The 115,343-nt window shown below is 61.1% G+C and carries 97 protein-coding genes and 2 pseudogenes (1 of these 99 only partly in view); 80 read left to right on the top strand and 19 right to left on the bottom strand.

What is annotated here, in order from left to right; genetic code table 11:
- Positions 1–80: 80 nt before the first annotated feature.
- From PMI07_RS11855 to PMI07_RS11930, 16 genes are all read left to right on the top strand, one after another.
- Positions 81–911 (top strand): amidohydrolase family protein, encoded by an 831-nt coding sequence (locus PMI07_RS11855; protein ID WP_007773501.1) that lies wholly within the window; start codon positions 81–83, stop codon positions 909–911.
- A gap of 33 nt (positions 912–944) precedes the next feature.
- On the top strand, positions 945–1,838 hold the full coding sequence (locus PMI07_RS11860; protein WP_007773487.1) for a LysR family transcriptional regulator: 894 nt from the start codon (positions 945–947) through the stop codon (positions 1,836–1,838).
- A 187-nt stretch (positions 1,839–2,025) separates the two neighbouring features.
- Positions 2,026–2,907 carry a shikimate dehydrogenase gene (locus PMI07_RS11865; RefSeq protein ID WP_007773486.1) on the top strand — a complete coding sequence of 294 codons (882 nt, stop codon included), beginning with the start codon at positions 2,026–2,028 and terminating at the stop codon, positions 2,905–2,907.
- Positions 2,904–4,796 (top strand): bifunctional sugar phosphate isomerase/epimerase/4-hydroxyphenylpyruvate dioxygenase family protein, encoded by a 1,893-nt coding sequence (locus PMI07_RS11870; protein ID WP_007773484.1) that lies wholly within the window; start codon positions 2,904–2,906, stop codon positions 4,794–4,796. The genes PMI07_RS11865 and PMI07_RS11870 overlap by 4 nt, the downstream gene beginning before the upstream one ends.
- A 79-nt stretch (positions 4,797–4,875) precedes the next feature.
- The gene (locus PMI07_RS11875; protein WP_007773482.1) at positions 4,876–5,721 is read left to right on the top strand and encodes a shikimate dehydrogenase; all 846 of its coding nucleotides are present in this window, start codon (positions 4,876–4,878) and stop codon (positions 5,719–5,721) included.
- Positions 5,722–5,911: 190 nt separating this feature from the next.
- The gene (locus PMI07_RS11880) at positions 5,912–7,060 is read left to right on the top strand and encodes an ABC transporter substrate-binding protein (RefSeq protein ID WP_007773479.1); all 1,149 of its coding nucleotides are present in this window, start codon (positions 5,912–5,914) and stop codon (positions 7,058–7,060) included.
- Between the two features lie 57 nt (positions 7,061–7,117).
- Positions 7,118–8,002 carry a branched-chain amino acid ABC transporter permease gene (locus PMI07_RS11885; protein WP_024163755.1) on the top strand — a complete coding sequence of 295 codons (885 nt, stop codon included), beginning with the start codon at positions 7,118–7,120 and terminating at the stop codon, positions 8,000–8,002.
- A complete protein-coding gene (locus tag PMI07_RS11890) occupies positions 8,002–9,012 on the top strand; it encodes a branched-chain amino acid ABC transporter permease (RefSeq protein WP_024163756.1) in 1,011 nt (336 codons plus the stop codon). Before PMI07_RS11885 ends, PMI07_RS11890 begins: the two co-directional genes overlap by 1 nt.
- Positions 9,009–9,755: an ABC transporter ATP-binding protein gene (locus PMI07_RS11895; protein ID WP_007771897.1), complete on the top strand. Its 747-nt coding sequence runs from the start codon at positions 9,009–9,011 to the stop codon at positions 9,753–9,755. The genes PMI07_RS11890 and PMI07_RS11895 overlap by 4 nt, the downstream gene beginning before the upstream one ends.
- A 2-nt stretch (positions 9,756–9,757) precedes the next feature.
- Entirely contained in the window at positions 9,758–10,480 is a 723-nt protein-coding gene (locus PMI07_RS11900; protein ID WP_007771899.1) for an ABC transporter ATP-binding protein, read from the top strand.
- A gap of 249 nt (positions 10,481–10,729) precedes the next feature.
- On the top strand, positions 10,730–11,332 hold the full coding sequence (locus PMI07_RS11905; protein ID WP_037086653.1) for a malonic semialdehyde reductase: 603 nt from the start codon (positions 10,730–10,732) through the stop codon (positions 11,330–11,332).
- Positions 11,333–11,497: 165 nt separating this feature from the next.
- A complete protein-coding gene (locus PMI07_RS11910) occupies positions 11,498–13,015 on the top strand; it encodes an aldehyde dehydrogenase family protein (RefSeq protein WP_024163757.1) in 1,518 nt (505 codons plus the stop codon).
- A 57-nt stretch (positions 13,016–13,072) separates the two neighbouring features.
- Positions 13,073–14,059, top strand: a complete 987-nt coding sequence (locus tag PMI07_RS11915; protein WP_007755133.1) for a tripartite tricarboxylate transporter substrate-binding protein — start codon at positions 13,073–13,075, stop codon at positions 14,057–14,059.
- 126 nt (positions 14,060–14,185) lie between these two features.
- Complete coding sequence (locus tag PMI07_RS11920) at positions 14,186–14,656, top strand: tripartite tricarboxylate transporter TctB family protein (protein WP_007755130.1); 471 nt, start codon at positions 14,186–14,188, stop codon at positions 14,654–14,656.
- 2 nt (positions 14,657–14,658) lie between these two features.
- Positions 14,659–16,164, top strand: coding sequence for a tripartite tricarboxylate transporter permease (locus PMI07_RS11925; RefSeq protein WP_007755128.1), 1,506 nt, complete (start codon positions 14,659–14,661; stop codon positions 16,162–16,164).
- A 58-nt stretch (positions 16,165–16,222) separates the two neighbouring features.
- A complete protein-coding gene (locus PMI07_RS11930) occupies positions 16,223–17,971 on the top strand; it encodes a thiamine pyrophosphate-binding protein (protein ID WP_007755125.1) in 1,749 nt (582 codons plus the stop codon).
- A gap of 20 nt (positions 17,972–17,991) precedes the next feature.
- Here the strand turns inward: PMI07_RS11930 and PMI07_RS11935 are convergent, their stop codons facing one another.
- A complete protein-coding gene (locus PMI07_RS11935; protein WP_007755123.1) occupies positions 17,992–18,738 on the bottom strand; it encodes a class II aldolase/adducin family protein in 747 nt (248 codons plus the stop codon).
- Between the two features lie 244 nt (positions 18,739–18,982).
- On the opposite strand from PMI07_RS11935, the gene PMI07_RS11940 reads away from it, so the two are divergent.
- On the top strand, positions 18,983–19,990 hold the full coding sequence (locus PMI07_RS11940; protein ID WP_007755120.1) for an NAD(P)-dependent oxidoreductase: 1,008 nt from the start codon (positions 18,983–18,985) through the stop codon (positions 19,988–19,990).
- On the opposite strand, the gene PMI07_RS11945 is transcribed toward PMI07_RS11940, so the two are convergent.
- Positions 19,950–21,233, bottom strand: a complete 1,284-nt coding sequence (locus PMI07_RS11945) for a LysR substrate-binding domain-containing protein (protein WP_007755118.1) — start codon at positions 21,231–21,233, stop codon at positions 19,950–19,952. The two genes, PMI07_RS11940 and PMI07_RS11945, sit on opposite strands and share 41 nt — an antisense overlap.
- A gap of 182 nt (positions 21,234–21,415) precedes the next feature.
- On the opposite strand from PMI07_RS11945, the gene blh reads away from it, so the two are divergent.
- From blh to fhuF, 12 genes are all read left to right on the top strand, one after another.
- A complete protein-coding gene (gene blh / locus PMI07_RS11950; protein WP_007755116.1) occupies positions 21,416–22,714 on the top strand; it encodes a bifunctional sulfur transferase/dioxygenase Blh in 1,299 nt (432 codons plus the stop codon).
- A complete protein-coding gene (bigR, locus tag PMI07_RS11955; protein WP_007755113.1) occupies positions 22,705–23,052 on the top strand; it encodes a sulfite-sensing transcriptional repressor BigR in 348 nt (115 codons plus the stop codon). Before blh ends, bigR begins: the two co-directional genes overlap by 10 nt.
- Positions 23,049–23,459, top strand: coding sequence for a YeeE/YedE family protein (locus PMI07_RS11960; RefSeq protein ID WP_007755111.1), 411 nt, complete (start codon positions 23,049–23,051; stop codon positions 23,457–23,459). Before bigR ends, PMI07_RS11960 begins: the two co-directional genes overlap by 4 nt.
- Entirely contained in the window at positions 23,456–23,890 is a 435-nt protein-coding gene (locus PMI07_RS11965; protein WP_007755109.1) for a YeeE/YedE family protein, read from the top strand. Before PMI07_RS11960 ends, PMI07_RS11965 begins: the two co-directional genes overlap by 4 nt.
- A 305-nt stretch (positions 23,891–24,195) precedes the next feature.
- A complete protein-coding gene (locus PMI07_RS11970) occupies positions 24,196–24,744 on the top strand; it encodes an RNA polymerase sigma factor (RefSeq protein WP_007755106.1) in 549 nt (182 codons plus the stop codon).
- Between the two features lie 62 nt (positions 24,745–24,806).
- On the top strand, positions 24,807–25,775 hold the full coding sequence (locus PMI07_RS11975) for a FecR family protein (protein ID WP_007755103.1): 969 nt from the start codon (positions 24,807–24,809) through the stop codon (positions 25,773–25,775).
- 125 nt (positions 25,776–25,900) lie between these two features.
- Positions 25,901–28,264 (top strand): TonB-dependent receptor, encoded by a 2,364-nt coding sequence (locus PMI07_RS11980; protein ID WP_024163758.1) that lies wholly within the window; start codon positions 25,901–25,903, stop codon positions 28,262–28,264.
- Positions 28,264–29,202 (top strand): iron-siderophore ABC transporter substrate-binding protein, encoded by a 939-nt coding sequence (locus tag PMI07_RS11985; RefSeq protein WP_007767583.1) that lies wholly within the window; start codon positions 28,264–28,266, stop codon positions 29,200–29,202. The genes PMI07_RS11980 and PMI07_RS11985 overlap by 1 nt, the downstream gene beginning before the upstream one ends.
- Positions 29,199–30,230: an iron ABC transporter permease gene (locus PMI07_RS11990; RefSeq protein WP_007767580.1), complete on the top strand. Its 1,032-nt coding sequence runs from the start codon at positions 29,199–29,201 to the stop codon at positions 30,228–30,230. The genes PMI07_RS11985 and PMI07_RS11990 overlap by 4 nt, the downstream gene beginning before the upstream one ends.
- Positions 30,227–31,207: an iron ABC transporter permease gene (locus tag PMI07_RS11995; protein WP_007767578.1), complete on the top strand. Its 981-nt coding sequence runs from the start codon at positions 30,227–30,229 to the stop codon at positions 31,205–31,207. The genes PMI07_RS11990 and PMI07_RS11995 overlap by 4 nt, the downstream gene beginning before the upstream one ends.
- Positions 31,200–32,036, top strand: coding sequence for an ABC transporter ATP-binding protein (locus tag PMI07_RS12000; RefSeq protein WP_024163759.1), 837 nt, complete (start codon positions 31,200–31,202; stop codon positions 32,034–32,036). Before PMI07_RS11995 ends, PMI07_RS12000 begins: the two co-directional genes overlap by 8 nt.
- An 89-nt stretch (positions 32,037–32,125) precedes the next feature.
- A complete protein-coding gene (gene fhuF, locus PMI07_RS12005) occupies positions 32,126–32,773 on the top strand; it encodes a siderophore-iron reductase FhuF (RefSeq protein WP_197032488.1) in 648 nt (215 codons plus the stop codon).
- 76 nt (positions 32,774–32,849) lie between these two features.
- Here fhuF and PMI07_RS12010 read toward each other — a convergent pair whose 3' ends face one another.
- Positions 32,850–33,995, bottom strand: coding sequence for a serine hydrolase (locus tag PMI07_RS12010; RefSeq protein ID WP_007763193.1), 1,146 nt, complete (start codon positions 33,993–33,995; stop codon positions 32,850–32,852).
- Between the two features lie 226 nt (positions 33,996–34,221).
- Here PMI07_RS12010 and PMI07_RS12015 point away from each other — a divergent pair, with 226 nt between their 5' ends.
- From PMI07_RS12015 to PMI07_RS12035, 5 genes are all read left to right on the top strand, one after another.
- On the top strand, positions 34,222–35,418 hold the full coding sequence (locus PMI07_RS12015; RefSeq protein ID WP_007763197.1) for a serine hydrolase: 1,197 nt from the start codon (positions 34,222–34,224) through the stop codon (positions 35,416–35,418).
- A 189-nt stretch (positions 35,419–35,607) separates the two neighbouring features.
- On the top strand, positions 35,608–37,659 hold the full coding sequence (locus PMI07_RS12020; RefSeq protein ID WP_007763200.1) for a hydantoinase/oxoprolinase family protein: 2,052 nt from the start codon (positions 35,608–35,610) through the stop codon (positions 37,657–37,659).
- 1 nt (position 37,660) lies between these two features.
- Complete coding sequence (locus PMI07_RS12025; RefSeq protein ID WP_007763203.1) at positions 37,661–39,328, top strand: hydantoinase B/oxoprolinase family protein; 1,668 nt, start codon at positions 37,661–37,663, stop codon at positions 39,326–39,328.
- Complete coding sequence (locus PMI07_RS33540; protein ID WP_007763206.1) at positions 39,325–40,143, top strand: helix-turn-helix domain-containing protein; 819 nt, start codon at positions 39,325–39,327, stop codon at positions 40,141–40,143. Before PMI07_RS12025 ends, PMI07_RS33540 begins: the two co-directional genes overlap by 4 nt.
- Before the next feature lie 303 nt (positions 40,144–40,446).
- Complete coding sequence (locus PMI07_RS12035) at positions 40,447–42,018, top strand: ABC transporter substrate-binding protein (RefSeq protein ID WP_007763209.1); 1,572 nt, start codon at positions 40,447–40,449, stop codon at positions 42,016–42,018.
- 156 nt (positions 42,019–42,174) lie between these two features.
- Here the strand turns inward: PMI07_RS12035 and PMI07_RS12040 are convergent, their stop codons facing one another.
- The 6 genes from PMI07_RS12040 to PMI07_RS12065 form a co-directional block, all read right to left on the bottom strand.
- Positions 42,175–43,815, bottom strand: a complete 1,641-nt coding sequence (locus PMI07_RS12040) for a dipeptide ABC transporter ATP-binding protein (RefSeq protein WP_007763211.1) — start codon at positions 43,813–43,815, stop codon at positions 42,175–42,177.
- Between the two features lie 6 nt (positions 43,816–43,821).
- Positions 43,822–44,658, bottom strand: a complete 837-nt coding sequence (locus PMI07_RS12045) for an ABC transporter permease (RefSeq protein WP_007763229.1) — start codon at positions 44,656–44,658, stop codon at positions 43,822–43,824.
- A complete protein-coding gene (locus PMI07_RS12050; RefSeq protein ID WP_007763232.1) occupies positions 44,655–45,596 on the bottom strand; it encodes an ABC transporter permease in 942 nt (313 codons plus the stop codon). Before PMI07_RS12050 ends, PMI07_RS12045 begins: the two co-directional genes overlap by 4 nt.
- A 294-nt stretch (positions 45,597–45,890) precedes the next feature.
- Complete coding sequence (locus PMI07_RS12055) at positions 45,891–46,583, bottom strand: GntR family transcriptional regulator (RefSeq protein ID WP_007763235.1); 693 nt, start codon at positions 46,581–46,583, stop codon at positions 45,891–45,893.
- Between the two features lie 172 nt (positions 46,584–46,755).
- Positions 46,756–48,105 (bottom strand): glutamine synthetase family protein, encoded by a 1,350-nt coding sequence (locus PMI07_RS12060; RefSeq protein WP_024163760.1) that lies wholly within the window; start codon positions 48,103–48,105, stop codon positions 46,756–46,758.
- Between the two features lie 43 nt (positions 48,106–48,148).
- Positions 48,149–49,636 (bottom strand): aldehyde dehydrogenase, encoded by a 1,488-nt coding sequence (locus tag PMI07_RS12065; protein ID WP_007762055.1) that lies wholly within the window; start codon positions 49,634–49,636, stop codon positions 48,149–48,151.
- 205 nt (positions 49,637–49,841) lie between these two features.
- Between PMI07_RS12065 and PMI07_RS12070 the strand changes: the two genes are divergently transcribed.
- The 7 genes from PMI07_RS12070 to PMI07_RS12100 all read left to right on the top strand — a co-directional run bounded on the left by PMI07_RS12070 (position 49,842) and on the right by PMI07_RS12100 (position 59,121).
- Entirely contained in the window at positions 49,842–51,287 is a 1,446-nt protein-coding gene (locus PMI07_RS12070) for an aldehyde dehydrogenase family protein (protein ID WP_007762057.1), read from the top strand.
- A gap of 8 nt (positions 51,288–51,295) precedes the next feature.
- Complete coding sequence (locus PMI07_RS12075) at positions 51,296–53,227, top strand: MOSC N-terminal beta barrel domain-containing protein (protein WP_007762060.1); 1,932 nt, start codon at positions 51,296–51,298, stop codon at positions 53,225–53,227.
- Positions 53,228–53,445: 218 nt separating this feature from the next.
- Complete coding sequence (locus PMI07_RS12080; protein WP_051484129.1) at positions 53,446–54,876, top strand: aminotransferase class III-fold pyridoxal phosphate-dependent enzyme; 1,431 nt, start codon at positions 53,446–53,448, stop codon at positions 54,874–54,876.
- Entirely contained in the window at positions 54,873–55,856 is a 984-nt protein-coding gene (locus PMI07_RS12085; protein WP_007758969.1) for a 3-hydroxyacyl-CoA dehydrogenase NAD-binding domain-containing protein, read from the top strand. Before PMI07_RS12080 ends, PMI07_RS12085 begins: the two co-directional genes overlap by 4 nt.
- Positions 55,857–55,858: 2 nt before the next feature.
- Complete coding sequence (locus tag PMI07_RS12090) at positions 55,859–56,659, top strand: 3-keto-5-aminohexanoate cleavage protein (RefSeq protein ID WP_245277128.1); 801 nt, start codon at positions 55,859–55,861, stop codon at positions 56,657–56,659.
- On the top strand, positions 56,656–57,576 hold the full coding sequence (locus tag PMI07_RS12095; RefSeq protein WP_007758974.1) for a siderophore-interacting protein: 921 nt from the start codon (positions 56,656–56,658) through the stop codon (positions 57,574–57,576). Before PMI07_RS12090 ends, PMI07_RS12095 begins: the two co-directional genes overlap by 4 nt.
- Before the next feature lie 162 nt (positions 57,577–57,738).
- Positions 57,739–59,121 carry an aspartate aminotransferase family protein gene (locus tag PMI07_RS12100; RefSeq protein WP_007758975.1) on the top strand — a complete coding sequence of 461 codons (1,383 nt, stop codon included), beginning with the start codon at positions 57,739–57,741 and terminating at the stop codon, positions 59,119–59,121.
- A 61-nt stretch (positions 59,122–59,182) separates the two neighbouring features.
- On the opposite strand, the gene PMI07_RS12105 is transcribed toward PMI07_RS12100, so the two are convergent.
- Complete coding sequence (locus PMI07_RS12105; protein ID WP_007758976.1) at positions 59,183–60,331, bottom strand: C45 family peptidase; 1,149 nt, start codon at positions 60,329–60,331, stop codon at positions 59,183–59,185.
- Positions 60,332–60,351: 20 nt separating this feature from the next.
- Positions 60,352–61,563: a serine hydrolase gene (locus PMI07_RS12110; RefSeq protein ID WP_007758977.1), complete on the bottom strand. Its 1,212-nt coding sequence runs from the start codon at positions 61,561–61,563 to the stop codon at positions 60,352–60,354.
- A 207-nt stretch (positions 61,564–61,770) separates the two neighbouring features.
- On the opposite strand from PMI07_RS12110, the gene PMI07_RS12115 reads away from it, so the two are divergent.
- Genes PMI07_RS12115 through PMI07_RS12125 form a run of 3 tightly spaced genes read left to right on the top strand, consistent with a single transcriptional unit; the run spans position 61,771 to position 65,244 of the window.
- On the top strand, positions 61,771–62,625 hold the full coding sequence (locus PMI07_RS12115) for a hypothetical protein (RefSeq protein WP_007758978.1): 855 nt from the start codon (positions 61,771–61,773) through the stop codon (positions 62,623–62,625).
- Positions 62,626–62,663: 38 nt separating this feature from the next.
- Positions 62,664–64,235, top strand: coding sequence for an ABC transporter substrate-binding protein (locus PMI07_RS12120; RefSeq protein WP_007758979.1), 1,572 nt, complete (start codon positions 62,664–62,666; stop codon positions 64,233–64,235).
- A gap of 34 nt (positions 64,236–64,269) precedes the next feature.
- Entirely contained in the window at positions 64,270–65,244 is a 975-nt protein-coding gene (locus tag PMI07_RS12125; protein ID WP_007758981.1) for a serine hydrolase, read from the top strand.
- 128 nt (positions 65,245–65,372) lie between these two features.
- Here the strand turns inward: PMI07_RS12125 and PMI07_RS12130 are convergent, their stop codons facing one another.
- Positions 65,373–65,912 carry a flavin reductase family protein gene (locus tag PMI07_RS12130; protein WP_007758982.1) on the bottom strand — a complete coding sequence of 180 codons (540 nt, stop codon included), beginning with the start codon at positions 65,910–65,912 and terminating at the stop codon, positions 65,373–65,375.
- A 63-nt stretch (positions 65,913–65,975) separates the two neighbouring features.
- The gene (locus tag PMI07_RS12135; RefSeq protein ID WP_007758983.1) at positions 65,976–66,671 is read right to left on the bottom strand and encodes an FCD domain-containing protein; all 696 of its coding nucleotides are present in this window, start codon (positions 66,669–66,671) and stop codon (positions 65,976–65,978) included.
- A 603-nt stretch (positions 66,672–67,274) separates the two neighbouring features.
- Here PMI07_RS12135 and PMI07_RS12140 point away from each other — a divergent pair.
- From PMI07_RS12140 to PMI07_RS12200, 13 genes are all read left to right on the top strand, one after another.
- Positions 67,275–68,750, top strand: a complete 1,476-nt coding sequence (locus PMI07_RS12140) for a 4-hydroxyphenylacetate 3-hydroxylase N-terminal domain-containing protein (protein WP_007758986.1) — start codon at positions 67,275–67,277, stop codon at positions 68,748–68,750.
- Between the two features lie 11 nt (positions 68,751–68,761).
- Complete coding sequence (locus PMI07_RS12145) at positions 68,762–69,796, top strand: hypothetical protein (RefSeq protein ID WP_024163762.1); 1,035 nt, start codon at positions 68,762–68,764, stop codon at positions 69,794–69,796.
- Between the two features lie 63 nt (positions 69,797–69,859).
- Positions 69,860–70,789, top strand: a complete 930-nt coding sequence (locus tag PMI07_RS12150) for an ABC transporter permease (protein ID WP_007768427.1) — start codon at positions 69,860–69,862, stop codon at positions 70,787–70,789.
- Positions 70,789–72,804, top strand: coding sequence for an ATP-binding cassette domain-containing protein (locus PMI07_RS33545; RefSeq protein ID WP_007768425.1), 2,016 nt, complete (start codon positions 70,789–70,791; stop codon positions 72,802–72,804). The genes PMI07_RS12150 and PMI07_RS33545 overlap by 1 nt, the downstream gene beginning before the upstream one ends.
- A gap of 62 nt (positions 72,805–72,866) precedes the next feature.
- Positions 72,867–73,937, top strand: a complete 1,071-nt coding sequence (locus tag PMI07_RS12160) for an ABC transporter substrate-binding protein (RefSeq protein WP_007768423.1) — start codon at positions 72,867–72,869, stop codon at positions 73,935–73,937.
- Positions 73,938–74,041: 104 nt separating this feature from the next.
- Positions 74,042–75,193, top strand: a complete 1,152-nt coding sequence (locus PMI07_RS12165) for an ABC transporter substrate-binding protein (protein WP_007768413.1) — start codon at positions 74,042–74,044, stop codon at positions 75,191–75,193.
- 70 nt (positions 75,194–75,263) lie between these two features.
- Positions 75,264–75,926, top strand: coding sequence for an isochorismatase family protein (locus tag PMI07_RS12170; RefSeq protein WP_007768410.1), 663 nt, complete (start codon positions 75,264–75,266; stop codon positions 75,924–75,926).
- Positions 75,910–76,749: an FAD synthase gene (locus PMI07_RS12175; protein ID WP_007768407.1), complete on the top strand. Its 840-nt coding sequence runs from the start codon at positions 75,910–75,912 to the stop codon at positions 76,747–76,749. Before PMI07_RS12170 ends, PMI07_RS12175 begins: the two co-directional genes overlap by 17 nt.
- Complete coding sequence (locus tag PMI07_RS12180) at positions 76,746–78,158, top strand: amidase (RefSeq protein WP_197032489.1); 1,413 nt, start codon at positions 76,746–76,748, stop codon at positions 78,156–78,158. The genes PMI07_RS12175 and PMI07_RS12180 overlap by 4 nt, the downstream gene beginning before the upstream one ends.
- Positions 78,155–79,486, top strand: coding sequence for an amidase (locus tag PMI07_RS12185; protein ID WP_024163764.1), 1,332 nt, complete (start codon positions 78,155–78,157; stop codon positions 79,484–79,486). Before PMI07_RS12180 ends, PMI07_RS12185 begins: the two co-directional genes overlap by 4 nt.
- A gap of 85 nt (positions 79,487–79,571) precedes the next feature.
- Positions 79,572–80,630: an AbrB family transcriptional regulator gene (locus PMI07_RS12190; RefSeq protein ID WP_007754108.1), complete on the top strand. Its 1,059-nt coding sequence runs from the start codon at positions 79,572–79,574 to the stop codon at positions 80,628–80,630.
- A 54-nt stretch (positions 80,631–80,684) separates the two neighbouring features.
- Positions 80,685–81,122: a RidA family protein gene (locus PMI07_RS33550; protein ID WP_007754110.1), complete on the top strand. Its 438-nt coding sequence runs from the start codon at positions 80,685–80,687 to the stop codon at positions 81,120–81,122.
- 46 nt (positions 81,123–81,168) lie between these two features.
- Entirely contained in the window at positions 81,169–82,752 is a 1,584-nt protein-coding gene (locus PMI07_RS12200; protein ID WP_007754127.1) for a gamma-glutamyltransferase, read from the top strand.
- Positions 82,753–82,889: 137 nt separating this feature from the next.
- On the opposite strand, the gene PMI07_RS12205 is transcribed toward PMI07_RS12200, so the two are convergent.
- Positions 82,890–83,861, bottom strand: a complete 972-nt coding sequence (locus tag PMI07_RS12205) for a MurR/RpiR family transcriptional regulator (protein WP_007754130.1) — start codon at positions 83,859–83,861, stop codon at positions 82,890–82,892.
- A 117-nt stretch (positions 83,862–83,978) separates the two neighbouring features.
- Between PMI07_RS12205 and PMI07_RS12210 the strand changes: the two genes are divergently transcribed.
- The 7 genes and pseudogenes from PMI07_RS12210 to PMI07_RS36040 form a co-directional block, all read left to right on the top strand.
- Entirely contained in the window at positions 83,979–85,007 is a 1,029-nt protein-coding gene (locus PMI07_RS12210) for an ABC transporter substrate-binding protein (RefSeq protein WP_007754132.1), read from the top strand.
- Positions 85,008–85,030: 23 nt separating this feature from the next.
- Positions 85,031–86,050, top strand: coding sequence for an ABC transporter substrate-binding protein (locus tag PMI07_RS12215; protein ID WP_007754136.1), 1,020 nt, complete (start codon positions 85,031–85,033; stop codon positions 86,048–86,050).
- Between the two features lie 19 nt (positions 86,051–86,069).
- The gene (locus PMI07_RS12220) at positions 86,070–87,464 is read left to right on the top strand and encodes an amidohydrolase family protein (RefSeq protein WP_007754137.1); all 1,395 of its coding nucleotides are present in this window, start codon (positions 86,070–86,072) and stop codon (positions 87,462–87,464) included.
- Positions 87,461–88,237 carry an ABC transporter ATP-binding protein gene (locus PMI07_RS12225; RefSeq protein WP_007754139.1) on the top strand — a complete coding sequence of 259 codons (777 nt, stop codon included), beginning with the start codon at positions 87,461–87,463 and terminating at the stop codon, positions 88,235–88,237. The genes PMI07_RS12220 and PMI07_RS12225 overlap by 4 nt, the downstream gene beginning before the upstream one ends.
- Positions 88,234–88,995, top strand: a complete 762-nt coding sequence (locus PMI07_RS12230; RefSeq protein WP_007754140.1) for an ABC transporter permease subunit — start codon at positions 88,234–88,236, stop codon at positions 88,993–88,995. Before PMI07_RS12225 ends, PMI07_RS12230 begins: the two co-directional genes overlap by 4 nt.
- Positions 88,995–89,744: an ABC transporter permease subunit gene (locus tag PMI07_RS12235; RefSeq protein ID WP_007754142.1), complete on the top strand. Its 750-nt coding sequence runs from the start codon at positions 88,995–88,997 to the stop codon at positions 89,742–89,744. Before PMI07_RS12230 ends, PMI07_RS12235 begins: the two co-directional genes overlap by 1 nt.
- Before the next feature lie 31 nt (positions 89,745–89,775).
- A pseudogene (locus PMI07_RS36040) lies at positions 89,776–89,886 on the top strand (ATP-binding cassette domain-containing protein); the annotation flags it as partial.
- A gap of 57 nt (positions 89,887–89,943) precedes the next feature.
- Here the strand turns inward: PMI07_RS36040 and PMI07_RS12240 are convergent.
- From PMI07_RS12240 to PMI07_RS12250, 3 genes are read right to left on the bottom strand one after another with little or no spacing between them, the layout of a single operon-like run.
- On the bottom strand, positions 89,944–91,020 hold the full coding sequence (locus PMI07_RS12240; protein WP_007754146.1) for a siderophore-interacting protein: 1,077 nt from the start codon (positions 91,018–91,020) through the stop codon (positions 89,944–89,946).
- On the bottom strand, positions 91,017–92,126 hold the full coding sequence (locus PMI07_RS12245) for an ABC transporter substrate-binding protein (RefSeq protein ID WP_007754148.1): 1,110 nt from the start codon (positions 92,124–92,126) through the stop codon (positions 91,017–91,019). The genes PMI07_RS12240 and PMI07_RS12245 overlap by 4 nt, the downstream gene beginning before the upstream one ends.
- Positions 92,127–92,164: 38 nt before the next feature.
- Positions 92,165–94,327 (bottom strand): TonB-dependent siderophore receptor, encoded by a 2,163-nt coding sequence (locus tag PMI07_RS12250; RefSeq protein ID WP_245277129.1) that lies wholly within the window; start codon positions 94,325–94,327, stop codon positions 92,165–92,167.
- A 249-nt stretch (positions 94,328–94,576) separates the two neighbouring features.
- Here PMI07_RS12250 and PMI07_RS12255 point away from each other — a divergent pair, with 249 nt between their 5' ends.
- Positions 94,577–95,587 (top strand): AraC family transcriptional regulator, encoded by a 1,011-nt coding sequence (locus PMI07_RS12255; protein ID WP_037086228.1) that lies wholly within the window; start codon positions 94,577–94,579, stop codon positions 95,585–95,587.
- A 155-nt stretch (positions 95,588–95,742) separates the two neighbouring features.
- On the opposite strand, the gene PMI07_RS12260 is transcribed toward PMI07_RS12255, so the two are convergent.
- Entirely contained in the window at positions 95,743–97,137 is a 1,395-nt protein-coding gene (locus PMI07_RS12260) for a PLP-dependent aminotransferase family protein (RefSeq protein WP_007754155.1), read from the bottom strand.
- Positions 97,138–97,255: 118 nt separating this feature from the next.
- Between PMI07_RS12260 and PMI07_RS12265 the strand changes: the two genes are divergently transcribed.
- From PMI07_RS12265 to PMI07_RS12290, 7 genes and pseudogenes are all read left to right on the top strand, one after another.
- Entirely contained in the window at positions 97,256–98,572 is a 1,317-nt protein-coding gene (locus tag PMI07_RS12265) for a hydroxymethylglutaryl-CoA reductase, degradative (RefSeq protein WP_007754158.1), read from the top strand.
- Between the two features lie 124 nt (positions 98,573–98,696).
- Positions 98,697–99,938: a CoA transferase gene (locus PMI07_RS12270; protein ID WP_007754160.1), complete on the top strand. Its 1,242-nt coding sequence runs from the start codon at positions 98,697–98,699 to the stop codon at positions 99,936–99,938.
- Complete coding sequence (locus PMI07_RS12275; protein WP_007754161.1) at positions 99,938–100,696, top strand: enoyl-CoA hydratase/isomerase family protein; 759 nt, start codon at positions 99,938–99,940, stop codon at positions 100,694–100,696. The genes PMI07_RS12270 and PMI07_RS12275 overlap by 1 nt, the downstream gene beginning before the upstream one ends.
- Positions 100,696–101,565 (top strand): hydroxymethylglutaryl-CoA lyase, encoded by an 870-nt coding sequence (locus PMI07_RS12280; RefSeq protein ID WP_007754162.1) that lies wholly within the window; start codon positions 100,696–100,698, stop codon positions 101,563–101,565. The genes PMI07_RS12275 and PMI07_RS12280 overlap by 1 nt, the downstream gene beginning before the upstream one ends.
- Positions 101,566–101,600: 35 nt before the next feature.
- Entirely contained in the window at positions 101,601–102,833 is a 1,233-nt protein-coding gene (locus PMI07_RS12285) for an ABC transporter substrate-binding protein (protein ID WP_007754163.1), read from the top strand.
- A 71-nt stretch (positions 102,834–102,904) separates the two neighbouring features.
- Positions 102,905–103,196, top strand: a pseudogene (locus tag PMI07_RS35605) (ATP-binding cassette domain-containing protein); the annotation flags it as partial.
- A 15-nt stretch (positions 103,197–103,211) separates the two neighbouring features.
- Positions 103,212–104,234: a helix-turn-helix transcriptional regulator gene (locus PMI07_RS12290; RefSeq protein WP_007754164.1), complete on the top strand. Its 1,023-nt coding sequence runs from the start codon at positions 103,212–103,214 to the stop codon at positions 104,232–104,234.
- 12 nt (positions 104,235–104,246) lie between these two features.
- Here the strand turns inward: PMI07_RS12290 and PMI07_RS33555 are convergent, their stop codons facing one another.
- Complete coding sequence (locus PMI07_RS33555) at positions 104,247–106,220, bottom strand: pyridoxamine 5'-phosphate oxidase family protein (protein ID WP_024163766.1); 1,974 nt, start codon at positions 106,218–106,220, stop codon at positions 104,247–104,249.
- 195 nt (positions 106,221–106,415) lie between these two features.
- Between PMI07_RS33555 and PMI07_RS12300 the strand changes: the two genes are divergently transcribed.
- The 8 genes from PMI07_RS12300 to PMI07_RS12335 all read left to right on the top strand — a co-directional run.
- On the top strand, positions 106,416–108,005 hold the full coding sequence (locus PMI07_RS12300) for an ABC transporter substrate-binding protein (protein ID WP_007758428.1): 1,590 nt from the start codon (positions 106,416–106,418) through the stop codon (positions 108,003–108,005).
- Between the two features lies 1 nt (position 108,006).
- The gene (locus tag PMI07_RS12305) at positions 108,007–108,981 is read left to right on the top strand and encodes an ABC transporter permease (protein WP_007758427.1); all 975 of its coding nucleotides are present in this window, start codon (positions 108,007–108,009) and stop codon (positions 108,979–108,981) included.
- A 4-nt stretch (positions 108,982–108,985) separates the two neighbouring features.
- Positions 108,986–109,816, top strand: coding sequence for an ABC transporter permease (locus PMI07_RS12310; RefSeq protein ID WP_007758426.1), 831 nt, complete (start codon positions 108,986–108,988; stop codon positions 109,814–109,816).
- Complete coding sequence (locus PMI07_RS12315; protein WP_007758425.1) at positions 109,813–111,441, top strand: ABC transporter ATP-binding protein; 1,629 nt, start codon at positions 109,813–109,815, stop codon at positions 111,439–111,441. The genes PMI07_RS12310 and PMI07_RS12315 overlap by 4 nt, the downstream gene beginning before the upstream one ends.
- Before the next feature lie 67 nt (positions 111,442–111,508).
- Positions 111,509–112,930 carry an amidase gene (locus PMI07_RS12320; RefSeq protein WP_007758424.1) on the top strand — a complete coding sequence of 474 codons (1,422 nt, stop codon included), beginning with the start codon at positions 111,509–111,511 and terminating at the stop codon, positions 112,928–112,930.
- A gap of 281 nt (positions 112,931–113,211) precedes the next feature.
- Positions 113,212–114,708, top strand: coding sequence for a S8 family serine peptidase (locus PMI07_RS12325; protein WP_197032490.1), 1,497 nt, complete (start codon positions 113,212–113,214; stop codon positions 114,706–114,708).
- Between the two features lie 7 nt (positions 114,709–114,715).
- The gene (locus PMI07_RS12330) at positions 114,716–114,961 is read left to right on the top strand and encodes a hypothetical protein (protein WP_007758422.1); all 246 of its coding nucleotides are present in this window, start codon (positions 114,716–114,718) and stop codon (positions 114,959–114,961) included.
- Positions 114,962–115,174: 213 nt separating this feature from the next.
- On the top strand, positions 115,175–115,343 hold the 5' end (the start) of the coding sequence (locus tag PMI07_RS12335) for a tyrosinase family protein (protein WP_007758421.1). Its footprint extends 1,421 nt past the window's final position; the window shows 169 of its 1,590 coding nt (coding positions 1–169); it begins with the start codon at positions 115,175–115,177; its stop codon lies beyond the right edge, outside the window.

Below are 115,343 nucleotides of genomic sequence, written 5' to 3' on the forward strand. Positions count from 1 at the left end.
AGATAACTAGCGTTCACGAGTACTTGTTGACCTCTCAGGGGAAAAGGCTTTCATTCGCTGCAAATTCTTGGGGAGGTGAAATGGGAATTTTTGACGAGCGGAAGATCGATTGCCACGCTCATGTATTGGATCCGGTCCGTTTTCCCTATGCGCCGGATGCCGCCTACAAGCCGTCGGGCCAGGAGATCGGCACGACAGATCAATTCGTCGAAGTCCTGAAATGTTACGGTGTTCAGCATGTGCTGCTGGTGCAGCCGAATTCGGGTTATGGCCCCGACAATAGCTGCATGCTGGATGCCATTCGGCGCCATCCGCAGATATTCAAAGGGATCGCGATCGTAGGCCTCAATGCAGATATTACCGAACTAACGGCGCTGAAAGCCCAGGGCGTTGTCGGCATCGCCTTCAACCCGACTTTCTACGGCAATGAATTCTATGTCAGCTCCCGGCCGCTGATGGAAAGGCTGGCCGAACTCGACATGTTCGCGCAGATCCAGGTGCAGCACGATCAATTGACGATGTTCAAACCCTGGATCGAGGACGTTCCCGTCCGCGTCTTGATCGATCATTGTGGCCGGCCGACGCCTGGCGAGGGATTGGGCCAGGCCGGGTTCGCGGCGCTGCTTGACCTTGCTCGCACCGGACGGGTTCACGTCAAGCTTTCCGGATATGCGAAGTTTGCCGAAACGCCCTTTCCGTTTCGGGATACATGGCCCTTTGTGCATGCACTTGTCGACGCATTCGGCCTTGACCGTTGCATGTGGGCTTCCGACTGGCCTTATCTGCGGGCTACGGAGCGTCAGGACTACGGGCCGCTCCTGAGGCTGGTCGAAATCCTGTTCCCCGATCCCGTCGATCGCGACATATTGCTCTGGCAAGTACCAAAGAGACTTTTCGGCTTCGGCGGTTGATCCGGCTGATCTGCCTAAGTCCGTAGGAAATCGATGCTCACTCTTCGTCAAATCGAAATCATCCGCGCCATCATGGTGACCGGCACGATCTCCGGGGCTGCAAAGCTCCTCAATATTTCTGCGCCGGGCATCAGTCGGCTGATGAAATATACCGAGGACATGGTCGGTGTGCCGCTCTTCAACCGCCGTCACGGGCGTTACGTGCCAACACCGGAGGCGCGCAACGTCTTTGACCTGCTCGACAATATCCACCGCAAGGTCGAGGATCTACAGACCTCGATCGACCGGCTTGGCAGTGGCGAGGGGCGTGAATTGAGCTTCGCTTCGGTGCCGAGCATCGCCAACGTCATGGTGCCGCGGGCCGTGGAGCAAGTGAAGCGCCGGTTTCCGGACATCAAACTCGAGATCGATATACTGAAAATCGAGCAGTCGATTGACTATCTCCTGCTGGGACGCGGCGAACTCGTCGCTATCAGTTCCCGCTTCGATCACTCGATCATCGATTTCGCGCCTCTGGCGACGGGACGTCTGGTCTGCATCGTGCCCCCGTCGAGCGAGCTGGCGGCCAAGACATCGATACGCCCATGGGAAATCGCCAGCCACATGCTGATCGGGATCGATCCCAACGATCCTTATGGCCGGATCATGACGGAAATCTTCCGCCGAGAGCAGCTCTCTTACAGCATGAATATCAAAACCCGCTTTGGTACCACCGTCTGCAGCCTGGTTGCCGCGGGGCTTGGCATAGCGGTGATCGACGAATTCACCGTGGCCCACGGAATGCTGCCGGGTGTGAAAGTCCTGGAGATCGAAGCTGAGACGACCTTCCACACCTACGCGGCGTATCGCAACGACACGCCGCTTTCGGTCTATGCGGAGGCGCTCATCGAGCTTTTGCGGGCGGAGATGAAAGCGACCTCAGCTTGATCCCTTCGTAACCTAGCCTCAAAAATTAACATCATGTTATCGAGGGCACGAATTTTGGTATTTGCGTTTTCTTTTCGCCCAAGCGAAGACTTCTCCATTCGATGACACGCGGATGACAGGCTTGGGAGGCCTGACGTCAATCCTTAAGGCAGGCGCGTGCCTCGTACGGGAGGAGTTCAAGAAGCCAATGGCGCCGAACAAGCGAAAACCCGTCGTGACGGGTAAGACCATTGTTGTGCCTTTGATCGGCCATCCGGTCGAGCAGGTGAAGTCGCCTGGCCCAATGAACCAGTGGTTTGGCGAAAATGACGTCGATGCCGTGATCGTGCCGATGGATATCCGCCCCGAACGCGTGACGAGCTTTTTCGACGTATTGCGCGCCATGGAAAACTGTGCCGGCTGCTCGGTGACAATGCCGCACAAGCAGGCCGCGTTTGTCGCTTCGGATGAAGTCACGGAGCGAGCGCGGCGCGCCAAGGCGGTCAATACGATCCGCCGCTCGCCATCCGGCCGGCTGATCGGCGATATGACAGATGGGATGGCCTTCATCGCAGCGCTTTTAAGCCATGGGGTTTCGGCACGGGGCTGCAATGTGCTCCTCGTTGGTGCCGGCGGCGCGGGAACCGCGATTGCCTTCGAGCTTGCGACGGAAGGCGCGGCGTCGCTCATCATCCTTGAGCGCGACCAGATGCGCCAGCGGGCGCTGATCGCAGAACTCTCCGGCCTATATCCGGACATGTCGGTGTTCGACCAGGTCCAGCCGGGCATGGTGATCGATATCGCCGTCAATGCCTCGCCGCTCGGAATGAATGCGACCGATCCGCTGCCATACCCGATCGAGCGCCTGAAGCAGGTCCGGATCGTCGCCGATGCGGTCACCAAGCCGGTCGTCACGCCCTGGCTCGTCGAGGCCGAGAAACACGGGTTGAAAGTGCAGAACGGCGAAGAAATGGCCGTTGCTCAGTTGCCGATCCAGCTGACCTATCTCCGCTTCATGGCTCCGGCCAAGGCCAATGGCGGTCGCAAAACTACAGTCGAGCCTTCTGCGACCCGCGAGGATGCCCGATGAGGACGTCGATCGCGACGGTTTCGATCAGCGGCGACCTTCGCGAGAAGCTCGAAGCGATCTCGGCTGCCGGGTTCGATGGCGTCGAGATTTTCGAGAACGATTTCCTGACTTTCGATGCCTCCCCGCGCGAGATCGGCAGAATGGTGCGCGATGCCGGCCTGGAAATCACATTGTTCCAGCCTTTCCGTGATTTTGAAGGCATGCCGGAGCCGCAGCGCTCGCGCGCCTTCGACCGTGCTGAGCGTAAATTCGACGTGATGCAGGAACTCGGCACCGAGCTGATGCTGGTCTGCTCCAATGTTTCGACCGTGGCGCTTGGCGGTATCGACAGGGCGGCGGCGGATTTCCGGGACTTGGGAGAACGTGCCGCCAAGCGAGGCATCCGCGTCGGATACGAGGCGCTTGCCTGGGGGCGCCATATCAACGACCACCGGGATGCCTGGGAAATCGTTTGCAGGGCGGACCATCCGAATATCGGCCTGATCCTTGATTCCTTTCACACGCTGGCGCGCAAAATCGACGTGAATTCCATCCGCTCGATCCCGGGAGATCGCATCTTCATCGTGCAGCTTGCCGATGCACCAATGATCAACATGGACCTCCTCTACCTCAGCCGCCATTTCCGCAACATGCCGGGAGAGGGCGATCTGCCGGTGGTCGATTTCATGCGGGCGGTGGTCGCGACTGGCTACAATGGCCCGCTGTCGCTCGAAATCTTCAACGATCAGTTCCGCGGCGGCTCGCCGAAGCTGATCTCGATGGATGGCCACAGGTCGCTGATCGACCTGATGGACCGCGTCGCGAGCGCCGAACCGTCCGCCGTCGGTACGCTGTCGAAAATCCCACAGCGCAGCCGGGCAAAGGGCGTCGAGTTCATCGAATTCGCAACCGGCCAGCAGGAGGCGGATGCGCTCGCGGCGTTTCTGCGCGTCCTGGGCTTCCGCGCCGTGGCCCGCCACAAGTCGAAGGCGGTTACACTGTTTCGCGAGGGTGGCATCAATATCCTGCTGAACACGGAGATGAAGGGCTTCGCCCATTCCTCTTTCGCCGTTCATGGAACGTCGGCCTATGCCGTCTGCCTGAAGGTGGACGATGCAGCTTCGGCCCTCGAAAGGGCGCGGGCGCTCGGGGCGGAGCCGTTTGAGCAGGCGGTTGCCCCGGGCGAGCTGACGATACCGGCGATCCGCGGCGTGGGCGGCGGGCTTCTCTATTTCATCGACGACAAAAGCGAACTTCGCGATGTCTGGGATGTGGATTTTGAGCCGCTAGCCGATGACACGGCGCCTGCCGACGCCGGCCTGACGCGGATCGACCACATCGCCCAGACCATGCAGGCCGAAGAGCTGCCCTCCTGGCTGCTCTTCTACATGTCGATCTTCGACGTCACGAAGACGCCGCTCATCGATATCGTCGATCCTGCCGGGCTGGTTCGCAGCCAAGTGGTCGAAAGCGAGGACGGCGCGTTCCGGATTACCATGAACGGTGCCGAAAACCGCAGGACGCTTGCCGGCCATTTCATTGCCGAGCGCTTTGGCTCGAGCATCCAACACCTCGCCTTTGCGACCGACGATATCTTCGCGACGGCGGAGGCGCTCAAGGCAAACGGCTTTGCACCGCTCCGCATCCCCCTCAACTATTACGACGATGTGGAAGCGAGATTCGGCCTCGATCCGTCCTTTGCCGATCGGCTGCGGGAACACGACATTCTTTATGATCGGGACGAGCTGGGAGAATATTTCCAGCTCTACAGCCCGATCTTTGCCGAGGGCTTCTTCTTCGAAATCCTCGAACGTCGCAGCGGCTACAGGGGATATGGCGCGCCGAATGCGCCTTTCCGGATCGCTGCCCAGAAGCGTCATCTGAGACCGGAGGGTATGCCAAGTGCATAAGCATTCCTCCACCGCTAAAGCAATCCAATCGTTGTCCGCCGTTTGGCGGGCGTGCTGATGTCCAAGGAGTAGAAGAAGTATGGTATCGAAACGCGCTTTCGTCATGGGCCACCCCATCGCGCATTCCCGCTCGCCGATGCTGCACGGTTATTGGCTGAAGCGTTACGGGCTCGAAGGGAGCTATGAGCGTCTCGATATCCCACCGCAGGAAATCGATGCCTTCTTCGCGGGCTTCCGCGATGCCGGTTGGATCGGTGGCAATGTTACCGTACCGCACAAAACCGCCGTCATCCCGCATCTCGATAGCATTGACGACGCCGCCACGAAGATGGGCGCTGTCAACACGATCTGGTGGCAGGACGGCAAGCTGCTTGGCGGCAATACCGATGCGATCGGCTTTCTCGGTAACATCGATGAACTGGTGCCGGGCTGGGAGGCAGGCACGAAGAAAGCCGTCATCTTCGGCGCGGGCGGCGCAACCCGCGCGGCGGCTTATGGCCTGCAGAGCCGGGGTCTCCAAGTTGCGCTGTGCAACAGGACGCTGTCCAAGGCTCAGGCGCTTGCGGATCATTTTGGCGCGGGTGTCGGCGCTCACAAAATGGATGAACTCGGCGACCTGCTTGCCGATTGCGACCTGCTCGTCAACGCGACGAGCCTTGGCATGATCGGCCAGCCGCCGCTCGATATCGATCTGTCGCCACTCAAGAAGGACGCTATCGTCTACGACGTTGTCTATGTCCCGCTGGAGACGCAGATCCTGAAGACTGCGCGCGAGAGGGGGCATCGGACGGTCGATGGCCTCGGCATGCTGCTGCATCAGGCGGTGGTCGGGTTCGAACGATGGTTCAAGCATAAACCGGACGTGACAACGGAACTGCGCCAGATTCTGATCGACGACATCAGGGCGAAGACACCGGGAGCATAGAAGTTGGACTTTTCGGGCGGCAATTTCCGCCCGATGGGGGCGGGGGATCCGCCTTCGGGAAGGCTGCAGAAGAGGCCGGATTGGGAGCCGCCCCCTCTGCAGATCGAAATGGTTCCGGGCGGCCGATGCCGGGCGGGACATGGGAGGAATTCATTGCCGGCTGAACCCGGAGATCTTTGGGAGGATGAAGATGAAACGACTTAACCTTATCGCCGCGGCCGCGCTCACCATCATGGCGACCGCCACTGCGATGCCAACCGGCCTGCGTGCCGCCGACACGGTATCGCTGCCTTGCGTTTGCGAGCTTTCCGGCGCCGGTGCCGTATCAGGCACGAACTATCGCGACGGTGCCAAGATGGCGGCGGAGGAGATCAACGCCGCAGGCGGAATTCTCGGCAAGAAAATCGTAATGACCGACTACGACACGCAGTCGGATGCCCAGACCTCGCGCGCTCTGGTACAGAAGGCGATCGACGCCGAAGCCTATGCCATTATCGGCACGGTCTATTCCGGCTCGACCATCGTCAACATGCTGGTCGCCCAGCAGAATGGCGTGCCGCAGTTCACCGGCTCGGAAGCGCCGAACGTCACGCGCCAGGGTAACCCTTATATCTTTGCCACCTCATCCAGTTCGGCCAAGGGCGTTCCGGGCCTTACCCCGTATTTCAAGGATACGCTGAAAGCCAAGAAGATCGGCGTTGCCTGGGTGAACAACGAGTTCGGCAAAGGCGGCCACGACGTTTTCGTCAATGAAATGAAGGGTGCCGGGATCACTGTCGTCGCCGACGTGCCATCCGAACAGGGGCAGGCCGATTTCGCGGCCGACGTCTCGAAGATCAAGGAGTCCGGCGCAGAAGCCGTCTTCGTCTACCTGAACGAGGAAGAAGCTGCCCGCTTCCTGAAGGAAGCCAAGAAGCAGGGCCTCAAGGCTCCGCTCGTCGGCGAAGTCACGCTCACCAGTCAGAAGGTCATCGATCTTGCCGGCGATGCGGCGAACGGCGCCTATGCGCATGTCGGTATCACCGTCGGAGCTAATGTCCCGGCCGTCCAGGAATTCGGCAAGAAGTTCAAGCAGAAGTACAGCCGCGACACCGACCATAACGGCCTCAAGGGCTATATCGCCGTCTACGCGGTCAAATACGTCACGGAAATGAACGGTTCGCTCGATCAGGAAGCGCTCGCTAAAAAGCTGCACGGACTGACGCTCGATGTCGCCAAATATCCGGGCATGCTGCTGACGACCTCCTGGGACAAGACCGGCGAGATGTCGCGCGAGAGCTTCATGACGCAAGTCGTCGACGGCAAGCAGAAGGTTATCGGTACCGTTCCGGCAAACTGATTTCCGCCAGGGGTGCCGGCAAGGCCGGCACCCTCTTTCTTCGAAGGCAAGAAACTCATGGCTCAATTCCTGCAAGTCCTCCTTTCGGGCCTGGCAACGGGATCGATCTACGCATTGGCGGCGATCGGCTTCACCCTGCTCTGGCAGGCGGCTCAAACGGTGAATTTCGCACAGGGCGAATTCGTCATGCTGCCGGCATTCTTTGTGCTCATCGCGATGGGCTTAGGCTTGCCGCTGCCGGTCGCACTTCTTGTCGCGCTCGCAGTGTCCGTGTTCGTCCTCGGCTATCTCTTCAAGCGCCTGATCGTCGAACCGATGAAAGCGTCGAAGACCGGCGGCGGGCTGCCGCTCGTCATCGCCACGATGTCGCTCGCGATCTTCCTGAAGGAAGGCGTCAAGGAATTTTACGGCGCAGAAGCGCAGCCCTATCCGGAGCTCGTTTCAGGCGGCAGCTGGGATGTTTTCGGAGCGATCGTCTCGGTCACCGATATCGCGCATCTTGCCATTTCGCTGGGCGTCGTGGTGCTTCTCACGCTCTTCCTCAATCGCACGAGGACCGGCCGTGCCATGCAGGCCACCGCGCAGAACCCTGACGTCGCCAAGATTCTTGGCGTGGATACCAAGCGCATGGTTCTCTATACGTTTCTGATCAACGCAGCGCTTGCGACGCTCGCCTCGTTTCTCATCACGCCGTTCTATCTCGCCAAGTTTTCGAACGGTGAATATCTCGGCCTGATCGCTTTCATCGCCGCGATCGTCGGGGGCTTCAACCAGATCCGCGGTGCGCTGGCGGGCGGCCTGCTGATCGGCGTCCTGGATAACATGACCGCGACTTATGTCACTGCCGAATACCGCGCCGCCGTCCCGCTCGTGCTGCTGATCGTCATCATCCTGTGGCGGCCCGAGGGCCTGCTCGGTACATCCGAAGGAAGGAGCGTCTGATGGCCATCATCCCAAAATGGGCCTTTATCCTCGTCGGGATCGTCCTTCTCGTCCTCGCGCCTATCGGCCAGGGCAATTACGTGGCGCTCATCCTTTGCTCGTGGCTGATGTACACGATTGCCGCCATGGGCCTCAACCTGACGCTCGGTTATGCGGGGCAGATCTCGCTGGCACAGGGATCGTTCATGGCGATCGGCGCCTATATCACCGCGCTCCTGACACTTTCTGGCGTCCACTGGCTGGTCGCCATGCCGCTCGCGGTTCTCGGCTGCTTCATTGTTGGCCTGCTCGTCGGTTTCCCGGCGCTGCGCGTCAAGGGCCACTTCCTCGCCTTCGTGACGCTTGCCTTCAACACGCTCGTGGTGCTGGTGCTGCGCAACGAGGACTGGCTGACGGGCGGCTCCTACGGCAAATCGAACATGCCGCGGCCGGATTTCTGGCTGTTCAATACCGGCACGAAATCAACTTTCCTGTCGATCCCGCTCAGCTCGAACCAGAAGATGTACTACCTCTGCCTCGCCGTCTTCATCGTCTTTGCGCTCCTGATGTATGGGCTGATCCGCTCGCCCTGGGGACGCGCGTTCAAGGGCCTGCGCGAGAACCCGATCCGTGCTGAAAGCCTCGGCCTGGACACGCGGCGTCTCACCCTGCTCGCATTTGCGATCGGCTCGGCGGCGGGCGGGCTTGCCGGCGCGCTCGTTTCGCCGGTTGTGCAGTATATCGAGCCGAATTCCTTTGCCCTGCAGCATTCGCTGCGGATCCTGCTCATGGTCGTCGTCGGTGGTTCCGGATTCTTCTTCGGCCCCATGCTCGGTGCTGCGGTGGTGATCCTGCTTCCGGAGTTCCTGCGTTTCACCGAAGGCTATTACCTCATCATCTATTCGGGCCTGGTCATCGTGCTGATGGTCTATTCACCAAGCGGGCTGATGGGGGTCGGCAGCCGTATCGTCGCGGCGGTCCGCCCGAAGCGTGTTGCTCGCACCGACATGAAGGAAGGGGCGCAGCTATGAGCGATACGGTTCTTTCCGTCCGCAACATCTCTAAATCCTTCGGCGGCATCCGGGCGGTCAACGATGTCAGCTTCGAGGTCGGCAAGGGCGAGGTGCTCGGCCTGATCGGCCCGAACGGGTCGGGAAAGTCGACGCTGTTCAACTGTGTGCTGGGCCAGCTTCGGCCGGACCAGGGCGAGGTGCATGTGAACGGCAAGCCCGTCGCGGGGATGCGGGCCTGCGATCTGAACAGGCTCGGTGTCGGCCGCACCTTCCAGCAATTGTCTGTCTTTCCGGAAATGACCGTGCTCGACAATATCATCCTGGCCGGGCAGGAGCACAAGGGCACGATGTGGTCGCGCCTGTTCGGCTCCGCGGATGCCGGGTTAAGCGGCGAGGCCGACAGGTTGATCGAGTTTTTCCGGCTGCGCCATCTGCGGCAGGAAAAGGCTGGCTCTTTGTCCTATGGCCAGCAGAAATTGCTCGACGCCGCCATGGCGTTCATGGCAGGGCCTGACCTCGTCCTCCTCGACGAGCCAGCCGGAGGGGTTAACCTGACCATGCTCGGGAACCTCAAGGAAAGGCTGCAGACCTACAATCGTGATCACGGCACGACTTTTGTGGTGATCGAGCACAACATGGAATTTGTCATGTCGCTTTGCACGCGGGTCATCGTGCTGGCGGAAGGTTCGATCATCGCCGAAGGCTCGCCGGAAGAAGTCCGGTCGAACCAGCAGGTCATCGACGCGTATCTCGGAGGCTGATCATGCTGGAAGTCAAGGAAGTCTACGGTGGTTACGGCAAGGTCGTCATCCTGAACGGCGTCTCGTTCAAGATCCCGCAGGCCTCGATTACCACTGTCATCGGCCCTAACGGCGCCGGCAAGTCGACCGTTTTCAAGGCGATCTTTGGCCTGCTCGACATTCATGCCGGACAGATCTTGCTCGAAGGCAAAGACGTGACGCGCCTGACACCGCGTGAAATGATCGGCCGAGGTGTCACTTACGTACCGCAGGGGCGCAATCTGGTGCCGCAACTCTCCGTCTATCACAATCTCGAACTCGGCGGCATCACGGTCAAGGACCAGGCCATGGTGCGGGACCGGATCGAAGTGGTGATGGATCAGTTTCCGGCACTTCGTCAGCATCGCGACCGCAAAGCGATCGAGCTTTCCGGCGGCCAGCAGAAGCAGCTCGAAGTGGCACGCGCCCTGCTTCTCGATCCAAAGCTGATCCTGATCGACGAACCGTCCATCGGCCTGTCGCCAAACCTGGTACAGGAAGTCTTCCGTACCCTGATGCGGCTCCGCGACCAGGGCGTGACGATCCTCATGGTCGAGCAGAATGCCAAGGCCGCGCTCGCCATGTCGGATTATGGCCTCGTGCTGGAACTCGGCCAGACCCGCATGCACGACCGAGCCGAAAAACTGCTTGCCGACCCCCGCGTCGGGCGGTTGTTCCTTGGTGGACATATCGAAGAGATTCAGTAATTCATCCAAGCTGCTGAGGCTATCCAACGTCGTGTCCTGGCGAATTTGAGCATGCATTGAAAACTTATTGGGCTGCGTGATTTCGAATTTGCCGCCAGCTAAATTGACCCGCTAAAACAACCTCATAGGGAGCAAGTTGAGGCGTCCGCCAGAAGGCGCCTCAGCTGGTATGAGGTCCAGCTTATGCGCCGGCGAGCATAACCGGCACGCCCAAGCAATTCGGATAAAGGAGACAGCACGAGCATGGATATGACGACCGGAAAATCCGGGCTTGATGCCGCCGGCCTGGACACGATCTTCCTGGAAGCCCACACGTATTATTCATGGCTCGACAAACCGGTATCCGTGAGCCTGTTACGGCAGGTCTACGATCTTGCCCGCATGGGGCCGACCAGTGGCAATTGCTGCCCGATGCGGATCGTTTTCGTCAATACGCCGGAAGGCCGCGCGCGCCTCAAGCCGGGCCTGAGGCCCGGCAATGTCGACCAGACGATGTCTGCGCCGGCAACGGCGATCATTGGCACGGACATGGAATTCTACAAACACATTCCACGTCTTGCGCCGCATGCGGTGGCGCGTATCGCCGTCTACGAGGCCGACCAAGAGTTGGCGCAGCGTGCGGCGTTCCGCAATGCGACGCTTCAAGGCGCCTATCTCATTATGGCGGCCCGGTCGCTCGGCTTGGATTGCGGTCCGATGTCCGGTTTCCTTCATGATGTGGTTGACGAGGAGTTCTTTGCGGGCACGTCGGTCAAATCCAATTTCCTGATCAATATCGGCTACGGCAATCCGGCCAGCGTGCGTCCGCGGGGCGATCGTTTCGATTTCGACGAGGTCTGCCAGATCGCCTGATCGGGCAGCCTGCGGCTCTGCAGGCAAGGAAAACAGCACAGGCAGGCTCTTCGGCACCGCGCATGTGAAGCGCACGGATGCAACGGTGCTGCTTGCCTTCAGGAATGACATGCGACGATGGCGGCGTAGCGCGTCTCATCGTCGGCTCGATACAGGTAGGAGATTATGGGAAACGATACGACAACCAACCCCCATTCCAAGGCGGCAACACGATCGATCGGCGACATGCTGCCGTCGCATCGGGATCTCTTTTATGCGGGCGCGTGGCATGCGCCTCGAAGTGGCCGTTACGTTGAGTTCTTCAATCCGGGATCTGGCGAGACGCTCGGCAGTGTCGCGGAAGCATCTGCGGCCGATGTGGATGTAGCGGTTGCGGCAGCCGCTCGTGCCTATGAGGAATGGCGGCTGGTACTTCCTTCGGAGCGCGCCAAGATCTTGCGTCGCATGGCTGCCATCGTGCGGGAGAATGCCGAAGAACTGGCGATGATCGATGCGGCGGACAGCGGCAATCCGGTCCACGAGATGATCGGCGACGCCATGAACGCGGCCTCCCAGCTCGAATTTTTTGCCGGACTGGTCACCGAAATGAAAGGCTCGTCCGTGCCGCTTGGGCCGGATTCGGTGAATTTTTCGGTTCGCGAGCCGCGTGGCGTGGTCGCCCGCATCATCCCGTTCAACCACCCGTTCATGTTCTGCGCAGCGAAGACCGCAGCCCCCCTTGCTGCCGGCAACACGGTCGTCGTCAAGCCGCCGGATCAGGCGCCGTTGTCCTCGCTCCGTTATGCCGAACTGGTCGGCGGGCTGTTACCGCCTGGCGTCTTCAACGTCGTGCCCGGTGGCCGGGATGTCGGGGCGGCACTTGCCCAGCATCCCTCGGTGGCCATGGTTGCGCTGATCGGCTCGGTCGGTGCCGGCAAGGCGGTCATGCGTGCTGCATCCGATACGTTGAAACCCGTACTTCTCGAACTCGGCGGCAAAAACGCGCTGATTGCGATGCCGGATTCCGATCCGGACGAGGTTGCGGCTGCCGCTATCGCAGGCATGAATTTCACCTGGTGCGGCCAGTCCTGCGGCTCGACCAGCCGGGCTTTTATTCACGAGAGCATCTACGACGCCGTCGTAGAGCGCATGAAAAGCCGGGCTTCGGCCTTCAAGCCGGGCCTTCCGACCGAGCACGCCACAACGATGGGCGCGATCATCAGCAGGACCCAGCTGGAACGGGTCGTCAGCTATATCGACGCCGGCACAAGCGAAGGCGCCCGCCTGCTGACCGGCGGCAAGCGGCCGGACGATCCGGCACTCGCCAAGGGCAACTTCATCGAGGCTACCATTTTCGTTGACGTGAAACAGGAGATGCGGATCGCCAGCGAGGAGATTTTTGGACCCGTACTTTCCGTTCTGAAGTGGAACGACGAGGCGCAGATGCTGAAAGAGGTCAATAGCGTCGACTACGGCTTGACCTGCTCGATCTGGACGAACGACGTCCGTAAGGCGCACCGGCTGGCCGCCGTTGTCCAGGCGGGTTTCGTCTGGATCAACGAAGTGTCGCGACATCTGCTGGGCACCCCTTTCGGCGGCTACAAACAGTCCGGCATGGGGCGTGAGGAGTGCTTGGAAGAGCTTCTGAGCTTCACGCAGGAAAAGCATATCCACGTTAACCTGAAGCGCCCGGCGAGAAGCTGAGGCCGCGCTTTCTGCAGGGTGAATTCGAAGTAGGCATAGCACACTGGGAGGAGTCGAATGCCAAATCTGAGCCGGAAAGTCGCAGTCCGTTTGGGACTTGCAGCACTGTCGCTCGCGCTTGTGGGAACCACGAGCGTGCGTGCGGCCGAAGACGTATCCAAATATCCGAGCAAGCGCATCAATATCGTCGTCGGTTTCGCGGCGGGCGGATTTGCCGACACGCTTGCGCGTCTGATCGGGCAGAAACTGCAGGACAAGTGGGGCCAGACGGTCGTCATTGACAACCGTGCGGGTGCAGGCGGCAACACGGCTGCCAAATACGTGGCTGGCGTGGAACCTGACGCCTATACGATTCTTGCGACCACGACCGCCATCGCCATCAACGAGACACTCTACAAGCAGCGTGACTATAAGCTCGACGAGCTGACGGCGGTCGCCATGCCCGCCTCGTCGGCGGAATCGCTCGCGACACATCCGAGCAAGCCGGGCAATCTCAAGGATTTCCTGGCCTGGGCCAAGGATAGGGAGATCACTTACGGTACGGCAGGTGTCGGCTCCGGCTCGCATATCGCCGCCGAATATTTCTTCAAGGTTCTGGCCAAGGTGAAGGCCAACCATGTGCCGTTCCGCGGTGGTGCACTATCGGTACAGGCGGCCGTCGGTAACCAGATCGACACTGTCGCCTCGTCCTTCGGTTCGGCGCCACAGATCGTCGAGGGCAAGCTGGCGGGTCTGGCAGTGGCCGGCACCGAGCGTTCGGTCGCCATGCCGAAGGTACCGACCTACGAGGAAGGCGGCTTCAAGGGCTTCGTGGCGGAATCCTGGGTTGGGTTCTTCCTGCCTTCGAAGACCGACCCGAAGATCGTCGACAAGCTGAACGGCGCAATCAACGACATCATCAACGATCCGCAGACCAAGCAGTATCTCACCGGCCTCGGCTACCAGCTGAAGACCCGCTCTACCGCCGAGTCGGAGAAGTATCTCCTCTCCGAGGTCGATAACTGGGGCAAGATGGTCAAGGCAACCGGAGTGACGGTCGAATAGGCACGAGAACCGGCCACCGCCGGCAGGTGCCGGCGGCGAGGCCTGATTTAAAGGTACACATGGCTGGCGGCGAACCATGTGCCGAATTGAACAGATATTCCGGGTCTTTACCCAAAGGCAGGTGCCATGCGCGGCTTCATACGAGCCCCTCAAAACTTCATATCCGGCCTTGCCCTGATCTGCCTGGCGGTCTTCGCCATCTGGGCCGTCAGGAAGCTTTCGCAGGGAACGTTCAGCTCGATGGGCCCAGCGATGATGCCGCGATGGGTGGCCGTCGCCATCGGCATCTGCGGCGTGGTCCTCATCGTGCAGTCCTTCCTCGACAATGGGCCACCGCTAGAGCACTGGAGCGCCCGCGGTCCGATCTTCGTGTGCCTCGGCATGCTCGCCTTCGCTGTCGGCATGATCAATGTCGGCTTCCTGCTGGCTGCGCCAGTGGCCATGGTGATCTGCGGTTTCGGCAGCAGCGAGGTGCGCTGGAAGGAGCTGATTCTGCTGGCCCTGGCGCTGACGGCCTTCTGCGTGGCGCTATTCGGCTATGCGCTGCACCAGCCGATGCCGATCCTGACGCTTCCCGGCCTGACCCTCGAGTTGTGATCATGTTCGATTTCTTTTCCAATCTCGCCGTCGGCCTCGGCGTCGCCGTCACGCCCACCAATCTGGCTCTGTGCTTCGTGGGTTGCCTGCTTGGCACGCTTGTCGGCGTCCTGCCGGGTGTCGGCCCGATCGCAACGATCGCGATCCTGCTGCCGATCACCTTCGGCCTTGAGCCTGTCAGCGCGCTGATCATGCTGTCCGGCATCTATTACGGCGCGCAGTACGGCGGATCGACGTCTTCCATCCTGCTCAACATTCCAGGTGAGTCGAGCGCCGTCGTCACCGCGCTTGACGGGCACCAGATGGCGCGCAAGGGGCAGGCGGGCATCGCGCTCGGAATTTCCGCGATCGGCTCCTTCTTCGCGGGCACGGTCGCCACGGTCGTCATTGCAGCGCTCGCCGGACCGCTGACGGAAGTCGCGCTGGTCTTCGGACCTGCCGAATATTTCTCGCTGATGGTGATGGGCCTTTCCTTTGCCGTGCTTCTGGCGCGTGGTTCGGTGATCAAGGCGATCGCGATGATCCTCGTCGGCGTCCTTTTATCGACGATCGGGCCGGACCTCACGACCGGGCAGAACCGCATGACGTTCGGCTTCGACTGGCTGGCCGACGGCCTGGATGTCGCGGTCATCGGCATGGGTCTGTTTGGCATTGCCGAAGTCTTCCGCAATCTCGAAAACGTCGAGCACCGCGAGGTGGTCAAGGGTGTCATCGGTCGGCTGCTGCCGGGGCGCGACGAGCTGAAGCAGTCCGTCAAGCCGATCTTGCGCGGCACCATCCTCGGCGGCATTCTTGGAATCCTTCCGGGTAACGGCGCGGTACTCGGTCCCTTTGCTTCCTACACGCTTGAGAAGCGGCTGGCCCGTGATCCCAGCCGCTTCGGCCGCGGCGCGATCGAAGGCGTTGCCGGCCCGGAAAGCGCCAACAACGCCGGTGCGCAAACCTCCTTCATTCCGCTCCTGACGCTTGGCATCCCGCCGAATGCCGTCATGGCGCTGATGGTCGGCGCGATGACCCTGCACGGTATCGTGCCCGGCCCGCAGGTCATGACCAAGATGCCCGATCTCTTCTGGGGTCTCGTCGCTTCGATGTGGATCGGCAACCTGATGCTGCTCGTCATCAATCTGCCGCTGATCGGCATCTGGGTGAAGCTGCTTCAGGTTCCTTACCGGCTGATGTTCGTCGGTATCATGATCTTCTGCTGTATCGGCGTCTATTCGCTGAACCGCGACCCGGCAGATGTTATCATTCTCATGGTTCTGGCGCTTGCGGGTTACACGCTGGTGAAGTTCGAATTCGAACCGGCACCGCTGACACTCGGCTTCGTACTCGGCAAGATGATGGAGGAGAACCTCCGCCAGGCGCTGATCATCTCGCGCGGCAGCGCCATGACCTTCATCGAACGGCCTGTCAGTGTCGGCCTGCTGGTCGTAGCGGTGCTGATGCTCTGCCTCGCCATCCTGCCAAAAATCCGCAATGGCCGCGACGCGGTCTTCGTCGAAGATTGATCAACAGCGTCGGGCAATTTGCCCGACGTCTCTGAACACCCGAATTTGGAGTTTTTCGATGAACCAGTTTACGCCGCATTCCGCCAGCCTTGGTGAGGCATGGGGGAGCGACGTCGTCGCCCAGACAATCCGCGCGCTCGGATATCGATACATTTCGCTGGTTCCCGGCGCGAGTTTCCGTGGCTTGCACGACAGTTTGGTCAATCATCTCGGCAACAGCGATCCGAAGATGATCATCTGCCTGCACGAGGAGCATGCGGTGTCTATCGCCGACGGCTTTTCGCGTGTGGCCGACGAGCCCATGGCGGTTGCGCTGCATTCCAATGTCGGGCTGATGCATGCGACCATGACAATCTTCAACGCCTGGTGCGATCGTCGCCCGATGCTGATCATCGGCGCCACCGGCCCGCTCGACGCGCACAAGCGGCGTCCTTGGATCGACTGGATCCATACCTCCCAGGACCAAGCTTCCATCATCCGGCCCTATATCAAATGGGACAATCTGCCGATCTCCGCTGAGGCGGCGGTAGAGGCGGTGCTGCGAGGCGACCAGATCGCCCGTACCGCACCTTACGGACCGGTCTATATCTGCCTTGATGCCGAAATGCAGGAGAGCGCCCTGGATCGTGAAGTGAAGGTGCCTGCGGTCGATCGCTTCCGGCCCGGAGCGGCGCCGGAAGCTTCTCAAGCCGATGTCCGCACGACATGCGACGCGCTCCGTGCGGCCCGCCTGCCGGTGCTGATGTTCGGTCGCGGCGCTCGCGGCCAGGCGGAATGGGATGCGCGTGTGCGCCTCGCTGAGGCGACCGGCGCGGTTGTGCTGACCACGACGCACAACGCATCTGTCTTCCCGACGGAGCACGAGGCCCATATCCTTCCTCCGGTCGGTGAAAAGCCGAATGAAGAGGAATCCCGCCTGATCGCCGAAGCCGATCTGATTGTCAGCTTCGACTGGCACGATCTGGCCGGTTTCCTGTCTGCGCGGCTCGGTTCCTCGCAGACGCAGACGCCGACTGCCGCTAAGGTCGTGCACTGCTCGCTCGATCGGTACGTCTCCAATGGCTGGAGCATGGATCACCAGAGCCTGCCGGCGGTGGATCTGCCGGTCCTTTCGCAGCCCGATCGTTTCGTGAGCCTGCTTCTTGCCGAGTTTGCCGACCAGGAGCCGCTACCCAAGCGCTATCCGGCGAACACGCCGCACTGGACCCTGGCCCCTGTGTCCGCGCCACCGACAAGCTTCAATGCGCAAGTCATGGCCTATACGATCGCCGAATTTGCAAAACATAACCCGATCACCTTTGCACGGCTTTCGTTCGGATGGCCGCAACGTGCCTGCCGTTTTCGCTCACCGCTCGATTTCCTCGGTAAGGATGGCGGCGGGGCGGTTGGCACAGGCCCCGGCCATACGATTGGCGCGGCGCTTGCCCTGCGCGATAGTGGCCGCATCACCGTCGGTGTCATCGGCGATGGCGATTACCTGATGGGTGTCAATGCCCTATGGACGGCCGCGAACATGCGCATTCCGATGCTGATGGTCGTCGCCAACAATCGCTCCTACTACAATGACGAAGTGCATCAGGAGCGCATGGCGAGGCAGCGCGGCCGGCCGGTCGAAAACAAATGGATCGGCCAGCGTTTGTCGGACCCGGCAGTGGATCTTGTGGCTATGGCAAAGGCACAGGGTTTTACAGGCGAAGGACCGGTCGAGTCCGCCGAAGCGCTGCGGGAAGCGTTCGAACGGGGATTGTCGATCGTTCGTGCTGGCGGCTGCCATGTCATCGATGCGTGGATAGAACCCGGCTATTGAGCCGGGCTCTCTTATTCTTCTTACCAGCCGTATTTCTCGCGCGCTTCGATGCGCCAGAGGTCCCAGGCGCGCATGCCCGCCGTTCGGTTCGGTTCGTCGGCAAGCTCGCCCTCTTCTGGGGTCAACGCCGCGATCTTGCCATCGGGCGCCAGCCCGTTCGTCCAATGCTGAATACGGGCGTTTACCTCGGTATAGATCGCCCGGAAGACGGCAATCTCCAGCGTTGGGCCACAGGCGACGGAACCGTGCGCCCGCATCAGCGCGACGTTCCGCTTGCCGAGGGTGCGAGCCAGCGCCTGACCCTTGGCGCAATCGCAGACGAGCATGTCTGTCGCGCCAAATTCCTGCGCGATGTCAAAGACCGGCACCTCCTCTGCGAGGAAGGCAGAGTTGTGGAACATCGCTCGCATGGGGGTGGCAACCAGCGAAAAGGGAATGACCGACGGGGAGTGGCTATGGACGATGGCGTTCACGTCCGGCCGCGCCCGGTAGATTTCGCCGTGCAGGAAACGCTCGATGAAACCGCGCGGCGCATCGGCCGAGCAGGGCTGGCTGTCGAGATCGTACTCGACGATATCCTTCGGCGTCACCAGCGCAGGCGCGAGCGACCGCGACATCAGGAAAAGTTCAGGATTCTCCGGATGCCGCATCGACGCGTGGCCGAAGCCGTCGACGACACCGTGATCGTAGAGAATGCGGCTCGCAGCTGCCAGATCGGCCAATCGCTCGGCTGAAACGGGGCCGGAGCCGGGCGGGGTCGTGTCCATGAGGTTCCTCCAGTCGTTATGTTTGCGGCTCCCGGCATCATGAACGGTGGAAACCGAAAACCGATGCAAAATCATGCTGAATCCCGGCGTCGTTCCCAATTCGAATTCGCTTCCGACGGATAAGTTCTGTGTGATTGCGGGTGCGGTAAATCCGGTCTACCTATGGACTTGCAAATGAGCCCAACAAACCGGTGCGCGCGTGGATGAGCATCCGGAAACCCCCGCGAAGGCCAGGAAGACAGGTATGCGCGAGCTGAGAATCCGAGACCGATCCGCAGGGTTGCCGCCGGTCAGCCGGGTCGTCGTGCCGGCGGTGGCATTTGCGCAGCATCCCGGCTTGGTTGCACGGCTTGAGAAGAGCTATCCGGGCGCCAAGGTCAATGTGGAGGGCGGCATCTACTACCGCACCGAAGAGGAGACTATAGCTTACCTTCGCGGATATGATGCGGCGATCATCTCCTTCGAGAAGATTACCCATCGTGTTCTTGCGGAACTTCCCGAACTGCGGGTCGTCTCGAAGCTCGGCGTTGGTCTCGATCAGATCGATCCGATTGCCATGCGCCAGCACGGCGTGCGCCTCGGTTGGTCACCGGGCGTCAACAAGCGCGCTGTCGCCGAACTGGCGCTCTGTCTGGCGATTGCCGGCCTTCGGCATGTTTTCGAATGCAACCTTTCGATCAGGGCCGGTGAGCGTCCTCTAACACGTCTTGGCCGGCAGCTTAGCGGGCGGGTGGTTGGCGTGCATGGAATGGGGGAGATCGGCCAGGAATTCGTGCGTCTTCTCCAGCCTTTCGGCTGTCGCGTTCTCGGCTGCGACATCAAGGACCGGTCGGATTTCTATGTCCATCACGGTGTGGAGGAAGTCGATTTCGAGGAACTTGCTGCCCGGTCCGAGGTCTTGTCGATTCATCTCAGCCTCAACCCGACAACGCGCAATTTATACGATATAGACCGCATCAGAAGCCTCCGGCCCGATTGCGTGATGATCAACACGGCGCGCGGGGGCATTGTCGACGAGCGCGCGCTTTATCGGGCGTTGTCGGAGCGTTGGATCGCGGCGGCCGGCTTCGATGTTTTTGACGAGGAGCCAACACGTAACGACATGCTCGTCAACCTGCCCAACATGATCTCCACCCCGCACATTGGTGCAGGGTCCGTGGAGGCCCGCTGGAACATGGGCGTCACGGCGATCGATGGGTTGACTGACAATTTCATCCCCGTGCCGGGAAAACACCCGTTCGAGTTTTTCTGACGCCCGCCGGATCCATCTGCTCTTTCGGAGCCTGCCGGTCGAGATCGCCGGCTTCGCCGAGCAGCCGGAGTAGTTCCGTTTGGGCAGTTGTTGGCTGCCAATGTTTTCTCAGCGCAAGCCCGATCGGACGGCTGGCCTCGGGCAGATCGATCGGCAGCATTTTGATCGAGCCATGCCGTTCCTCATAATCGATCTGCCTGCGTGAGACGAAGGCAATGCGGTCGCTCTCGACGAGGAAAGCGCGAAGCGAAACGTTGGAGCTGACCTCGACAAGACGTCTCGGCTCCATCAGGGCGCGGGAGCGGAAAACCTCATGAAAAATGGTGCGCGTCGGGGTTCCCATTGGTGGCACGACCCAAGGATAGCCGATGGTATCGGCGAGCGAAATGCTGTCATAGCGGCATAGCGGATGAGACGAGCGCACGGCGATGGACAGCGGATCGGTGAAAAGTTCACGCTCCTCGATGTCGTTCGGCACCGAACCGTTGCGCAGGGCGCCGACAACCACGTCGATATCGCCGCTTCTCAAGCCGGAAATCAGCGATGTGTAAGGGCCCTCGGTAATCCTGACTCGGACATCCGGATAGGTCCGGAGCAGCGCGGTGACGGCGCGCGGGACGAGGTCGACGCGCGCAAGCGGCATTGCACCGATGACGATTCGACCCGTCTTGTATCCTCGCAGGTTCTCTATTTCGTCGGCAGCCAGCTCGATTTCACGGATCGCAAGCTTCGCCCCTCTGACCAGGCTTTCGCCTGCCATCGTCAGCGCGGAGGACCGACTGGATTGCACGAAAAGGCGGGTGCCAACCGAGCGCTCGAGCGCCATCACCGTCCGTTGGATCGACAGAAGCGATATGCCGAGGGCTTCGGCCCCGAATTCAAGATTGTTGGATTCACTAAAAACGGTCAGGACCCGGAACTGGGCGTTCGTGATCAAATTAAGAGGATCGCGCGGCGGGCTCGATTTTCCATCGGCCGCCGCTTCAGAGATGCATCTGGCCAGAATGTCCAGGGCCCGGTCGACCCGGTTCAGGAAAATACGCCCGAACTCGGAGCAGAACATGCCCGTGCTGGTACGGTCGAAGAAGGAAACTTTGAACTCCTTCTCCAGCTTCGTCACAGCCTGCGTCACCGCCGGCTGGGACAGACATATCTCCACCGCCGCCCGCTTGACGCTGTTGTAGCGCGCAGTCAGGCTGAAGGCACGCAAGTGCCGCAGATTAAGAACCGATTGAAGCGACAACGCCTCACTCCCACACTCCCAATGCCGTCAAGCTAACATTGATGCCGGACAGGGCCTAACCCTAATTTGCGAACTCTTCCGTTTGTAAAACTTCTGCCCTCAGCAGTTTCAGGCGAGCTTGAAACTCATAACATTATATAATATATTAAATTATATAATGAATATCTGAAGAGGATGAGTTGATGACCATCACCCGGATAAACGACAAGTTCTCCGTAATGCCGCAACCTGCTCCAGGGGAATTCCAGTCACTGGCGGGCAGCGGCTTCAAAACCCTGATCAATGCCCGGCCTGACGGCGAGGAGGCAGGACAGCCCGGCACCAGGGCCGAGGAAAAAGCCGCGGAACGCGCGGGTATGTCCTATAACTTCATACCCGTCACCGTCGCCACCATCACCGAAGCGGACGTGCAGGCATTTCAGCGTGCCCTTCAGTCATCCGAGGGCTCGGTAGTCGCGCACTGCAAGACCGGGACACGGGCCTTGATCCTCCATGTCATTGGCGAGGTTCTCGACGGCAACATGAAGCTGGAGGATGTCGCGTCTTTTGGGGCCGCTCATGCCGCCGACCTGTCGCCGGCGACCGACTGGCTGCAGAGGTATTTCGCACGCCGTCCAACCGTAAAAGGCTTCTTCGACAAGCGCACCTGGAGCGTCCAGTACGTTGTCTCCGATCCCGCCACAGGAAAGTGTGCGATCGTCGATCCCGTGCTTGATTTCGATGAGCTGGCCGGTGCGACTGCGACGATCAGTGCGGATGCAATCCTCGAATATATCAGGGAGAGGGACCTGACGGTCGAGTGGATCCTGGATACGCATCCCCATGCCGATCACTTTTCCGCCGCCCATTATCTGAAGGGAAAGACGGGTGCTCCAAGCGCCATCGGCGAGCGGGTGGTGGATGTTCAAAAGCTCTGGAAAGACATCTACAACTGGCCTGAACTTGCGACAGATGGATCACAATGGGACCGGCTCTTCGCTCACGGCGAAACCTTCAAGCTAGGGTCGATCGATGCGAAGGTGATGTTCTCGCCGGGCCACACGCTGGCTTCCATCACCTATGTGATCGGTAACGCAGCTTTCGTGCACGACACGGTGTTCATGCCGGACAGCGGCACGGCGCGTGCGGATTTTCCAGGCGGCGACGCGCGGATGCTCTGGAGGTCAATCCAGGAAATACTGGCGCTCCCGGACGAGACGAGGATCTTCACCGGGCATGACTACCAGCCGCAACGGCGCTCTCCCCGCTGGGAGTCCACCGTCTCCGAGCAGAAGCGGGCGAACCCTCATCTGGCGGGGGTGTCCGAGGACGAATTCGTGAAACTGCGCATGGAAAGAGATAAGACGCTTCCGATGCCGAAGCTCATCCTGCATGCGCTCCAGGTGAATGTCCGCGGCGGACGTCTTCCAGAACCGGAGGCGAACGGCAAGCGCTATCTCAAACTCCCATTGAACGCGCTCGGAGGAGCCGCATGGTCATGACCGCGGGCATCAGGGAGGCGGCGAAGGAATCGATGACATCGCAGGATATGACGGCGCGCGCGGCGGAGGTCTCGAGCCTGCTCAAGACCCTCGCACATCCGGGAAGGTTGATGTTGGTCTGCACGCTTGTGGACGGCGAATTCTCGGTGAGCGCGCTAGAGGCGAAGACGGACATTCACCAGCCGCATCTGTCGCAGCACCTGACATGGCTTCGCGAGGCGCGGATCGTCGCGACCCGCCGCGAGGGCAAGCAGATATTCTACAGCCTGACGGAGGAGAAGGCGGCGCAACTCGTCAATGCGCTCCATAGGATTTTCTGCAAGGGGGACGGGCAATGACACCCTATCTCCCATCGCTTCTGGGCGGTATGCTGATCGGCTTGTCGGCCGCCATGTTGCTCCTTCTCAACGGACGGATTGCAGGGATCAGCGGAATTGTCGGTCGCCTTACCCAAGGAGCGAACGTGTCGACGAACCTCCCATTCGTCGCAGGTCTGGCGTTGGGTCCGATCGTTTTTCTGTTCGCCTTCGGTCATTGGCCTGACGTGCAGATAACTGCAGGCTGGCCCTTGATCGTCGTTGCCGGCCTGCTGGTCGGGTTTGGTTCGCGAATGGGCTCTGGCTGCACAAGCGGCCACGGCGTTTTGGGCCTTGCCCGTCTTTCACCGAGATCGGCCGTCGCCGTTGCGACCTTTCTCACGACAGGCGTGGTGTCAGTGGCCATGATGAGAGGAGCAGGCCTATGACGCGACAACTTTTGCAGACTGTTGCTGCGCTTGTATCCGGAACGGTCTTCGGCTTCGGTCTGGCCCTGTCAGGCATGCTGGACCCTACACGGGTCCAGGGGTTCCTGGACATCTTCGGAGCATGGGATCCGAGTCTCGTCTTCGTCCTCGGCGGAGCCGTGTTGGTCGCGTTTATGGGCATCCAGATCATGGATAGAATGGCCCGACCAACCTTCGATGACACTTTCCACGTGCCTGCAAAAAGGGAGATCGACGCACCGCTGGTAATTGGCTCGGCGCTCTTCGGCCTCGGCTGGGGCATCGGCGGTTTCTGTCCAGGTCCGGCCATAGCGTCATTGTCGGTCGGTCTTGGCCAATCCTTCCTGTTCGTGGCCGCCATGCTCGTCGGGATGACCATCCATGATCGGATGTGGTCCAGGCGAGGACGCTAACTGTGGCGATCGCGACACGACCGTCGGTTAAATAGATTGTTGTGGTACGGAGCCCATCGTCCTCTAAAGCCGTCAAAAGCCAGATTGTCGTGTAATATTCATGACTTGAATTCTCATGTTTTTAGCCGAGGTATCTGCGATTTGGATTTGTCGTAAACGGCTGCTGTTGCATGAAATTTTCGATCTGCGTAAGGCTGTCGGTGAGGGCCATTTGTAGCGAGCAGAAGAATGAAAGCGGCCGAGACCAGATTTGCGGGTATCTCTTCTGAAGGTTTCTGTCCTCCAGGGATCAAGGAACCCACACCATGCACGCTGTGAATTCACCTGCCGACCAGACGGATGTGGACTATCAGGATCTTCTGAATCGCGCGATCGAAGCTCATTACAACGATATTAAGGCCGCGGTTCGCCGGCAAGGGCACAGCCGCATATCCGCCGCGGATCTTGTTCACGATCTCTACGTCAAGCTGGCTTCCAAACCGGAGGTGCTTGAGGGAAAACATTCCCTGAGCGCTTTCCTGTGCCGTACGGCCATCAATCTGGGCATCGATCGGCTACGCCGAAGCCGCTTCGAGCAGAATCTGTTTTCGGGCTCCGAAACCGAAGCTCTCGCGGTTGCCGCCGACGCTGCCGCGCCAGATTACCGGCTTGATGTCGAGGCGCGGCTGGCGGTCTTACGGTCTGCGATCGCCGAACTGCCGGAAAAGCGTCGGGCGGTCTTCATCCTGCATCGCCTGCATCATCGCTCGCCGGATCAGATCGCCGTGGAGATGGGCATCACGCGCAACATGGTCGATCGGCACCTCCGGCGGGCGCTTGCCCATTGCCTCGATCGGCTTTTCGAAATGGAGTAGGTCCCGTATAAGCGCTCTCGTTCGTCTAGACGATAGAGCCGTAATACGAGGTCGGGGCAGAGATGGTTGGCGACAGTTCGAAGCGTCTCAGGCGACGCCGCCATGAGGAAGCCGCTGCATGGCTGCTCCGGAATCGAGATGACAGGCTCGGTTTGCCCGACGACAAGCTGTCGTTTCAGGCATGGCTCGATCGTGATCCCGAGAATCGGCGCGCCTACGAATTGGCTGAACAGACCATGGGGGACGCTCACTCCGCCATCAAGTCTGATCCGACGCTGAGGGACTTCGATCCGAAAGCTGCAAGCTCCGGCAGCAAGCCGATCGTGATCCTGCTCTTGGCTGCCGGTCTGGCGAGCTCCTCGTTTTTCATGCTGGACGGCCCGATGCGCCTGCAGGCGGACGTCATATCCGGTATTGGCGAAATGCCGGTCGTCTCGCTGCCTGATGGCAGCACCGCCCAGCTCAATTCCTCATCGGCAGTCGCTTATCATTATGAAGCGGGGAGGCGGACGGTGCAGCTCCTGCGCGGACAGGCATATTTCACTGTCGCGCCGGACAGTCGTCGACCCTTCGTCGTCGAGGCCGGACGCGGCAGCATTACCGCGTTGGGAACGGAATTCGACGTTCAGCTCAGGAGCGGTGCGACCGATGTGGTCGTAACCGAGCATGCGGTAAGCATAGAGGCGGCTGACAGCCCGTCTTCGCGAACGCGGCTGGGAGAAGGGGAGGCTGCCCGATATGACGATCGTGGTGACGTGAAGATCCTGGGACCCGTCGATCCAATGGTCGCGACCGCCTGGCGACGCGGCCAGCTCGTCGTGGATGAAGCACCGTTGTCTTTCGTCGTATCCGAATTGAACAGGCACTTTTCCGGGCGAATCGTCATTCTTGGAGACACGCTCGCCCATCGCCGCGTCAGCGGAACATTGGCCGTCACCGATATCCCGGCAACGCTCGACTTCATCCGCCATGCGCTCGGCGTGACGGTGACGCGTCTCGGCCCGCTGATCGTGCTTAGAAGCGCGACCTGAAAGAATCTTGATCAACAGAGTCCTGAATTCCCGCGTCCAATCGTCAACCTCATGAGCGATCGCGTTGATCGTGGATCGGCGGCGGAAGGGGCGCCGCCGATAGAGGCGTACACCTGGGGACTCTAATGACGGGACTTGATCTTCAAAAGTATATCGACGGGCTTGGCGGGGGTATCCGGCTCTCTTTGCTTGCCGGGACGATTTTGGGCAGCGGCGGAGCGTTTCATGCCACCGCGCAGACTGCACCCGCAGAGCAATCGGCGGTTCGGCCGATTTCCGTCGCAGCAGGACCGCTGACACCGGCCCTCAACCGTCTGGCTGCTCAGACAGGATTGCAGATCCTGTTCGATGCCGACGTCACGCGGGGTAAGACGACGAACGGCGTGAATGGAACTCTGACGCCACGCGCGGCCTTGACGGCCGTGCTCGCCGGAACTGGTGTAACCGCGCGCTTTGCCGGCAGCAATCAGATTACATTGGTCGAAAGTTCATTGGGTGCAGCCGCCGCAGGGGACGCCGACGCCGCGACTACTTTGAAGCCCATCGTGATCTACGGTTCGCGGGATTCGACCACTCTTCAGGACACGAGTTCGAGCGTTACCCTTGCGACGTCCGACCAGATAGCCCAAAGCCAGCTCCAGAGTTTCCGGGATGCCTTCCGGCGCATGGCGAACGTGATGGACGCCGACTGGGTGAACGGCGGCTTCATTCTTCGTGGCCTCAACTCGGAAGGGTTTGCCTCAGGCAGCGCTCCCATCGGTTCCCTCTATATCGACGGAGTGCTCCAATCTCAGGACGGCACGCGGCGAGGGGCGAGGGGACTCTGGGACGTCGAGCAGGTCGAGGTCTACCGCGGGCCGCAGTCGACGCTGAGCGGCCGAGCGGCGATGGCCGGCGCGATCTACGTGAAAACCAAGGATCCGACTTTCGAACGGGAAGTCGAGGTATCCGGTACCGTTGGTTCCAATAACCTCGTGGGCACGGACGTGATGGTCAATGTCCCGCTTCTTGAGGACCAGATTGCAGCGCGCGTTTCCGCCTCCTTCGAGCGCAGCAGCAGCGACCTGCACTATCCGACCTATACCGGCTTCGACCGCTACGACGATTGGACGACCGACCTCTATTATAACATCCGGGGGAAGCTGCTGTTCGAACCGGCGGAAATGCCGGAGCTGCGGGCAGTTCTCAGCTATTCCTTCTCGCACGACTCTCCGAATGAACGGGACGTCGGCGGACCGGGAATCGGTTGGAGTTGGGATGACGAGCGCGGCGATATCAACGCCCCGGTCTTCACCGAACCGCGCACTAGCAAGGTGCATAATGTCGGTCTTGAGATCACCTACGATATCACCGACGCCTTGCGGCTGACATCGCAGACGGGGTTCAGTCATACCTATACCGATCGCTCGTCGATCAACTATGGCACGCCGGGCGAAACCGACGTTCTCCACGGCGATCGCAATGACAATCTCCTCTCCCAGGAATTGCGGCTGAACTACGAGCGCGACGAATGGACGTGGGTGGCTGGTCTGCGCGGCGGCTACGAGGATTACGACAACAGGTGGGATAGGACGATTGGCGGTGCGACAACGATCAGCCGAACCAAATCCAAGACCTATAATCTCGCAGCCTTCGGCGAGGTGACCTATGAGTTTGTCCCGACGTGGAAAGCGACGGTTGGTGGACGTTTCGACTACACGAACATCTCGTTCCGAGATCTCGCCTATGGCGACGATTTCGACGAAACCCACTTCCTGCCGAAGATCGGCATCTCGAAGGACTTTGGCGACAACCACACGGTCGGCTTCGTTTACTCGCAAGGCTTCAGGACGGGCGGCGTCGGCTACGACTTCCTTCTCGGTCAAACCTATACCTACAAGCCGGAAAAAGCCGAAAACTACGAGATCTTCTACAAAGGCCGGCTCTTGGATGAGCGCCTGACGCTCAATGCCAACCTCTTCTACACGGATTTCAAGGACCAGCAGGTCGAGATTGTCGACTTTGCGACATTCAATATCGTCACCGGGAATGCCGCCTCGTCCCGGTCCTGGGGTTTTGAAATCGAGCCGACCTTCCAGGTTACCGAACAATTCTCGGCCTTCCTTTCGGTCGGCTACGTCAACACCCGGTTCAGCAAAGACAGCATGCATTACCTTGTCGAGCTGGCGGGCTACCCGTTCCCCGAAGCTCCCAAATGGTCGGTGGGACTGGGCGGCCGGTATGATTTCGAGAGCGGTTTCTATGTGGGTGCGGACATGAAATACACGTCCGACTATATGTCGCGCCTGAGCTTCTCGCCACCCAACGACTTTGTCGATGCGAGAACGATCGTCAACGTTCAGACTGGCTACAAGAAGGACAATTGGGAGATCAACCTGTTCGCGGAAAATCTGCTGGACGAAAAGTACTTCACCTATATGGACGACAATACCTACGCCACTCTCGGCGAGCGCCGAAGCTTCGGACTGAACGTGAGGGCGAAATTCTGATGTCCCTGCCCGCAGTCCCGATCCTGAGAGCGGTTTTCACAATGCTTGCCATGCTGCTGGGCGCCGGGCTTCCGGCGCTTGCCTGCGAGGGCCGAAGCATCAGCGAAAACATCTATATGGCGCCGGCCTGCGTGCCGCAGGAACCGCAGCGCATCGTCGTCCTGGATGGAACCTTCAGCCTCGGAATGACACTCGAACTCGGAGCCCCGGTCGTGGGCGCACCGATGACCGGGTTTAGCGATGCCGATCTGCTCGGTCGGGCTGTCGCACGGGGCGTAACCGATCTCGGCACACTGAACGAGCCGAGCCTCGAAAGGATCATTGCTCTCAAGCCTGATCTGATCATCGGCAGCAGCTTCATGGCTGCACCACATTTCGAGATGCTGAAGCGGATCGCTCCCACGGCGCTCATCGACGTCACCGACTGGAAGGCATACTTTTCGGCGGTTGCCCACATCGTCGGCCGCGAGGATGCGATGAAGGACATGTTCGCCGCCTATGACCGCCGTATTGCGGAAATTCGGAGAACGGCACCGAACCTGACCGTATCGGTGGTGCGCATCACATCATGGGATTTTCAGGTCTATCTCGACGGGCCGAACGCTTATGCGCCTTTTGCCATCCTCAGTGAGGCGGGGATCAAGCGTACCCCCTACGAGACCGCGAACGACGAGACGGCGATGAAACGCCCGGATTGGGAGGATCTCGGCAACCTCACCGGCGATGTGCTCCTCTACATCGTCGGAGGGACGAATGACTCCGACAGGAACGGCCGCCACGAGGAGGTCGTGAACAATCCTCTATGGAAGATGCTGCCCGCGGTCCAGGCCGGGCGGGTCCACCGCGTCGCGTCCGCAAACTGGATAGAGTTCAACGGTCTGGCTTCGGCAAACCGCGTTCTGGACGACATAGAGCGCTATATTATAGCAGCGCCATGAACACGCTTTCCAATAGTGTCAGCTCCACGAAGCGGTTCGATCGCCGCTTTTTGCTGTTCATGACGATGGGTGTTTTGCTCGGCGTCTCGTCTCTTTGGGCGATGTCGGTAGGTTCGTCCCGTATTCCCATGACCACGATCGTCGACGCGATGATCGAATTCGACGGTTCGCGCGAGCATCTCGTCATCTGGACGGTGCGGCTGCCGCGGCTTCTGGCGAGCCTGCTGGTGGGGGCGTCGCTGGCGGTGGCCGGCGCGATCATGCAGGCGGTCACCAACAACCCTCTTGCGTCACCCGGACTGCTCGGCGTCAATGCCGGGGCAGCCCTTGCCGTCGTTCTCGCCATCGTTTTCTTCGGGTTCTCATCCAGCAGCGTCTACATCTGGTGCGCATTCGGCGGCGCAATGCTGACGGCTATCCTGGTCTACGCCTTGGGCACTGCCGGTCCCGGGGGCGCGACGCCACTCAAGTTGGCGCTGGCCGGCGCGGTTCTGTCGACCTTTCTTGCCTCGCTGACGACGGCGATCCTGATTTTCGATCGCGACACGCTGGACACGGTGCGCCTGTGGACCATCGGATCACTTGCCGGACGGCAGATGGCCAGCGTGATGGCGGTCGTGCCTTATGTCTTCGTCGGTCTCGTCGGCGCTCTTCTGGCCGGACGGCAGATCATGACGTTGAGCTTCGGCGCTGACGTGGCGCGCTCTCTCGGGCAGAACCAGACATTGTGGCGCCTCCTTGCGGCGGGGATCGTCGTTCTGCTTGCCGGGAGCGCCGTATCGCTTGCCGGACCGATCGGTTTTGTCGGCCTGGTGGTTCCGCATATCGGACGAATGGTCGTAGGGGTCGATTATCGCCGGATCATTCCCTTCTGTCTCGTCGCGGGGCCATTGCTGGTGACGACGGCGGACGCCGTGTTGCGGTATGCCTTCTCCTCGCGCGACATTCCCGTCGGCGCTGCCATGGCCCTGCTGGGTGCTCCTTTCTTCATCTATCTGGCCCGCTATCGGATCGGGAGCGGCCGATGATCCGCGTCATGTTCTTCCTCGCCGCCGCGAGCGTCGCCCTGCTGCTCTCGGCCCTTGTCCAGGGCGACTATCCAGTCTCGTTCGCGGACGTGACGAAGTTCTTCACGCGTGACCCCTCACTTGGCGTGGAGGTGAAGATGATTGTCGGCGATCTTCGCTTGCCGCGAGCCCTGACTGCGTTCGCGGTCGGTGCGGCTCTTGCAGTCGCCGGCGCCATTACGCAGTCGGTCCTGCGCAATCCGTTGGCCGAACCGGGCCTGCTCGGCATCAACAGCGGTGCGGCATTCGCAGCCATGGTGGCGATTGTCAGTTTGCGCGACGTTCGGCCCGGGCTGCTTCCCATTCTCGCATTCACAGGTGCAATGATCATGGCGCTTGCCATCCACATCCTGGCTTTGCGTCGCGGAAACAGTTCGATGCGCATCATCCTGATCGGCATCGGGCTTTCGTCGCTCGCCGGCGCCGGCGCCAACCTCATTTCCGCGTTCGGCGACGTGGACCGTGTCCAGCGCGCCATGGTCTGGCTCGCCGGCAGCGTGCACGGTTCGGATTGGGCGGATGTCGCAGGCATCCTTGTCTGGGCGGTTCCGGCCATGGGCTTGGCGTGGCTTGCGCGAAGGCAACTCGATGCCATCGTCTTCTCCGATGCCATCGTCCGCAGCCTCGGCATGCCGATCGATCGCGTGAGGGCACTCCTGATGCTGCTGTGTGCATTGCTGTCGGCCGCCGCTGTTTCGGTTGCCGGCCTCGTCGGCTTTGTCGGCCTGATCGCGCCGCATCTGGCCCGGCGCCTTGTCGGCCGCGGACATGCGGAGCTGCTACCGGTTGCGGGGTTGATCGGAGGACTGCTTGTCATGGCGGCGGACCTGATCGGAAGGGTGGTGATCATTCCGGCTGAACTTCCGGCCGGCATCGTCACCGCGCTTGTCGGAGCGCCGGTCTTCGGATGGATGATGTGGAGACGCCGATATGTCTGAACCTCGCAGGAATGGGAGCGGCAGGCTGCGGGCGGACAACCTCTCGGTCGCTTACGGCAGGACTGTCGTACTGCGCGATGTCACGCTTGAGATTCCCGAAACCACATTCACCGCGCTGCTTGGTCCGAACGGCAGCGGCAAATCGACGACGCTTCGAGCGTTTGCCGGCCTCGTTCGCCCCAGCGGCGGATCTGTCCGTCTCGACGGTCGATCGATTTCCACCTTGCCGCACCGGCAGATCGCGCTTCGCGTCGGCGTTCTGGCGCAGGGGCCGCAGGCGCCCGAAGGATTGACCGTCGCCGAACTCGTGCAGCAGGGCCGTTTTCCGCATCAGACCCTGTTCTCGCGCTGGTCTTCGCTAGATGAGGCGGCATGCGATCTGGCGCTTTCCCTGACGGGAATGCGGGACCTCGCAAGCCGGCCGCTGGATAGTCTGTCCGGCGGACAACGGCAGCGTGCCTGGATCGCCATGACGCTCGCCCAGGAGACCGGCATTCTTCTGCTCGACGAGCCGACCACCTATCTCGACCTGGCCCACCAGATCGAGGTCATGGAATTGATCGCAATGCTGGTGAGGGATCACAAGAAGACGGTCGTCGCGGTGCTGCACGACATCAATCAGGCTGCGCGGTACGCCGACCATATCGCACTTTTGGCGGCGGGCAGGCTGGTGGCGCTCGGATCGGCGAGGTCCGTGCTCACGGCCGAGACGATCGACCAGGTTTTCGGCGTGCCTGCGATGGTCATGGACGATCCTGTAACCGGCGCCCCGATGTGCGTGCCACTTTCGCGTGCTGTTCCCGTGCGCGACCTGGGGCGGGCGTCATGACGGACATCGCTGATCTCACCACGCTGTTCACAGGGCCGCTCGCTCCGCATGCCGGAAAATTCCTTCTCGCGAAGGACCGCCCGCCGCAGATGGCGGGGACGGACATTCTCGACCCCTGGAAGCTCTCGGAACTGATCGAAAGCTTCGGTGCGCGCCATTATCCCGGGGGCGACCGACGGGCCATTGCGTCAATCTGGTCCAAGGCCCATTTCTCCATTCTCATGCCTCCCTACCTGATCCTTTCGCTAGTCTACGACCGGATTGCCAATGTCGGGCTGGACGAAATTGGGCTGTCGTTCGGTGTGCACGGTGACACGCAGCACCTTCACCTGCCGGACACGGGAAAACCCGCCGGAAACGTCGGCACCCATGACCGTTTCGCCGGCCTGATGGATCAGCATATCGCGCCGCTGGCAAACACTTTGAACCGGATCAGTTCGATTTCGCGTAACGTCATCTGGAGCAATGCCGGCAACAGCTTCGAATTGACCCTCTCGAAAATAGAAAAGGCAATCGGGAAGAGCCGAGGGGTCGTGCAAGCGCGTGAGCTTTTGGCGATCAGACAACTTCCCAATCGCAAAGCAAACCCGCTCGCCGAACCTGTTCGGTATTTGAAGAACGAGGATGTCGATTGCCGACAGCGGCGCGTATGTTGTGCTCGCTACCTCATTCCGGCTTTGAGCCTATGCTCCTCGTGCCCATTACCTCGACGGCCGGATGAACGCGGCTCCAGCTAAAGTGACCTGTCGTGAAGGCAAAGTTGGATGTTCTACCCGGCCAAGCAGGAGGCCCAATGCAATCGGCATTTGAGAGTTAAGTCGCCGAAATGGCCTTCATCATGGCAATCACTCTCTGATCCAGTCTGTCGTTGACCGGAAGTGTTTCGGACGCTTGGCGCACGATGACCGTTTTGGTAGCGCGGTCTATCCAGACCTGCTGTCCATGGATGCCCATGCCGGCAAGCGCGCCGGTGCCGGTCTCGTACCAGAAGTATCGATAACTGCCGCCCGGATAGAGTAACCGTTGTTCGCCCGCCGCCCAGACCTCACGATTGCCGCCCTCCCAGAGTTCATCGACCAGACGCTTGGGCAAGATGCCATGCCCGCCGGTTCGAACCAGTTCGCCAAGACGTGTCAGATCGCGGGCAGTCATCGAAAGACCGCCGGAGGCGCGCGCGTTGCCGGCGCGATCCACCGTCAGGAACGCGTCGGCATGTGCGCCCAACGGTTTCCATATGGCATTCTCAAATAGCTCGGCATAACGCTGCCCGCCGGCGGCTTCGATCACAAGTGCCGCCATGTCGGCATTCGGAGAGCGATAGGCATGGTGCGTTCCATGCTCATGTGCCGCGCGCGGTAGCGAGCACAGAAGCTCACGCAAGGTCGGCGTGGGCTCGTCGGGGTGTTCGGGGTTCCAGAGCATTGCACGCCGATAGCGGTCGTAGTCGCCGCTCTTGTCCAGATAGGCTTCGCTGAAGTCGATGGCGACGGTCATGGTCAGGAGATCCTTGACCTTGAGGTCACCATAGGCCGAGCCTTGGGCGTCCGGCACGTAGGTAGAGACCAGTTCGTCGAGCGAAAGCGCGCCGCGATCGATCAGGATGCCGGCAAGCAGACCGGTGACCGATTTGGAAATCGAGAAGATGATATGCGGTCTGTCGGGGTCGAAATGAGCGGCCTGCCATTCGGCAATGATCTCACCGTCCCGCATTATGACCAGCGCGTCGCTTTCACTCTCCTCGAGAAAATCCGAAAGGCCGATCGTCTCGCCGGCCAGATTGTCGACCGCTAGCTTCGCAAAGTCGCCGAGATCGAGTGCCGGTTTTTCCGGTTTGCGGGTACTGCGGATCACTGTCGATGGCACGAATTCCGAGACGTTCTGGAACGACCAGGTCGAATAGGGGCGTGCCCGCCAGTTGGACAGATCGATGTCCGCGCGCGTGAAGGAATGGCTGGTCATGGTGTCCCCGCTTTGGCTGGCCGCCGCATCGCGGCCGATTATCTCGCGATCGCATTTCTACAGCGCGATCGCAGATCATGCAATATGGAGGGCAATAAGAACGATATTGCATAAAATTGTATTGTGAAAATTGAATTTTCTGGAGCGCTTCAGGCGGTTCCCGTCTAGGAAACTCCACCATCATGTGTCAGATTTTCGATCAAGGATATGTCGAAAGGTTCATCAGATGAGTTCAGATTCTGTCTCCAATCTCCGTGATCCCATGAAGCCGGGGGCGCCTATCATTCCACGCGACGACTGGGATCTGCCACCGTGGCATCGGTGGACCTTCCAGCATATCCGGGAAATGACGGCCACCGCGCAGATCTGGCGGAGCGAAGGGCCGAAAATGACGCTTCCCGTCCGGATCGAGGATATCGAGGCCGTTCGTTATACCTTGGCCGGGCAGGAAAAGACCGTGGCCGACTTCATTGCCGGGAGTTTCACCGATGGGCTGCTGATCCTCCATCGCGGCGCGATCGTTGCTGAGCACTATCTGAATGGAATGACGCTTCGAAGCCAACATCTGACCATGTCCGTCACCAAGACCGTGGTCGGGATGCTTGCCGGCATAGTGGTGGACAGAGGGTTGCTCGATCCGAATGCGCCGATTACGGATTATCTGCCGGAACTCGAAGCGACAGGCTACAAGGGGGCGACCGTCCGGCATATCCTCGACATGACCAGCGGTGTAGTTTTCGACGAATCCTACACGACACCCGGTTCACACATGCAGAAGCTCGATCTTGCCTGCGGGTGGAAGGAGCACAACCGGCCGGACTGGCCGCGCACGATGTGGGACCTCATCCTCTCGCTGAAGGAACAGGAGCGCCCGCACGGCGCCCTGTTCAAGTACAGGTCGATCGAAACCGATGTGCTGGGTTTCGTGCTGGAGCGTGCCACCGGTGTATCGATCGCCGAACTCATCAGCCGCGACATATGGGCGCCCATGGGCGCTGAGGAGGATGCGTATATCACGGTCGACAATGGCGGCGCAGCACTCGCCGACGGCGGATTCTGCGCGACGTTGCGGGATCTTGGCCGTTTTGCGCAGCTGCTGCTCGATGGCGGAATGCGGGAGGGCAGGCAGATCGTGCCGCGGTTGTGGATAGAGGATACGCTTAAGGCTTCGGGCGAGCTTTACCAGGGCATCTATCGCTCCGTTTTCCCGGATGGCGCCTATCGCAACCAAGTCTGGATAGAAGACACGGTTAGAGGGACGTATATTGCGCGCGGCGTCTTCGGACAGTGCATCTATCTCGACCCGGGCAATGAGTTCGCGGCCGTCAAGCTGTCCACCTGGCCGGAACATGCCAGCATCGAGCGTACCCGCGAGCTGATTGCCGCCCTGCACGCCATTCGCGCCCATCTCACAGGCTGGTAATCGCGCCAGTTGCCAGATCTGCCTAGCCCGCCAGTCCTCGATCGGCGGCCTTTTGTTTATATAAATTCCAACTATCGGAATATATATAAATTTATAATCTGAAAAACGGAATTGTATTGACGGCGCCGGAATTTTCCGTTTGCTTTGAAGCGTGGCCGAAAGGGTCTCGTTAAAAATCAGGGCATGCGCATGGGCTGGCGGGTTGGCGTGGATTCCGGTGGGACGTTCACCGATATTTGTCTCTTCGAAGAGGAGACGGGGCGGATCGAGGTCTGGAAGGTTCCTTCCACGCCGCATGACCCATCCGTGGCGATCAGCGGTGGCCTTGCGGAAGCCCTTGAGCGGTTCGACACAACGCCGGAGGGGGTCGCCTATTTCGGGCATGGCACGACGGTCGCAACCAATGCGCTGATCCAGGGTAGGGGGGTCGAGACCGGTCTTATCACGACCCAGGGCTTTCGCGATCTGTTGGAGATTGGCAGGCAGAAGCGGCCCGATCTTTATGACATCCATGCCGAGAAGCCCAGGACGCTCGTCTCCCGTAGCCTTCGCATCGGAGTTGCAGAACGGGTCCGGGACGATGGTTCGGTCGAGCAGCCTTTGGATGAGGACGCCTTGCGGGCCGCGGCGAAGGACCTGAAGGCAGCGGGCGTGCAGTCGGTCGCGATCACCTTCCTCTACAGCTTCGCGCACACGGCACATGAGGAGGCGGCCCTTCGCATTCTGTCTGAAGAGTTTCCCGAGGCCTTCGTTTCGGCCTCGCACCGGATCGCACCGGAATTCCGCGAATTCGAGCGGATGTCGACGACTGTCGTGAACGCCTATCTCGGGCCGGTCATGAAAGGCTATCTGCGTGGCCTCGAAGATCGCCTGAAGGACATGGGGCTGGAAGCGGTCCCGCATCTCACCCAATCGAATGGCGGCGTGATCGGCTTCGACGCGGCAGCCGAAATGCCGGTCCGCACCGTGCTGTCCGGACCGAGCACCGGCGTGGTTGCAGCCCTTGCGCTGGGCGAGATGACCGGCGGCCAGAACCTCATCACCTTCGACATGGGCGGTACCAGCACGGATGTCGCGTTGTTGAAGGATGGTGAATGCCGGCTGGTGGGCGAGGCCGTGGTTCACGGTTATCCGATCAAGGCACCCATGCTCGATATACACACCGTGGGTGCCGGTGGCGGGTCGCTGGTCCACGTGGACAGCGGCGGCCTGATCAAGGTCGGGCCGCGCAGCGCGGGTGCCTTTCCGGGCCCGGCGTGCTACGGACATGGCACGACCGAACCGACGGTCACCGACGCCAACGTCTTCCTGCAGAACCTCGATCCGCATTTCCTGCTGCGTGGCCGCATGCCGGTCCATCGCGATCTCGCCGAGGCCGCGATCAGGTCGGTTGCGGACAAGGTCGGCATGGGGACGGCGGAGGCGGCCGATGGCATACTCGACATCGTCACCGCCAACATGGCGAAGGCTATCCGGGTGATCAGCGTGCAGCGCGGCCACGATCCGCGCGACTATACGCTCGTCGCGTTCGGCGGCGCCGGCCCGCTTCACGCGGCCAGACTTGCGGCAGAGCTCGAGATGCGCCGCATTCTCGTGCCGCTAACGCCCGGCATCCTATGCGCCATGGGCCTGTTGATGACCGACCTGCGCACCGATTTCGCGTCGACCCGGCTTGCTTCGCTGGAGGCTCTTGAGGCCGACCAGCTGGAGGAGATCTTTTCAGGCCTGGACCACCGGGCCGCCGCCTGGTTTGCGAGCGAAAACATTCCAGCCGATGCACGGATGACAAGGCGGACGGTGGATGTGCGTTATGCGGGCCAGAATTACGAAATCGCGGTCGCTGTCCCGGCCGGTCCGATGGACCGGAACACGTTCGAGACCATCCGGCGTGAGTTTCTGGCAAGTCACGGCCAGCTCTACGGGTTCACGGCAGACGGAGAGGAAATCGAGCTTGTGACATACCGGCTGGAAGCGAGTGCCGGAACCCAAAAGGCACGCTTCAAGCCTCAACCGATCGGCGCCAGCAATCCCGATCATGCGCTCATCGGTGAGCGCCTGGTCTGGTGCAGGCAGGTCCGGAGCTTCCGCACCCACAGGATCTATGACCGCTTGCGACTGACGCCTGGAAACGCCGTTGAAGGCCCCGCGATCATCGATCAGATGGACACCACGACCGTCGTGCCGGCAGGCATGGCGGCCCAAGTCGATGCCTATCTCAACCTGGTCATGGAGGCGCACTGACATGGCGCAGATCAAGCAAAAACCGCCGGCCGTCGAGAACCGCTCGCTCAATCCGATTACGATCGAGGTGATCGGCAGCGCATTTGCGTCGATCGTCGAGGAGATGGGCGAAACCCTGGTGCGCTCGAGCTATTCCACCAATATCAAGGAGCGGCGCGATTGCTCGACTGCGCTGTTTGATGCCGCCGGCAACACGTTATGCCAGGCCGAGCATGTGCCGATGCATCTTGGAAGCTTCATCGGCTTCGTGCCTCTGATCCTCAGGAAATATGGGATCGACGGCCTGAAAGCCGGCGACGTCTTCATCGGCAACGATGCCTATGAGGGCGGCGGTACACATCTGCCGGATATCGTGATCGCCGAGCCGATCTTTCATGGCGACCGGTTGATTGCCTGGGCGATTAACACGGCGCACCATTCGGATTTCGTCGATCGCGGCCATGCGCATATCTACCAGGAAGGACTTCGCATCCCGCCGATCCGGCTCCACCGGGCCGGCGAACTGCAGCAGGATATCCAGGATCTCTTTCTCTTGAACTGCCAGGTGCCGCGCGAACGCCTTTCCGATCTGCGTGCCCAGATGGCCGCGAACCGACTGGGCGTGCGGCGAATGGCCGATCTCTGCGGCAAATACGGCGTCGATACGGTGGAGGCGGCCGGCCGGGAACTGCAGGACTATGCGGAACGCCGAATGCGCGCGGGCATCCGGACCATTCCCGATGGCATCTACACATTCGCCGACCGTTTCGATTGCGAGGCCTTCGACACGCTGTGGGATTTCAGCGTGCGGATCATCGTCCGCGGCGATGAGATGGAACTCCGCTTCGACAGCCCGCCACAATCCAGAAGCCCGATGAATGTCGTCCACACGGCCCTTCTGGCGACCGTCTATTATGCGGTGAAATCCATCGTCGATCCGACCATGCCGCCGAATGCCGGATTGGCGCGGCCGATCACCATTCTTGCCGACAAGGGGACCGTACTCAACTGCGTGCATCCAGCCGCCGTCGACGGGCGGCTGACATCCTGCCAGCGCGTGGTCGACCTTATCCATGGAGCGCTTGCGCCGGCTGTTCCCGAGCGTGTGACGGCTGCCAGCAATGGGTCCTGTTTCGACATCACCTTTTCCGGACAGCGGCCGGACGGTTCGTTCTGGGTCTATCTGGAGACGATAGGCGGCGGTAACGGCGCCCGTTTCGACAAGGATGGCCTCGATGGCGTGCATGTGCATATGACCAATACGTCGAACCTGCCGGTCGAAGCGTTGGAGGTCGAATATCCGATCACCTTGCTCGCCTATGAACTGATCGACGGATCCGGCGGCGCCGGGGAGTTTCGCGGCGGCATGGGCATACGCCGGGTCTACCGCGCCGAAGAGGCCTGCCGGGTGCATTACGGCGGGTCGCGCATGCGCTCGCAGCCCTGGGGTCTGAACGGTGGCCTGCCGGGAGCAAGCGGCGGCTTCCGTTTATCGGACGGTGTCGGCCCCTTTGTCAAAGGCGTCGGCACGGTCAACGCGGGAGATATTATCGAGGTCTTCACGCCCGGCGGAGGCGGTTATGGCGATCCGACGCGGCGCCTGGCAGCCGCCGTGGACCGCGATATGCGCGATGGCAATTTCACCGCGAAGACCGCGGCGGTGTTTCAGTCAAAGGAGGGGGTTGCATGAATGCTCTGATCGCCGCTCGCAGCATATCGCCGGTGGCTTGTGCGCCGCCGGAGCTTCTGTATAGACAGGCCATGGACCGCAAATCATCCAGCAATGTCGAACGCGCCGCGGAAATCCTGCTTGCCATTGGCAGTGCCGGGCCGGAGGGGCTGGCACTGTCGGATATCGCCGAGGCGCTCGACGATACGAAATCGGCCATCCATCGCGCCTTGCAGGGGCTCGCCAAGCACGGCTTCGTGGAGCAGTCCTCGCGTCGGGGCCGCTATCGTCTCGGGCCGACGATCTATGCCTTGTCGAAGCGGTCCATCAGTGTCACCGACCTTGTCGAGACCGTCCGGCCGGCCCTGGTGCGGATCGGTTCGGCAACGCGGATGTCGACCTATCTGATGGTGCATTCCGGCCTCGACTGCATATGCCTGGATTTCCAGGAAGGCATCTATCCGATCCGTGCGCTCCTGAACGGGGTCGGCGGTCGTATTCCGCTCGGCGTCTCGGTTGCCGGCGTCTGCATTCTTTCCACCTTCGATCCTGCAACACGCAAGGTGATGCTCGAGGAAAACGAAGCGGCCATCACGGCGGCCGGTTTCAATCTGGAGGGCATTCTCGCGGAAGCACAGCTTGCGGCCGAGAGAGGTTTTGCGGTGCGTCCAGGCATGGATGAAAACGACGTCATGTCGCTCGCGGTCGTCCTGCCAAGAGATTGGGTGCATGCGGCGGCGGCCATCGCGGTCGTTCCTCCGTGGCGCGATGTCGATCCGGGCAAGGTCGACGAGATCGTCAGGCTGATCCGCGCTGAGGCGGCAAGAAACAACTGACAGCACTCGACAGTCGTCGTGTGGCGCATTGTGCAAGCATTTGAAGTTCGATGCAGACAAATCTTCCACCTCCCGCCGAATACGCGGGTCGATGCTTTTCTGTTCCTATGTGGAAGTAAGAAAATTCAATAATTTCATGTTGTTGCAGTGCTTTTCGTAAGCTTTTCATTGACACTTCGAGGCAACCATTGTTCACTTATTTTGCGATCGCAGATCACGATATTTAATTTCGCTATTTCTGAATGGCTGGGCGAGCGATGGCAAAATCGACCAGAAAACAGGGGAACAATGGTGGAGATGAACATGAAGAGACAGATTTTGTTCGCGCTCTTTGGCGCGGTCATGCTCTCGGCGACAAGTGTGCGGGCCGAAGAGCAGCGGAAAGGCGGCACGCTGAACATCGTGCTGACGGCCGACATCCGCAGCCTCGATGCAAGTCGTACCGACGCGATAACCGAGACGGTGCTTAATCACATCTATGAGCCGCTGGTGTCGTTCAAGAACGATATGACGATCGGACCGGCATTGGCTCAGAGCTGGAATGTTTCGGAGGACGGCAAGCGGTACAGTTTCAGCATCCGGCCCGGCGCGGTCTTCCATAACGGCGACAAGGTCGTCGCCTCGGATGTGAAGTGGTTCTGGGACCGCCGCATGGCCACCGCCGGCACGGAAACGCCCTGGCTCTGCCTTGGCAATTTCAACGGCACCCGCGGCCTGAAAGTCGTGTCCGTCGAGGCTGCCGATGAAAGCACGGTCGTCTACACCATCGATGCGCCGAACACCCAGTTTCTGATCCGTATCGCCGATCCGGTCTGCAATACCTGGGTGGCAAGTCCGAAGAATGTCGGGGCCGACGGGAAATGGATCGACGGTTCGGCCATCGGCAGCGGCCCGTTCAGGCTGAAGGAATGGAGGAAGGAGCAATATATTTCCCTTGCCCGCTTTGCCGATTACGTTCCGCTCAAGGAAAAGCGCGACGGCTATACCGGCGACCGCAGCACCTATGTGGATGAAGCGCGTTTTGTCGTCATCCCTGACAAGACTTCGGCGGAAACGGCTCTTTTCGCAGGTCAGGTGGATGTGGTCTCGACGATCCAGGCCTCCCGCATGGAGGATCTGAAGAGCAAGGGAGCGGTCATTCAGGCGGCCCCCGGCCTGTCGCTCTCGGCGATCCTCATCCAGACGAATGATCCGCTGCTCTCGGATGTGCGCATCCGGCGCGCCATGGCGCATGCCATGGATCTGAAGCAGATCACGCAGGTGAAAACCGCCGGAATGACGGAATACAATCCTTCGGGCGTGCCGCAGGCGAGCGCACTCTTCGACAAGTCCTTCCAGGACTGGCCGGCTTACGATCCGGAGGCGGCCAAGAAACTGCTGAAGGAAGCGGGATACAAGGGGCAGGTCATCAAGATCCAGGCCAACCAGCGTTACATCGGCATGTATGAGAACGCCGTGCTGGCGCAGGCGATGCTGACCGCCATCGGCATGAATGTCGAGATCGAGACGCTCGATTGGGGCGCCCAACTCGACAACTTCCTCTCCGGAAAATTCCAGATGCAGGCCTTCGGTTACGGCTCCCGGCCGGATCCCACGGTGATCTACGGCATGTTCACCGGTTCGAAGAAAGCCGCGGCGAATTACCAGTGGGACGATCCAAAGGCACAGGAACTGTTCCTGAAGGCAATCGCGACGGTCGATCCCGATCAGCGCAAGGCGATCTTCAAGCAGATGCACGCATTGATGCAGGAGCAGGTCCCGATGATCGGTCTTTACTACAATCCTGTCATCGAGGCTGTCTCGCCTAAGGTCGCCAACTACGAATCCTGGGCGCTCGACAAGCCGCGCGCATGGGGCGTCTGGAAAAAGCAGTGATTTGAGGAACCCCGGGTCGAAGCACTTAACCGAGATTCGACCCCGACTGGGGCCATCGTCAGATGGCCCCCTTTTTTGATTTCAGACAAAGCAAACGGCCGGCAATTGAGAAACTGCCGGCCGTTTCTTACATGGAAAGTGTCAGTCAAGAAGAGATCAGGCCGCGCCCTTTGCGCCGTCGAACTTGCGGTCGAGCAGCATCGCCGCATCGAGAAGGCGGCGCGTGTATTCGTGTTTCGGCCGGTCAAAGATGTCATCCCGCTCGCCGATCTCGACGATGCGGCCGTTCTGCATGACGGCGACGCGATCTGCCACCTGTTCCACGGCGCCGAGATCATGCGACACGAAGAGGCAGGCAAAGCCGTACCGCTCCTGCAGGTCGCGAACGAGTTTCAAAATCTGCTTCTGCACCGTCATATCGAGCGCCGAAACCGGTTCGTCGGCGACCACGAAGGCCGGCCGACGCACGATCGCCCGGGCGATCGCGACGCGCTGCCGCTGGCCTCCCGAAAGCTGGTGCGGTAACCGGCGCAGGAACGCGGTATCGAGCCCGACCTCGGAAAATACCTCCAGCACCCGTTCGTAACGCATGGCGGCCGACATGTCCTTTTCGAGCTTCAGCGGCTCCCCGACGATGTCGCCGACCCGCTGGCGGGGATCGAGCGAGGAATAGGGGTCCTGGAAGATGATCTGGATGTCGCGGCGCTGTTTTCGCGCCAGGTCGCTCTTGCCGGTTTCGATCTTTTCTCCGCCGAAGGATATCGTCCCGTCCGTTATGCCGACCAGGCCGACGATCGCCCGGCCGAGCGTGGTCTTTCCTGAACCCGAACCGCCGACGAGCGCGAGGGTTTCCCCACGCCCGATCGACAAGTCGACACCGTCGACAGCGCGCTTCGGCTCGGTCGGCTTCAGGAGATTGCGCCGGCCGGGATAATCGATGGTCAGGCCACGGATATCGACCAGCGGCTGCCGATGTGCGGCATTCCGTGCGCCGCCTGCGGTTCGGCGCGGAAGCGCGTCGACGAGCTTGCGGGTATATTCGTGTTTTGGCGCGGAGAGAACCTCGACGCTGCGGCCCTGTTCGACGGCTTTGCCCTTGTGCATGACCACGACGTCGCGCACGTAATGCGACACCATGCCGAGATCGTGGCTGATGAGTAGCACTGCCGTGCCGTTCTCCCGCGTCAGTTCCGCCATCAGGTCAAGAACGTCGCGCTGAACCAGCGTGTCGAGCGCTGTAGTCGGTTCGTCGGCGATGAGCAATTCCGGCTTCAGAAGCATCACCGATGCCAGCATGATGCGCTGGCGCATGCCGCCGGAAAACTCGTGCGGATAGGCAGAAAGGCAGCGTGTCGGATTTTGGATCTGGATGCGCTCGAGCATGGTGAGGCTTCGGTCGCGGATCTCGGCCTTGCCAAGTTTTCGATGCAAGGCCAGACCTTCGGCCATCTGATCGCCGATCGTCATGGAGGGATTGAGCGACACCATCGGCTCCTGGAAGACCATGCCGATCCGAGCGCCGCGTATATCACGCAGGGTTTTCGGCGCGGCTCCGACGAGTTCCCGGCCATGAAAGCGGATGCTGCTTTCCGGCGTGACGGCCAAAGGGGACGGCAGCAGGCCGAGAATGGAACGGGCTGCCATCGTCTTGCCGGAGCCGGACTCGCCGACCAATGCCAGCATGCCTCCGGGCTCGATCGAAAAATCAAGCCCGTCGACGACCCGAGCCAGGCCCCTGACGCTGACGGAGAGGTTTTTAGCGGCGATGACGGCTGTGCTTGTGTTGTCTTCGGTCATTGTTTCTCAGCCCTGCATTTTGGGGTCGAGCCAGTCGCGCACCGCGTCGCCCAGCATGTTGATGCCGAGAAGCGTCAATGCGATGCAAAGGCCGGGAAGCACGATGAGATAGGGCGCTTGGGTGATGAAGGGGCGTGCACTCGCGAGCATGTTGCCCCAGCTCGGCGCCGGTGGGGGCACACCAAGGCCAAGAAACGACAGCGCGCTTTCCGACAGGATTACCCAGCCGAACATGGTGGTGGCGAGCACGGTGACGGGTGCGACGCAATTGGGCAACACGTGACGGATCATCGTCACCAGTTCGCTGTTGCCCATCACTTGGGAAGCTTCGATATATTCGCGCTCGCGGATCGACATCACGCTTGCCCGGACGACGCGCACGACGGCTGGCATATAGGCGAGCCCGAGCGCCACGACGATCGCTTCGCGGCTCGCCCCGGTCACGGCCATGATCCCGAGCGCCAGGAGCAGGCCCGGAAAGGCGAGCAGGGCATCGTTGAACATCATGATCACGCGGTCGCTGGCGCCGCGATAGAAACCGGCGAGCACGCCGAAGACGAGGCCGAAGGCAATCGCGAACGCGACTGTTGCAAAGGCGATCCAGGCGCTGGTGCGGGCGCCGTACATCAGCCGGCTCAGAATGTCGCGCCCGAACTCGTCGGTGCCGAGCAGATGCCCGGCTGTTCCCGGCGTCTTCAGGCGTGCGAGAAGATCGAGCTTCAGCGGATCGTAGGGCGAAATCAGCGGCCCACCGATCGCCAGCAGTACCAGCAGCGCCACGATCGTTCCGCCGATGGCAGCGCTCACGCCGCGGCGGGGGAGGCGAAGAGACATCGCGGTCATTGCGTAACCCTCGGGTCGAAGATCGGATAAAGCAGGTCAACCACGAGATTGACGAGAATATAGATGGTGCTGATGAACAGGATGCATCCCTGTACGACCGGGTAGTCACGGGCATAGATGGCATCCACCAGCAACCGGCCGAGGCCGGGAATAGTAAACACCGTCTCGGTGACGGCAATGCCCCCGAGTAGCCCGCCAAGGATCAGCCCGATCAGGGTCCAGGTGGGCGCGAAGGCGTTCTTGAACGCGTGCCGCCACATGACGGCGCTCTCGCTGAGCCCCTTGGCGCGTGCGTGCGTGATATATTCCAGCCGAGCGACCTCGATAGTCGCGGCGCGCGCCATGCGGACGATGGCACCGAGTTCGACCAGGACCAGGGTCAGTACCGGCATGAAAATATAGGTCAGCGCGGTGCCGAAATCCTCGCTGAACGACACGTAACCGATGATCGGGAACCATTTCAGCCAAAGGCCGAAAAAGAGGAGGATCATCAGGCCTAGCCAGAAGCTCGGTATGGAAAGGAGAAGCGTGGACGTGGCGACGACGCCGATATCCGCCAGGCTGTGCTGGCGCCAGGCGGCGATCATGCCCGCCGGCACCGCGATCAGCGAGGCGAAAAGGACGGCGGCGACGACGATCGTCGCAGATACGCCGAACCGCTCCAATATCAGCGGCAGGACAGGGTCGCCGGTGCCGATCGACGTGCCGAAATCGCCGGTGAGGATGTTGCCCAGCCAGATCATGTATTGAAAGACGATCGGGCCATCGAGGCCCATCTTACTGCGGAGAGCGGCGAGCTGCTCTGCCGTTGCCAGATCGCCGAGCATCATCGACGCCGGATCGCCGGGGATCATCCGCATCATGACGAAAACAGCGGTAGAAGCGATGAAAAGGGTGGGAATTGCCGAAGCGAGGCGGCCAGCCAGGAAACGGATCATCGTCTCACGCCTCTCAGGCCTGCGGCGGCATAGTCCGCTCCTGCATCAGGGCAATCGCCGGGCCGCGTGAGCGGCCTGGCGAAATCATCGATTTCGCAGGCAGGTTCCATGTTCTCTGTTCCCATGTCTGACATTCGCAGATCGTTGTTATGGCTTTAATATATTGCGATCTTCGATCGCGCAATGCGTATGCGAAAATGAGAAAGGAATGTAATTTAACTTACTGAATACAAAGAATAATAATTTTCTAGAAAAGTGCGTTTGCCTAAATTTTCCATAAATTTTCTGGCAGTTTTAGTCCGCAGTGAACTCTGCGTGCTTCAACAGATAGGCAGCCCCTTCGCTGATATCGCGCACGATGGCCTCACGGGCTTTTGGTCCGTCACCCTTCTCCAGTGCTTCGAGCGCATCCTCATGATAGTCGATTTCCAGGATGCCCGAGAGGGCTCCGTCGAAACTGCCGGAATAACGGCGGAGAAAGGGGCCGATCTGCATCCACAGTGTCTCGATGAGGAAGAGCAGCGGCGCGTTGCCACAGTGGCGGTAAATGGTGAATTTGAAATCGTAGTTGGCGGCAAGGTAACGGTCGATATCGCCGGCTCGCGCCGCGCTGGTCAATTCTTCGCTGAGCTTGCGGATCGTGCGCAGATTGTTGCCGTTGATGATCGAGGCGGCGCGCTCTGTCGCGGCACCTTCGACGACGGTGCGGGCATCCATCAGCTGGGCGAATTCGGAAGCGGTGATCTGCGGCACTTCGAGACTACCGTTCGGTAGGGGGCGCAACGCCTGCTGGGCCTGCAGGCGCATGAGCGCGGCCCGAACCGGCATGTCGCTTGTGCCCAGTTCCTGTGCGAGCTTGCGGGATGTCAGCTTCTGGCCCGGCTCGAACCGTCCGGACACGAGGGCACGGACGATTTCCGCATAGACTTTCTCGTGAAGGGGTTCGACTTCGACCACCGAAAGACCGAACTGCTGTTTTTTAGCCATGCTTACTTCCCGTGTTGTTATTGCCGCGCCCGCCTGATGGGTTGCGACCTTAAACCTCGTCTTTCATTGTTTTCTAAACCGTTAGCCGGCTGATGTCACCGGGACAACTACGCCATCCCGGCAAAATTTTGCGATCTGCGATCGTGATTGTTCGCAAGGCTTGGATGATATCTCAAGCCGTCTCGAGATAGGTACGATATTCGAATTGGGTGATCTGGGTGGCGAAGGCTTCGAGCTCCTGTCGCTTGCAGGCTATCAGCCCCGACCGCATGACCGGAGAAAATATCTCCGAGACATGTTGCCCCGCCTCGAAGGCATTGATGGCCGAATGCCAATCGAGAGGCAGTTTTTCCAGATCCTCGCCATAGGCGTCGCCACTGCGCGGCTGCCCCGGCGATAGTTGCTTGCGAATGCCGGTCAATGCCGCTCCGAGAACTGCCGCCATCACCAGATAGGGATTGGCGTCGGCGCCCGCGACCCGATGTTCGATGCGACGTGCCTTGTGGCTTCCCCCGGGAATGCGGATCGCGACCATGCGGTTTTCGTAACCCCAGGCGACCGCTGTCGGGGCGTAGGAGTTCGGCCGCAGCCGGCGGTAGGAATTGTAGTGTGGGGCGAAGATCAGGGTGCTTTCGGCCATCGCTGCCAGCATGCCGCCGATCGCATGCCGCATTATCTCGGTTCCTTCCTCTCCGCCATTGTCGAAGACGTTATGACCCTCCCGGTCGAGCAGGCTGAAATGGATATGGAACCCGCTGCCGGAATGATGGCCATAGGGCTTCGCCATGAAACAGGCCGCCAGCCCATGCTTGCGCGCGATACCCTTGACGGTGCGCTTGAAGAACAGGGCGTCGTCCGCTGCCTGAAGAGCATCGGACGTGTGGTTGAGATTGATCTCGAACTGACCGATGCCGTTTTCAGCGATCGTCGTATCGGCCGGAATGCCCTGCTCATGGCAGGCGACGTAGACATCGTCGATAAAGGCTTCGAACTGGTCGACCTCGTCCATATCCATGGCCGCAGCGCTGTCGAGGCGCCGGCCGGTGACGGGGGAGAGAGGGCCAAGCGGCAGATCCGCATTGGGATCGACCAGGTAGAACTCGAGTTCCGTCGCCGTCACCGGCGTCAGGCCCAGTTCCGCATAACCGGCAAGCACGGTGGCCAGTGCGCGGCGCGGGTCGCCAAGGAAAGGAACGCCATGCTCGTCGGCCAGCCAGACCGGCAGCATGGCCGTCGGCCGGGCGAGCCAGTTCATCGGCATCACGGCGCGGCCCGTCCAGTCGCAGCGGCCATCGGCATCACCCGTCTCGAACACCATGGGATTGCCGGCGATGTCCTTGCCCCAGATATCGAGGCCCGGAACGGAGAGCGGCATTCGCAAGCCGCCTTCCAATGCCTTCTTGGCTTGGTCGCGCGGAAGACGTTTGCCGCGCATGATGCCGTTCACGTCGCAGACCGCCGCGCGGATGCTTTCGATTTCGGGATGCGCCTCAAGCCATTTCAATGAACCGGCAATATCCATTCTCTTCCTACTTTCTTCCATGAGACCCTGTCCGCCTTGCACGTTAGCACCGATAACGGATCCAGGTGGTCTTCAAAGCGGTGTATTTCTCGATGGCGTGGCGCGAGAGATCGCGGCCCGAACCGGACTGCTTGAACCCACCGAAGGGAACCGCCGGGCTGACGGGATCGACCACGTTGACCGCCACGACCCCGGCCGTCAGTCGCGACGATACCCGATGGGCGCGCGACAGGTCGTCGGTGAAGACCGATGCTGCGAGGCCATAGACGCTGTCGTTGGCGATGCGGATCGCCTCGTCCTCTTCCGAGAAGCGCATGACTGACAGAACCGGGCCAAAAATTTCGTCCCGGGCGATGGTCGAATCCGGCTTTACGTCGGCAAAGATGGTCGGCTCTATGAAGCTGCCCTTGCCGCCGACGGTGATGGCCTTGCCTCCCGCCACCAGCGTAGCCTCCCGCCGCCCCTCGTCGATGAACCGCATCACATTGGAGGCATGCTTGGCCTCGACCATGGCGCCAAGGCCGGACTTCGGATCGAGGGGGTCTCCCGGCTGGTAGGCCGGCAGGCGTTTCAGCAGGAGATCGATAAACATCTTTTCGATCGATTGGTGGACGAGGAGACGCGAGGAGGCGGAGCAGACCTGGCCCTGGTTATAGAAGATGCCGCTCGCTACCTGATCCGCCGCGGCTTCCAGGTCGCCGCAATCCGGGAAAACGATGACGGGCGATTTGCCGCCGCATTCGAGCCAGACCTGCTTCATGTTGGATTCGCCGGCATATTTCAGGAAGAGTTTGCCGACTGCCGTCGATCCGGTGAAGGCGAGGCAATCCACATCCATATGACGACCCAGCGCCTGGCCAGCCGTTTCGCCGAAGCCGGGCACGACGTTGAGAACCCCCTCTGGCAGGCCGGCATCGAGTGCTAATTGGGCAAGCCGGAGGGCCGTGAACGGGGATTGCTCCGCTGGCTTGAGAACGACGCTGTTGCCGGCGGCAAGCGCCGGCGCGCATTTCCAGATCGCCATGTTGAGCGGGAAATTCCACGGCACGACCGCGCCCACGACACCAAGCGGTACGCGGCGGATAAGGCCCGCATTGCCTTCCGGCAAGGGCGCCATCTCGTCATAGACCTTGTCCGCCTCTTCCGCATGCCACTGAAGGATATTGATGGCGGCCGGGATGTCGTTGCCGGCGGCATCGCGAACGAGCTTGCCCATGTCCACGCTCTCCATTGCGGCGAGTTCGGCCACTTCGGCGCGCATGAGTTCGACGAGGCGCAGCAGGACTTTCTTGCGTTCCACTGGCGCGCGCCGGCTCCAGGCGCCGCTTTCGAAGGAATTCCGGGCGGAAGCTACCGCTGCGTCGATATCCTCGGCGCCGCCCGCGGCGACATCGGCCAGCGTCTCTCCGGTGGCCGGATTGACGGATGCAAAACCTTGCCCGGACCGCGCCTCGACCTTTCGACCGCCGATCACCGCATGGGTGCCGAGGCTGAGCGAGCGGGCAGTCTTGTGCCAATCGAGGGAGTCCATTCAGAAGTCCTTTTAACGAGTTTTAGATTTTTACGGAGATCTCTCTTTGAAAATTTATGATGTGTATACATAAGTTTACAAAGTTTTCTTCCCGTTCGTTTGATAAGATATTGCGTGATCTGCGATCGCAATATATCGATGTTTCTCGAAAAGCCAAGCGGCATCGTGAATGCCGCGTTTCAATTTCCAGCGGGAGTGACAAGCGATGAGATCGCACAATGAGGTGAAGCCCAACGTTATCGGCGGCGAATGGATCTCCTCGGTCCAGGCAGTGGAAAATTTCAATCCCTCGGACCTATCCGATGTCGTCGGTCTCTACTCGACCGGCGATGCTGCGGTCGTGGATGCAGCGGTCGACGCGGCGCGCAGCGCTCTTCCCGGCTGGTCGCTCGCCACCCCGCAGCAACGCTTCAACATTCTCGACAAGGCCGCCACCGAAATTCTGGCGCGCGAGGAGGAACTCGGACGCCTGCTCAGCCGTGAGGAAGGCAAGACCTTGCCCGAGGGGCGGGGGGAGGCGACCCGCGCCGGAATGATCTTCAAATACATGGCGGGCGAGGCGCTCAGAAATCCGGGCGATGTGCTGCCCTCGGTGCGTCCGGGCATCAAGGTGGAGGTGACGCGCGAGCCGGTCGGTGTTATCGGCATCATCACACCCTGGAATTTTCCGATCGCCATCCCTGCCTGGAAGATCGCGCCGGCGCTTGCCTACGGCAATACCGTGGTCTTCAAACCGGCGGAACTGGTGCCCGGCTGTGCCTGGGAACTGGTCGATATCCTCCACCGCGCGGGCCTGCCTGCCGGCGTCCTCAACCTGGTGATGGGGGCGGGGCGCATCGTGGGACAGGCAATCCTCGATCACCGTGATATCGACGCGGTGTCCTTCACCGGTTCGGCCGGCGTCGGCCGGGCGGCAGTGGCAACCGCAGCCGCGCGGGGCGTCAAGGTGCAGGCGGAAATGGGCGGCAAGAACCCCTTCGTCGTGCTGGACGATGCCGATCTCGATGTCGCGGTCGAGGCGGTTGCCAACGGATCGTTCTTCTCGACCGGCCAGCGCTGCACAGCGTCGAGCCGCATCATCGTGACCGATGGCATTCACGATCGTTTTCTGGGGGCATTGAAAACACGGATTTCAAGGCTGAATGTGGGGCATGCACTCCGACCCGAAACGGAAATCGGCCCCGTCGTCGACAAGCGCCAGTTCGAGCAGGATCTGAGTTATATCGAGATCGCGCGGAACGAGGGCGGCATTCTCGAAACCGGCGGCGAGTTGCTGACGCGCGATACGCAGGGCTTTTTCCTTCAGCCCGCCCTTTTCTCCGCAACGACGAACGACATGCGCATCAATCGGGAAGAGGTTTTTGGGCCGGTTGCGGCGGTCATCCGCGTCAGGCACTACGAGGAGGCGCTGCAGGTCGCCAGCGACACGGAATTTGGCCTTTCCGCGGGCATTGCGACGACGTCGATCAAATATGCCGAGCATTTCAAGCGGCATGCGCGCAGCGGCATGGTGATGGTCAACGTGCCGACTGCCGGCGTCGACTACCATGTTCCCTTCGGTGGCATTCGAGGGTCGAGCTATGGCCCACGGGAACAGGGCGCCTATGCGAAGGAATTCTATACGAATGTGAAAACCGCCTATTCGATGTGAGGGCGGCCATGCCTGCGCCGACGATCCGGATCGAAAGCCTGCATCTTTACCCGCTGAAATCGGGTTCGGCGATCGATGTCCTGTCCGCATGGGTCGAGCCGGAAGGCCTGGCCGGTGATCGGACCATGATGGTGACCGACCTTTCTGGGGAGTGCCTGACGTCTCGAAAACTCCCCGCCCTGCTGACGCTGCACTGCCTGACCGACGGTGACGAGGTCATCCTGATGGGGCCGGATGCCAGGCCATGCGTCTTTTCCCGCATGGCGCTTCGTCCGACGGGCAATGTGGCGGCGCGCGTATGGGGCGACGAGGTGGCGGTCCTCGATGCCGGCGATCAAGTGGCCGACTGGCTCTCGCGCTTTCTCGGCCACTCCTGTCGGCTCGTGCTGAAGGGGCCGCAAACGTACCGGCCTCTCGCCTTGAAGCCCGGCCATGCCGTCAGCTTCGCCGATACCGCGCCGCTTCTGCTGATCGGCAAATCCTCTCTCGACGACCTGAATGACTATCTGGAGACGCCGGCCGAGATGGCCCGTTTCCGACCCAATGTCGTCGTTTCGGGACCCCTGCCGTTCGACGAGGATGGGTGGGGAACGATCCGTATCGGCGGGGTCGAATTCGATGTCGCCGGCGGTTGCGATCGGTGCGTGGTGACGACGCTCGACCCGCAAAGCGGGGAGGCACGCATCGATCGGGAACCCTTGGCGACGCTCGCGAAACGGCGCCGGGGTGAGGACGGAAAACCCTATTTCGGGCAATTTCTCGTCCCGCGCCGATCGGGACGCATTTTCGTGGGGGATGCTGTCGAAATCCTCTCCTGTAAGGAGTCCGTCAGGCTTCGCCCGCCGCCGGACATGGAGCGGATCCGAAGGTCCGCGAAGCGGGAAGCGGTGCGCGGATCGGGGCCGATCCCAATGATCTGCACTGGCATCGTGGCTGAAACGGCAGACATGCGGAGCTTTCGATTCAAGTCGGAGGATGGTGCTGCGATCGACTATCTGCCTGGCCAGTTCATCACGCTTCAACTGGAGACCGACGGCGTTCCGGTGCGCCGTAGCTATACGATTTCGTCCTCGCCGTCCCGGCCGCATCATATCGCCGTCAGCGTGAAACGGGTCCGTGGTGGGCGCGTTTCCAACTGGCTGCATGACAATCTGAAGGTCGGTGACCGGCTGCTCGGTGTTGGACCGCATGGACGGTTTCATCTCGCTGCGGTGGGCGAGAAACACTCGCTGCTGATGGTGTCGGCCGGCAGCGGCATCACGCCGATGATCGCCATGCTGCGGTATGTTGCCGATCTCGATCTGCCACATGATGTCGTCTTCCATCACAGTGCTCGCAGCACCGAAGATCTGCCCTTTACAGAGGAATTGCTCTTGCTGAAGCGGCAGATGGGAGACAGGTTGAAGCTCTCTTGGAATTTGACTTCCCCCGACACGGCCTCGATCGATGGTCCTTCGTCATCGTCTTACAAGGGGCGCCTCAATGAGATCATGCTTGCGGACATTTGCCCCGATATCCATGATCGCGTGACCTTTTGTTGCGGGCCTGACGGCTTTCGGCAGGCGGCAAGAGCGATGCATCGGGCACTTGCACCCGATGCCATCTATCTTGAGGAAAGCTTCGGTTCCGACCTGCCGGCAATCGTGGAAGCCGAGGTTTTGCCATATCGGGTGAATTTCCGGAAAAGCGGCATTGTTGCCGACGGCAAGGGCCGGGAAACGCTCCTCGATATTGCGCGAACCATGAACATTCCGGTGCATGCCGATTGCGAGGCAGGTATCTGCGGGACCTGCCGCTGCCGTGTCGTTTCGGGCGACTGGATGCTTGCGGCGAACTGCGCCGATCCCGAGCGGACAGTGCTCAGCGCCGAGGAAAAGCAGGAGGGATATGTGCTTGCCTGCAGCACCTGGCCGATTGGAAGCCTGATCGTCGATCTTTAGGTGTCAACCGGCAGTTTTCACGGGTCCCAAGCAGATTTTTGTTGGTTTACGAAAATTCACCCTGCTGAAATATATATCTATATCAAAGCGGTATGCCGACCATCAAGCCGGTGCAAAGAATTTTCCGTCTCGCGTATTGTGCGATCTGCGATCGCGATATATCGTCAGTATAAATGAATTTCGGCGGTCCATCTGACCGTCGTTAAGCAGAATTGGGGATGAAGCATATGGATGCGGCGGGCACGAATGCCGTCTCGGACGGAAACATGAGCTTGGCGGACCGGGATCGGGAGGGATTTTTCCATCCGTTCACCTCCATCAGGGACCAGAAGGTCAACGGCGCCCTGGTCATGTCCTCGGCGGAGGGATGCCGGATCCGTGATACGGATGGGGTCGAATACCTCGACGGCGCCGCCGGGTTGTGGTGCGTCAATGTCGGGTACGGTCGCAAGGAAATTTCGGATGCGATCCATGCCCAGTCGTTGTCGCTTCCCTATTTCCACACTTTCAACACGATCGCCAACGAACCGGTCATCCGCCTTTCCGAGCGGCTGCTTGCCTTTGCGCCGGCGAGCATGCGGCGGGTCTTCTATGGATCGTCGGGATCGGACGCGAACGACACGGCGGTGAAGATGCTGTGGTCCTACAATATCTGCCGGGGCAAGCCCGAGAAGCGGAAGATCATTTCGCGGGCCTATGCGTATCATGGGGTTTCTGTCGCCTCAGGCAGCCTCTCCGGCGTGCCGATGGTGCACCAGTATTTCGGCCTGCCGATCGATTTCGCCCGCCATGTCTCGCGGCCGGATCTCTATCGCGATGCGCCGGCCCGCGGCTTTGCGACCGAAGAGGCCTATTCTGCCTACCTGGCGAAGGAGATCGAAGAGATGATCCTTGCCGAGGGGCCGGATACGGTTGCCGGCTTTATCGCGGAGCCGGTCATGGGTACCGGTGGTGTCCTTCCGCCGCCGAAGGGTTATTTCCGGGAAATCCGCAAGGTTCTCGACAAATATGACGTGCGGATGGTCGCCGACGAGGTGATCACCGGCTTCGGCCGCCTGGGCCGCTGGTTTGCCTCCGACCTTTATGAGATGGAGCCGGACCTGATCCTGGCCGCCAAGGGCCTGACCAGCGGCTACCTGCCGCTTTCGGCGGTCCTGGTCGGGGAAAAGATCTGGGACGTGTTCGAAACTGTTGCCGACGATGGCCGGGCTTTCGCGCATGGCTTCACCTATTCCGGTCATCCCACCTGTGCCGCCGCCGCCATGGCGAACCTTGATATCCTCGAACGCGAGAACCTCGTGGACCGGGTCGCCGAAATGGCGCCGGTGTTCCGCAAAGCCTTCGACGACCGGCTGCTCGATCTCGACATTGTCGGCGATATCAGAAGCGCCGGTTTCATGATGGGTATCGAGCTGGTGGCGGACAAGGCTGAGAAGCGCTCCTTCGAGGCTTCCGCCAAGATCGCCGGCCGGGTTTCGCTTGCCGCCCGCCGTCATAGATTGCTGCTGCGGGCGCTGCCGAACTCGGACGTGCTGGCGCTCTCGCCACCGTTTGTCGCGACGATTGAAGACATGGCCATGATTGCCGATCTTGCGCGTGCCGCTATTGTGGACGTGACGGACGAACTCAGGGCGGAAGGATTGTTATGAGCGCAGGTGTGGGCCGCTTCCGATCCGAGGACATTGAAACGGTGGCGATCATTGGCGCCGGCCTGATCGGCGGAGCTTGGGCGGCATTTTTCCTGAGCCGTGGCCTGAAAGTAAGGGTTTACGACACCGATCCCGAGGGCGCTCGGCGGCTTGAAAAGGTCGTTGGCAACGCACTTGAGGATCTACGTCAGGTCGGATCAGTCGCGCCGGTAGCGGCGGACGCTCTGTTTTTCTCCGGTAACCTCGAAGAGGTCTTGGCCGGCTGTGATTATATCCAGGAGAATGCGCCGGAAAAATTGCCCCTCAAGCAGGCGCTCCTCAAGCAGATCACCGATCTTACGCCTTCCGACGTGGTGATCGGTTCGAGCACGTCGTCTTTTCAACCAAGCGAACTGCAGGCGGGAGGTGCGGAGGCAGAGCGGATCGTCGTCGCCCATCCCTTCAACCCGCCGCATCTCCTGCCGTTGGTGGAGATCGTGGCAGGGCCGAAAAGCAACCCGGAGGCGCAGGCTGCCGTCTACCGGTTCTTCGAACGGCTCGGCAAGGCTCCCATCCGCATCACCCGGGAGGCCGCAGGCCATGTCGCGAACCGCATGACGGCGGCACTCTGGCGTGAAGCGGTCCATATCGTCGCCGAGGGGATCGCCAGCGTCGAAGATGTCGACCGCGCCATCCGCTTCGGCCCGGGCCTGCGCTGGGCGGTCGACGGTCCGCACATGCTTTACCATCTCGGCGGCGGCGAGGGCGGCATTGCCCATTATCTCAAGCACCTGGGCCCTGCGCAGGAGGCTCGCTGGCGCTCGCTTGGCAATCCATCGCTGACGGAAGACGTTCAGTCTCTGCTGATCGACGGGGTCATGCAGGAAGCGGCCGGCCGCAGCATCGAGGAACTCGGCGCGCGGCGAGACCGGCTGCTCATCGCCCTGCTGAAGGTGTTCGATGACGGTCCGATATCCGGCAAGAGCGAGGCCGCGGAGTGAGCGTGATCCATTCACAGCAATTGCCGCGCATCATGGTGGCGCCGACAGGCGCCCGGCGGACAAAGGTCGACCATCCGTCTCTACCGATGACCGCAGACGAGATCGTCGGGACCGCCGCTGCCTGTTTTGCGGCTGGCGCCGGCGCCATTCATGCGCATGTGCGTGATGCTGAAGGAGGCCACAGTCTCGACATCGGTCTTTATACCGACCTTGTCTCGCGCCTGCGTCACCGCGTGCCCGGGATGCTCGTCCAGATCTCGACCGAAGCGGTAGGTATCTACACGCCCGAGGAACAGATCGCGCTTGTCCGCGCACTGAAGCCGGCCTTCGTTTCAGTTGCCCTTCGGGAGATATTCCCGGAAGGCGGTGATGAGGCGAGGGCGGTCGATTTCTATCGCTGGTGCAAGAGAGAGGGCATCTCCGTCCAGCATATCCTCTACGACACTGTTGACGTACTGCGCCTTGCCGAATTTCAGGCACGTCACCTGGCTTCGGCCTCGCGGCTTTCGGTCATTTATGTGCTTGGACGTTATGCGGTCGATCAGGAAAGCAGCCCCCTGGATCTTGAGCCATTTCTCGACGCTGCCCTGCAATTCTCGTCGCCGCCCGACTGGATGGTCTGCGCCTTTGGCCGCGGTGAGACGGACTGCCTCGCGGCGGCTCTTGCGGCCGGCGGCAAGGTGAGGGTCGGTTTCGAAAACAGCTTCTGGCATAGCGACGGGCGGATTGCGTCTTCCAATGCGGAACGGGTTGCCATTATCCGCGAGATCGCCGACCGCATGCAGGAAGGGCGGCGCGCATGACCATTACGATCACGACGCCCTACCGGATTTTCGATGTCTCGCTGGCGCGGCGCGAGATCCTGTCTCCCAACATGGCGCGGCTGACCTTTGCCGGTCCGCAGGTCAGACACATGGCGACGCTTGCGCCGGACCAGCGCATCAAGATCTTCTTTCCGAAACAGGACGGGTTGCCCCCGGCGATCCCGCATCGTCCGGACTGGTACGAACTCTACAAGCTCCAGCCGCCTGGAGAACGCGTGCCGATGCGCACCTACACGATCCGGTATCTGCGTGCCGATGCCGGCGAAGTGGATATCGATTTCGTTCTGCACGGAGACAACGGACCCGCATCCCGCTGGGCTGCCAATGCCGATCTCGGAGATCCCGTCCAGATCTCCGCACCCAACCGGGACCATCTCGCAGGGAACCAGGGTTACGAGTGGAAACCGCCGGCGGGCGTTCGCAACGTCCTGCTGATCGCGGACCTGACGGCCGTTCCTGCGGCCATCGGTATTCTGGAAGAGCTTTCCATGCTTTCCGATCCACCGAAGACACAGGCCTTCTTCGAGGTGCCGGATGCGGGAGACCGACTGCCGCTTCCTCAATGGCCTGGTCTCGATGTCCATTGGATGGTCCAGTCCGAAGTGGCGGCAGAACTCGCTCGTTATGGAGCTCTGATGATCGATGCCGCGGCAAAGGCCCGGCTGCCGCAGGGCGCGATTGCATCAATCGCTGTTCCGGAACTCGCCGAGATCGATGTCGACAAGGATTCGCTCTGGGAGCGCGCCGATACCCGCGATGGCAGCTTCTATGGCTGGGTGGCGGGCGAGGCCGATGCCGTGCGGATCATCCGCAATCTGCTGATCAAGGATCGGGGCGTGGATCGCTCGCTCGTCAATCTGATGGGTTACTGGCGGCATGGCCGCATTCGGGACTAACGCAAATGCTGAGGGACATTGTTCTCAGGGACGGTTTCGTTTCCACGCCATCGGCGCGGACGCGTTATGCCGACCTGCTGCGTCTCTGCGCACGTATCGGATATTCTCCGCCTTCGCCTTTCTGAGCCTGATGACATCAAACTCGGATAAAGGACAATAACGATGAATATCCAGAAATACTCGCTGGCGGAACTCCAGCGGATCGATTCGACCCATTTCCTCCATCCCTTCACCGATCACAAGGATCTGCGTGCCAAGGGCGCGCGGATGATCGTGCGGGGCGAGGGGCCTTTCATTTATGATGCGGAAGGAAACGAGATCCTTGACGGGATGGCCGGCCTCTGGTGCCTCAATGTCGGCTACGGTCGCGAGGAGTTGGCCGATGCGGCTTCGGCGCAGATGCGGGAACTGCCGTTCTACAACTCGTTCTTCAAGTGCACGACGCCCGCTCCGGTGCAGCTTTCCGCCAAACTGGCGGAACTTGCGCCGCCGAACATGAACCAGGTCTTCTACGGCTCCTCGGGATCGGAAGCCAACGACACCGCCCTGCGCCTCGTTCGCCATTACTGGGCGCTGGAAGGCAAGCCCGAGAAGAATATCGTCATCTCTCGCAATTACGGCTATCACGGTTCGACTATCGCCGGCGCGTCGCTCGGCGGTATGCCGGACATGCACAAGCAGCTCGGCGGCGCCGTGCCGAACATCGTCCATGTCATGGCGCCCTACGCCTTCGATCTGGCCTTGCCAGGTGAGAGCGACCATGATTTCGGTCTGCGGGCGGCACGCGCCGTGGAGGATGCGATCCTTGCCGCTGGCGCCGACAAGGTTGCGGCCTTTATCGGCGAACCGGTCATGGGGGCAGGCGGCGTAAAAATCCCGCCGGCGAGCTATTGGCCGGAAATCCAGCGCATCTGCGAAAAATACGACATCCTGCTGATGCTCGACGAGGTGATCACCGGCTACGGCCGTACCGGCGAATGGTTTGCCGCGACCACCTTCGGCATCAAGGCCGACACGATCACCACCGCCAAGGCGCTGACGTCAGGTTATCAGCCGCTTTCGGCGCTGTTCGTCGGCGACCGGATCGCCGAGACGCTGGTGGAAAAGGGCGGCGAATTCTATCACGGCTATACCTATACCGGCCATCCGGTATGCTGTGCCGTGGCGCTCAAGAACCTGGAAATCATCGAGAGCGAGGGGCTGGTGGAGCGTGTCCGCTCCGAGACCGGTCCTTATCTCAGCGAGCAGCTCGGCAAGCGGCTCGGCGGCCATCCGCTCGTCGGCGAGACCCGCTCGGTCGGATTGATGGCGGCGATCGAGATCGTCAGGGACAAGAAGACCCGCGAACGGTTCCAGCCGGGCGGCTCGGCCGCGACGCTGGTGCGTGACCATGCGATTGCGGGCGGGCTGATGGTGCGCGTGGTGGACGATACGATCATCATGGCGCCACCTTTGATCTGGACGCGGGAAACGATCGATCTCGCCTGCGATCGTCTTGTCGCGGCGCTCGATCTTGCTGAGGCGACGTTCGCCTCGAAGCGATAAACGAAAGACAGCCCGGCGCACAGGTTGCGCTGGGCTGCCGATTGAAATCGACGGATGGAAATCAGGCGAGGCTGCGAGCCGTTGATGCCGTCCGCTGACCTTTATCCATCCTAAGCTCATACCGTGTGAAACGGCTGTTGGTCGCCGGCAATGGGGCCACTTCCATCAAACCCTTGTCCGGCTGGCAGACGATCATCGCGACCGTGGCGGAGAGGTTGCCCACCTCGTTCTTGATCGCCGGCCGGCAGACCGCATAAGGGGCGCCGAATGTATCGAAGAGGGCTGCCTTGACGTCTTCCGCGGTGATGTCGCTGGTCTTTTCCGCCAGGATTTCGCGCACCCGGAGATCGCGGTAGAGGCTGTCGGGAACGTTGTTCAGGCCGGCTTCGCGCAGCTTGGAAAGCGCCACGGGGCTTTGCCAGTGATTGGCATGAACGATCAGCCCGTTTTCCGGATAGAGCGGAAATACTTCGTCGGGCGCGCATTCGAAGTCGATGGCGACGCCCTCCCTGGCACTGAGAATGACATTGTTGGACCCGGATTTCTGCGTCGTCGCGATGGTGCGGATCGCCTGGGCGAAATGCGGCGATGCCAGCGCCTTGCGCCGGATGAAGGGCAGGGGGACGCCAAGCGCCTTGTAGTCCCGATCCGATTCCAGATAATTGGCTGTGATTGTCATTCCGTTCGAATTGAAGCCGCTGCGCATCAGGCCGCCGGCCTCCGTGAACATCAGGATATCAGGCCCATCCTCCTGAAGCACCCTGATCACGACGGAGGTCTCGGCGCATTCCGCCCGCCAGTCCCAGTTCTGGGCGTGGATGAGCGCACCGTCGCGCGCCGCTTTCGGCATCACCACGACGCCGGTGCATCCGTCCTTTTCGCTGTCCTTGAAGCTGAGGCCGCGGCGGGCGATCTGCAGCAGTTCGGTGCGGGCATTGATGAGGAAGACCGACGTGAAATCGAGCCCGGCGCCTTGCGCAATGCCGTGCATCTCTTCCACCAGTTCCGGCGCCCAATCGCGGATGGCGGGCGGGAAATTCTCGACGAGCTCGACGACTTTTTCCCGGCTGAAGCCGAGTCTCCCGAGCTGCTCGCGGTAGAGTTCGCTCGATAGCCGCACGCGCTCGCGGACCTGTTCGCCGTACATTCTCCCGCGTTCGACGGGAGACCCGCTGATTTCGATAAGGGGAAAGGGTTTTGTCTGCTCCACGGACTTCTCCATCGTGTTCGTTATTCGGTGGCGGCCACCGCCATCAGCATGCGGATGACCGCATGGTCGAGATCGTCGTCGACCGGCACGGGTTCGGAGGAGAGACGCACGATCACGGTCTCCGTCTTCGGGTCGATCCACAGCCACTGGCCGTGAATGCCGATGGCGGCAAGCGCACCGGTGCCGGTCGAGTACCAGTAGGAGCGATAGCTTCCTTCCGAGAAGAGCCAGGCCTGGTTGCCGGTGGCCCAAGTCTGCCGGTTGCCGCCTTGCCAGATCGATTTTATCCAGTTTTCAGGAATGATGCCGTTGCCCATGAGCCGCACCATTTCTCCGACGCGGGCGAGATCGCGCGCAGTCATCGAGAGACCGGCGGAGGCCCGTGCATTGCCGATCCTGTCGAGCGTCAGATGCGCGTCGCTATAGGCACCCAAGGGTTGCCAGAGATAGGTTTCGACCAGATCGGCAAACCGCTTTCCGGAGGCAATTTCCAGCAGAATGCCTGCGACATCCGTGTTCGGCGAATGATAGGCGTGGATGCTACCGTGGGGATGCGGCCCTCTGGGGATGGTGCAGAGGAAGGATTTGAGGTCCGGCGCCGGATCCGACGGCTTTTCCGGGTTCCACAACATGGCGCGGCGATAGCGGTCGAAGGCGCCGGTCAGGTCGAGGTAATCCTCCGCAAAATCCAGGCTGACGCTCATGTTGAGCAACTGCTCGACCGTTGCGTCGCCATAAGCCGATCCGCGGGCGCCGGGCAGGATATCGGCTATGCCATCGGAGAGCCTGATCAGGCCCTGTTCGATCAGCACGCCGGCAATCAGAGCCGTGATCGACTTGGAGATCGAGAAGACCATATGCGGCCGGGCTGGATCGCAATGTGGAGCATACCATTCGGCCGTGATCTCGCCCTTGCGCATGACGACCAGCGCATCGCTATGAGTGTCCGCCAAGAACGTATCGAGCGACATGGCCTGCTGGCCGAGCCCGGCAATCGGCAGATCCGCCAACGGCCCCAGAGGCAATTCTCTATCCTCCCGGATGCGCCGGCTTGCGATAAACGCCGAGGGAACGATCTCGGATGCGTTCTGAAATGACCAGGAGGAATAGGGTCGCGTGCGCCAGTTCGCGAGCGTTATATCTGCGCGGTTGAATGGATCCATAAACAGCGTCTTTCCGAGGATCGAATGGGGAATGTCGCTCCAGTAGTACAGCGCGATTTGCGATCGCACAATCAATTCTCGCGAAAACTCCCGTGATTTTCTTTTGCTTGCCCTCCTTCCAAGATCGAAACGAGAGAGTGAATTCGTATTAATATATTGAAAATACACGGTGAAATTTTGAATTTACAAATTTCATGCTCTCTATAAAAATTTCTATTGTGCGATCGCAGATCGCGATATAGGCTCGCCCTAATCAAAAAATAGAGGGGCATGTGAATGCGGAAGATTTTCGGCAACGGAAAGAAGCTCACCTTTTATGACTTCGGGGCGACGATCGTCTATGCCTCCCGGTTCGATCAGCGGTTTCCCTATTGCGCCTATGTGCCGGAAGACTACGACGAGGATTCCGACAAGACCTATCCGCTGCTGGTCGTGGTGCATGGTACCGAGCGGCACATGGAAGGATACCGGGATGCGTTTGCCGACTTTGCGGAGGCGAACGGCGTCATCATCCTGAGCCCGCTGTTTCCCGCAAGCATTGCCCGCCCGGGCGATATCAACAGCTACAAGATGATCCGCTACGGTGACCTGCATTATGACGCGGTGATGATCGACATGATCGCCGAGATGAAGGAGCGCTATCGCATCGCCGGCGACAAGGTGATGATGTACGGATTCTCCGGTGGCGGGCAGTTCACCCACCGCTTTCTCTATCTGCATCCGGAGCAGATCCTTGCCGCCTCCATTGGTGGACCCGGCACCGTCACGCTCATCGATCCCGATCGGGATTTCTGGGTCGGAACCCGCAATTTCGAGAGCGTCTTCGGCAAGCCTCTCGATCTCGATGCCATGCGGCAGATACCTGTCCACATGATCATCGGTGGCAACGATCACAACACCTGGGAAATCACGGTAAAGCCGACCGATCGATGGTGGATGGAGGACGCCAACATCGCGGGCGTCGATCGCGTCGACCGTATCGTCTCCTTGAAAAACAGCTTCGAAAAGGCGGGTGTGAACGTGACCTTCGATGTCGTGCCCGATGTTGCCCACAACGACGAAACGATGATGCCGCTGGTGAAGAACTTCTTTGCGAAAGTCCTCGACGACCTTCGCGGTCGCAGTCTTTGAAAACGGATGCCTGAACATATCAACCCCGGGAGTTCACGATGAAAACCTGCTTACGCATGGCAGCCGTTGCCGCACTTATGCTGATGCCGGATATGACATTTGCGCAGGCGCCACAGAAAGGCGGCACGCTGACGATCGCACTGAATTCCGACATACGCAGCCTTGATGCCAGCCGCCGCGATGCCAATACCGACACCGTCCTCAACCATATCTACGAACAGCTGGTTGCCTATCGCGACGACTTGTCCGTCGGGCCGGCTCTCGCGGATTCCTGGGACATTTCTGCCGACAAGATGGTCTACACTTTCCATCTTCGCCCGGACGTCGTCTACCACAACGGCGATGCCGTTCGCGCCGCAGACGTCAAATGGCTGTGGGACAGGCGTATGAACACCGCCAAGACCGACAATCCGTGGGTCTGCGTTCCGAATTTCGACGGATCGCAGGGCTTCAAGGTTGTGGCTGTCGAGGCGCCTGACGACAGGACGGTGGTCTTCAAGCTGGACCAGCCAAGCGGCATGTTCCTGATCCGCATAGCGAGCATTGCCTGCAACGTGTGGGCGGCAAGTCCCAAGAATGTCGGACCCGACGACAAGTGGATTGCCAATTCGGCCATAGGCAGCGGGCCGTTCAAGCTTAAGGAATGGAAGAAAGAGCAGCAGATCGTTCTGGAGCGCTTCGATGGCTACAAGCCGTCCAAGGCGCCGGGCAGCGGTTACAGCGGCGACCGCACGGTGAACGTCGATACAGCACGGTTCGTGCTTATTTCCGACAAGTCGTCGGCGGAAGCGGCTTTGCTGGCCGGTCAGGTTGATGTCATGCAAACCGTGCCGGCCACACATATGGATGACCTGAAGGGCAAGGGCGCACAGATCGTATACTCACCTAGCCTGTCGTTTACGGCCCTGATGGTACAGACCAGGGATCCGCTGCTTTCCGACGTCCGGATGCGCCGCGCAATCGCTCAATCGATCGACCTGAAGCAGATCGCCGAAGTCAAGACAGCGGGCCTTGCGAACTACAACCCCTCCGCCGTTGCGCAGTCCAGCGCTTATTTTGACGATGCGTTCCTCAATTGGCCGCCATACGATCCAGAGGCCGCGAAGGCCTTGCTGAAGGAGGCCGGTTATAAGGGGCAGCCCATCAAGATCCAGACCAATACGCGCTATCCCGGCATGTATGACAATGCGGTCCTGATACAGGCCATGCTGACCAGCGTCGGCATGAATGCGCAACTGGACGTCCTGGACTGGGCGGCGCAGCTTGAAAACTTTCTCGCCGGCAAGTTCCAGCTGCAGTCGTTTGGCTTTTCGCCGCTTGCCGATCCGAGCCTGAGATATGCCGGTCTCATCGGCGACAAGGCTAAGGATCCAACGCTCCAGTGGGAGAGCAAAGAGGCCATGGCGCTGAATATCGAGGCCATGAGAGAGACCGATACGGAAAAGCGGCTGGCCCTGTTCAAGCAGATCCATGCTTTGATGGTTAAGGACCTGCCGATCTTCGGTCTCTACTACACCCCGATTGTGGATGCGGCGGCGTCGAATGTCCGAGACTATAAGGTATGGGCCATGGACCGGGTCAGGGCCTGGCACGTCTGGAAGGCAAAATAGCATTTGACTTACATCCATCGGCAACGATGCAACTGTGGCAAGCGCCAACGTGCGCAAGCATTTCAATCAACCACTCGTCGAAATCGGTCGGCGGGTGGCTTTCTTTACGACCATCGCGGTAATTGCGGCGATCAATCTCCAGGAAGTGGATGGCGACATGAAAATATCGGAACTCGAAGGACGGCTTCAGGCTTTGTCGGAAGGCCGGGGTTTTGATGTTTACTGGCATGTCCGGTTGGCGGCCGGTGGGGACGAGTTGACACGCAATGGTGCGGCAGTTCTGCCATCGGCAAGCGTTCGCAAGATATCGGTTATGATGGCCGCGCTGCACGCCGCTGCCGAGAACCGTCTGGATCTCGACCAGCCCGTCATCATCGAGAAGGAACTGCAGGAAGGAATTCTTTCCGGTGTGTGTCAGTATATGACGCCCGGCCTGACCTTCCCGATGAGGGATGCCATTCTGCAGATGATCATTACCAGCGACAACATCTGCACCTATGAGGTCATGAAGGGTTTCGAGATACCCGAATTCACCGATTATTGCCGCCGTATCGGGATGGGCAATACAATACATCGTACTCGGCTGCCGCCGGTCGGATTGCCGCCGGAGCATGAACTCGATCAGGTCACGACAACGACGGCACACGACCAGGTGCTTTTGTTGAGCCTGATCCTTGCTGGCGCAAATGGCGATCCGGCGGCAACAGAACGTCTGGGTGTCGATGCCAGCAATTGTGCAATGGCACTGCGCTTTCTGACCTGGCAACGGTATCGCAGCATGATCCCGGGGCATCTCCCGACTCTGACGACCGTTGCGAACAAGACCGGGTGGGGGCAGCGTGGATGGATGGATGCCGGGATCGTTTTCAAGGACGGCGCCCCCCTCTTCATCATGAGCGTGACGACCGATGGAGTTCCAAGGACCATGCCTGACGGTCTGCCGGGCCGTGTGGCTTCCGCTACGCTGATTGCGGAACTTTCCCGAGCTTGCTGGGACGCGCTATCTTGAGTGCCCGTGGCCCGTCCGGAGTTGATGCGACCGGGCTGCTCTGCACAGCGAGCTGGCTGAGGCCAGGCAGGCCGAAGAGGATTTCCATCGTAGCCGTGTGGCTGATCTCAATATCAAAGCGCGATATCTCAAAGTGAAATAGGTGCAGGGAAGCTGAACTGTCCACCGGCATAGACGAGGGCACGCGATGCCCTTTCCTGCAGAATGGCTTCCACGCGCCCGACCAGGACCGCATGGGTCGGCGAATCATATTCGCATTCGAGCCTACAGTCGAAGACCGTCAGAGAGTTTTCCAGGACAGGTGAGCCGGTCGCGAGATGGCCCCAGTTTCCCAAGTTGAAACGCTCCGGACCATAGACCTTTGTCATTCCGGCAAAATGCTGGGCCAGCGCCGATTGGTCCTCGTCCAGAAAGTTGGCCGAAAAGCAACGGTTCGCCCGGATATGAGGCAAAATCGTGCTGTTCAGGTTCACGCACGCCAGGATCATGGGCGGCTGATCGCTCAGCGAACATACTGCCGACGCCGTGATGCCATGGCGCAAATTCCCGGTACCGGTGGCAATTATCGTCACCGGCGTCGCGACCTTCTTCATCGCTGCACGAAACGTCAGCGAGTCGACGCGTGCTGCGCCTGTTCCCTCGCTATTGTTCATTACGTTCGCTACCATCGCAAGCCTGCCTGTCGTGTTGGTGTTCGGGATAGATTTCGCTCATGGCCTTTGCGCAAGGCCCTATTTCGGCGATGGGGTAGTGGCCTCACCTCCACCATTCAGCCATTTCAGGATCGCGATCAGATGCTCGCGCATTGCTTGTTCCGCATCCGCCGCTCTGCGTCCGCGGATCGCGTCGACGATGATCTCATGATGCTTCCAACCGGTCTCGTTCGTGTAGGCAGGCAAGCGCGTGCGGATCGTGTCTTCCCATGTCAGGTCCATGACCTGTTCGAGAAGATAGGCGGCCAGGATATTGTGGCTTGCAACCGCGATCGCCCGGTGGAACAGGTTATCCTTACCGCGATCGAAGACGGCGGGTTCGGCGAGCGCATGGGCGGCCGCGATGTCCTCTATTTCGGTCTGGGTGCCGCGCGTCGCCGCCAGACGGGCGATCTCCGGCTCCAGCAGCAGGCGAACCTCCCACAGCTCCGCCGGGCTGGTTCTGCTGGCGATATTAGCCCTGGTAGCAATCGGCTGCCCGTCACCGCGCGGTCGGCCTTTGGGGACCGGACTGCTTCGAGGCTTGCTTTCCGGGATCCTGTTGTCGTCACGTAGTGTCGAAAGGGCCTTCCGCAACAGATGGCGGCTGACGCCGATACGCTCCGCGAGTTGTCGCTCGGGCGGGAAGTATCCTCCTTCGGCCACGCTGAGAATGGCTTGCGTGACCTCCTCTATGGAGTTCAGCGGGGTTCTCAATTCCAACTCTTCGCTCATGGTGTTCCTCCAGATTTTTCCGTAACCGGCAAGTCATCCGATCCCGAGGGCTATGTCCGTCGACGAGAAGGCGGCCCCTGGCAGGGCAGTGATGAGCCGGTTCGGCTTGTTATCGAAATCGACTATATGGTTGCGTCAACCAAATGTCCATATCCGCTTTTGGTTGCGGTTTGGTTGCGTCACTGGCCTTTGTACTGTGCACATAAATTAATCATCTCGGTTATTGCTCAAATTTTTTTCATGTCAATTTAAATCAGAAAATATTATTTTATATCAATTATATAATGCCGTTCTATGTCCCTTGATGGTCGCCGCAAGCGGGTGATTTCACCGAAATCATGAGAACTTTCACTTGCCAGCCGTTCAACCAAAGTCTAGCCTTCAAGAAAGATTGAGAGGTCGGTTGCGTTTTGGTTGTGAGCGCCCCGGCATACGTCCATATGAGACCAAGACATTCCCGGTGGCCGATCCAGCGCAGATGCTGTGAACGGCTCCGTCGACTTTACGCCGATCCGGTCTTCCGGATCGACTGGATACCTGTGTGCCGATCGTTCCAGCCCGTCCGCAGGGCTGGTCTCGCTGAAAGAGACGGAAGTCAGACTCATGAATACGATGACAAAGACCGTGACCAAGCATGCGCTCAAGACCGGGGACGAATTCAGGGCCTCGCTGGATGACGGACGTCAGCTTTGGGTCAACGGAACCAAGCTGAACAAGGTTACCGACGAACCGGCGCTCGCAGCCGGGATCGATCTCATGGCGTCGATGTTCGACGACCAGTTCACCGAAGAATATGCGGATGCCACGACGGTGCTGGACAATAAGTCCGGCCTCGTGACCGGTCGCTCCTGGCAGGTTCCCGAGACGATGGACGATCTGCTTGGACGCCGCAAAATGATGGAATACACGTCGCGCAAGACCGTCGGGACCTTTGGTCGCCCGCCGGATCTTGGGCCGACGCTCGCGGTCGGGATTCTGGCGCATCTGCATCTGTTCAAGGATTTCAAGTCAGCCTTTCCGGAATGCCAGCCGGACTTCGTCGAGAACGTTCAGCGTTACGTCGAATTCGGCCGCATGAACTCGATAACCTGCGCCGAGAGCCTGACAGGCCCGCAGAACGACCGTTCGTCGCCCTTGGCACAGGCGGCATCGCTGCTGCGGGTCAAGCGGGTCCAGAAGGACGGCGTCTACATCTCCGGCGCCAAGTCCGTCGGTTCCATCGCGGCACAGACCAACGAGATCTTCTTCTCCAACCTCGCTTATCCCGGTACGCCGGCGGAGGCTGCTGTCTGGGGTTCCGTGCCGATCAATTCGGATGGCATCAAGCTGGTCAGCCGCGAGATGCTTTCCAATCCCGGCGCCGATCCCTTCGATCATCCGCTCGGCTACAAGGGCGAAGAGGCCGATCAGCTCGTCATCTTCAAGGATGTCTTCGTCCCCAAGGACCGGATCTTCAATCTGGGCAACGAGCATGTCTCGGCCATTTCCGGCAAGGCGACGCTTTTTGCCCATTACCATGTCCTGACCCGCCTGAAGGTCAAGTCCGAGGTCTTCGTCGCCTGCGCCAAGCTGGTGACCGAAGTGTTGGGCACCGGGCAGATCCCCGGCGTCCGCGCCATGCTGGCGGAGATCATCGAATACAATCGTACGCTCGAAGCCTTCATCCTGGCGGCGGAAGCCAATGCCGGGATCAACGAGAGCGGCGTGATGTGCCCCGACGTGATGATGATCACGACCGGCCGTCTCTATGCCATCCGCAACTACCCGCACATTATCCATGTCCTGCAGGAAATGTGCGGCCAGGGTCTCGTGATGCGCTTCGGCAAGGCCGCCTTCGAAAATCCCGATATCGGCCCCGATCTTGCTGAGTTGCTGCCGGGCAAGGGCGTCACCGGCATGCAGAAGGAAAAGTTGATGAACTTCATCTGGGACCTGACCTGCTCCTCGCTCGCAGGACGTGTGGCTCTTTTCGAAAACGTCAACGCCAGCCCTGCGCCGCGCATGCGCGAGCGCCTGGTCGCCGAATTCGATACTGCCGCAATGGTGGCGGACCTGAAGAAGATCGCAGAGCTGGATTGAGGGAAACACCTATGGCCACTCAACATGAAATGGTGAAACTGTTCACCGAACAGCTGAAGCTCTGCGCGCTCAAGCCTGATGAAACCGTCATCATTCTTTGCGAACACGACATCCGTGCCGACTATGCCGAGGCGTTCATGCTTGCCGCGCGTGATCTGGGAACGACGCCTTTCCAGATCACCGTGCCGCTGCGCGAAAGGCGCTCCGCCCGCCAGACCACCGGCAAGACCGCGATCGGCGGCAACCGACCGGTGATCGAGGCCCTGAAAAAGGCAGACATCATTATCGACGTGATGGGCATGCTTTTTTCGCCGGAACAGGACGAGATCTGCGCCGCAGGCGCGCGTATATTGTTCGTTCGCGAGCCCTACGACGTGCTGGCACAGAACTTCCCGACGCCGGACCTGCGCCGTCGGATCGAGTTCGGCGAACAGTTGCTGCGCAATGCGAAGACCCTGCGGATCTGGTCCGACGCCGGCACCGACGCCACCTACGAGATGGGCGGTTATCGGGTGATGACCCAGTATGGCTATACCGACACCCCCGGCCGCTGGGACCATATGGCGACCGGCCAGGTGCTCAGCCAGGCCTATGACGGCAAGGTGAATGGTACGGTGATGATCATGCCCGGAGATACGGTTACCGCCTTCCAGAGGATGATCGAGAGCCCCGTGAAGCTGACCATCAAGGACGGTTTCGTCACCGATATCGAGGGCAACGGAATGGATGCCCCCTTGCTGCGCGACTATATGGAAAGCTTCAAGGACCCGCGCGCCTACGCGATCAGCCATATCGGCTGGGGCTTGCTCAACACCGCCACCTGGTACCACCGCGCGATCACCCGCACGCGGACACAGGAAATCAGTGTCAATTCGTTGAGCTACTACGGAAACGTGCTCTTCTCGCTCGGCCCGAACACCGAGCTTGGCGGCACGAACGACACCCAGTGTCATATGGATATCCCGCTCCGCAAAAGCTCGCTTTCGCTGGATGGCGTGACGATCGTCGACAAGGGACGCATCGTCATTCCTGAAATGGCCGTCTGAAAACGTCTCGGCACCGTTCAAGGGCGGATGTGAAGTTGACCGCGTAGAATGACAGGAGAAGCGATGACTCCGTTCGAAGCATCCGAGCCTGCAGGAAAGAGCAACAGGCTGTTGCCCGATCCGCCCAGCGTTACCCTCACCGCCTGGCAGCGGCAGCAGCGCGGACTGACCGTTTCCCTGATGGCGCTCCCGGTCGTCGCCATGGTCGCCGTCTTCGTGATGCCCTTGCTGGTCCTGCTCTGGATGAGCTTCGGCGGGGGCGGCAAAACTGGCTTTTCGCTGCAGGGCTATATCGATCTCGCCCAGCCGGTCTATCTGAAACTTCTTGCCTTCACGCTGCAGCTCGCTTTGCTAACCACCGTGCTCTGCGCGCTCTTCGCTTATCCGCTGGCCTATCTCATGGTCAATGTGAGCTCGCGCTTCGCAGCGTGGATGGGCGTCGTGCTTTTCATTACGCTCTGGCTGAGCTTTCTCGCCCGTACCTTCGCCTGGATCATAATCCTGCAGCGACGAGGGCTGGTGAACAATTTCCTCATCGGCATCGGGGTCATCGATAGCCCGCTCGAACTCGTCTACAACAAGCTCGGTGCCTATATCGGCATGGTCCATATCCTCCTGCCGTTCATGGTTCTGACCCTGATCCCAGCGATGAAGGCCATCGATCCGGCCTATGTCCGGGCGGGACTGAGCCTTGGGGCGGGGCCGGCTCGGGTGTTCCGCGACATATATCTGCCCCTCAGTCTGCCCGGCCTCGTTGCCGGCTCGATGCTGGTCTTCACGCTTGCCTTCGGCTTCTTCATAACCCCGGCGATCCTTGGTGGCGGGCGTGCTCCGACCATCGTCATGGCGATCCGCGACCAGATCCAGCAACTCGGCAACCTCCAGCTCGCTGCTGCCACGTCGATGGTCCTGCTCGTCTTCTGCCTCGGGCTTCTTTTCCTCTACGACCGCATCGCCGGCATCGACCGCATCTACGACAAGGGAGGAAAGTGATGGAGCTTCTCATCCAAGGCAACGCAGCGCGCGCATTGAAAGTCTACGGCTGGGTGATGCTGGTGGTGATCATGCTGCCGGTGATCATGATCGTGCCGATCAGCTTCGGTGCCGGCAGTGCCATCGTCTTTCCGCCGAAGGAGCTTTCTCTCGAGTGGTACCGCAATCTTTTAGACGATCCTCGCTGGGGCCGTGACGCACTGCTTTCATTGCAGGTCGCAGCGCTCGCCACGATCCTGGCCACGGTCGTTGGCACAGCTGCGGCAATCGGCATGTCTCGCGTCGAGAGCAGGGCGCTCGCCAAGTTCCTGAAGATGTTCTTCATTGCGCCCATGATCGTGCCCCTGATGGTTATTTCCGTCGGCCTCTACATCGTGTTTGCGCGAAACGGCCTGCTTGGCTCCCTCTGGGCCCTGGCGATCGCCCATGCCATCGTGGTGTTGCCCTTCGTGGTCATGCCGGTCATGTCGCGGCTTGCGAGCCTCGATCCCGCCTATGAAAAGGCCTCGGCATCTCTCGGCGCGACCCAGCTGCGCACGCTCTTCGAGGTCATTCTGCCGCTGCTTGTCCCCGCAATCATCGCTGCCGCCATTTTTTCCTTCGTCTTTTCCTTCGACGAAGTGGTTCTGGCACAGTTCCTGGCCAGCCCTCGGTTCGAGACTCTGCCCCGAAAAATGTGGGACGGCCTCAGCCAGAACGGCCTCGACAAGACCATTACCTCGATTGCCTCTGTCCAGCTCTTCATCGTGCTTGCCGCCTTTGCGGTCTGGAGCTTTTGGAAGCTCGGGGAGGGGGGCCGCCTCGAGCGTCGAAGAGAAGCTCTCGCGGCAACCGGCTCCTTGCATGCTCATTCATCGACCGCGGCCGATGCCGCTGCCCTTCCTGCCAATGGATCTTTGCCCATGAACGTCGCGATCAAGACCGCCGCACCTGCCGTGGAGGCCGTTGCCCCGAAAACCGGCGAGCAACATGGTTTCGGCATCGATTTCCAGCATCTGAGCAAGTTCTATGGCGACAAGGTCGTAGTGGAAGAGGCCAATTTTTCGGTCAATCCCGGGGAATTCCTCACCATTCTTGGACCATCGGGATCGGGAAAAACAACCCTGCTGATGCTGGTCGCAGGCTTCATCTCGCCCGATGCCGGGCGCCTGATGCTGGGCAAGCGCGACATATCCCGCGTGCCGCCGCACCAGCGCGACATCGGTGTGGTGTTCCAGTCCTATGCGCTGTTTCCGCATATGACCGTGGCGCAGAACGTCGCCTATCCGCTGCGCGCCCGCCGCATTCCCAAGGCCGAGCAGCAAGCCAAGGTAAAGTGGGCGCTTGAGCGCGTGCACATGCAGGACTTTGCCGACAGGCGCATCACCCAGCTTTCCGGCGGCCAGCAGCAGCGCATTGCGCTTGCCCGCGCCATCTCCTTCGGCCCCCGCGCACTGCTGATGGACGAGCCGCTCTCGGCGCTCGACCGCAACCTGCGTGTCGAGATGCAGCGCGAGATCCGCGGCCTGCAGCAGAGCCTCGGCCAGACCGTCATCTTCGTCACCCACGACCAGGAAGAAGCACTCAACATGTCCGACCGCGTTGCGGTCATCGACCAGGGCCGCGTCCAGCAGGTCGCCAGCCCACGCGATCTCTACCTGAAGCCGCAGAACAGCTTCGTCGCCAATTTCTTCGGCGAATCCAACCTCTTTTCCGGAACCTCCGACGGCAACCTGCTGACCTGCAGCGCCGGCGCGTTTCCGCTGGCGGTCAAGCGCTCCGGTGCGGCGATCCTCTGCGTCAGGCCCGAGACGGTCAGGTTTGCCAGCGTCGGCCAGCCGGCACCCGAGTGGGCGATAGACGGAGCGCTGACGAACGCCCGCTTCCTCGGCAGCCTGCTCCACATGCAGTTTGCAACAGCCCATGGCCCGCTTGTCGTGACACGTCCGCTGGACGGCACGGTCGAGATCCCCGAACAGGGCGAGACCCGCCGGCTGTTCTGGGTTCCCGAGACGGCGCACGTCATGGCGCATTGATCGGCGCCGAGCTAGCAACAACAAACGCAACCCCTTCCCATGTATTGCAACAGGAGAGACCGATGAAATCGAGATTTGGATTGGTTGCCCTCGTGGCACTCGGAATGTCATTGCCCTTCGGACTCCACGCTCAGGATGCCCCGGCTGAGTTCAAGGGGACCGGGAAGCTGGTCGTCAACAACTGGGGCGGTCCGATCGTCGAGCGCATGCATGCTGCCTGGTATGGCGACTTCGCCAAGGCAACCGGTATCGACGTCTCCTTCACCTCCATCCCCGACGTCGCCAAGCTGAAGATCATGAGCCAGGTCGGCAATGTCGAATGGGATGTGGTCGACTTCGAAGGCGCCCAGATGCTGCAAGCCATGAAGAACGATCTGCTGGAGCCGATCGATTACGACCTGATGTACAAGCTGGTGCCGAAGGAGCAGCTCGATCCCGCCCAGATGACGAAATACGGCATCGGCTCGATCGCCTTCGGCACCATCATGGCCTGGAACACCGAGTCCGTCGGCAAGAAGGGACCGTCCAGCTGGACCGAGTTCTTCGATACCGCGACCTTCAAGGGACGTCGTGCGCTGTATGCGCGTCCGAAGCCGACGCTTGAAATCATGCTGATGGCGGATGGCGTTGCGGCGAAGGATGTCTATCCGATCGATATCGATCGCGCCTTCAAGGCGCTCGAGAAATTCGGCCCGAAGGTCGATTTGTGGGTTGAAAAGACCTCGCAATGGGACGTGCTGATCCAGAACAAGGAAGTCGATCTGATGGGATCGAGCCTTGCCCGGACTATGGCGCAGATCGAGAAAGGGGAGCCGATGGCTATCAGCTTCAACCAGAGCATCATGGAGCAATCCTACTGGACCATTCCGAAGGGGGCTCCGAATGTCAAGGACGCCCAGAAGCTGGTCGCGTGGATGATGCGGGCCGAGGGTCAGCGGGCCTCGCTGAAATTGCTTCCCTATTACAGCATGGCCAACAAGGCTGCACTTGATGGCATCCCGAAGGAAACGCTCGCCAAGCTGCCGGGGGCGCCGGAGAACTCGGCCAATAGCCTCACTATCAATGCCGGCTGGTGGCTCGAACACGACGCCGAAGTCCAGACCCGCTGGCTGGACTGGCTGAGCCGCCGATAGTCCCAAATCTCACCTTTCTGCCCGTATCCGTCGGGGATCTCCCGGACGGCCTGGGCAAGGCGTGCCGCATGCAAGTTTCATCCATCTTCTCGGAGACAATCGCCATGACGAAAGATAATGACGCATCCCCTCGGCCTGACCTGCCGGAAATCACCGTCCCCGAAATCGATCGCCGCAGCTTTCTCGCCAGCATGGGCGCTGCCGGACTTGCCTTCGGTGCGGGCATGGCTGGTGGCGCCGGCATCAAACCCGCAATGGCGCAGGACCTTTCGCTGCTGAAGGGGTCGGGCGATCTCGTCGTCTGCACCTGGGGCGGCGCTTCGACGGACGCCATGAAAGAAATCTGGTTCAAGCCCTTTTCCGAAGCCAGCGGCATCAATGTCTCGACGGCTTCCGTACCGGACATCGCCAAGCTCGAGGTGATGGAAAACGTCGGTAACGTCGAATGGGACCTGCTGGATGCGGAAGGCACCCAGATGGAGCTGGCCATGAAGAAAGGCCTTCTGCAGAAGATCGACTACGACCTGATCTTCAAGATCGTGCCGCGCGACCAGATCGACCCAAAGGTCATCAAGGAATACGGCGTCGGATCGGTCGCCTTCTCGACCGTCATCGCCTGGAATACCGGGCTATTCGGTGCCGAAGGACCGCAGAGCTGGAAGGAATGGGCCGATACCACCCGCTTCAAGGGTCGCCGTGCGCTCTATGCACAGCCGCGTCCCTCGTTCGAGATCGCGCTGATGGCCGCGGGCGTTCCGCCGGAAAAGATCTACCCGATCAATGTCAATGACGCCTTCAAGGCGCTCGACGAGCTGAAGCCCAAGATCAACCTCTGGGTCGAGAAGACCTCGCAATGGGGCGTTCTCATGCAAAATGGCGAGGTTGACCTGATGGGGTCCAGCCTGTCGCGCACGCTGGATGAGAAGAAGCGGACCGGCAAGGTCGACTTCACCTTCAACCAGAGCATCATCGAACAGGATTACTGGGTCATTCCCAAATCCGCTCCGGGCGGTGCCAACGCGCAGAAGATGATCGCTTATGCGCTGATGGCGAAGGGATCGCTCGCCTTTGCATCGCGCATGCCGTTCAATGTCGCAAACACGTCGATCTATGGCGACATTCCGGAAAACATGAGGCAGCAGCTACCCGGCTATCCCGCCAATGCCGCACGCAACCTGCAAATCGACCAGGCATGGTGGACGGCCAATGCCGACCAGGTACGCCTGCGCTGGCTCGATTGGCTGAGCAAGGCCTGACACCCTCAACGCGGGCGGGGCCTGTCGAGGCCCCGCCCGCGTGCCGCAGTCGCAGCCCGCAGGAGCAGACATGGAACTTTCCGATATGACCGCCCGCCAGATGTTCGAACATCTGCGCAATAACCCCACGCGGCCCCGCTATGGCTTCGGCACGCGCCCGATGCTCATCAATGTCGACCTGCAATGTGCCTATACACAGCCCGAGGTCTACAAGACCGCTTACGCGACGGACCCGAGGCAGACGGAGTACGTCAACCGCCTCGCCGCGGAGACGCGACGGCTTGGATTGCCGGTAATCTGGACCTACGTGGCCTTCTCATTATCCGGTGATGACTGCGGCGTCTTCGGATCGCGCACGGATACGCCCGACAGCCTCCAGAACATCAAGGAAGGTTCGCCCCGCGCGGCTCTTGATCCCCGTCTGGACGTCGTCAAGGGTGACGTCGTGCTGAACAAGAAGATGCCGTCAGCCTTCTTCGAAACCCATCTCAGCTCGTTGGCCACCTATCACAAGGTGGATACCGTGATTGTCACCGGCGGCTCGACATCAGGTTGCGTCAGGGCCACCGTGGTCGACAGCCTATCCCGAGGTTTCCGCACGATCGTTCCGGTCGAATGCGTGGCGGATCTGCACGAGAGCCCGCATTTCGCCAATCTCTACGACATGCACAAGAAATATGCCGACTGCATCCCCGTGTCAGAGGTGTTCGACTGGTATGCAACACTCCGCTGACATGGTGGCTGCAGAGCCTGATCACCGCATACCGCAACCCTTCGTCCATGACGGGATGCGGGCCTTGCCGGATGAGCTTTGCGAATCCGTCTTGCTGCTCGGCAATTTCGACGGCCTGCATATGGGACACCGGGCACTGGTTGCCGGGGCGTCGGAGTGGGCGCGAAGGGCTGGGCGGCCGCTGGCGATCCTGCAACTCGATCCGCATCCACGTCATCACTTCCGCGGCGAGCAGGGCTTTCTCATTTCCGGCTCGACGGTTCAGAGGCGGCTGCTGGCCGAGGCCGGCATCGAGCTCATTTATGCGCCGCGTTTCGACGACATGTTCGCGGCGCAGCCAGCCGAAACCTTCGTCGCCGAGCACCTTGTGGGCAGGCTTGGTATTTCGTCGGTCGTCACCGGCGCAGACTTCCGTTTCGGCCAGCGTCGCCGCGGCGACGTGGCGCTGCTGGAAGAGATGGGGCAGGCGAACGGGTTCGCCGTCCACGTGATTGGAGAATGCCGGGATCAGCTGGGCGACGGCATGCGGATTTCTTCCAGCCGGATCCGCGGGGCGATCGAAACCGGCCATCTGGACGAGGCGCAGCGGCTGCTCGGACGACCCTTCGAGACGTCGGTCGAGAACAGCGAGCGGAGCTGGCGGTTCGATCCGATGCAGATCCTGCCGCCGGATGGAATTTTCATGGTTGAGGCACGAGGAGCCGCCGGCCGGCGGCTTGGCCGGAGGATGCTCGTTCTGAGAAAACGCCATCCCGAGGTCAAGTTGCCGGCCGGAACGCACACCATTCTCTGGCATGCGGCGGCATCCGGAGACAGGCTTTGAAAGGATCCGCAGTGGAATACGATAGCCTTGATGCACTGGCGATGGCAGACTTGGTCAGACGAGGAGAGGTCGCCCCTAACCACTTCGTGAAGGAGGCGCAGGCCCGTATCGCGGCCTTGAACCCCACGCTGAACGCGGTCGTGCACGAATTCCTAGACGTTGCACCGGATATGATGCACGGACCGTTCACCGGTGTGCCTTTGTTGCTGAAGGATACCGGCGTTGCCTTGAAGGGCGCCCCGATCACCTCGGGTTCGCGGCTGCACAAGGATGTCGTCAGCCCCGCCGACAATACGCTGGGCGGACGCTTGCGGAAGGCGGGCTTCGCCTTTATCGGCCGTACCAATACGCCCGAGTTGGCGCTGAGCTTCACTACCGAGGGCCATTTTCATGGCACCGCGCGCAATCCCTGGGATCTTGCGCGCACGCCGGGTGGTTCGTCAGGCGGTGCGGCGGCCGCGGTTGCAGCTGGCATCGTGCCGTTGACGCAGTGCTCGGATGGTGCAGGCTCGATTCGTGTCCCGGCCGCTCATTGCGGCGTTTTCGGAATGAAACCGTCCCGCTTGAGAAACCCTTCGGGACCAGCCATTGCCGAGGGAATCGGCGGCATGGCGACACTGCATGCGATCAGCCGGTCGGTGCGAGACAGTGCGGCATTGCTGGACGTCACCCATGGCGCCGATGTCGGCGACCCCTGGGGCTCTCCGCCCATCGAGGGCAGCTTTCTGGAGGCCGTGTCGCGTGCACCCGGTCCGCTCCGGATCGGCATGGAGATCTCGGGCGATGCGGACTGCTGCGCAGCGGTCGAGGCGGCGGCGGCTCTTTGCGAAAAGCTCGGCCATCACGTCGAACCGGCCGCACCCGGTTATGATCGTGAAGCGGTGAAGAGGGCCTGGTTCACGATTTCGGCAGTGTCGGTCGCGCGCGGTGTCCGCAATCTGGCCAAGGCGCGCGGCATAGCGGATCCGCTGGCGTTGCTCGAACCCGTCAATGCGGAATGGGTGCGGAAAGGTGAAGCGATTTCGGGCACGGACTATCTGGGCGCCATCGATGCGCTGCATCAGTCGAGCCGCGCCATGGGACGGTATTTTACAAACTACGATATCTATCTTTCGCCGACGACGGACGAAAGCGCGCCGCTCCTTGGCCATCTCGCGGGCGACGGCATGAGTGTCGACGCCTTCTTCGACCGCTTCTGGGCACATGCGCCGCTGACGGCGGTCTTCAATGCCTCCGGCTGCCCGGCCATGAGCGTACCGTTGCATTGGACCGAAAGCGGAATTCCCGTCGGGGTCCAGTTCGGTGCCGCGTTTGGCGCTGAGGCCCTTCTTTTCAGTCTGGCGGGCCAGCTCGAGGCAGCCAGCCCCTGGGCAGCACGGCGCCCCAAAATCTCCGAGGTCACATTGTGAGTACGCATTCTTCACAACCGACTGCTTCCGAAATCGCCACCCTGAGCGCCCGCGCGATCGCCAAAGGCGTTGCATCCGGTGTGCTGAGTGCGGAAGAAGTGACGGAAATCTGGCTTGAGCGGATCGCCGCCGTCGAACCAGCTCTGCGCTCCTTCATCCATCATGCGCCCGAACAGGCGCGCGCATTGGCGGCCGTTGCCCCGAAGGGACCGCTGGCCGGTGTTCCGTTTGGTATCAAGGATGTCATCGACACCGCCGACATGCCGACGGAATACGGTTCTGCCGCGTATCCTGGATGGCAGCCTTGCCGTGACGCGCCCGTGGTTCATCTGGTCCGTCGCGCGGGCGCGGTGGTGATGGGAAAAACCGTGTCGACAGAATTCGCTACGGCTGCCCCCGGTGCGACGGTCAATCCTTTCGATGCAGCCCGCACCCCCGGAGGGTCTTCCAGCGGCACAGCTGCGGCGCTTGGTGCGGGACTGATCCTGATGGGGCTCGGTACTCAGACCTCGGGCTCGACGATCCGGCCGGCGGCCTATTGCGGCGTGGCCGCGATGAAACCCTCCCCGAAACTGATCGAGACCTTCGGCGTCAAGCCGCTTTCGGCGACGCTCGACGTGGTTGGCCCAATGGCGCGAGACGTTCGTGATCTGGCGCTCCTCGTCTCGGTCTGCATGCGGCGGCCCGAACTTTCGCCGGACGAATTGGTTCCGGAAAGCGTGCTGCCATTGAAACCGATGGGATTGTTCCTGCCGGTCCACGATCCGGTCGCCGACTTCGCGCCCCTCGATAGGGCGGCTTCCGTGCTGGGCTCGGTGACGGCGCAGGTGGCGCCGGACTGGTGGGAAGGGCTCGGCGTGGCGCAGGACGACGTCTTTTCCTGGGAGGCCTCGGCATCGTTGAGTGTGGACCGCGATCTGCATTGGAACGAGCTCCGCTCCGAGACTCACGCTTTCATGGAGCGGCAGCAGAAGGGCAGCTTTGCCCAATGGCAGGCCGGTATCGCGGCAAGGGACCAGGCACTGGCCGATCTCGACGCATTGTTCGGAAAGGCTGACTTCCTGCTGACCCCCTCTGCGCCGGGAGAGGCACCCCTCGGCCATGCCAGGACCGGACCTGCGACCTACAATATCCGCTGGACGCTGCTCGGCTGCCCCAGCGTGACGATACCCGCCGGTTTCGGCCCGGCAGGCATGCCGGTGGGCATACAGCTGGTCGCCCGCCCGGGGGAGGATGCCGCGCTGCTGCGGCAGGCTGCCGCCGTCGAGGATGCACTGCGAGCCGCGGGCATCGAGGCGCGCCCCAAGAGCCGGGCCGAGGGGGTTTGAACGTGTCCGATTGCATGAATAACGGAAGGCCGGTTGCGATCTGCATTGCAGGGGTCATCCCGGCGGGTTCCGTGGAGGTGCGGCCATGAAGGTTGGTACGCTCGCCATCCCGGTGCAGTGGCTTCTGCTGCTCGTACCCGGTCTTGTGCTGGGACAACTGCTGCAGCTGCTTTCTCTGCCTGCGGCGCTGATGCTCGGGCCAATGGTGATCGGCATCCTAATGGCTCGGGCGGACAGTACCGTCCGCATTCCGGACGTGCTGCACCGGATGGCGCAGGGGGTCGCCGGATGCCTGATTGCCACCCATCTCGATTCGTCGCTGGTTGGGAAGATAGGCGAGATCTGGCCTGTCGTTATTGTCTTCGCGGCGCTGACTTTCGTCGCGTCCTGCCTCGTCGGCTGGATCTCGGGCCGGACGACAGGCATCGACGGGGAGGTCGCGATCTGGGGATTCATGCCGGGCATGGCAGGCACCGTCATTGCCATGGCGCACGATCAGGGCCTCGACAGCCGAATGGTTGCACTCATTCAGACCGTCCGGCTGATGGTGGTCATCGCAACGATGGTGGTGGCAGCACTTTTCATCGTCGGAGCTTCGGTACCGCATCTCTCCGTAGGACAGGCGCCCGATATCGAATCCGTCGCCGTAGTTCTCGGACTGGCACTGATAGGCACTTTGGCGGCGAAGCATTTGCGGTTCATTCCCTCTGCGGCATCGCTCGTACCCCTGACCCTCGGTGGGGCGCTTCAGCTCGCGCACGTTAACCTCGCGGTGCCGGCATGGCTGGTTGCCCTGGCCTATCTCGCCTTTGGTGCGCATATCGGCCTGCGCATGACGCCCGATCTGCTGCGGACAGGTGCGCGTGCTCTGCCGTCGCTTTTAGGAGCCGCAATCCTACTGATGCTTCTCTGCGCGGCATCGGGGGTCGTGCTTTCGGTCGTTGTGGATGTCGACCTGATGAGTGCGCTTCTGGCGACTGTCCCGGGCAGTATCGATTCCATTGCGTTGATTGCAGTCAACGCGAACGCCGACATGACCTTCGTGATGACCTTGCAGACCATGCGTCTCTTCGCCGTCTCGCTGTTCGCTCCCTTCGTGGCGCGCAGCATGATCCACATCCTTCGCCGGGGGAAGGCGAGCTGATTGCCTGCAGCAGCCCAACTCTCCGACAGCCTTTATCAACGGGAGAACAGACAGATGCACAAGCAAATCATCAAGGCGGACGTTCCGGAAAACGGCGGCGCCTACAACCTCTGCATCCGCTACGGCAACATGCTCTATCTGTCGGGGCTCGCTCCCTTCGACGCCGAGTTCTGTGCCGAGGTCGCTGCCGCGAGGGCGGCGGGCACCAAGGTCCCGCCGATGCCGGATACGCCATTTCCGAAGCAGGTCGAGATCATCATGGAGAATATCAAGAAGCTGGTCGAGGCGGCTGGCTCCAACATGGACTGCCTCCTGAAGACGAATGTCTGGTTGCGTGACCAGACCCAGGCGGAGGAGTTCGAGAAGGTCTATATCAGGTATTTCTCCAGTCGCGAGGCGCTGCCCGCCCGTGCCCGCATGCAGGCCGGCCGCACGCCGATGGATTGCGGCCTGGAGATCGAGGTGATCGCCTACGTCCCGGACGAAGCCTGATATCGCCGCACACTTTCGCTTCCGACAGAATGAGAAGGACCGCGCGATGAGCAATTTCTCCCGAACCCAGCGGATAAGCAAGGACGTGGTCTGGACCGATGGCGGCGTGGTCGCCGCCCATCACCGCACGGCGGCGGAAGTCGGCGCGAAAGTCCTTGCCGAAGGCGGGGATGCAATGGATGCGGCGATTGCCACGTCGTTTGCGATCGGCGTCGTCGAACCTTGGATGAGCGGGCCGATGGGCGGCGGAATGATGACACTTTGGCGTGCAAAGGAGGAGCGGGCCGAGACGATCGAGTTCGGCATGCGCGCGCCTCTCGGCCTCGATATCGCGGATTATCCACTGGTTGCGACCGGCGGTGTCTCCGACCTTTTCACCTGGGCGCGTGTCAGGGACGACCGCAATATCTTCGGGCCGCTGTCGATTGCCGTGCCGGGCCTGGTGGCGGGCATGGAACTCGCGCATCAGCGTTATGCGACGCGCTCCTGGGCCGACCTGCTCGAACCCGCCGTCGCACTGGCACGCAAGGGCATGCTGGTCGATTGGTACGCTTCGCTGATGATCGCCGCCGTGACGCGGCAGCTGGCCAAGGACAAGGATGCGGCAAAGATATTCCTCGTCGATGGCCAATGGCCAAACATTGCCGGCTGGACCGACGTGAAGGAGAGCCGCCTCGACCAGTCGTCAATGGCCTCAGCGCTGCAGCGGCTCGCCGAAGCCGGCCCGCGGGATTTCTACGAGGGACGACTGGCCGAGGCTCTCGTCTCCGACATGGCCGAGAAGTGCTGCCCGCTTTCGGCCGCAGATCTCGCGACCTATCGCGCCCGCGTCAGCCAGACGCGCACAGTGACCTATCGCGGCGATGCGGTGATCCATGCGCCCTCCGGCCTCAGCGCTGGCGCCGACCTGGTCGCCACTCTCAAGCAGATGGAGCGCGAGCTTACGCCCGGGTCAAGCCCGGATGCCGGCAGCTATGTCGCCATGGCAAACGCCCTGCGGGATGCCTACCAGCATCGGCTGAACAATGCCGGCGACGAGGGCAACCACGCCGAAGCGCCGGCCTGCACCACGTCCTTCAGCATCGTCGACAAGCACGGCAATATGGTCAATGTCACACAGACGCTCCTGTCGAAATTCGGCAGCCGGGTCGTTTCGCCTTCGACAGGCATGCTGATGAACAACGGGATCATGTGGTTCGACCCGGAGCAGGGCAAGCCGAACTCGCTCGCCCCAGGCAAGGCGTGCCTGATGAACGTCTGCCCGACAATCGGCCAGTATCGCGGTCGGATGTTCGCGATCGGTGCCGCCGGAGGCCGAAAGATCCTGCCCGCCGTGACCAACCTCATCAGCTACATGGTCGACTACGGGATGACGCTGGAGGAGGCCTTCCATTTCCCACGCATCGATGTGAGTGGTGTTTCGCAGGTTATCGTCGACGAGGACCTGCGGGCCGATATTTGCGCGGCTGTGGAGGCGGTCGTACCGACCCAGACGGCAAAACGAACCGTCCACCCGTATGCCTTCGGCGTGCCGGTCGGTGTCATGCGAGAGAATGGGCGCAACTGCGGCGTGACCGAGATCATGGCGCCATGGGGCGATACTTGCTTGGAGGAAAACAGCCGATCCTGAATCTCGCTGGATCGATTGCGTATTGAATTTAATTTGGAGGGTGCCGGTCCACGATCATCGCCTCGCCCGGCATAGACGGTCGCCAGCGCGTCGCCGATGCCGGTATCACATCGCGAGGATAGTGCGGCGGGGCTTGGTTACGGCCGGTCCTTTTTCCCGGTGGATTTCGAGGGGCGGGGGAGCAGCGCCTTTTCCTCTTCTTCGGGATAGGCAAACCAATAGAAGCCGACGTCGGCAAGACGCTGGGCTGCCGCGGCGGCATCCGGCTTGCGGTTGGCAACACCGGCAATCAGCGCTTCCAGCACGGCGAGAACGGCTGCATCCGATGTGGATGCGAAGCTGCGGCGGGCATGGGCGTAGACGACGACTTTGCCGAGCTTGGCCAGCGGCGAGGTCTGGCTGTCGGTGACGACCAGGATCGGAATATCTTGCTGGTGGGCGAGGCGCGTCATCGACACCGTGTCGCGCAGATAGCGAGGAAAGGCGATGGAGATCACCAGATCTTCCGGGCCGAAGCGTGCCAGATGTCGCGCTGCGGAGAGCGAGCCTCCACCACTTTCCACCACCCGGACATCACAGCCGATCGACTGTAGCCGGTGAGCCATGACGAGGGCCAGGCCGGCCGCGTTGTCGAAGCCGAGGATGAAGATGCGTTTCGCAGCGACGATCATGTCGACCGCCTGTTCTGCGCGGGCCGGGTCAAGATTGCCCAGGGAACCCTGCAAATTGGCGATATCCTCCATCAGCGAGGCAGCCACCACGTCTGGCGTGGTCGATTCCTCGGACAGCTTTCGCCTCAATTTCTCCACCGGTTCGAGCGCCGGCGCCATGCCGCGCAGCAACTCGGCGCGGAATTCCGCATAACCTTCGAAACCCAGCTTGCGCGCGAAACGATTGGCACTCGCAACCGACACGCCGGTGATGTTCACCGTATCGTTGATCGACAGGCCGGCGACCTTCATCGGGTACTTCAACACGTAGTCGGCAAAGGTTCTGAGTGCCTGAGACAGTTCCGGATAGATGGACTCGATGCGCTCGGCGACCACCGAATTCGCCGGCAATCCTGCCGAGAGATAGGGTGCGTCATCGGGTGCCAAGGTGATATCCATTTCGGTCTTGTAAATATTTTTTCATTTGCTATCGTTCTCTGTAATAGTCGGTTACAAGGCTTCCAACAACATCCATATCACGAAATTTTTCGGTCGAAAAAAACAGGGGAACTGACCATGAAATTCGCGTCAAATGCCTTGTCGCGTCGTGCCTTCATGCTGGCGGGAGCGAGCGCCGCAGCTCTCGCAGGATTTTCCGGGTATTCGTTCGCCGCCACGCCCACCAAGGTTACCACGGCGCATGGCTGGATCTCGAACGTCCAGTATTCCGGGTTTTTCCTAGGCATCGAGAAGGGTTATTTCGAAGAATTCGGGGTGAGGGCGGAATTCCTGCCTGGCGGACCCAATACCCCGGATACGCTGGTGTCGCTGTCGGCCGGTCGTGCCGACATCGCCACCGCGAACTGGTTGCCTTTCCTCGACGCCATCCAGAAAGGTAACGAGTTCGTGCTGATCGGCCAGCAATGGGCCAAGAGCCCGGCGGCGGTCATGTCCATGGCCAAGAAGCCGCTTCTCAAGCCGCAGGATATCATCGGCAAGAAGATTCTCATCCAAAACCCGACGGACAAGGAAATCATCAACGCCATTCTCGATGGTGCGGGCCTTCCCCACGACTATACGACGGCGCAGACGGGCTTCTCGCCGGAGCCGCTGCTTGCCGGTGATGGCGATGCCTATCTGGCATTCGCCACCAACCAGCCGATCACGCTGGAAAAGATGGGTCTCGTCGCCGGCAAGGATTTTCACGTCACCCTGCTCGAAGACCTCGGCTACCGGGTTTCCCAGGGGCTGTATCTCACCAGCCGCAAGTTCCTCACGGAAAACCGCCCGGCGGTGGTCGGCTATATGGCCGGTATGATCAAGGGCTGGAAGGCCGCTGCCGCCGACCAGCAGGCGGCGCTGGACACGGTGCTTAAGAAATACGGCGTTGACCTCGGTCTCGACGCCACACAGCAGAAGCGCCAGAACGAGTTGCAGATGCCACTCGTCGTGCCAACGCCCGAGGCAAAAATCTTCGCGCTGAAGCCGGACGCCTTCACTGGCCCGATGACCGTGATCGCCAAGGCCGGCAAACGTACCGTGCCTGAATTCACCCAAATTGCCGATACGACCGTCGTTGACGAAGCGATCAAGAAACTCGGCTGATATTTCGAAAAAGGGATTACCTGATGAAAAAGCTACTCGTATGCGCGGCGATGCTGATCGCCGCGACCGGCACCGCATTGGCTCAGGATGCGCCGAAGGTGAAGGTCCAGCTCGGCTGGATCGGCAATGTTCAATATGGCGAACAGTATATCGCTCTCGAGGATGGGCTCTTCAAGAAACACGGCATCGACGTGACGATCAGCGCCGGCGGCCCCAATGCACCGAGCGCGCTGACCTCGGTCGCAGCGGGCGATGCGGATATCGGTTATACCGGCTGGTTGCCCTTCCTCGATGCAGTCGCCAAAGGCAATGATTACGTGCTGATCGCGGCGCAGATGCAGACCTCGCCGCTCGGCATCATCTCGCTCAAGGACAAGCCGATCCTCAAGCCGGAAGATATCGTCGGCGCGAAGATCCTGGCCCAGGGCCCGAACGAGAAGACCGCGATCGAGGCGACACTGTCGCTCGCCGGCCTGCCCAAGGACAAGTGGACCCAGGTGCCGGCCGGCTTCTCGCCGGAACCGCTGCTCTCCAAGGCGGGCGATGGTTATACCGGCTTTGGAACCAACCAGGCGATCACGCTCGAACAGATGGGCATGGTCAGGGACAAGGACTTCTTCTTCAAAAGCTTCGACGATCTCGGTTTCAAAGGGTACGCCGGCATTGCGTTCACCAGCCGCAAATATCTCAACGAGCATCGCGACCGCGTCGTCGCCTATCTCGAAGGGGTGATCGAGGCCTGGCAGAAGAACGAGAAGGATTTTTCCTACGCACCGAAGCTGATCGTTCAGAAATACGGCGCCGATTACGGCCTCGATATCAAGCAACAGACGCGGCAGAACGAGGTGCAGGCGCCGTACTATCGGCCGGGCGGTGACCCAAATTATCCGATCTACTCGATCAAGCTCGACTATATCGCCGGCCCGATGATGGATGCCGCCCGTGCGACCGGCCGCACCAACCTGCCCGATGCATCGAAGATCGCAGCACCCGACGTTGCGCTGGAGGCGCTCGCCAACATCAAGAAAAAGTCCGGCAACTGAAGAATTGGGAACCGAAGCATTGACGACCACAACCATACCCGAACGCGCCGATATCCTGATCCGGCGTGCCCATATCGTCACACTCGATCCGCAGAACCGGGTTCTGTCTGACGGGGCGCTCGCGATTTCCGGCAACCGGATCACCTGGATCGGCTCCAGCACCGATGCGGCGAGGATCGTCGCATCGGAGGTCATCGACGCCTATGAGCAGATCGTCATGCCAGGCATGATCGATGCGCATTATCACACCGGCCAGCAGTTGCTGCGCGGCAAGCTGCAGGCGATCGGCCGCAAGCGGGTCATCAAGCTGCCGATCTGGAAGAACTATCTCATCCCGTGGGAAAGCTGCCTGGAGCCGGAGGATGTGCATCTCTCCGGCATGGTCGGCTATTCCGACATGATCCAGGTCGGCACCACCTGTTTTGCAGAAGCCGGGGGCCCGCATCCCGACGAGATGGGCCGGGCGGCGGTCGAGGTCGGCATCCGCGGCTTCGTTTCGCAATCGACTGTCGACCAGTCTGCGAATATCGGCGCGACAGTGCCGTCGAACATGCTGTTCACCCATGACGAGGCGCTTGAAAAGAATGTTTCGCTGGTCAATCGCTGGAAAGACGGCGACCGGGTGAGGGCCTGGATGTCGCTCCGGCAAGTGATCGTCTGCTCGCCGGAACTGATCCGCGACATCGCGGCCGAAGCCAAGACCGCCGACGTCAAGATCCATACGCATCTCTGCGAAGGCAGCTACGAGATCGATTACACGGCGGAAAAGTTCGGGCTGCGCCCGACCGAATGGCTGGACAGTCTCGGCGTCCTTTCGCATCGTTTTCACTGCGCCCATTCGGTGCTTCTGTCGGATCGGGAGGTCGATCTCTACCAGAAACACCGCCTTTCCGCCTGCCACTGCGCCTTCGGGAATTATTCCATCGGCCATCCGCGCCTCGTCGAGATGTGGCGACGCGGTATCGATATCGGTCTCGGCACCGATGGTCCCGGCGGCGGCGGTACCCTCGACTTGTTCCAGGTGGCAAAGACCGCACGCATCGGCCAGCAGGCGATCCATTCCTCGACGCTGCACTGGAAGGATCCGATTTCAGCGGAAGAACTGCTGAAGGTCGCTACCCAGGGCGGTGCCAGGGCACTCGGGATCTTCGACCAGGTGGGAACGCTGGAAATCGGCAAGAAGGCCGATATTCTGATTGCCCGGACGGATACGATGGACCATCAACCGATGGAGGACCCACTCTTCGTGGCTGCCTCTGTCCTGGTGGGACGAGATATCGATACCGTGCTGGTCGACGGGCGGATCGTAATGCGCAAGCGCGAGCTGCTGAATGTCGATGTCGAGCGTCTCAAGGCAAGGCTTCAGGAGCGCATGCCGATCATCTCCGAGCGGTTCGAAAGGCTGATCGCATGAGCGGAAGTTCGATCCTTCTGGATCATGTCGGCAAGGACTTCGAGATGGACGACGGCCGCAAGGTCGTCGCCGTCGAGGATGTGCGGCTGGAAATCGGCTCCGGCGAATTCGTGGCCCTGATCGGTCCCTCGGGCTGCGGCAAGAGCACGCTTCTGCGTATGCTTGCCGCGCTGGAACAACCGAGCCGCGGCCGGGTGACGGTGGATGGCAAGGCACCGGAAGAACTGTCCCGCAACCACCGCCTTGGCGTCGCCTTCCAGGATCACGCGCTGCTGCCATGGCTTTCTGTCGAGGCCAATATCGCCCTGCCGTTCCGCATCGCCAACCGGTCCGTCGATCGTGCGCGCATAACCGACCTCATTTCGCTGGTCGGCCTCAAAGGGTTTGAAAAGGCGCGGCCGAGCCAGCTTTCCGGCGGCATGCGCCAGCGCGTCTCGATCGCCCGCGCGCTGGTTCTCAAACCCGACGTGCTGCTCCTCGACGAACCGTTCGGCGCACTCGACGCGGTGACGCGGCGGCAGATGAACCTCGAACTGCAGCGCATCTGGCAGGAGCAGCACATCTCCACCCTGCTGGTGACCCATTCGGTCGACGAGGCGCTGTTTCTCTCTGACCGCGTCGTCGTCATGTCCGGCCGTCCCGGCAGCATCCTCAAGGAGGTCACGGTCCCCTTCGGCCGGCCCCGTAACCCGGAGGTCATGCGTAGCGCCGAGTTCCACGCGCTGGAAGACGAACTCACCGAAGCACTCGAACAGCGCGGGGTAGCGGCTTGATCCGTATCTCCAGACAGCGTGCCCAGGACGTTGCATATGGCGCGATCGGCATCCTGGCCTTCCTGGCATTGTGGGAATATATCGGCGTCAATCAGCTCGCGGGCCTGACATGGCCGCCGCTGAGCACGGTGCTTGCCTATCTCTTCGATCCGTCGCGGCAGGCACTTTTTACCCGGGCGATGAGCGCCAGCTTCTCGATGGTGGGCGCGGGCTATGTCGCAGGCACGCTGATTGGCGTAGTGCTGGCTTGCGTCGCGCATCTGGTTGTGCCGCTCCGGGAAGGGCTCGGGCGGTTTTCCTCCGTGGTCCATTCCATCCCATCGATCGCGCTGGCGCCGCTGTTCATCATCCTGCTCAGCAAGGACTGGTCGGGCATGGCGATCGCCACGCTGAATGTCTATTTCATCGTCTTCATCGCCACCCAGTCGGGGCTTGCCGCAGCGACGCGGGCACATCACAACGTCTTCACCACGCTCGGCTCCGGCCGTCTCACGCGTCTTGTCCGGCTCGAAGCGCCGGCAGCTTTACCCTCCATCGTGTCCGGGCTGAAATATGCGGTTCCCGCCGCCTTCATCGGCGCGATCATCGGAGAGTGGTTCGGAGCGACCCGCGGTCTCGGCCTGCTGATGGTCTCCGCCATGCAGAACTTCCAGATCCCGCTTCTGTGGAGCGCGGTGCTGCTGACGTCCGCCGGTTCGCTCGTCTCCTTCGGCCTGATGTCGCTTGTCGAGCGTTATGTCTATGCGAGGTATCGCTGATGCCCGGCCTCCTCAAATCAGCCTTCAGCCGCTATTGGGGCGTATTGCTGATCCTCATTCTCTGGCAGGCATGGGTCACGCTCGGCGAACTCAACGCCATCGTCATGCCGCAGCCGATCGATGTGGTCGTCGATCTCGTCACCAACCCCGGCATCTATCTGCAGAACGGCGTCCAGACGTTGGCGCTCGCGGCAGGCGGCCTGTTGCTCGGCATGACGCTCGGCAGTCTGATCGCCATCGCCTGCTGGTTCTCGCGGCTTGCCACCGGCATGCTGGTACCGCTGGCGATGATTTTCTCCTCGGTGCCAGTCGTGGCGCTGATACCGGTCATCGCCCGGTTGCTCGGCTACGATATCCGCACGGTGCTGGCGATCGTCGTGATCGTCTCCTTCTTTCCGGCCTTCGTCTTTACCTCCGCGGGCATGCGCGCCCTGCCGCCGGGTTCGGAAGATCTCTTCCGCGTGCTCGGCGCAACGCGAAAGTCACGCTTCCTGCACATGGCTTTGCCGGCCGCCGTGCCTAGTTGGATGATCGCGCTGAGGCTCGCAGCACCTTCGGCGGTGCTTTCCGCCATGCTCGCGGAATTCCTGATGGGGCAGAGCGGCCTGGGTTATATGTTCCGGGCGGCGGCCGGCGATTTCGCCACCGAGCGGGCCTTCGGTACGTCGGTCATTGCCACCGCCGTTTCGGTCATCACCTTCACCCTGACGCTGCGCGCAGAACGCGCTGTCAACGAACGCTGGCGCTGAGGATTTCATGCGAGCATATATCTTGCGGCAACTTTCCGGCGGTGAGCGCCAGCGCATTGCCATCGCGAGAGCGATCCTCAAGGACGCGCCGGTCGTGATCCTCGATGAGGCGACATCTGCGCTCGACCCCGAAAACGAGGATGATATGCCCGGCACAGGTTGGAAGTTCTGATCACGCGCTCCTCCTCTCCCGCGACAATTAATCCTCGATTTTGCCCTTTCGCCAGTATGAGACGACGAGCTGCTCATCCTTTGCCAACCTCCGGTCCCGGCGAAGATGCTCGCGAATCTGCCGGAAGGCCTCGAATTCGCAGGCCGCCCAAGCATAGATTCTCTCCCCCTCGGCGGGAAATTCCAGGCTGCGGATCGCTTCGGTCAGAAGCGAGCCGGGTGCATCACCCGTCTCCTTGCGACAGAGCCAGCGAATCTCGGCGGGGACGGATGGGGCAAGCGGCTGGATTTCCTGCCGGTCTTCGACCTCGATCAGGATCACGGCACGTGAGCCGGCCGGGAGATTTTCCGCCATGCGCGCGATCGCCGGCAGCGCCGTTTCGTCGCCAGCCAGCAGATACCAGTCGGCCTCGACCAAACCGCCGCCGCCCGGGCCGATCACACCGACCACATCGCCTTTCTTCGCCCGTTCGGCAAAGGTGGAGCCGGGGCCGGCATCGGCGTGGCGCACGAAGTCGATCTCCATCGTGCCTGCCGCAGGGTCTACGGAGCGCACGGTATATTTGCGGGCGGCAGGCCGCTTGGTCGGGTCCGGCCAGTGGATCAGCCCGTTCGGACCCACTTCAGGCCATTGCGGCTCGGCAACGTCCTCGCGCTGCAGAAGCAGGTTGAGATGCAGGGCATCGAGCGGCAGGAAGCGATGCACATCTGCGCTCTCGAAAGTGATGCGCCGCATCTTGGGCGTCAACTCGGTGATCCCGGTCACCTGAAGTCGGCTGAAATTCGGCGGGCGCGAAATCTCTGCCCCGTCTCCCTCCCAGCGGATAGCAAGCTCCGGCTCCCCGGCGAACTCGAGAATATGCGAAGCGACGGCGAGCCGCATGAAATAGAGACCTTCGAGATCGGGCGAGATCACATTGATGACGGTCTGGGGGCCGTCGCGGGAGATACGCGCCTGCGAGCCGCCGAAGCGCAGAATGTGGTCACCGTCCTCGCGCTCATGCTTGGCATTGTGTTCCAGCAGATGGGCGCAGACCTCGGCGATGACCGCATCGGCATTCGCCAAGCGCAGCCGCGTCGAGGCTTCCAGATATGTCGCCGTCATGGCGTCTCCCCCAATTCGATCCAAAACGTTCCTTCGAGCGGCACCGCGAGGAAGCGCTGGTTGATCTCATCAAGCGTTCCCGCCGGATCGAGGTCGGTGAAGAGTTCCGGATGAACCCATTTGGCAAAACACTCGAAGGCAAGGATGCTGAGCGCCGAAATGGCAAGCTGATGCGAGATGCCGTAGGCGCGCTTTCCACGCACCGCAGTCAGTTCCTTGCGCACACCCTGCGAGAGTACGGCCTGAAGCGAAGCCCGTGCGCTCGCGGCATCCATGCCGCCGCCAAGCACGAGGCCGCCCTGGCCGGCAAGATGCGGCCCGCCGGTGCCGATATAGACGGGTGGATCCTCGCCGATCACCGCTTCGGGACTAAGACGCCCTTCATAGCCGGGAATGATATCAGCCCCGAGGCTCCGGCCACCGGCAAGAGTGAGATAATCGGTCAGCCGGTTGGCACCCCCCGGCACGGAACAGCATTCAGTGCCGGCAAAGGCGTCCATCAGGACGAGAGGACGCGTTTTGACAGATGCCAGCCGGTCTACGACGGCCTGGTAATGCGAAAGCATATAGGCCGAAAAGGCATCGGCTTCAGGCTCCCGGCCGAGCGCCTTGCCCAGAAGGTCGATGGAAAAGGCGATCGCTTCGGCCGGGTTGCGGGCACTCTTGCCGGGCGCATCGAGGAAGATGGTCGGTACGCCGGCGGCTTCCAGTGCGGCTGCGATCTCCTGCCAGCCCGGATCCCAAAGGCTGACGACGAACACGTCTGGATCGGCGCTGAGCAGGCTCTCCAAGTTGGTGTTGGACGGAACGACGCCGCCCACGACGGGGACGGCATCGATCGTGGGAAAACGCTGACGGAAGCTCTCATAGACGCCACGGTCGAGACGGCGCGGTGCTGCCCAGCCGGCAATCTTCGACACCGGATCGCGTTCGATCAGGGCAAGCTCCAGCAACAGCAGGCTCTCATTGGTGACGATGCGCTCGGCTGGTTTTGCGAGCCGCACCTGCCGGCCTGCCGCATCGCGCAGCAGGATTTCCGCTTTGCCGGTATCCGCCCAGAAGAGCGTCAGCACCAGGAGCGGAAAGAACAGGAAGCGAGCTGCCATGACGGCTGCACTGCTCGAATTCCGAAATTGCATGTTCATTACCATGTGTATTTCAGGCTCGCGGTGATCGTTCTGCCTGCCCCGTAATTGCAGCTTCCGCCGGTCAGGTTGAGGCAGTGCGAGACATATTTCTCATCGAACAGGTTGGAGACGTTGACCTGCAGCTTCGTTCCCTGAAATTCCGGCTTGATGGCGCCGAAATCATAGGAGGCGCCGATATCGACGAGCGTACGAGCGGGTATGCGCAGTTCGTCCAGGTAGGTCACATCCGTCTGGTAGGCCGACATGTAACGCACGCCGGCGCTGAGCGACAGGCCCTCCACCATGCTCGGCCGGTAGTTCAGCCACAAGCTCGCTTGATGTTTCGGCAGGCGTAGCACCTCGTTGCCGACGGCCACCACATTGCTCGATTCCAGCACTTCGGAGTCCGAATAGGCGTAGGAGGCGAGCACATCGAGCTCCGGCGTCAGCTCGTACTTGCCTTCAAGCTCGATGCCGCGCACGCGCTGCTTGCCGTCCTGCGCATAACCTGCGGGACTGGCAGGCCGCGGACCGACCGGGGTCAGCGCATTACGCAAATCGAGATTGAAGAAGGACACATTGATCATGCCGCGCCCTTCGACCGGCTCGTATTTGACGCCGACTTCGAACTGCTCGGCCTCCTGCGCTTTGAAGGGGTTGCCGGAGATATCCGTGCCCATGACGGGCAGGAAGGCGGTGGAATAGCTGACGTAGGGCGCGAGGCCATTGTCGAAGAGGTAGGTCAGACCGGCGCGCCAGGTCAGCGCCTTGTCGTCGGTCGTCACCGTCCTGTTCGACAGCCGGTTGCGGGATTCGATATCGGACATGTCATAGCGCAGTCCGAAGGTGCCGAGCCAGCCGCCAGCGCGGATCTGGTCTTGCATGTAGAGCCCCACTTGGTTCTGTGTCTGCATGCCGGAGGCCGTAACCGGCGCGACGGGGAAAACATAGCCATAGACCGGATCGAGATAATCGATGCCGGGGACGAAGGTGCCAAAGCCGGTATTGCCGAAGTTGGTGCTGGATTTGCCGTGCACATAGTCGATGCCAAACAGTGCGGTGTGATCGAAGCTGCCGGTCTCGAATTTTGCCTCCACCTGAGTGTCGACCGCGAAGCTGGAGCTCCAGTCGTCGGAAATGGCCGTCACGCGGCTGAGATCGCTTGTCGGCGGCGAGGTAACGGCAAAGGCAGGATTGACCAGAACCAGATCCATATGCTGGTCGGAGCGGCCGTAGCGCAGGTTCTGGCGCACTGTCCAGGTCTCGTCGAAGGAATGTTCGAACTCGTAGCCCGCATGATAATAATCGCGCCGGAAGCCGCCCCAACTCGGGTCGCCCAGGAAGACATCGCGTGGGATCTGTCCGTCGGGATTGGGCAGCAGCGTGCCATAGGCCGGGTAGAAGCGTGGATTGAAGACCGGGTCGTCGTGCTGATAGTAGCCGTAGAGCGTCAGCGAGGTGTCGCCATCGGGCGACCATGTGAGGCTCGGGGCGATCATACCCTGCCGGTCGCGCTCGTGGTCAATCTGCGTGTGCATGTTGCGCGCCTGGCCGAGCAGCCGGTAGGACCATACGCCATCCTCGGTGATCGGCCCGGTCGTATCGAAGGAGGCCTGGACGCCGCCGAAACCGGAGGTGCCGATCGAGACTTCGTTGTGGGGTGTCGTCTGTGGCCTCTTGCTCACCTGGTTGACGAGGCCGCCTGGCACGGTGCGCCCGTAGAGCACCGAGGCTGGCCCCTTGATCACCTCGACCCGCTCAAGCGCATAGGGATTGATGGTCGGCGTCGAATAATTGTTCGGATCACCCGGCATCGCCAGCCCGTCGAGCCACATCATGCCGTAGGTGTTGAAGCCGCGGATATAAAGCCAGTCGTAACGGATGTCGTAGCCATTCGATTCGGCAAAGACACCAGGGGTATACCGCAGCGACTCCGAAACCGTATTGGCGCCCTGCTCGGCGATCTGGTCACGGGTAACCACGCTGACCGCCTGGGGCGTCTCGCGCAAGGCCGTATCTGTTTTGGAAGCGGTGGTACTGCGCTTGGCGACAATGCCTTCATCCGGCCCCTTGGGTGATCCGCTTTGAATAACGATCGGCTGTAACGTCGTGTCCTGCCGCGCCTCCTGGGCAAAGACCACGACCGGCAGGGCAAACAGCGCCATTGATGTCAGAAGCAAGCCGAGCGGGCGGCTTGCTCCATCGGCACTGTCATTCTTTCCAACTCGCTTGCACTGCCCCACTTTATCGCCCCATCGTCTTCACAGTCACATTTGCCTTAAACTTGATTTACCTTGTCAAGTTAATGTAGCATTATGAAAATCGGCTGCTCGTGAGCAAGGGCTGAACTTTTGCGGAACGATGTCAGATCTTTGCCAGCCGATGAAATCGCGCGTGGATTTCAAAACCGACGGGATGCGGAAGTACGGATGAACGCAAGCCAAGACAGGGCGCAGCCCATGGCTTCACCGCGCAGGCGCTTTCGCGTACGCGATTTCCTGGAGCGCAAAGGCGTGACGCTGGAGAGCCCCGACGACAGGCTCACCATGGAAGACACGCTGATGGAGGGCGACTTCTTCCATCAGGAACTCCGGCGTGGGCTGTTCCTGCATCTGAGCGACGCCATGGAGGCGCGCGCCTTCACCGCTTCCTCCCATGTGCAGGAGGGTCTCTCCTGCATCTTCTTTCTCGACGGCGAAGTAGGGCTGAAGATCGGTGACCGGCATTTTGCATTTGACGGATGCCGTAACGGCACGGTGGAAGGCACCGCCATCATGAGCGCTCGCCCGGACAGCTTCGAACGCCAGTCGCACGGCGCTCAGCGGCTGCGTCATCTCGTCGTCTCCGCCTCTCCGGAATGGTTGGATCTGGAAGGACTGCAGGGGCATGCAGGCACGGGTTCCGCCCATCACCTCTTCAGCGGACATCTTGCCAGCCAGCGCTGGCGCCTCACCCCGCGGGCCATAGAGCTCGTCGGCCAACTCACCAATGCACCGGAGCTGACGCCGGCGCTACGCAATCTCTATCTGGAGGCGCGCACCATCGAACTCGTCGGAGAAGCGCTCTCAGCCCTGCTGCGCACCGATATCGACAACAAGGTCGGCGATGCGCTGACGCAGCAGGATCTGATCCGCCTCAAGCGCGCCAGAGATTTTATCGAGGCCAACCTGATGGCCGCCTTGAGCGTCGAAATGATCGGACGGGAAGCCGGCATCAATCCAAGCGGGCTGCAGCGTCTCTTCCGTCTGGCCGAAGGAATGAGCGTATTCGGCTATGTCCGTAAGCTCCGGCTGGAGCAGGCGTTCACAGCGCTGCAAGCAGGTGAGATGACCATCCCCGAGGCAAGTCTATTCGCCGGTTATTCAAGCCCCGCCAATTTCTCCACCGCCTTCCGTCATCGCTTTGGTGTATCTCCGCGAACGACTCGCCGGGGCAAGTAAAAAGCGTACCAAGCGCGCCCGGTTAGCAACTCGACACTTAGAAGAGGGGCCTGTGCGCGGGGCGCCAGATACACGAACAGGACACGCACCAACTGGTAGCTTCGCAGATATGGAAATCAGCGACGATACCGCAAGTGAATAACGACCGAATATCACTAGCTTAAGTTCTTTGCCAAAAAACTATAAAATCGTTCATCAACCGCGCGTGCAACGTTAAGCCTTATTCCTGATGCTATGGCATTGTTCTTGTTCAGGCAGAAAACGCTTCCCGGTGCAATGAAGATACTTTCCCTGGCGCCACGTCTGGCGAACTCTATGTCGTCGATCTGCTCGGGCAGCAGAAGGTACAGATAATATCCACCGCCATTGCCGGCAAAGACCTCACATCCCAGAAGCTTGAGCTTCTGAAGAAGCTGGATTGCCGCCCCGTCGATCCGGCTCGCCAATCGTTTTAGGTGCCTGTCATAGTGTCCCTCGACCAGCAGCCGATGGATCAGCCGCTCGACATGGCCGGAACTGTTGACGGTGGTCAGCATCTTCAATTCGGCAAGCGCGCCGATCTGCTGACGGTTGCCGACGATGTAGCCGGCGCGAAGGCTCGCCGACAGCGTCTTGGAAAATGTCCCGACGGACATCACGCGGTTGAGCTGGTCGAGCGTGACCAGGCGGCTCGGCACGCTTGGTGCCAGATCGGCAAACGGATCGTCCTCGACGATCGTTACGTTGTGCACCGCAGCGGCATTCAACAGAGCATGTGCGACGGGCAGGCTCGTCGAGCTGCCGGTCGGATTGTGCCCGATCGATTGGGTGAAGAACAGCCGCGGGCGTTCGGCTGTCGCCTTCGCCACAAAATCGTTGACATCGGGGCCTTCCGGCGTGCGCCGGACGCCGAGCATGCGAACCTGCGCGAGCTTGAGCTTGGCGAACAGCGGATAATAGCCGGGCTCGTCGACAAGCACGACGTCGCCAGGAGACAGGAAGGCCCGAACGATGAGATCAAGTGCGTGGTTAGCGCCGAAGGTCAGCAGGATTTCATCTTCCGAAGCCCTCAAGTGCTGGGCCGCCAGACGTTTCGATATTTCTCCCCGGAGTGCCGGGAAGCCAAGCGCCGAACCGTAGGCGTCCATACCCGCCGTATGGCCTCGTCCGAAGAAGCCGAGATGGCGTTTGATTTCCGATTCCTCGGTCCACGACGGGGGCGGACGGCCGTCACCCACGCGGATCTCGAAATTTTCCTCGAGCTGGGCGCTCAGCAGCGACGCGATATCCACGGCCTCCGCGACATGCCGAGGGCGGCCGCTCCGATCGGCATCCTGCGGCACGCAGACCTCGAAGCCGGACCCCGGCCGCGATGTCGCGTAACCGGATGCCACAAGCCGATCATAGACTTCGATGACCGTGTTCTTGGAGACACCGTAGCGGTCCGCCGCCTTGCGGATGGACATGAGCCGGCTTCCCACAGGAGGCTGGCCCCGCAGGATTTCGTCGGTCAGCTGCGCCGTCAGCCTGTCGACCAGAGTGCCGGGTTGCTTGAGATCGCCGTCGACCATTGCCACCGATACCTCCCGTATGGGTACAGTTTAGTGACAATTTCTATAATCTGTACCTGTTCAACAGTATCAAAATTGCCGATCGTTGCGCAATAGAAAGAATTCATGGGAGGCGGCATTGGCCGGAATTCAGAATGACGGAGCACGCTCCGTCAATTCTCGTCTTGAAAATCTGCGCAACCTGGCGCCGGCGGAGCGCTTGGCCCGCGTGGCGGAGGCAACAGCGCTCGGCGATGCCGACCGGCATGCCTTCGAACGTGGCGGACTGCCGATTGCGCTCGCCAACGGCATGATTGAAAACGTGATCGGCACGTTCGAGCTGCCTATCGGCATCGCCACCAATTTCACCGTCAATGGCAAGGACTACCTCGTGCCCATGGCGGTCGAGGAGCCCTCGGTCGTGGCGGCGGCCTCCTACATGGCGCGGCTTGCCAGGGCCGGTGGTGGCTTCGTAACGTCCAGCACCGGGCCTGTCATGCGGGCCCAGATCCAGGTCCTCAATGTGACCGACCCGCATGGCGCGAGAGCCCGTATCCTGCGCGAGCGTGAAGCCATCGTCGCTGCGGCCAATGCCAGGGACAAGGTGCTCATCTCGCTGGGTGGCGGTTGCCGCGATGTCGAGGTGCACGTGTTCGACGACACCCCGATCGGGCCGATGCTTGCGGCGCATCTGATCGTCGATGTTCGTGACGCCATGGGCGCCAATACGGTCAATACCATGGCCGAGACCGTGGCTCCGATGATCGAAAAGATCTCGGGGGGCGTCGTTCGCCTGCGCATCCTCTCCAACTTCGCCGATCTTCGCCTGGCGCGTGCCATGGTGCGGCTCTCGCCCGACGTGCTCAAGACCCAAGAATATAACGGCGAGCGCATCGCCCGCGGCATCGTCGAGGCCTGCGCCTTCGCGATCGTCGATCCGTACCGGGCCGCCACACACAACAAGGGCATCATGAACGGCATCGACCCCGTGGTCGTCGCCACCGGCAATGACTGGCGCGCTGTCGAAGCTGGCGCCCATGCCTGGGCGGCGCGCAGCGGCCGCTATACCTCGCTGACCAAGTGGGAGATCGACAACAGCGGCCATCTGGTCGGCACGCTGGAATTGCCGATGGCGCTCGGTCTCGTCGGCGGCGCGACCAAGACGCATCCTGCCGCGCAGGCGGCCCTGCGCATCCTGGGTGTCACCTCGGCGCAGGAATTGGCCGAAGTCACGACCGCGGTGGGCCTGGCGCAGAACATGGCGGCGCTCAGGGCGCTTGCGACCGAGGGCATCCAGCGCGGCCACATGGCGCTGCATGCCCGCAACATCGCGATTGTCGCCGGCGCGGTGGGCGACGAGATCGAAAAGGTCGCCGCGTCGCTCGCAGCCAATCATGACGTGCGCGTCGACCGGGCGAAGGAATTGCTCGAGGTCATGCGCGCTGAGAACGCTTAGGCCCGGCGAGCGGGACGACGGGTAACGGCGTGTTCCATATAGTGGGACGGGTAGCTTTTCATCTGCCGGATTTGCTGCTTTATCAAAGAGATAACGCAATGAATCCAAATTCTGGGAGAAGCAGATGGTTGATTTGAACGAATTCAGCGACTGGCCGGCCCGCCGGCCCGGCCCGCTTTCGGGTGTAACCGTCCTCGACATCACGCGCGTGGTCGCCGGCCCGTTTTGTTCGATGCTGATGGCCGATCTCGGCGCGACCGTCATCAAGGTCGAGCATCCGGACGAACCGGACTACGCACGCACCTTTCCGCCCTTCGTCAGTTCGGAGCAGGAGCAACTGAGCGCTTTTTTCACCCAGTTCAACCGCAACAAACTCGGCGTCACGCTGAACCTCAAGTCGCCCGAGGGCAAGGAACTGCTGCTCAAGCTGGTCGCCAAGGTCGATATCCTGGTCGAGAATTTCCGCCCCGGCACGATGGACAGGCTGGGCCTCGGGTTCGACGTGCTGAATGCCATCAATCCAAGGCTTGTCTATACCGCAATCAGCGGTTACGGCCGCACCGGCCCGAATGCATCCAAACCCGCCTATGACAATACCGGGCAGGCCGCCGGCGGGCTCTGGTCGATGAACGGCTATCCGGACCGGCCGCCGGTGCGCGTCGGCACCATCATCGGCGATCTCGCCGCCTCGCTTTACGGCGCAATAGGCGCGATCGCTGCGTTGCGCGAGGCCGAACGCACGGGCAGGGGCCAGGTGGTCGACGTCTCGCAGCAGGATTCTGTCCTGACGCTCACCGAAAATGCCGTGGTGCGCTACACGACCGAGAAGGAGGTTGCTTCGCCGCTCGGTAACGACCATCCCTTCGTCCGGCCCTATGGCCAGTTCCCGTGCAAGGACGGCTACGTCTTCTTCGGCGGTTATACCGACAAGTTCTGGGCGATCACCTGCGCCATGTTCGGCGAGCCCGAAATGGCCACCGATCCGGCCATAGACACGATGGAGAAGCGCTTCGACCCGGTCGTCGCCGACACCCGGGTCAAGCCGCTGCTCGAACGGTGGTTCTCCGCCTATACCAAGGCGGAGCTGGAGGCGATGGCGGGCGACAAGGTGCCGCTCAGCGCCATCAAGACAATCGCCGAAGTGGTGGAAGATCCGCATATCGCCGCCCGCAACATGATCGTCAACGTGCCGATCGCCGGCAAGCTGATCGGCATGTTCGGCATGCCGATCAAGCTCTCGGGCCACGAGGAAGCTCCGAACGAGAAGGCGCCCGGACCCGGCGAACACAATGCGCTCGTCTTCGAAAAGCTCGCCGGCATCGGCGCCAACGAGCTCGAAAGGCTCAAGACTGCGGGAGCGATCTGATGGCGATCGATTACAGCAAGGCCGGCACCGTCGCTACCATCCGCATCAACCGGCCGGAAAAGCTCAATGCGCTGACGCTCGTCATGTATGATGACCTCGGCCGCGCCTTCGCCGAGGCCGGCCGCGACGACGGCGTGCATGTGGTGGTGTTGACTGGCGCCGGCGAACGCGCCTTTTGCGTCGGCGCTGACCTGACCGAGTCCATCCCGGCGCTTGCCGAAGGCCGCTTCGATATTTCCCACTGGGATCCGGCCCATCTGAAGATCGAGGGTTTCTACAAGCCGGTCATCAGCGCCATCCGCGGTCTCTGCCTCGGCGGCGGCTTCGAGATCATGCTGGCGACCGACATCCGTATCGCTGCGCACGACGCGCAGTTCCAGCTGCCGGAGGCCAGCCACGGCTTCGTGCCGGCCGGTGGCACGCTGGTGCGGCTGGTGCGCCAGATCGGTTACGCGCATGCCATGGAGATCATGCTGACGGCCGGGCGCTTCACCGCGGCCGACATGCAGGCCCGCGGCGTGGTCAATCGCCTCGTCGACGCCGACGAGGTCGAGCCGGCGGCGCTCGAGCTCGCCGGCCGCATCGCGAAGCTCAGCACCAGCGCGGTGCAGACGATCAAGGAGGCGGCGCTGACGCTGCAGCACCTGCCGCTCGCCGAAGCCTTCCATCGCGAGGCCGCTCTCGGCCAGCGCACGTTCGCCAGCGACGACGCCCGGCGCGGCCTTGCCGCCTTCGCCAATCGAGCGAGCCGGACGTAATGGCCGGGATCACCCCCGATGTGACCATAGTCGAGGTCGGCCCGCGTGACGGGCTGCAAAACGAGAAGCGGATCGTGCCGACCGAGGAGAAGCTGGCGCTGATTTCGCTCCTGTGCGCGGCCAACCTGCCGCGACTGGAGATCACCGCCTTCGTTTCCCCGAAGTGGGTGCCGCAGATGGCCGACCACGAGGCGATCCTGCGCGAGACGCCGCCGGCCGACGGATTGATCCGCTCGGTGCTCGTCCCGAATGAACGTGGCGCGCTGTCGGCGCTGGCCATCGGCGTCGAGGAACTGGCTGTCTTTACAAGTGCTTCGGAGACATTTGCGCATAAGAACATTAACTGCACGATCACCGAGAGCATCGAGCGCTTCACGCCCGTCGCCGCGCTTGCCAGACGCTGCGGCGTACGCCTACGCGGCTACGTCTCCTGTGCCGTCGAATGCCCCTATGAAGGCCCGGTTGCGCCGCGAGCCGTGGCGGATGTCGCGGGTGCGCTTGCGGAACTCGGCTGCATCGAGATTTCACTGGCCGACACGATCGGCCGCGCCACGCCTGCCGGCGTCGACGCCATGCTCTCGTCCGTCAACGGCAGGCTGCCGCCCGGACGGCTGGCCTGCCATTTCCATGACACGTTCGGTCATGCGCTCGACAATGTCGATGTGGCGCTTGGATACGGCATTCGCGTCTTCGACAGCGCGATCGGTGGCCTTGGCGGCTGCCCCTATGCACCGGGTGCGGCCGGAAACCTCAGTACTCTGCCGCTCGTGATGCATCTTGAGAGCAGGGGCTTCTCGACCGGCACGGATATCGCAACCCTGCAGCAGGCGGAGGAGTTTGCGGCCGGTCTGCGTGGGAAACAGCCCTAGGACCATTTTCCGGCACAACACCATGGGAGGACAGCATGCGCATGAAGCAAAAAAGGACATTGATAGGCAGCGTGATTTTTCTGACGGGGCTCGTCGCAGCCTCTGCAGCTATCGCACAGGAGAAGAAGATAAGTGATGGTGTCGTCCGCATCGGCCTTATCGAAGATATGAGCGGGGTCTATGCCGACATTACGGGACCGGGCGCCGTCACAGCCGCGAAAATGGCTGTCGAGGAATTTGGCGAAACCGTTCTTGGAATGCCGATCGAGATCGTATCGGCCGACCATCAGAACAAGGCCGATATCGGCGGCGCAATCGCCCGTAAATGGTTCGACGAGGAAAAGGTCGATGCCATTCTCGACGTCGCCTCGTCATCTCCTGCTCTGGCGGCGCTGGAAGTTGCCAAACAAAAGCAGAAGCTGATCGTCTTGAGCTCGCCGGGTTCGCTGCGCATCACCAACGACGCCTGCGGTCCCTATGTGATCCACTGGGCCTACGATACCTATGCGATCGCCCACACGACCGGACAGGCATTGGTCGATCAGGGGTTCAAGAGCTGGTATTTCGTCACTGCGGACTATGCCTTCGGTCATGGGCTGGAAAAAGAGACGGGCGACGTGATCAAGGAACGTGGTGGCCAGGCGCTGGGAAGCACGCGCCTACCGGTTGGAACAACCGACTTCGCGTCTGCGCTGCTGACCGCACAGGGCTCGGGAGCCAAGGTGGTCGCGCTCGCCAATGCCGGCGCCGATACCATCAATTCGGTAAAGCAAGCGGCGCAATTCGGACTCACCCAGGCAGGCCAGAAACTCGCGACCCTTGGCGGTTTCATCAACGACGTGCATGGCCTCGGGCTCAACGAAGCCCAGGGACTTACGATCGTCGAAGCCAGCTACTGGGATCTGAACGACAGGACGCGCGCGTGGTCGAAGCGCTTTTTCGACCAGCGCAAGGCGATGCCGAACATGCTCCAGACCGGTGTCTATTCGTCCGTTCTCCATTATCTCAAAGCCGTCAAGGAGGCCGGCACCGACGACACCGGGCAGGTCATGGCGAAGATGAGGGAACTGCCCGTCAACGACGTCTTCTATCGGAACGGTTCGATCCGCGAAGACGGCCGGATGATGCACGACATGTACCTGTTCGAAGTCAAGAAGCCGGCCGAGTCGAAGGCGCCCTGGGATTATTACAAGCTGCTGGCCACTATCTCCGGGGACAAGGCATTTCAGCCGCTCTCGAAGTCGGAATGCCCGTTGGTGAAGAAATAGGATGTGGGAGGGCGGGCTCCAGGGCTCGCCCCCGATATTGGAGCCCTGGTCGACGTCAGGCAGGTACAACTATGCAGTCAACCGATCTTACCGCGACAGCAAAACAGGAAGAGCCGCGGGTGGTATTGTCCGCCCGCGTCCTCTCGAAGAGCTTCGCGCCTTCATGGCGGTGAGACAAGTTGTTCTCGACGTCCGTCACGCGCGCGTCCATGCGCAGATCGGCCCGAACGGGCCGGCAAGACGGCTGTCTTCAACCTGCTGACAAAATTCCTGCAGCCGACGGCGGGCTCGATCACGCTTCTGGGCATGGACATCACCAGAACGCAGCCGGACAGGATCCCGCGGATGGGGCTTTTCCGCGCCGTATGAGGGATATGGATGAGCAAAGACACGACAAAGGCGTTGACGGCGGAGCTTCAAACGGGATTAAAATCGCAGCAGCCTACGGTATGCTGTCATACAAAGTCTGTGGCGTTGTTCAAAAAGGCATATGCATCGCATCCCAGGCCGCAGGCGCAACGCGAAGCGAACTCGTCGGTGGATATTGACAGTGGTCCAGACGCAATGGTGGCGGTGGAAGAGATGAAGCAATCGGCGGTATTCTCACCGAGTGACGCGGCGCGCGCAAACCTGAACAGCCTTAGCGAACTGCACCGTTCAGCGGATCCGATTGTCGCGCACGAGGCCTATTATCCAGCCAACATGCAGGGCAGAATGCACAGCCACGCCCGGGCCCAATTGATTTGCGCGACGACATCGGCAGTGGATGTCGCAGTGGGAGATCGGCGATGGACGCTGCAGCCGGGACATGCCGCTTGGTTGCCGGGCGGTCTCGGCCACAGCATTTCGGGCTTGGCGGCGCCGTCCGTCTTTCGCTCGCTTTATATCCGGCCGGATCTCGCTGGGAATCTGGGCGGGCAGCCGTCCGTCGTCCACCTCTCTCCCTTGCTGCGGGAACTTTTGCTGCGGCTGATCGAGATCTACAACGGCGATGGGGACCGAGGGGCCTATCCATATCTGACGGGGCTTACCCTTCACGAGATTGCGCGGGCCGAACCAAGGCCGGAGATTGCGGCACCCTTTCTTCCGACACCGCGAGACCGCCGCCTGAAACTCATATGCGATGCCCTGATGGAACAGCCCGCGGATCGGCGGACCCTTGAAGAATGGGGCAGGGCGGCCGGCGCCAGCACGCGCACGCTCGAGCGCCTGTTTCGGGAAGAGACAGGAATGAGCTTCAACGCCTGGCGGCAGACCTGCAGAATCGCGGCGGCGATTCCCAGGATTCAGCGGGGCAACCCGATCCAGTTGGTGGCGTGGGAAGTGGGGTATGACAGCCCGAGCGCCTTTGCTGCGATTTTTCGCCGTGTGGTGGGTATCAACCCCACAGGCATGCATTAGGGGCGTTGAGACTCAACAGCCGATCACCATGTCGGTTTTCGGCACCGCTTGGCACAGCAGCACCTGCCCCTCGGCCAGGACCGGTAATTCGCCGATCGGATAATCCGCGGATCCGCTGACCAGCTTCTGGATGCAGGACTGGCAGTCGCCGTTCCGGCAGGAATACTGCACCTTGATGTCGTTGCTGAGCGCGAGGTCGAGCAGTGATCCGTTGGACGGTTTCCAGGTCAGTTCCCTGCGCGATTGTGCGAAGGTGATCTTCCGCTCGGGGCGGCCGGCGAGCTTGTCCGCCAGGCCTGCGCCTGACGACCCGAACGCCTCGAAGTGGATGTTTCCGGTATCGGCTCCGAGCGCCATCAACCCTTCCCGAAGGGAACTCATGAACTCGTCCGGCCCGCAGATATAAAAATCCGCCTCGCGTGCCGGCACGAGCCTGTCGAGCAAGGCGGCATCGATCCGCCCCCGATGATCGCCCGGTTCATCATCGACTGAGCGGGAATAGGCGGAAAACAACCGCACGCGCCCACCGGAGCGGTCCGCAAGCTGCCGGGCCTCGTCGGCGAACAGATGGTAGTCCGCGTCGCGGGCCGCGTGAACGAACCAGACGTCTCGCTCGACACACTCTGCCACGATCGTTTCCAGCATCGGCAGAAGCGGTGTTATGCCGACGCCGGCGCTGATGAGGACGACCGGCCGCTGCGGCGGGCTGTCGAACACGAAGCGTCCTGCCGGCACGCCGACATGGATCTCGTCCCCTGCCACCAGAGTGTGAAGAAGACCCGACAGGCCGTCGTCGCTGATCTTTCGCACGGCAATGCGGATAGCCCGCTCGCCTGGCCGGCCCGATACCGAGTAATTGCGCCGCCTCGGCGGCTGGCAGGTATCTTGCGGCACGGCAACGGTCACGTATTGGCCGGGAAGGATTGGGCCGATCGCGGCGGAATCACGAGGCTGCAGGACGAATGACTTCACCTCGGGATTTTCCTGGCGAGTCTCGGTTATCGTAAAACGGCGCAAGCCCGTCCAAGCGGTGAGGCGAGGCTCAGCCCAGATTTGCGAGCGGGTGAGGGCAGCCGAACAGTGGAAGAAGATCTCGTCGGGCGCGATGTCGATCGCGCGAAGCTCGTCAGCCTCGCGCGCCGGTGACCGGTAGGGTCCGTTCATCCGCAAGGCTTCCAGGCGCCCGGGCACGGTAGCGATCACCGCGCATTCGCCCGTGCTGCGGACGCCGGCTGCTTCCGCCGGCAGCCTGAGGCGGAAGGACTGCCGGTTGGCGGTCCGGTCCGGAACGAGCGGTCCGTCGCCGACGAGATCGAGGCGGATCCCGCCTCCGGCCGTCTCGGAGGCAAGCACGATGAAGGACGCCTCATCGATAAAGGCCAGGCCGCCCGACCCGATCGCGTCATAGACCTTGGTCTGCACAAGCTCGCTCGGCCTGCCGTAGATTTCCCGGATCCCGGCCTCTGCCAGCCGGGCTTCCTCCACCGGCGGCTTCGGCACCGGCGGGCGGCCTGATTCCTTGTGCAAGGCCTTGTCGGAATGATAGTAGCCCATCATGTCGAGCGGCGGCTTGCGCTCGCTCGGATCAAGCCAGAAGCCGGCCCGCGCGAAGGCTTCGCTCTCTACGAATTCGATCGTATGCGGTGTCAGCACGATGGCGCTCATCGGCCGGTTCTGGTCGGCGGGGAATATCGATATGTCCTCCTCGCGCGTCGAGACCTGGGCACACGCCTGGATTCTCAAAAACCGGTTGGCGCCGCGACTGAGCAGAATGAGCGCCACCTCGGGGTTGCCGAGCAGGTTGCCGATCGTATCCAGGCGACGATTGCCCATATAGTCTGGAAGAAGCAGGCGACCTTGATCGTCAGGCCACAGCACGGAAGGCTGTCCGCCGCGGGGCGATACGTCGAGCGTTCCTTCCAGGCTTCGTGATGCGATGAACAGAAGTGTGGCACGTTCGATGAAGTCGCGGGCGCCCGCATCCATAGCCTGTCTCCGGCTTATTATGTTGTCCGACGCATTCTATCCGTCGCCTTCACGGGGGAGGAATCTTTGACGGCCGCAAACCCGACAGATGCCGCGCCGAACACGACACGCATCTTGTTTGGATTATGGGGTGGTTGTTATGCGTTGTTCCAATGGCCAATAAGGCTTTGGCGACGCCAAAAGGGGAACTGAACCATGAAAAGACGCGGCTTTAACAAGATGCTGCTGGGGGCCGGTGTCGCTCTGCCGGCCTTGAACCTTTTTCGCGACGGGGTCGCCTATGCCCAGGGCCCGTCCGGTGGGCTGACAGCGATCATCAATCCCGAGCCGCCGGTCTTGGTGCTTCCCCTCAACCAGCAGATTCCAACCGGCACGATCGGTGGCAAGATCTACGAGAGCCTTCTCGACTACGACTTCGACCTCAAGCCGCGGCCACAGCTGGCCGAGAGCTGGGAGATATCCGAGGACGGGCTGACCTACACGTTCCACCTCGTCAAGAACGCCAAATGGCACGACGGCAAGCCGTTCACCTCCGCCGACGTGGTCTTCTCCTGCAACGTCATGCTGAAGGAAGTGCATCCGCGCGCTCGCGGCGTCTTCGAGCGCTGCGAAAGCATCACCGCGCCCGACGACTATACCGTTGTGTTCAAACTGAAGTCTCCGTTCGGGCCATTCCTGCTTGCTTTCGAGACCAGTTCGGCGCCGATGGCTCCCAAGCACATTTACGAGGGCACCGACTACCGCAAGAATCCGACCAACGACACCCCGATCGGCACCGGGCCATTCAAGCTCAAGGAATGGCAACGCGGCAGCTACATCCATCTGGTCGCCAACGAGGACTACTATCTCAAGGGCCAGCCGGCCCTGACGGAAATCTTCTACAAGATCATCCCGGACGGCGCCTCGCGTTCCGTGGCCATGGAAAGCGGTGAAGCGCAGCTTTCCCAGTTCGCCGACATCGAGCCCTTCGACGTGCCGCGCCTGGCGTCCATGCCCAATCTCAAGATGACCACCAAGGGCTACGAATTCTTCAGCCCGGTGCTCTGGTACGAGATGAACCTGCGCAAGAAGCCCTTCGACGATCTCCGCTTCCGCAAGGCGGTGCGGCACCTGCTCGACCCGAAGTTTATCGTCGAACGGATCAATTTCGGTCTAGGCAAGCCCGCCACGGGGCCGATCGCCTCGACGACGCGGTTCTACGATCCCAACGTCACCATCTACAAGACCGACGTGGCGGCCGCGACGGCGCTTCTGGACGAAATGGGTCTCAAGCCGGGCGCCAACGGCGTGCGCGCCACGATCCGCTTCCTGGTGGTGCCGTTCGGCGAGATGTGGACCAGGCTTGGTGAATACTTCCGGCAGGCCTTGAAGCAAGGCGGCATCGAAGTTGTCCTCGACACGACCGATCCTGCCGGCTTCGCCGAGAAGGTTTCGAACTGGGATTTTGAAACGACGTCGAACATGCTCTACCAGAACGGCGATCCGGCGCTCGGCGTGGCCCGCAGCTACATCAGCTCCAACATCCGCAAGGGTGTCATGTTCACCAATACGGAAGGCTATTCGAACCCCGAGGTCGACGATCTCTTCGCTCGCGCGGCCGTGCTGACATCGGACAAGGAGCGGGCCGCGCTATACAGCAAGGTCCAGAAGATCCTCGTCGACGATCTGCCGGTGCTATGGATGACGGAACAGCAGTTCCCGACCATCCATGATGCCCGCCTGGAAAATCTGATCGATAGCGCGATCGGCGTGAACGGGACCTTCGGACGGACGCGCTGGGCCTGACATGTCTTTGCGTGCCATACTCTCTCGCCTGGCGGGGATCGTCATCACGATCTTCGTCATCGCGACGATCAATTTCGTACTGGTGCGGGCCGCACCAGGCGATCCGGCAGCCGTGATCGCCGGCCAGTCCGGGGCTACAGACGAAAAATTCCTGCAGCAGGTGCGCGCCGAATACGGGCTGGACAAACCCTACCTCGTGCAGCTCGGCGCCTATCTCGGTAAGGTCGCGACCCTGGATCTGGGTTATTCCTATCGCCTGCGCCGGCCGGTCAAGGACCTGATCGGCGAGCGGCTCGGGCCGACGCTTCTGCTGACGCTTTCAGCGTTCACGCTGTCCTTGTTGGGCGGAGTGGTTTTCGGCACGCTGGCCGGCATCCGGCATGGCAAATGGTCCGACCTCGCCATATCGCTGGTGGCGCTGGTTCTCTATGCGACACCCGTTTTCTGGCTCGGGTTGATGCTGGTTCTGCTTTTCTCGATCCAGCTCGAATGGCTGCCTGCCTTCGGTTATGTTGATATGAGGGCAGGGCGGCTTGGGACTATGGCCTACGCGCTGGATGTCCTGAAACATCTCTGCCTGCCGGCGGTGACTCTCGGGGCGATCTATATGGCCGTGTACGCCCGCCTCATGCGGTCTTCGCTGATCGAGGTGGCGGCAGAGGACTATATCAAGACCGCCCGTGCGAAGGGCCTGAAGGAAGGAGCGGTCGTGCGCGGGCATATGCTGCGCAACGCTTCGCTGCCCGTCATCACCTTTGCCGGGCTTCAGGTCGGCGCCATGATCGGCGGTGCGGTTGTCGTGGAGACGGTCTTCTCCTGGCCGGGCCTCGGCAGGCTTACCTTTGATGCCGTTACCAGCCGCGACTATCCGGTTCTGCTCGGCCTCTTCCTCGTCATGTCGATCCTGGTGATCTGCGTGAACCTTCTTACCGACCTGATCCACCGTCTGGTCGATCCTCGTCTTGCGGTCAGATGACACGATGAACGACAGCCTTCGAACATTCCTTCGCCACCCTGCGGGCACGGTCGGCTTGGCCATTCTCGCCGTCGTCTGCGTTGCGGCGGCTCTTGCCCCGATCCTTTATCCAGGCTCGCCCTGGGACATGGTCGGCGCGCCCCTGCGGGGACCGGGAACCCTGGGTTCGTTTCTCGGCACCGACACGATGGGGCGCGACATCGCCTCCGGCGTCATGCATGGCGCACGTGTGTCGCTGATGATCGGTATCGCCTCCACTCTCGCGGCGCTCCTGGTGGGCGTGACGCTGGGCGCCATTGCCGGCTTTGCCGGCGAGACCATTGATTTGCTGATCGTGCGGTTCATCGAGATCTTCCAGACGATCCCGAATTTCGTCCTGGCCATTCTCCTGGTCGCGATCCTGACGCCCTCGATCTGGACGATCATCCTTGCCATCGGCCTGGTGAGCTGGCCGCCGCTGGCGCGACTGACCCGTATCCAGGTGAAGAGCATCGCCGCGCGCGAATTTGTCCAGGCCGCGCGCTGCCAGGGGCAGGGCTCTCTCTCGATCCTTCTGCGCCACGTCATTCCGAACGCAATCTCGCCGATCATCGTCACTGGCTCGATGACGGTGGCATCTGCGATCCTGATCGAAGCCGCTCTGAGCTTCATGGGCCTGGGGGATCCCAACTACATGTCCTGGGGATACATGATCGGCGCGGGACGGACGGTCATCCGCCAGGCATGGTGGGCGAGCGTCTTCCCGGGGTTGGCGATCCTGCTCACCGCCGTTGCTATCAATCTCATCGGCGAAGCGCTCAACGACGCCCTCAATCCGAAGATCTCCCGCTCATGACGCTGCTGTCCGTACAGAATCTGTCCATTGTCCTGCCGGTGGGGGCCGACCGGTCGCACGCCGTCTCGAATGTCAGCTTCGATGTCGATGAAAACCAGATCGTCTGCCTGGTCGGTGAATCCGGTTCCGGAAAGTCGATGATTGCCCATGCGCTCCTGGGCCTCCTGCCGGCCGGGATAGAGGTCGATGCCGGTGCGCTGATGTTCCAGGGCATGGACCTGGCACGGCTGACGCCCGCACAGAAACGGGCCGTGCGCGGCGATCGGATCTCGATGATATTCCAGGAGCCGCTGACGGCTCTCAACCCGCTGAAGCGCGTCGGAGAACAGGTCGCCGAAGCCGTTCGCATCCACGCCGGCCCGATGCCGGCGAAAGCAGTGGTAGCGAAGGTGGAGGAACTGTTCGAGCAGGTCGGCCTGCCCGATCCGCCGCGCCTGCGCCGCGCCTATCCCTTCCAGCTTTCGGGCGGGCAGCGGCAGCGGGTGATGATCGCGATGGCGCTCTGCAACAATCCCAAGCTGCTGATCGCGGACGAGCCGACGACGGCGCTCGACGTGACGACGCAACGCCAGATCCTCGACCTCATCAAGAGCCTGCAGAAGACCCACGACATGGGTGTGCTGTTCATCACCCACGATATCGGCGTGGTCGCCGACATCGCGGACAAGGTGGTCGTCCTGCAGAAGGGCGGCATTGTTGAAAGCGGCGAGGCGAAAACTGTGCTGACGCAGCCCACCCAGCCCTATACCCGCATGCTGCTGGACGCCGTTCCGGGGCGCGGGGCCTTCCGGAAGGTCGGTCGATCGACCACGCCGGTGCTCGAGGTGCGCGGATTGCAGAAGCGTTTCGTCACGCGGCAGGGGCTCTTTGCAAAGCCGCGTGAGGTGGTTGCCGCGCGCGACGTCAGCTGTCAGCTGGCGCCCGGAGACACGCTGGCGGTGGTCGGAGAAAGCGGTTCGGGCAAATCGACGTTGGCTCGCATCCTGCTCAGGCTGGTCGAGCCCGATGCTGGCGAGATCCTGTGGCATGGGGCGTCCGTGCGGGACATGAACCGCAAGGATCTCCGGAATTTTCGACGCAAGGTGCAGATCGTCTTTCAGGATCCCTATTCCTCGCTCGACCCGCGCCTGAAGGTGGGCGAAAGCATCTGCCGGGGACCGATGGCGTTCGGAACGAGCCGGATAGAGGCAAAACGCCTCGCGGACCGATGGCTCGAGCGCGTCGGGCTCGGCCCGCAAGCCTTCGACCGCTTCCCGCACGAATTCTCCGGCGGGCAGCGGCAGCGAATCTGCATCGCGCGGGCGCTGGCACTGCAGCCGGAAATCCTGATCGCCGACGAAGCGGTTTCCGCCCTCGACGTATCCATCCAGGCGCAGGTGCTCGACCTGCTCAACGACCTGAAGGTCGAGATGGGCCTTGCGATGATTTTCATCACCCACGACCTGCGCGTCGCTCGGGAGATCGCCGACCGCGTGCTGGTCATGCGGCAGGGGCAGATCGAAGAGGAACGGCCGACGGAGGAGCTCTTTGAATCGCCCCGGAGCGACTACACGAAGCGGCTTCTGGACGCCGTGCCGGGCCGCTCGTTCTTTGCCGCCCGCGCCGGGCTCGGAGTGCCGGCATGACCGGAAAGAATGACGCGCAGATTATGACCAATGACGATCGACAATGATGACAGACGGGAGACAGAACGTGAGCACTGAACTCTGGCAATGGACCGCCGCAGAACTTGCTGCCGCCATTTCGACAGGCCGCATCAGTTCGGTCGAGGCGACTGAGAGTGCTATTGCGCGCATGGATGCCGTCAACCCGGCCATCAACGCGGTGGTCGATACCATGCCGGACGTCGCGCTTGCCGAAGCCAGGTCCGCCGACGAGGCCTTACGGAAACATGGACCGCACGGGCCGCTGCATGGTGTGCCGATGACCGTCAAAGTGAATGTCGACTATCAGGGGCGCGCGACGACCAACGGGGTCGTCGCCAACAAGCACCACAGGGCGGAGAGCGATTCCTCTACCGTTGCCGCTTTGCGGGCGGGCGGGCTGCCGATCTTCGGTCGCACCAATACGCCCGCCTATTCCATGCGCGCCTTCACAAGCAACGACCTGCATGGCGCGACCCTCAATCCGCATGATCCGGCGATCACCTGTGGCGGCTCGTCCGGCGGCGCCGGATCCGCGGTTGCGGCCGGCATCGGCGCGATCGCGCATGGCAACGACATCGGCGGCTCGGTCCGCCATCCCGCCTATTGCTGCGGCGTCTATGGTCTTCGCCCGACGTCGGGTCTGGTTCCGCAGACGAGCCTGTCCATGCCTGAGCGCAAGATCGTCTCGCAACTCATGGCGGTTCAGGGCGCTCTGGCCCGTTCGGTCGAGGATCTGCGGCTGGCGATGCAGGTCATGAGCCGGCCGGACCCGAACGATATCTGGCAGGTGCCGGCGGGAGATATCTTCGGGCCTATGTCGCACAGGCCTTGCAAGGTCGCTGTAGTAGCCGAGACCGATGAGAGCCCAGTCGATCCGGAAGTCGCCGCGGCCATCCGCCAGGCGGCCGACATGCTGGCCGACGCGGGATACGAGGTTGCCGAGGTGCCGGCACCGTCGTTCCGGGAACTCGTCGACCATTGGCGCCTCATCCTCGGCAACGAGATGCGCGGCGGGCTCGGGCTGCTTATGGAGGCTCATGGCGACTGGAAGATGAAGAGGATGTTGCGGGTCCAACTCGAGGGCGTGCCGGTGATCGATACCCGCGACGGCATGCTGGATGCGATCGCGCATCGTTCCCGCCTGGTGCGCAAATGGCAGCTTTTCCTGGAGAGCTGGCCGCTGGTGCTGACCGCCGTCAGCTGGGCAAAACCGATGGTTGATGATCTCGACGTCGCCGACGATCTTGACATCGAATGGTTCTACCAAGTTTGCGCGCCTTACATGGGCACGCCGACGATCGGTCTGCCGGGGCTGACGGTGCCGGTAGGCACCGTGCCCGGCAAGCCGATGGGCGTTCAGCTGCTGGCGACGCGCTTCGGTGATCGCCGGCTGATCGCAGCAGGTGCCGTCCTCGAACGCGCTATCGGTCGAATTGTACCAGTGGATCCCATCGCGGCCTCGGTGTGAGCATTAGCCGGCCGCGCGGGGGCGTGACTCAGACCCGTTGCGGCGAGGGGATCTGCGTCCGCACCTGCGCTGCAGGACGACCGTAGATGGGAAGCGTTGAACTGGCCGACATCGGCTGAACGCCTCACAGGTGACGGCATTGCTTAACTGTCTTTCGCTGGACGCGAGCGAACTGTTCTGATATCACCACCTATCAGGGTATTACTATTCATTGTTGATCGTAAAGAGCGCGTCGAGGATGTGGCGGACGCGCGATGCCGATTGTCTTGGGGGGCAGATCAATGCTGAAGCAATATATTGTTCTTCCTGCACATGGGTTTAAGTCACAGACGCTGGCTCAGGCCGCGTCCCTTCGCTCGGCTATTCCACTGGCAGCGGCCGTCGGGGGCGAGGCTCCTGCGACGCGGGTTGCAATCGGCAAGGTCGATGTCATCGATTCCGTCAGTGTCGATGGACCGAAACTCGTTGAGATGACGCCCGAGACGGAGCTTGAACTGAGGCTCGAGGAGCCCTCGCTCAAAATCGTTCCTGTCGTTACCTACGAGAAAATGCGGGTGGTATACGAGATAAAGCGAGACGCCGCGGCGGCCGTGTTTGCCGCTGCCGTTCAGGGGAGCGTCCTGAGGGTGGAAGATTTGGGAGGCAATCCCCTCGCTGATGCGCGCGTCATCGCCTTCACGAATTTCCGCACGAGAGCTGGCGATGAGGGCAGGACCGACGCGAGTGGCAACGTTCGCCTGCGCATTGCGCCCGGCACAACCCTGGAACGGGTCTATGTCTATGGGCCTCCCCACTACTGGGGTCGCTTCGAGCGGAACTTCACGCTTGCAGGCGGAGCCAGCCTGCAGCTGGAGCAGATCGACCTCACGCAGAACCTTCTGGCGCTCCGTCGGTTCAGAGGCGATCTGCCGTTGACAGCTGGCGACGGCGTTGTGGTCGGCATTGTCGACAGCGGCATCGATCCAAACCATCCGCTATTACCCAACGTGTCAGGCGGAGCCAACATGGTCCTCGATGAAACGAAGGATGACCCAGGGCAGGTTTCCGATTGGGGGCCCGCAGCTGTCGACGGAGAACATGGGACCCACGTCGCGGGCATTGTCGGAGCACGGCCGGCCGGCGGCATCGATCTTGCCGGGGTCGCGCCAGGTGTGACATTGAGAAGCTACCGGGTGTTTCCTCACAGCGGTGGCGGAGCCACGAACTATGACATCATGAACGCGATCGACAGAGCTGTTCAGGATGGCTGCCATGTCATTAATCTTAGCCTGGGCGGCGGAACCGAGGATGAAGCGGTGCGGGCTGCGATCGGGTCGGCCTTGGATAGCGGAGTTCTGGTCGTCGCCGCAGCCGGCAATGATGGCCGAAAGCCCGTGAGCTACCCAGCTGCATTGCCTTTTTGCGTGGCGGTATCGGCTGCGGGCTGGACGGGTTCCTTTCCAACGCCTTCATCGGAAAGCAGCGATATCGCCAAGCCGCATGGGTCCGACCAGACCTTCCTGGGTGCGTTCTCGAATTTCGGGCCGCAGATAGATCTAACCGGTCCAGGCGTCGGGGTCGTTTCTACCCTCCCGGGGGGCACGTTCGGTGCCATGAGCGGAACCTCGATGGCTAGCCCCGCGTTAGCTGGCTTCGCAGCCTATCTTTTGGCCGCGGACGCGACTATATTAGGCCTGACAGGTGCGGGCAAAAGTACCGCTCTGAGAGACAAGCTGTTCGGATCTGCGAGGCCCCTTGGCTTTGGCCGGGACTACGAAGGCTTCGGGCTTCCAGGTTAGGAGGACCATGAGCGATATAGTGATGCACCAGGTAATTTTGCGGAAGGAAAACGCAGCTGCGCCATCTTCAAGCGAGACCGCCGAGAGAGTCGGTCGCGCTGGCGCCGTTGTTGTTGACGAGAAGGCTTCCTCGTTACTGGTGGAAGGTGACGAAGAAACCATTCGCTCCGCCACGCAAGGATTGACCGGATGGAAGACGATTCCGATGAAGCGTTATTCCGTACCTGATACCAGAAAGAAAATCGGCTGGTAACCTACCGGCTTCTCTTTTGGAAATGGTTGATCCGGTGACGATCTGGTTGCCGGAGTGTTTATTTTTTTGCCAGTATTACTAAGCGCTAGTCCAGAATTTCTTTAAGAAGTATTCTCGATTGATAGACTAGCACTTGCGCTACCTTCAGCTTTAAGTATATTGACGTGCAGCTTTAGGCTGCGCCTGAGCGATGGTGTCGATCGAGGGTAGGTCATGTCATTCGTTCGCCGAAACGTCTGGAAACTGCCGCCAAATGACGAAACCCTGCTGTGGTACAGCCGGGCGATAGGTAAGCTTCAGGAGCGGGACCTTTCTGACCCCACCAGCTGGTGGTCACTCGCGGCCATGCACGGTATCGACGAAGAAGTCTGGCGGGAGTTTG

Source organism: Rhizobium sp. CF080, from assembly GCF_000282095.2.
Taxonomy (GTDB): domain Bacteria; phylum Pseudomonadota; class Alphaproteobacteria; order Rhizobiales; family Rhizobiaceae; genus Neorhizobium.

Coding starts and splice junctions, on each gene's coding strand:
- PMI07_RS12255 (WP_037086228.1), top strand. CDS start 94,577: ATGAACGCAAGCCAAGACAGGGCGCAGCCCATGGCTTCACCGCGCAGG.
- PMI07_RS11925 (WP_007755128.1), top strand. CDS start 14,659: ATGTTCGATTTCTTTTCCAATCTCGCCGTCGGCCTCGGCGTCGCCGTC.
- PMI07_RS11975 (WP_007755103.1), top strand. CDS start 24,807: ATGGTTGGCGACAGTTCGAAGCGTCTCAGGCGACGCCGCCATGAGGAA.
- PMI07_RS12310 (WP_007758426.1), top strand. CDS start 108,986: ATGAACGACAGCCTTCGAACATTCCTTCGCCACCCTGCGGGCACGGTC.
- PMI07_RS11865 (WP_007773486.1), top strand. CDS start 2,026: ATGGCGCCGAACAAGCGAAAACCCGTCGTGACGGGTAAGACCATTGTT.
- PMI07_RS11900 (WP_007771899.1), top strand. CDS start 9,758: ATGCTGGAAGTCAAGGAAGTCTACGGTGGTTACGGCAAGGTCGTCATC.
- PMI07_RS12040 (WP_007763211.1), bottom strand. CDS start 43,815: ATGACCGAAGACAACACAAGCACAGCCGTCATCGCCGCTAAAAACCTC.
- PMI07_RS12060 (WP_024163760.1), bottom strand. CDS start 48,105: ATGGATATTGCCGGTTCATTGAAATGGCTTGAGGCGCATCCCGAAATC.
- PMI07_RS11910 (WP_024163757.1), top strand. CDS start 11,498: ATGGGAAACGATACGACAACCAACCCCCATTCCAAGGCGGCAACACGA.
- PMI07_RS12160 (WP_007768423.1), top strand. CDS start 72,867: ATGAAATCGAGATTTGGATTGGTTGCCCTCGTGGCACTCGGAATGTCA.
- PMI07_RS12330 (WP_007758422.1), top strand. CDS start 114,716: ATGAGCGATATAGTGATGCACCAGGTAATTTTGCGGAAGGAAAACGCA.
- PMI07_RS11965 (WP_007755109.1), top strand. CDS start 23,456: ATGACGCGACAACTTTTGCAGACTGTTGCTGCGCTTGTATCCGGAACG.
- PMI07_RS12325 (WP_197032490.1), top strand. CDS start 113,212: ATGCTGAAGCAATATATTGTTCTTCCTGCACATGGGTTTAAGTCACAG.
- PMI07_RS12140 (WP_007758986.1), top strand. CDS start 67,275: ATGAATACGATGACAAAGACCGTGACCAAGCATGCGCTCAAGACCGGG.
- PMI07_RS12290 (WP_007754164.1), top strand. CDS start 103,212: ATGAGCAAAGACACGACAAAGGCGTTGACGGCGGAGCTTCAAACGGGA.
- PMI07_RS12065 (WP_007762055.1), bottom strand. CDS start 49,636: ATGGACTCCCTCGATTGGCACAAGACTGCCCGCTCGCTCAGCCTCGGC.
- PMI07_RS11985 (WP_007767583.1), top strand. CDS start 28,264: ATGTCCCTGCCCGCAGTCCCGATCCTGAGAGCGGTTTTCACAATGCTT.
- PMI07_RS11915 (WP_007755133.1), top strand. CDS start 13,073: ATGCCAAATCTGAGCCGGAAAGTCGCAGTCCGTTTGGGACTTGCAGCA.
- PMI07_RS12280 (WP_007754162.1), top strand. CDS start 100,696: ATGGCCGGGATCACCCCCGATGTGACCATAGTCGAGGTCGGCCCGCGT.
- PMI07_RS12115 (WP_007758978.1), top strand. CDS start 61,771: ATGCGGAAGATTTTCGGCAACGGAAAGAAGCTCACCTTTTATGACTTC.
- PMI07_RS12015 (WP_007763197.1), top strand. CDS start 34,222: ATGAGTTCAGATTCTGTCTCCAATCTCCGTGATCCCATGAAGCCGGGG.
- PMI07_RS12075 (WP_007762060.1), top strand. CDS start 51,296: ATGCCTGCGCCGACGATCCGGATCGAAAGCCTGCATCTTTACCCGCTG.
- PMI07_RS12215 (WP_007754136.1), top strand. CDS start 85,031: ATGAAAAAGCTACTCGTATGCGCGGCGATGCTGATCGCCGCGACCGGC.
- blh (WP_007755116.1), top strand. CDS start 21,416: ATGACCATCACCCGGATAAACGACAAGTTCTCCGTAATGCCGCAACCT.
- PMI07_RS12020 (WP_007763200.1), top strand. CDS start 35,608: ATGGGCTGGCGGGTTGGCGTGGATTCCGGTGGGACGTTCACCGATATT.
- PMI07_RS12055 (WP_007763235.1), bottom strand. CDS start 46,583: ATGGCTAAAAAACAGCAGTTCGGTCTTTCGGTGGTCGAAGTCGAACCC.
- PMI07_RS11860 (WP_007773487.1), top strand. CDS start 945: ATGCTCACTCTTCGTCAAATCGAAATCATCCGCGCCATCATGGTGACC.
- PMI07_RS12315 (WP_007758425.1), top strand. CDS start 109,813: ATGACGCTGCTGTCCGTACAGAATCTGTCCATTGTCCTGCCGGTGGGG.
- PMI07_RS12085 (WP_007758969.1), top strand. CDS start 54,873: ATGAGCGCAGGTGTGGGCCGCTTCCGATCCGAGGACATTGAAACGGTG.
- PMI07_RS12270 (WP_007754160.1), top strand. CDS start 98,697: ATGGTTGATTTGAACGAATTCAGCGACTGGCCGGCCCGCCGGCCCGGC.
- PMI07_RS11880 (WP_007773479.1), top strand. CDS start 5,912: ATGAAACGACTTAACCTTATCGCCGCGGCCGCGCTCACCATCATGGCG.
- PMI07_RS11870 (WP_007773484.1), top strand. CDS start 2,904: ATGAGGACGTCGATCGCGACGGTTTCGATCAGCGGCGACCTTCGCGAG.
- PMI07_RS11930 (WP_007755125.1), top strand. CDS start 16,223: ATGAACCAGTTTACGCCGCATTCCGCCAGCCTTGGTGAGGCATGGGGG.
- PMI07_RS33540 (WP_007763206.1), top strand. CDS start 39,325: ATGAATGCTCTGATCGCCGCTCGCAGCATATCGCCGGTGGCTTGTGCG.
- PMI07_RS12150 (WP_007768427.1), top strand. CDS start 69,860: ATGACTCCGTTCGAAGCATCCGAGCCTGCAGGAAAGAGCAACAGGCTG.
- PMI07_RS11905 (WP_037086653.1), top strand. CDS start 10,730: ATGACGACCGGAAAATCCGGGCTTGATGCCGCCGGCCTGGACACGATC.
- PMI07_RS11885 (WP_024163755.1), top strand. CDS start 7,118: ATGGCTCAATTCCTGCAAGTCCTCCTTTCGGGCCTGGCAACGGGATCG.
- PMI07_RS12000 (WP_024163759.1), top strand. CDS start 31,200: ATGTCTGAACCTCGCAGGAATGGGAGCGGCAGGCTGCGGGCGGACAAC.
- PMI07_RS12080 (WP_051484129.1), top strand. CDS start 53,446: ATGAAGCATATGGATGCGGCGGGCACGAATGCCGTCTCGGACGGAAAC.
- PMI07_RS12070 (WP_007762057.1), top strand. CDS start 49,842: ATGAGATCGCACAATGAGGTGAAGCCCAACGTTATCGGCGGCGAATGG.
- PMI07_RS12170 (WP_007768410.1), top strand. CDS start 75,264: ATGGAACTTTCCGATATGACCGCCCGCCAGATGTTCGAACATCTGCGC.
- PMI07_RS11940 (WP_007755120.1), top strand. CDS start 18,983: ATGCGCGAGCTGAGAATCCGAGACCGATCCGCAGGGTTGCCGCCGGTC.
- PMI07_RS11855 (WP_007773501.1), top strand. CDS start 81: ATGGGAATTTTTGACGAGCGGAAGATCGATTGCCACGCTCATGTATTG.
- PMI07_RS33550 (WP_007754110.1), top strand. CDS start 80,685: ATGCACAAGCAAATCATCAAGGCGGACGTTCCGGAAAACGGCGGCGCC.
- PMI07_RS11895 (WP_007771897.1), top strand. CDS start 9,009: ATGAGCGATACGGTTCTTTCCGTCCGCAACATCTCTAAATCCTTCGGC.
- PMI07_RS12285 (WP_007754163.1), top strand. CDS start 101,601: ATGCGCATGAAGCAAAAAAGGACATTGATAGGCAGCGTGATTTTTCTG.
- PMI07_RS33555 (WP_024163766.1), bottom strand. CDS start 106,220: ATGGATGCGGGCGCCCGCGACTTCATCGAACGTGCCACACTTCTGTTC.
- PMI07_RS12300 (WP_007758428.1), top strand. CDS start 106,416: ATGAAAAGACGCGGCTTTAACAAGATGCTGCTGGGGGCCGGTGTCGCT.
- PMI07_RS12095 (WP_007758974.1), top strand. CDS start 56,656: ATGACCATTACGATCACGACGCCCTACCGGATTTTCGATGTCTCGCTG.
- PMI07_RS12205 (WP_007754130.1), bottom strand. CDS start 83,861: ATGGATATCACCTTGGCACCCGATGACGCACCCTATCTCTCGGCAGGA.
- PMI07_RS12165 (WP_007768413.1), top strand. CDS start 74,042: ATGACGAAAGATAATGACGCATCCCCTCGGCCTGACCTGCCGGAAATC.
- PMI07_RS12025 (WP_007763203.1), top strand. CDS start 37,661: ATGGCGCAGATCAAGCAAAAACCGCCGGCCGTCGAGAACCGCTCGCTC.
- PMI07_RS12200 (WP_007754127.1), top strand. CDS start 81,169: ATGAGCAATTTCTCCCGAACCCAGCGGATAAGCAAGGACGTGGTCTGG.
- PMI07_RS11990 (WP_007767580.1), top strand. CDS start 29,199: ATGAACACGCTTTCCAATAGTGTCAGCTCCACGAAGCGGTTCGATCGC.
- PMI07_RS12210 (WP_007754132.1), top strand. CDS start 83,979: ATGAAATTCGCGTCAAATGCCTTGTCGCGTCGTGCCTTCATGCTGGCG.
- PMI07_RS11980 (WP_024163758.1), top strand. CDS start 25,901: ATGACGGGACTTGATCTTCAAAAGTATATCGACGGGCTTGGCGGGGGT.
- PMI07_RS12240 (WP_007754146.1), bottom strand. CDS start 91,020: ATGACGGCGACATATCTGGAAGCCTCGACGCGGCTGCGCTTGGCGAAT.
- PMI07_RS12100 (WP_007758975.1), top strand. CDS start 57,739: ATGAATATCCAGAAATACTCGCTGGCGGAACTCCAGCGGATCGATTCG.
- PMI07_RS12135 (WP_007758983.1), bottom strand. CDS start 66,671: ATGAGCGAAGAGTTGGAATTGAGAACCCCGCTGAACTCCATAGAGGAG.
- PMI07_RS11875 (WP_007773482.1), top strand. CDS start 4,876: ATGGTATCGAAACGCGCTTTCGTCATGGGCCACCCCATCGCGCATTCC.
- PMI07_RS12190 (WP_007754108.1), top strand. CDS start 79,572: ATGAAGGTTGGTACGCTCGCCATCCCGGTGCAGTGGCTTCTGCTGCTC.
- PMI07_RS12245 (WP_007754148.1), bottom strand. CDS start 92,126: ATGGCAGCTCGCTTCCTGTTCTTTCCGCTCCTGGTGCTGACGCTCTTC.
- PMI07_RS12305 (WP_007758427.1), top strand. CDS start 108,007: ATGTCTTTGCGTGCCATACTCTCTCGCCTGGCGGGGATCGTCATCACG.
- PMI07_RS12050 (WP_007763232.1), bottom strand. CDS start 45,596: ATGATCCGTTTCCTGGCTGGCCGCCTCGCTTCGGCAATTCCCACCCTT.
- PMI07_RS12010 (WP_007763193.1), bottom strand. CDS start 33,995: ATGACCAGCCATTCCTTCACGCGCGCGGACATCGATCTGTCCAACTGG.
- PMI07_RS12225 (WP_007754139.1), top strand. CDS start 87,461: ATGAGCGGAAGTTCGATCCTTCTGGATCATGTCGGCAAGGACTTCGAG.
- PMI07_RS12045 (WP_007763229.1), bottom strand. CDS start 44,658: ATGACCGCGATGTCTCTTCGCCTCCCCCGCCGCGGCGTGAGCGCTGCC.
- PMI07_RS12175 (WP_007768407.1), top strand. CDS start 75,910: ATGCAACACTCCGCTGACATGGTGGCTGCAGAGCCTGATCACCGCATA.
- PMI07_RS11960 (WP_007755111.1), top strand. CDS start 23,049: ATGACACCCTATCTCCCATCGCTTCTGGGCGGTATGCTGATCGGCTTG.
- PMI07_RS11890 (WP_024163756.1), top strand. CDS start 8,002: ATGGCCATCATCCCAAAATGGGCCTTTATCCTCGTCGGGATCGTCCTT.
- PMI07_RS12130 (WP_007758982.1), bottom strand. CDS start 65,912: ATGGTAGCGAACGTAATGAACAATAGCGAGGGAACAGGCGCAGCACGC.
- PMI07_RS11920 (WP_007755130.1), top strand. CDS start 14,186: ATGCGCGGCTTCATACGAGCCCCTCAAAACTTCATATCCGGCCTTGCC.
- PMI07_RS33545 (WP_007768425.1), top strand. CDS start 70,789: ATGGAGCTTCTCATCCAAGGCAACGCAGCGCGCGCATTGAAAGTCTAC.
- PMI07_RS11935 (WP_007755123.1), bottom strand. CDS start 18,738: ATGGACACGACCCCGCCCGGCTCCGGCCCCGTTTCAGCCGAGCGATTG.
- PMI07_RS11970 (WP_007755106.1), top strand. CDS start 24,196: ATGCACGCTGTGAATTCACCTGCCGACCAGACGGATGTGGACTATCAG.
- PMI07_RS12260 (WP_007754155.1), bottom strand. CDS start 97,137: ATGGTCGACGGCGATCTCAAGCAACCCGGCACTCTGGTCGACAGGCTG.
- bigR (WP_007755113.1), top strand. CDS start 22,705: ATGGTCATGACCGCGGGCATCAGGGAGGCGGCGAAGGAATCGATGACA.
- PMI07_RS12275 (WP_007754161.1), top strand. CDS start 99,938: ATGGCGATCGATTACAGCAAGGCCGGCACCGTCGCTACCATCCGCATC.
- PMI07_RS12145 (WP_024163762.1), top strand. CDS start 68,762: ATGGCCACTCAACATGAAATGGTGAAACTGTTCACCGAACAGCTGAAG.
- PMI07_RS11995 (WP_007767578.1), top strand. CDS start 30,227: ATGATCCGCGTCATGTTCTTCCTCGCCGCCGCGAGCGTCGCCCTGCTG.
- fhuF (WP_197032488.1), top strand. CDS start 32,126: ATGGCGGGGACGGACATTCTCGACCCCTGGAAGCTCTCGGAACTGATC.
- PMI07_RS12120 (WP_007758979.1), top strand. CDS start 62,664: ATGAAAACCTGCTTACGCATGGCAGCCGTTGCCGCACTTATGCTGATG.
- PMI07_RS12035 (WP_007763209.1), top strand. CDS start 40,447: ATGAAGAGACAGATTTTGTTCGCGCTCTTTGGCGCGGTCATGCTCTCG.
- PMI07_RS12235 (WP_007754142.1), top strand. CDS start 88,995: ATGCCCGGCCTCCTCAAATCAGCCTTCAGCCGCTATTGGGGCGTATTG.